General features: G+C 67.8%; 105 protein-coding genes (2 of these 105 only partly in view). 48 read left to right on the top strand and 57 right to left on the bottom strand.

What is annotated here, in order from left to right; translation table 11 throughout:
* From BBJ41_RS15300 to lnt, 6 genes are all read left to right on the top strand, one after another.
* Positions 1-762, top strand: the 3' portion of a protein-coding gene (locus BBJ41_RS15300; protein WP_069747096.1) for a PhoH family protein. It extends 282 nt beyond the left edge of the window; only the last 762 of its 1,044 coding nucleotides appear in the window; its start codon lies off the left edge, out of view; its stop codon occupies positions 760-762.
* A gap of 144 nt (positions 763-906) precedes the next feature.
* On the top strand, positions 907-1,683 hold the full coding sequence (gene ybeY / locus BBJ41_RS15295; RefSeq protein WP_069747095.1) for an rRNA maturation RNase YbeY: 777 nt from the start codon (positions 907-909) through the stop codon (positions 1,681-1,683).
* A gap of 12 nt (positions 1,684-1,695) precedes the next feature.
* A complete protein-coding gene (locus BBJ41_RS15290; protein ID WP_069747094.1) occupies positions 1,696-2,328 on the top strand; it encodes a gamma-glutamylcyclotransferase in 633 nt (210 codons plus the stop codon).
* Positions 2,329-2,398: 70 nt separating this feature from the next.
* Positions 2,399-2,548 carry a hypothetical protein gene (locus BBJ41_RS41170; protein ID WP_163012852.1) on the top strand — a complete coding sequence of 50 codons (150 nt, stop codon included), beginning with the start codon at positions 2,399-2,401 and terminating at the stop codon, positions 2,546-2,548.
* 318 nt (positions 2,549-2,866) lie between these two features.
* A complete protein-coding gene (locus tag BBJ41_RS15285) occupies positions 2,867-3,754 on the top strand; it encodes an HlyC/CorC family transporter (RefSeq protein ID WP_059504489.1) in 888 nt (295 codons plus the stop codon).
* A gap of 52 nt (positions 3,755-3,806) precedes the next feature.
* On the top strand, positions 3,807-5,498 hold the full coding sequence (gene lnt / locus BBJ41_RS15280) for an apolipoprotein N-acyltransferase (protein ID WP_069747093.1): 1,692 nt from the start codon (positions 3,807-3,809) through the stop codon (positions 5,496-5,498).
* A gap of 74 nt (positions 5,499-5,572) precedes the next feature.
* Here the strand turns inward: lnt and BBJ41_RS15275 are convergent, their stop codons facing one another.
* Positions 5,573-7,210: a tetratricopeptide repeat protein gene (locus BBJ41_RS15275; RefSeq protein ID WP_069747092.1), complete on the bottom strand. Its 1,638-nt coding sequence runs from the start codon at positions 7,208-7,210 to the stop codon at positions 5,573-5,575.
* Positions 7,211-7,529: 319 nt separating this feature from the next.
* Between BBJ41_RS15275 and glyQ the strand changes: the two genes are divergently transcribed.
* From glyQ to BBJ41_RS15250, 5 genes are read left to right on the top strand one after another with little or no spacing between them, the layout of a single operon-like run.
* Positions 7,530-8,534 (top strand): glycine--tRNA ligase subunit alpha, encoded by a 1,005-nt coding sequence (glyQ, locus tag BBJ41_RS15270; RefSeq protein WP_080294533.1) that lies wholly within the window; start codon positions 7,530-7,532, stop codon positions 8,532-8,534.
* A 22-nt stretch (positions 8,535-8,556) separates the two neighbouring features.
* Positions 8,557-10,656 (top strand): glycine--tRNA ligase subunit beta, encoded by a 2,100-nt coding sequence (gene glyS, locus BBJ41_RS15265; RefSeq protein WP_069747091.1) that lies wholly within the window; start codon positions 8,557-8,559, stop codon positions 10,654-10,656.
* Positions 10,657-10,666: 10 nt separating this feature from the next.
* On the top strand, positions 10,667-11,230 hold the full coding sequence (gene gmhB / locus BBJ41_RS15260; protein WP_069747090.1) for a D-glycero-beta-D-manno-heptose 1,7-bisphosphate 7-phosphatase: 564 nt from the start codon (positions 10,667-10,669) through the stop codon (positions 11,228-11,230).
* A gap of 43 nt (positions 11,231-11,273) precedes the next feature.
* A complete protein-coding gene (locus BBJ41_RS15255; RefSeq protein WP_069747089.1) occupies positions 11,274-12,038 on the top strand; it encodes a lysophospholipid acyltransferase family protein in 765 nt (254 codons plus the stop codon).
* A 45-nt stretch (positions 12,039-12,083) separates the two neighbouring features.
* Positions 12,084-12,971 (top strand): M48 family metallopeptidase, encoded by an 888-nt coding sequence (locus tag BBJ41_RS15250; protein WP_069747088.1) that lies wholly within the window; start codon positions 12,084-12,086, stop codon positions 12,969-12,971.
* A 110-nt stretch (positions 12,972-13,081) separates the two neighbouring features.
* On the opposite strand, the gene gloA is transcribed toward BBJ41_RS15250, so the two are convergent.
* On the bottom strand, positions 13,082-13,471 hold the full coding sequence (gloA, locus tag BBJ41_RS15245) for a lactoylglutathione lyase (protein ID WP_031401084.1): 390 nt from the start codon (positions 13,469-13,471) through the stop codon (positions 13,082-13,084).
* Between the two features lie 339 nt (positions 13,472-13,810).
* Here gloA and BBJ41_RS15240 point away from each other — a divergent pair, with 339 nt between their 5' ends.
* Positions 13,811-14,746 carry a DMT family transporter gene (locus BBJ41_RS15240; RefSeq protein WP_069747087.1) on the top strand — a complete coding sequence of 312 codons (936 nt, stop codon included), beginning with the start codon at positions 13,811-13,813 and terminating at the stop codon, positions 14,744-14,746.
* Between the two features lie 103 nt (positions 14,747-14,849).
* On the opposite strand, the gene rsmA is transcribed toward BBJ41_RS15240, so the two are convergent.
* From rsmA to BBJ41_RS15220, 4 genes are read right to left on the bottom strand one after another with little or no spacing between them, the layout of a single operon-like run.
* Positions 14,850-15,677, bottom strand: a complete 828-nt coding sequence (gene rsmA, locus BBJ41_RS15235; RefSeq protein WP_069747086.1) for a 16S rRNA (adenine(1518)-N(6)/adenine(1519)-N(6))-dimethyltransferase RsmA — start codon at positions 15,675-15,677, stop codon at positions 14,850-14,852.
* A gap of 49 nt (positions 15,678-15,726) precedes the next feature.
* Positions 15,727-16,716: a 4-hydroxythreonine-4-phosphate dehydrogenase PdxA gene (gene pdxA, locus BBJ41_RS15230; RefSeq protein WP_069747085.1), complete on the bottom strand. Its 990-nt coding sequence runs from the start codon at positions 16,714-16,716 to the stop codon at positions 15,727-15,729.
* A gap of 11 nt (positions 16,717-16,727) precedes the next feature.
* On the bottom strand, positions 16,728-18,086 hold the full coding sequence (locus BBJ41_RS15225; RefSeq protein ID WP_069747084.1) for a peptidylprolyl isomerase: 1,359 nt from the start codon (positions 18,084-18,086) through the stop codon (positions 16,728-16,730).
* 51 nt (positions 18,087-18,137) lie between these two features.
* Positions 18,138-20,498, bottom strand: coding sequence for an LPS-assembly protein LptD (locus BBJ41_RS15220; protein WP_069747083.1), 2,361 nt, complete (start codon positions 20,496-20,498; stop codon positions 18,138-18,140).
* Between the two features lie 223 nt (positions 20,499-20,721).
* Between BBJ41_RS15220 and BBJ41_RS15215 the strand changes: the two genes are divergently transcribed.
* Positions 20,722-21,771 (top strand): aminoglycoside phosphotransferase family protein, encoded by a 1,050-nt coding sequence (locus BBJ41_RS15215; protein WP_069747082.1) that lies wholly within the window; start codon positions 20,722-20,724, stop codon positions 21,769-21,771.
* Between the two features lie 22 nt (positions 21,772-21,793).
* Complete coding sequence (gene murU, locus BBJ41_RS15210; protein WP_069747081.1) at positions 21,794-22,513, top strand: N-acetylmuramate alpha-1-phosphate uridylyltransferase MurU; 720 nt, start codon at positions 21,794-21,796, stop codon at positions 22,511-22,513.
* A 113-nt stretch (positions 22,514-22,626) separates the two neighbouring features.
* Here the strand turns inward: murU and BBJ41_RS15205 are convergent, their stop codons facing one another.
* The gene (locus BBJ41_RS15205; protein WP_069747080.1) at positions 22,627-24,498 is read right to left on the bottom strand and encodes an ABCB family ABC transporter ATP-binding protein/permease; all 1,872 of its coding nucleotides are present in this window, start codon (positions 24,496-24,498) and stop codon (positions 22,627-22,629) included.
* Between the two features lie 175 nt (positions 24,499-24,673).
* Between BBJ41_RS15205 and BBJ41_RS15200 the strand changes: the two genes are divergently transcribed.
* Positions 24,674-25,069: an acyl-CoA thioesterase gene (locus BBJ41_RS15200; RefSeq protein ID WP_043190612.1), complete on the top strand. Its 396-nt coding sequence runs from the start codon at positions 24,674-24,676 to the stop codon at positions 25,067-25,069.
* 27 nt (positions 25,070-25,096) lie between these two features.
* On the opposite strand, the gene BBJ41_RS15195 is transcribed toward BBJ41_RS15200, so the two are convergent.
* On the bottom strand, positions 25,097-25,579 hold the full coding sequence (locus BBJ41_RS15195; protein ID WP_069747079.1) for a nitrate reductase associated protein: 483 nt from the start codon (positions 25,577-25,579) through the stop codon (positions 25,097-25,099).
* Positions 25,580-25,694: 115 nt separating this feature from the next.
* Here BBJ41_RS15195 and fdhD point away from each other — a divergent pair, with 115 nt between their 5' ends.
* Positions 25,695-26,537, top strand: coding sequence for a formate dehydrogenase accessory sulfurtransferase FdhD (gene fdhD / locus BBJ41_RS15190; RefSeq protein ID WP_408611195.1), 843 nt, complete (start codon positions 25,695-25,697; stop codon positions 26,535-26,537).
* A gap of 45 nt (positions 26,538-26,582) precedes the next feature.
* On the opposite strand, the gene BBJ41_RS15185 is transcribed toward fdhD, so the two are convergent.
* The 18 genes from BBJ41_RS15185 to BBJ41_RS15100 form a co-directional block, all read right to left on the bottom strand.
* Positions 26,583-27,350, bottom strand: coding sequence for an enoyl-CoA hydratase (locus BBJ41_RS15185; RefSeq protein ID WP_069747078.1), 768 nt, complete (start codon positions 27,348-27,350; stop codon positions 26,583-26,585).
* 92 nt (positions 27,351-27,442) lie between these two features.
* Positions 27,443-28,642, bottom strand: coding sequence for an acetyl-CoA C-acyltransferase (locus BBJ41_RS15180; protein WP_069747077.1), 1,200 nt, complete (start codon positions 28,640-28,642; stop codon positions 27,443-27,445).
* Positions 28,643-28,712: 70 nt separating this feature from the next.
* Positions 28,713-31,148: a 3-hydroxyacyl-CoA dehydrogenase/enoyl-CoA hydratase family protein gene (locus tag BBJ41_RS15175; protein ID WP_069747076.1), complete on the bottom strand. Its 2,436-nt coding sequence runs from the start codon at positions 31,146-31,148 to the stop codon at positions 28,713-28,715.
* 115 nt (positions 31,149-31,263) lie between these two features.
* Entirely contained in the window at positions 31,264-33,051 is a 1,788-nt protein-coding gene (locus BBJ41_RS15170) for an acyl-CoA dehydrogenase C-terminal domain-containing protein (protein ID WP_069747075.1), read from the bottom strand.
* 58 nt (positions 33,052-33,109) lie between these two features.
* Complete coding sequence (locus BBJ41_RS15165; RefSeq protein ID WP_006751498.1) at positions 33,110-33,709, bottom strand: TetR/AcrR family transcriptional regulator; 600 nt, start codon at positions 33,707-33,709, stop codon at positions 33,110-33,112.
* 200 nt (positions 33,710-33,909) lie between these two features.
* A complete protein-coding gene (gene clsB / locus BBJ41_RS15160) occupies positions 33,910-35,184 on the bottom strand; it encodes a cardiolipin synthase ClsB (RefSeq protein WP_069747074.1) in 1,275 nt (424 codons plus the stop codon).
* Positions 35,181-35,675, bottom strand: a complete 495-nt coding sequence (gene nudB / locus BBJ41_RS15155; protein WP_069747073.1) for a dihydroneopterin triphosphate diphosphatase — start codon at positions 35,673-35,675, stop codon at positions 35,181-35,183. Before nudB ends, clsB begins: the two co-directional genes overlap by 4 nt.
* Positions 35,676-35,833: 158 nt before the next feature.
* The gene (gene aspS / locus BBJ41_RS15150; protein WP_069747072.1) at positions 35,834-37,636 is read right to left on the bottom strand and encodes an aspartate--tRNA ligase; all 1,803 of its coding nucleotides are present in this window, start codon (positions 37,634-37,636) and stop codon (positions 35,834-35,836) included.
* 67 nt (positions 37,637-37,703) lie between these two features.
* Entirely contained in the window at positions 37,704-38,354 is a 651-nt protein-coding gene (locus BBJ41_RS15145; RefSeq protein ID WP_069747071.1) for a DUF502 domain-containing protein, read from the bottom strand.
* Between the two features lie 61 nt (positions 38,355-38,415).
* Positions 38,416-38,697, bottom strand: a complete 282-nt coding sequence (locus BBJ41_RS15140) for an FmdB family zinc ribbon protein (RefSeq protein ID WP_069747070.1) — start codon at positions 38,695-38,697, stop codon at positions 38,416-38,418.
* A 95-nt stretch (positions 38,698-38,792) separates the two neighbouring features.
* A complete protein-coding gene (locus tag BBJ41_RS15135; protein WP_069747726.1) occupies positions 38,793-39,419 on the bottom strand; it encodes a class I SAM-dependent methyltransferase in 627 nt (208 codons plus the stop codon).
* A gap of 17 nt (positions 39,420-39,436) precedes the next feature.
* Positions 39,437-41,014: a ubiquinone biosynthesis regulatory protein kinase UbiB gene (gene ubiB, locus BBJ41_RS15130; RefSeq protein WP_069747069.1), complete on the bottom strand. Its 1,578-nt coding sequence runs from the start codon at positions 41,012-41,014 to the stop codon at positions 39,437-39,439.
* A 12-nt stretch (positions 41,015-41,026) separates the two neighbouring features.
* Positions 41,027-41,653 (bottom strand): ubiquinone biosynthesis accessory factor UbiJ, encoded by a 627-nt coding sequence (locus BBJ41_RS15125; protein WP_069747068.1) that lies wholly within the window; start codon positions 41,651-41,653, stop codon positions 41,027-41,029.
* Positions 41,654-41,817: 164 nt separating this feature from the next.
* Entirely contained in the window at positions 41,818-42,849 is a 1,032-nt protein-coding gene (locus tag BBJ41_RS15120; RefSeq protein ID WP_069747067.1) for a Tim44 domain-containing protein, read from the bottom strand.
* Positions 42,850-42,891: 42 nt separating this feature from the next.
* Positions 42,892-43,623, bottom strand: a complete 732-nt coding sequence (gene ubiE / locus BBJ41_RS15115) for a bifunctional demethylmenaquinone methyltransferase/2-methoxy-6-polyprenyl-1,4-benzoquinol methylase UbiE (protein ID WP_069747066.1) — start codon at positions 43,621-43,623, stop codon at positions 42,892-42,894.
* Positions 43,624-43,675: 52 nt separating this feature from the next.
* Positions 43,676-44,089: a gamma-butyrobetaine hydroxylase family protein gene (locus BBJ41_RS15110; RefSeq protein ID WP_069747065.1), complete on the bottom strand. Its 414-nt coding sequence runs from the start codon at positions 44,087-44,089 to the stop codon at positions 43,676-43,678.
* A complete protein-coding gene (locus tag BBJ41_RS15105; protein WP_034208761.1) occupies positions 44,086-44,529 on the bottom strand; it encodes an HIT family protein in 444 nt (147 codons plus the stop codon). Before BBJ41_RS15105 ends, BBJ41_RS15110 begins: the two co-directional genes overlap by 4 nt.
* Before the next feature lie 85 nt (positions 44,530-44,614).
* A complete protein-coding gene (locus BBJ41_RS15100; protein ID WP_069747064.1) occupies positions 44,615-48,646 on the bottom strand; it encodes a DUF3683 domain-containing protein in 4,032 nt (1,343 codons plus the stop codon).
* A gap of 579 nt (positions 48,647-49,225) precedes the next feature.
* Between BBJ41_RS15100 and ilvA the strand changes: the two genes are divergently transcribed.
* A complete protein-coding gene (gene ilvA / locus BBJ41_RS15095) occupies positions 49,226-50,749 on the top strand; it encodes a threonine ammonia-lyase, biosynthetic (protein WP_069747063.1) in 1,524 nt (507 codons plus the stop codon).
* A gap of 12 nt (positions 50,750-50,761) precedes the next feature.
* Positions 50,762-51,586: an NADPH-dependent 7-cyano-7-deazaguanine reductase QueF gene (queF, locus tag BBJ41_RS15090; protein WP_069747062.1), complete on the top strand. Its 825-nt coding sequence runs from the start codon at positions 50,762-50,764 to the stop codon at positions 51,584-51,586.
* A gap of 126 nt (positions 51,587-51,712) precedes the next feature.
* Here queF and BBJ41_RS15085 read toward each other — a convergent pair whose 3' ends face one another.
* From BBJ41_RS15085 to BBJ41_RS15070, 4 genes are all read right to left on the bottom strand, one after another.
* Entirely contained in the window at positions 51,713-52,132 is a 420-nt protein-coding gene (locus tag BBJ41_RS15085) for a bleomycin resistance protein (protein WP_069747061.1), read from the bottom strand.
* 168 nt (positions 52,133-52,300) lie between these two features.
* Positions 52,301-52,687, bottom strand: coding sequence for a RidA family protein (locus BBJ41_RS15080; RefSeq protein ID WP_011353171.1), 387 nt, complete (start codon positions 52,685-52,687; stop codon positions 52,301-52,303).
* Positions 52,688-52,820: 133 nt separating this feature from the next.
* Positions 52,821-54,302 (bottom strand): N-acyl-D-amino-acid deacylase family protein, encoded by a 1,482-nt coding sequence (locus tag BBJ41_RS15075; RefSeq protein WP_069747060.1) that lies wholly within the window; start codon positions 54,300-54,302, stop codon positions 52,821-52,823.
* A 2-nt stretch (positions 54,303-54,304) separates the two neighbouring features.
* Positions 54,305-55,243, bottom strand: a complete 939-nt coding sequence (locus tag BBJ41_RS15070) for a MurR/RpiR family transcriptional regulator (RefSeq protein WP_069747059.1) — start codon at positions 55,241-55,243, stop codon at positions 54,305-54,307.
* 119 nt (positions 55,244-55,362) lie between these two features.
* Here BBJ41_RS15070 and BBJ41_RS15065 point away from each other — a divergent pair, with 119 nt between their 5' ends.
* Together BBJ41_RS15065 and BBJ41_RS15060 are read left to right on the top strand one after the other, a co-directional pair.
* The gene (locus BBJ41_RS15065; RefSeq protein ID WP_069747725.1) at positions 55,363-56,643 is read left to right on the top strand and encodes an amino acid deaminase; all 1,281 of its coding nucleotides are present in this window, start codon (positions 55,363-55,365) and stop codon (positions 56,641-56,643) included.
* A 157-nt stretch (positions 56,644-56,800) separates the two neighbouring features.
* Positions 56,801-57,382 carry a DJ-1/PfpI family protein gene (locus tag BBJ41_RS15060; protein WP_069747058.1) on the top strand — a complete coding sequence of 194 codons (582 nt, stop codon included), beginning with the start codon at positions 56,801-56,803 and terminating at the stop codon, positions 57,380-57,382.
* Positions 57,383-57,476: 94 nt separating this feature from the next.
* Here the strand turns inward: BBJ41_RS15060 and BBJ41_RS15055 are convergent, their stop codons facing one another.
* Together BBJ41_RS15055 and BBJ41_RS15050 are read right to left on the bottom strand one after the other, a co-directional pair.
* Positions 57,477-57,968 (bottom strand): MarR family winged helix-turn-helix transcriptional regulator, encoded by a 492-nt coding sequence (locus BBJ41_RS15055; protein WP_069747057.1) that lies wholly within the window; start codon positions 57,966-57,968, stop codon positions 57,477-57,479.
* Positions 57,969-57,995: 27 nt separating this feature from the next.
* Positions 57,996-59,591: an MDR family MFS transporter gene (locus BBJ41_RS15050; RefSeq protein WP_069747056.1), complete on the bottom strand. Its 1,596-nt coding sequence runs from the start codon at positions 59,589-59,591 to the stop codon at positions 57,996-57,998.
* A 107-nt stretch (positions 59,592-59,698) separates the two neighbouring features.
* Between BBJ41_RS15050 and BBJ41_RS15045 the strand changes: the two genes are divergently transcribed.
* Positions 59,699-60,541 carry an EcsC family protein gene (locus tag BBJ41_RS15045; RefSeq protein WP_069747055.1) on the top strand — a complete coding sequence of 281 codons (843 nt, stop codon included), beginning with the start codon at positions 59,699-59,701 and terminating at the stop codon, positions 60,539-60,541.
* On the opposite strand, the gene BBJ41_RS15040 is transcribed toward BBJ41_RS15045, so the two are convergent.
* From BBJ41_RS15040 to BBJ41_RS15020, 5 genes are all read right to left on the bottom strand, one after another.
* On the bottom strand, positions 60,511-61,473 hold the full coding sequence (locus BBJ41_RS15040; protein ID WP_069747054.1) for an alpha/beta hydrolase: 963 nt from the start codon (positions 61,471-61,473) through the stop codon (positions 60,511-60,513). The genes BBJ41_RS15045 and BBJ41_RS15040 overlap by 31 nt on opposite strands.
* Before the next feature lie 89 nt (positions 61,474-61,562).
* Positions 61,563-61,997 carry a CHRD domain-containing protein gene (locus BBJ41_RS15035; protein WP_069747053.1) on the bottom strand — a complete coding sequence of 145 codons (435 nt, stop codon included), beginning with the start codon at positions 61,995-61,997 and terminating at the stop codon, positions 61,563-61,565.
* 349 nt (positions 61,998-62,346) lie between these two features.
* Positions 62,347-63,120: a class II aldolase/adducin family protein gene (locus tag BBJ41_RS15030; RefSeq protein WP_069747724.1), complete on the bottom strand. Its 774-nt coding sequence runs from the start codon at positions 63,118-63,120 to the stop codon at positions 62,347-62,349.
* Positions 63,121-63,289: 169 nt separating this feature from the next.
* On the bottom strand, positions 63,290-64,915 hold the full coding sequence (locus tag BBJ41_RS15025) for a phospholipase D family protein (RefSeq protein WP_069747052.1): 1,626 nt from the start codon (positions 64,913-64,915) through the stop codon (positions 63,290-63,292).
* 244 nt (positions 64,916-65,159) lie between these two features.
* Positions 65,160-65,873 (bottom strand): FadR/GntR family transcriptional regulator, encoded by a 714-nt coding sequence (locus tag BBJ41_RS15020; protein WP_069747051.1) that lies wholly within the window; start codon positions 65,871-65,873, stop codon positions 65,160-65,162.
* Between the two features lie 133 nt (positions 65,874-66,006).
* Between BBJ41_RS15020 and BBJ41_RS15015 the strand changes: the two genes are divergently transcribed.
* The 4 genes from BBJ41_RS15015 to BBJ41_RS15000 are packed head-to-tail and all read left to right on the top strand — an operon-like array spanning position 66,007 to position 70,733.
* Complete coding sequence (locus tag BBJ41_RS15015) at positions 66,007-66,804, top strand: (Fe-S)-binding protein (RefSeq protein WP_069747050.1); 798 nt, start codon at positions 66,007-66,009, stop codon at positions 66,802-66,804.
* Positions 66,801-67,526, top strand: coding sequence for a LutC/YkgG family protein (locus tag BBJ41_RS15010; protein WP_069747049.1), 726 nt, complete (start codon positions 66,801-66,803; stop codon positions 67,524-67,526). Before BBJ41_RS15015 ends, BBJ41_RS15010 begins: the two co-directional genes overlap by 4 nt.
* A complete protein-coding gene (locus BBJ41_RS15005) occupies positions 67,523-68,968 on the top strand; it encodes a LutB/LldF family L-lactate oxidation iron-sulfur protein (RefSeq protein ID WP_069747048.1) in 1,446 nt (481 codons plus the stop codon). The genes BBJ41_RS15010 and BBJ41_RS15005 overlap by 4 nt, the downstream gene beginning before the upstream one ends.
* Before the next feature lie 58 nt (positions 68,969-69,026).
* Positions 69,027-70,733, top strand: coding sequence for a lactate permease LctP family transporter (locus BBJ41_RS15000; RefSeq protein WP_069747047.1), 1,707 nt, complete (start codon positions 69,027-69,029; stop codon positions 70,731-70,733).
* Positions 70,734-70,835: 102 nt separating this feature from the next.
* On the opposite strand, the gene loiP is transcribed toward BBJ41_RS15000, so the two are convergent.
* The 5 genes from loiP to BBJ41_RS14975 all read right to left on the bottom strand — a co-directional run bounded on the left by loiP (position 70,836) and on the right by BBJ41_RS14975 (position 75,146).
* Positions 70,836-71,597 carry a metalloprotease LoiP gene (gene loiP, locus BBJ41_RS14995; RefSeq protein ID WP_069747046.1) on the bottom strand — a complete coding sequence of 254 codons (762 nt, stop codon included), beginning with the start codon at positions 71,595-71,597 and terminating at the stop codon, positions 70,836-70,838.
* A 199-nt stretch (positions 71,598-71,796) separates the two neighbouring features.
* Complete coding sequence (locus BBJ41_RS14990; protein ID WP_069747045.1) at positions 71,797-72,582, bottom strand: glycosyltransferase family 2 protein; 786 nt, start codon at positions 72,580-72,582, stop codon at positions 71,797-71,799.
* A 125-nt stretch (positions 72,583-72,707) separates the two neighbouring features.
* Entirely contained in the window at positions 72,708-73,943 is a 1,236-nt protein-coding gene (locus BBJ41_RS14985) for a chorismate transformation FkbO/Hyg5 family protein (RefSeq protein ID WP_069747044.1), read from the bottom strand.
* Positions 73,944-74,029: 86 nt separating this feature from the next.
* Positions 74,030-74,746: a 3-oxoacyl-ACP reductase FabG gene (fabG, locus tag BBJ41_RS14980; protein WP_069747043.1), complete on the bottom strand. Its 717-nt coding sequence runs from the start codon at positions 74,744-74,746 to the stop codon at positions 74,030-74,032.
* A 115-nt stretch (positions 74,747-74,861) separates the two neighbouring features.
* A complete protein-coding gene (locus tag BBJ41_RS14975) occupies positions 74,862-75,146 on the bottom strand; it encodes a phosphopantetheine-binding protein (RefSeq protein WP_083281879.1) in 285 nt (94 codons plus the stop codon).
* 545 nt (positions 75,147-75,691) lie between these two features.
* Between BBJ41_RS14975 and BBJ41_RS14970 the strand changes: the two genes are divergently transcribed.
* The 10 genes from BBJ41_RS14970 to BBJ41_RS14925 all read left to right on the top strand — a co-directional run bounded on the left by BBJ41_RS14970 (position 75,692) and on the right by BBJ41_RS14925 (position 86,002).
* Positions 75,692-76,333 (top strand): COG4648 family protein, encoded by a 642-nt coding sequence (locus tag BBJ41_RS14970; protein ID WP_069747722.1) that lies wholly within the window; start codon positions 75,692-75,694, stop codon positions 76,331-76,333.
* A gap of 64 nt (positions 76,334-76,397) precedes the next feature.
* On the top strand, positions 76,398-78,128 hold the full coding sequence (locus BBJ41_RS14965; RefSeq protein WP_069747042.1) for an acyl-CoA synthetase family protein: 1,731 nt from the start codon (positions 76,398-76,400) through the stop codon (positions 78,126-78,128).
* On the top strand, positions 78,125-79,102 hold the full coding sequence (locus BBJ41_RS14960) for an LpxL/LpxP family acyltransferase (RefSeq protein ID WP_069747041.1): 978 nt from the start codon (positions 78,125-78,127) through the stop codon (positions 79,100-79,102). The genes BBJ41_RS14965 and BBJ41_RS14960 overlap by 4 nt, the downstream gene beginning before the upstream one ends.
* Positions 79,099-79,734: an outer membrane lipoprotein carrier protein LolA gene (locus BBJ41_RS14955; protein WP_069747040.1), complete on the top strand. Its 636-nt coding sequence runs from the start codon at positions 79,099-79,101 to the stop codon at positions 79,732-79,734. The genes BBJ41_RS14960 and BBJ41_RS14955 overlap by 4 nt, the downstream gene beginning before the upstream one ends.
* Entirely contained in the window at positions 79,734-82,196 is a 2,463-nt protein-coding gene (locus BBJ41_RS14950) for an MMPL family transporter (RefSeq protein WP_069747039.1), read from the top strand. The genes BBJ41_RS14955 and BBJ41_RS14950 overlap by 1 nt, the downstream gene beginning before the upstream one ends.
* Positions 82,193-83,083, top strand: a complete 891-nt coding sequence (locus BBJ41_RS14945) for a polysaccharide deacetylase family protein (protein WP_069747038.1) — start codon at positions 82,193-82,195, stop codon at positions 83,081-83,083. The genes BBJ41_RS14950 and BBJ41_RS14945 overlap by 4 nt, the downstream gene beginning before the upstream one ends.
* Positions 83,084-83,146: 63 nt before the next feature.
* Positions 83,147-84,358 (top strand): beta-ketoacyl-[acyl-carrier-protein] synthase family protein, encoded by a 1,212-nt coding sequence (locus BBJ41_RS14940; protein WP_069747037.1) that lies wholly within the window; start codon positions 83,147-83,149, stop codon positions 84,356-84,358.
* An 8-nt stretch (positions 84,359-84,366) separates the two neighbouring features.
* Complete coding sequence (locus BBJ41_RS14935; RefSeq protein ID WP_069747036.1) at positions 84,367-85,182, top strand: beta-ketoacyl synthase chain length factor; 816 nt, start codon at positions 84,367-84,369, stop codon at positions 85,180-85,182.
* Positions 85,182-85,679: a hotdog family protein gene (locus tag BBJ41_RS14930; protein WP_069747035.1), complete on the top strand. Its 498-nt coding sequence runs from the start codon at positions 85,182-85,184 to the stop codon at positions 85,677-85,679. Before BBJ41_RS14935 ends, BBJ41_RS14930 begins: the two co-directional genes overlap by 1 nt.
* Positions 85,680-85,702: 23 nt before the next feature.
* Positions 85,703-86,002: a hypothetical protein gene (locus tag BBJ41_RS14925; protein WP_069747034.1), complete on the top strand. Its 300-nt coding sequence runs from the start codon at positions 85,703-85,705 to the stop codon at positions 86,000-86,002.
* Positions 86,003-86,084: 82 nt separating this feature from the next.
* On the opposite strand, the gene BBJ41_RS14920 is transcribed toward BBJ41_RS14925, so the two are convergent.
* From BBJ41_RS14920 to BBJ41_RS14875, 9 genes are all read right to left on the bottom strand, one after another.
* On the bottom strand, positions 86,085-86,282 hold the full coding sequence (locus tag BBJ41_RS14920) for a hypothetical protein (protein WP_069747033.1): 198 nt from the start codon (positions 86,280-86,282) through the stop codon (positions 86,085-86,087).
* A gap of 107 nt (positions 86,283-86,389) precedes the next feature.
* A complete protein-coding gene (gene phbB / locus BBJ41_RS14915; RefSeq protein ID WP_069747032.1) occupies positions 86,390-87,133 on the bottom strand; it encodes an acetoacetyl-CoA reductase in 744 nt (247 codons plus the stop codon).
* A 216-nt stretch (positions 87,134-87,349) separates the two neighbouring features.
* Complete coding sequence (locus BBJ41_RS14910; protein WP_069747721.1) at positions 87,350-88,531, bottom strand: acetyl-CoA C-acetyltransferase; 1,182 nt, start codon at positions 88,529-88,531, stop codon at positions 87,350-87,352.
* 292 nt (positions 88,532-88,823) lie between these two features.
* The gene (gene phaP, locus BBJ41_RS14900; protein ID WP_069747030.1) at positions 88,824-89,405 is read right to left on the bottom strand and encodes a TIGR01841 family phasin; all 582 of its coding nucleotides are present in this window, start codon (positions 89,403-89,405) and stop codon (positions 88,824-88,826) included.
* Positions 89,406-89,885: 480 nt separating this feature from the next.
* Entirely contained in the window at positions 89,886-90,650 is a 765-nt protein-coding gene (locus BBJ41_RS14895) for a ParA family protein (protein WP_069747029.1), read from the bottom strand.
* A 102-nt stretch (positions 90,651-90,752) separates the two neighbouring features.
* A complete protein-coding gene (locus BBJ41_RS14890) occupies positions 90,753-91,376 on the bottom strand; it encodes a DNA-3-methyladenine glycosylase (RefSeq protein WP_069747028.1) in 624 nt (207 codons plus the stop codon).
* On the bottom strand, positions 91,363-91,914 hold the full coding sequence (mug, locus tag BBJ41_RS14885; protein ID WP_069747027.1) for a G/U mismatch-specific DNA glycosylase: 552 nt from the start codon (positions 91,912-91,914) through the stop codon (positions 91,363-91,365). Before mug ends, BBJ41_RS14890 begins: the two co-directional genes overlap by 14 nt.
* Positions 91,915-92,033: 119 nt before the next feature.
* Complete coding sequence (locus BBJ41_RS14880; protein WP_069747026.1) at positions 92,034-92,591, bottom strand: single-stranded DNA-binding protein; 558 nt, start codon at positions 92,589-92,591, stop codon at positions 92,034-92,036.
* Between the two features lie 99 nt (positions 92,592-92,690).
* Positions 92,691-93,878, bottom strand: a complete 1,188-nt coding sequence (locus BBJ41_RS14875) for an MFS transporter (RefSeq protein WP_069747025.1) — start codon at positions 93,876-93,878, stop codon at positions 92,691-92,693.
* Between the two features lie 264 nt (positions 93,879-94,142).
* Between BBJ41_RS14875 and uvrA the strand changes: the two genes are divergently transcribed.
* Both uvrA and BBJ41_RS14865 read left to right on the top strand, forming a co-directional pair.
* Positions 94,143-97,028, top strand: a complete 2,886-nt coding sequence (gene uvrA, locus BBJ41_RS14870) for an excinuclease ABC subunit UvrA (protein ID WP_069747024.1) — start codon at positions 94,143-94,145, stop codon at positions 97,026-97,028.
* 247 nt (positions 97,029-97,275) lie between these two features.
* Complete coding sequence (locus BBJ41_RS14865) at positions 97,276-98,361, top strand: AI-2E family transporter (protein ID WP_069747023.1); 1,086 nt, start codon at positions 97,276-97,278, stop codon at positions 98,359-98,361.
* Between the two features lie 81 nt (positions 98,362-98,442).
* Here BBJ41_RS14865 and purU read toward each other — a convergent pair whose 3' ends face one another.
* From purU to BBJ41_RS14840, 5 genes are all read right to left on the bottom strand, one after another.
* Positions 98,443-99,327 (bottom strand): formyltetrahydrofolate deformylase, encoded by an 885-nt coding sequence (purU, locus tag BBJ41_RS14860; protein WP_069747022.1) that lies wholly within the window; start codon positions 99,325-99,327, stop codon positions 98,443-98,445.
* Between the two features lie 82 nt (positions 99,328-99,409).
* Positions 99,410-100,276 (bottom strand): NUDIX hydrolase, encoded by an 867-nt coding sequence (locus BBJ41_RS14855; RefSeq protein WP_069747021.1) that lies wholly within the window; start codon positions 100,274-100,276, stop codon positions 99,410-99,412.
* 5 nt (positions 100,277-100,281) lie between these two features.
* The gene (locus BBJ41_RS14850) at positions 100,282-100,896 is read right to left on the bottom strand and encodes a LysE family translocator (RefSeq protein ID WP_069747020.1); all 615 of its coding nucleotides are present in this window, start codon (positions 100,894-100,896) and stop codon (positions 100,282-100,284) included.
* A gap of 53 nt (positions 100,897-100,949) precedes the next feature.
* Entirely contained in the window at positions 100,950-101,516 is a 567-nt protein-coding gene (locus BBJ41_RS14845; RefSeq protein ID WP_011353218.1) for an adenine phosphoribosyltransferase, read from the bottom strand.
* 77 nt (positions 101,517-101,593) lie between these two features.
* Entirely contained in the window at positions 101,594-103,600 is a 2,007-nt protein-coding gene (locus BBJ41_RS14840) for a monovalent cation:proton antiporter family protein (RefSeq protein WP_069747720.1), read from the bottom strand.
* A 126-nt stretch (positions 103,601-103,726) separates the two neighbouring features.
* On the opposite strand from BBJ41_RS14840, the gene kdsD reads away from it, so the two are divergent.
* The 11 genes from kdsD (at position 103,727) to BBJ41_RS14785 (ending at position 112,961) form a co-directional block, all read left to right on the top strand.
* Positions 103,727-104,710 (top strand): arabinose 5-phosphate isomerase KdsD, encoded by a 984-nt coding sequence (kdsD, locus tag BBJ41_RS14835; protein WP_069747019.1) that lies wholly within the window; start codon positions 103,727-103,729, stop codon positions 104,708-104,710.
* Positions 104,710-105,246, top strand: coding sequence for a KdsC family phosphatase (locus BBJ41_RS14830; RefSeq protein ID WP_069747018.1), 537 nt, complete (start codon positions 104,710-104,712; stop codon positions 105,244-105,246). The genes kdsD and BBJ41_RS14830 overlap by 1 nt, the downstream gene beginning before the upstream one ends.
* Before the next feature lie 3 nt (positions 105,247-105,249).
* Positions 105,250-105,864, top strand: a complete 615-nt coding sequence (gene lptC, locus BBJ41_RS14825; protein ID WP_069747017.1) for an LPS export ABC transporter periplasmic protein LptC — start codon at positions 105,250-105,252, stop codon at positions 105,862-105,864.
* A 20-nt stretch (positions 105,865-105,884) separates the two neighbouring features.
* Positions 105,885-106,550, top strand: coding sequence for a lipopolysaccharide transport periplasmic protein LptA (lptA, locus tag BBJ41_RS14820; protein WP_069747016.1), 666 nt, complete (start codon positions 105,885-105,887; stop codon positions 106,548-106,550).
* Positions 106,547-107,323, top strand: coding sequence for an LPS export ABC transporter ATP-binding protein (gene lptB, locus BBJ41_RS14815; protein WP_069747015.1), 777 nt, complete (start codon positions 106,547-106,549; stop codon positions 107,321-107,323). The genes lptA and lptB overlap by 4 nt, the downstream gene beginning before the upstream one ends.
* 160 nt (positions 107,324-107,483) lie before the next feature.
* The gene (locus tag BBJ41_RS14810) at positions 107,484-108,989 is read left to right on the top strand and encodes an RNA polymerase factor sigma-54 (protein ID WP_069747014.1); all 1,506 of its coding nucleotides are present in this window, start codon (positions 107,484-107,486) and stop codon (positions 108,987-108,989) included.
* Positions 108,990-109,147: 158 nt separating this feature from the next.
* The gene (hpf, locus tag BBJ41_RS14805) at positions 109,148-109,507 is read left to right on the top strand and encodes a ribosome hibernation-promoting factor, HPF/YfiA family (protein ID WP_006477786.1); all 360 of its coding nucleotides are present in this window, start codon (positions 109,148-109,150) and stop codon (positions 109,505-109,507) included.
* Positions 109,508-109,675: 168 nt separating this feature from the next.
* Entirely contained in the window at positions 109,676-110,215 is a 540-nt protein-coding gene (locus BBJ41_RS14800) for a PTS sugar transporter subunit IIA (RefSeq protein ID WP_069747013.1), read from the top strand.
* A gap of 129 nt (positions 110,216-110,344) precedes the next feature.
* The gene (gene hprK, locus BBJ41_RS14795; RefSeq protein ID WP_011353227.1) at positions 110,345-111,313 is read left to right on the top strand and encodes an HPr(Ser) kinase/phosphatase; all 969 of its coding nucleotides are present in this window, start codon (positions 110,345-110,347) and stop codon (positions 111,311-111,313) included.
* A gap of 75 nt (positions 111,314-111,388) precedes the next feature.
* Positions 111,389-112,297, top strand: coding sequence for an RNase adapter RapZ (gene rapZ / locus BBJ41_RS14790; RefSeq protein ID WP_069747012.1), 909 nt, complete (start codon positions 111,389-111,391; stop codon positions 112,295-112,297).
* 28 nt (positions 112,298-112,325) lie between these two features.
* Positions 112,326-112,961, top strand: a complete 636-nt coding sequence (locus BBJ41_RS14785) for an LON peptidase substrate-binding domain-containing protein (protein ID WP_069747011.1) — start codon at positions 112,326-112,328, stop codon at positions 112,959-112,961.
* Between the two features lie 112 nt (positions 112,962-113,073).
* Here the strand turns inward: BBJ41_RS14785 and mutY are convergent, their stop codons facing one another.
* Positions 113,074-113,753, bottom strand: partial view of an A/G-specific adenine glycosylase gene (gene mutY / locus BBJ41_RS14780; protein ID WP_069747010.1) — the 3' portion only. 427 nt of this gene lie beyond the right edge of the window; 680 of the gene's 1,107 nt are visible here — the last part of the coding sequence; its start codon lies off the right edge, out of view — the gene reads right to left on this strand; it ends in the stop codon at positions 113,074-113,076.

The following is a 113,753-nucleotide window of genomic DNA, read 5'->3' as shown; positions in this document are numbered from 1 at the left end:
AACACGCTCGACGTGCGATTCCGCGGCGACCCCGACCATCCGTTCGACGAGCCGGTCGTGCAGCTCGACGACGAGACGTCCGAAGAACAGGGGCCGAAGCTCTACACGCGCCGCGCCGACCTGCGCGGCCGCACGCCTGCGCAGCGCGAATACCTGAAGCAGATCCTGTCGCACGACGTCACGCTCGGTATCGGGCCGGCCGGCACCGGCAAGACCTACCTCGCGGTCGCGTGCGCGGTCGACGCGCTTGAGCGCGACCAGGTCAAGCGGATCGTGCTGACGCGCCCGGCCGTCGAGGCCGGCGAACGGCTCGGCTTCCTGCCGGGCGATCTCGCGCAGAAGGTCGACCCGTACCTGCGCCCGCTGTACGACGCGCTGTACGACCTGCTCGGCTTCGACAAGACGGCGAAGATGTTCGAGCGCCAGATGATCGAGATCGCACCGCTCGCGTACATGCGCGGCCGTACGCTGAACCACGCGTTCATCATCCTCGACGAGGCGCAGAACACGACGCCCGAGCAAATGAAGATGTTCCTCACGCGGATCGGCTTCGGCTCGAAGGCGGTCGTGACCGGCGACACGAGCCAGGTCGACCTGCCGCGCGGCCACAAGAGCGGCCTCGTCGAGGCGCAGCAGGTGCTCAGCGGCGTGCGCGGCATCGCGCTCACGCGCTTCACGAGCGCGGACGTCGTGCGCCATCCGCTCGTCGCGCGCATCGTCGAGGCCTACGACGAGTTCCACGCGCAGCACCAGGACGGCTGACCGGCCGCAGCGCCCGCGCGCTGCCCAAGCCCCGTGCCGGCCCGGCCCGCCAGACGGCGCGCCGGGCTTTTTTTCGCCCGCGCGAATTCGGGTGCGATCGGCCGTTTGGTGTATCCTCATCGCGTTCCAATCGCCGCACCCGTCATGAAATCCTCCCGTTCTCGCAAGTCCGGGCGCGCCCAGTCCGCCGCGCCCGAATCTCCCCGTCTTTCGCTGTTCGATGCGAAGGGCAAGGCCCGGACCGTCAACGCGCAGGGGCTCCGGATCGACTTCCCGGACGGCCGCAGCCTGATGTTCGACCTGTCGGGCAGCTCGGGCGACGCGGCCGTCGCGATCGTCGCGCAGCACAACGATCCGACGATGCGCGCGAAGCTCGCGCTGCAGCCCGAGCACTACGACAGCGTGACGCTGCACGTGGGCGCCGAGCTCGCGCCGCGCGAAGACGAAATCGACGACGAACTGCGCGAGCCGGAGCTCGACCTGTCCGTGCAGTACGGCGACGAGATCACGGGCGATGCGCGCAAGGCGTGCCCCAAGCGCAAGCTGATCGCCGAATGGATCGAGCCGGCGCTGTTCGCCAGCGCGCAGCTCACTGTGCGCTTCGTCGGCGAGGAGGAAGGCCGCACGCTGAACGCCGGCTACCGCCACAAGGACTACCCGACCAACGTGCTGACCTTCGCCTACGACGCGGCGCCCGACGGCACCGTGATCGGCGACCTCGTGCTGTGCTGCCCGGTCGTCGAGAAGGAAGCGCACGACCAGGGCAAGCCGCTCGCGGCCCATTACGCGCACCTGCTGGTGCACGGCGCGCTGCACGCGCAGGGCTACGACCACGAGACGAGCGACGAGGACGCGGCCGAAATGGAAGCGCTCGAAGTCGACATCCTCGCGAAACTGGGTTTCCCGAACCCGTACCAGTAAGCCGGCCGCACGATGCGCAACGCCGCGATGCTCCCGTCCGCCTACCCGCCGTCGATCGGCGAAGGGCGACTGCTGACGGAAGACGAACTCGCGGCATCGCTCGCGCACACGATGCGCGACTGGGACGGCCGGCAGGATCTCTGGCTGTTCGGTTATGGCTCGCTGATCTGGAACCCGGGGTTGCCGACCATCGCGGCCGTGCGCGGCAAGGTGCACGGCTACCATCGCGGGCTCTACCTGTGGTCGCGCGTGAACCGCGGCACGCCCGAACGCCCGGGCCTCGTGCTCGCGCTCGATCGCGGCGGCTCGTGCTCGGGCATCGCCTTCCGGCTCGCGGGCCCGACCGCGCAGCCGCACCTCGAGACGCTGTGGAAGCGCGAGATGCCGATGGGTTCGTACCGGCCCGCGTGGCTGCCGTGCTCGCTCGAGAACGGCGAGCGCGTGAACGCGCTCGCGTTCGTGATGCGCCGCGACGTGCCGACCTACACGGGCAAGCTGTCCGACCACGTCGTGAAGGAGGTGTTCGGCTGCGCGGCCGGCCGCTACGGCACGACGCTCGATTACGTGAGCCGCACGGTCGACGCGCTGCGCACGAGCGGCATTCCCGATCGCGCGCTGGAAGGGCTGCTCGCGCGATGCCGGTGAAGCTGCACGCCGCCCGGCTTGCCGCCGCGCGATACCGCGCCGCCCGCTCATTCCAACGAGGACCCTACCGATGAAACCGTCACCCTGGTCGCGCTGCAAGGTCGCCGCGCTGATCGTCGCCGCGAGCGTCGCGCTGTCCGGCTGCGGCATATTCGGTTGCGGCGGCGCCGCGACCAACGGCGCGGCAGCCGGCGGCTGCTCGACCGGCATGCGGTTCTGAACCACGCCCCGGCGGCGCGCGCGTGCGGCAGAATGCCGCCGTCGGCCGCCCCGGCCGGCCGCCTGCCCGCGTCGCGCTTCCCTCCGAGCTTCCCTGCCCTTTCCGCGCCCGTTTTTTGCCGTCGCTGCCCCGCCGCCCTTTTCTGAGATAGGATGGGGACGAGGACGACGTCGCGCCCGGCGCGCGCGTCCGCGAGCGAGGCCCGTGAAAACTGCCCACCCTGGCCGGGCGGCCGGTGTGACACGGTCGCGTCGCGCCCTTGGTGTATCCTTGCCTACTCCGTGACAGCGCGCCCCGGCATGACCCGGGCGCACCACCATGAACGATTCGTATCCCAGTCGTAAGCCAACCGACAAACCGCAAGAAAAGCGCTCGTTGCTCGAGCGCCTGACCGACTTCATCTCGCCCGAGCCCGAATCCCGCGGCGAGTTGCTGGAAATTCTCCAGGACGCCCACGAGCGCAACCTGATCGACGCCGATTCGCTGTCGATGATCGAAGGCGTGTTCCAGGTATCCGACCTGTGCGCCCGCGACATCATGGTGCCACGCGCACAGATGGACGCGATCAACATCGCCGACAAGCCCGAGGATTTCATTCCGTTCGTCCTCGAGAAGGCGCACTCGCGCTATCCGGTGTACGAGGAAAACCGCGACAACGTGATCGGCGTGCTGCTCGCGAAGGATCTGCTGCGCTTCTACGCCGAAGAAGAGTTCGACGTGCGCGGGATGCTCCGCCCGGCCGTGTTCATTCCCGAATCGAAGCGCCTGAACGTGCTGCTGCACGACTTCCGCGTGAACCGCAACCACCTCGCGATCGTCGTCGACGAATACGGCGGCGTCGCGGGCCTGATCACGATCGAGGACGTGCTCGAACAGATCGTCGGCGACATCGAGGACGAATACGACTTCGACGAGGAAGCCGGCAACATCATCTCGGGGCCGGACGGCCGCTATCGCGTGCGCGCGCTCACCGAGATCGAGCAGTTCAACGAGGTGTTCGGCACCGATTTCCCCGATGACGAAGTCGATACCATCGGCGGGCTGATCACCCATCATTTCGGACGCGTGCCGCACCGCGGCGAGAAGCTGCAGCTCGGCAACCTCGTGTTCGAGATCCAGCGCGGCGATGCGCGCCAGGTCCACGTGCTGCTCGTGCGCCGCAACCCGCTCGCGAGCCGTCGCGCCGAAACCTCGCACGAGGATTGACCGTCGCGCGCCAGCCGCGCCTTCTACAACCGCTCGCCCACTTCCGCTTCACATGGACGATCCGATCCTGTCCCGCCCGGCTGGCGGCCTTCTCGCGCCGACACCCGGCCGCGCGCTGCCGCGCTGGCACTACCCGGCCGCGCTGCTCGCCGGCGCGGCCAATACGCTCAGCTTCGCACCGACGCCGCACGGCGGCTGGCTGCAACTCGCCGTATTCGTCTGGTTTTTCGCGCAACTGACACGCACGTCGAGCTGGCGCGGCGCCGCGCTCACGGGCGGCGCGTTCGGCTTCGGCAACTTCATCAGCGGCATCTGGTGGCTCTACATCAGCATGCACGTGTACGGCGAGATGGCCGCGCCGCTCGCGGGCGGCGCGCTCGTGCTGTTCTCGCTGTACCTGTCGCTGTACCCGGCGTTCTCGGCCGGGCTGTGGTCGTTCTGCGCAGGCCATGCGTGGCACCGCCGCGCGCCCGACCCGCGGCCGTTCTCGCCGACCTGGCACGGCGCGTTCGCGTTCGCGAGCGCGTGGGCCCTCGGCGAATGGCTGCGCGGCACCGTGCTCACGGGTTTCCCGTGGCTCGCGAGCGGCTATCCGCAGGTCGACGGCCCGTTCGCGGGTTTCGCGCCGGTCGTCGGCGTGTACGGGATCGCATGGGTGCTCGCGCTGTTCGCCGCGCTCGTCGTGCAGGCGCTCGCCGCCGCGCGGTCGTCGCCCGCGCGTGAAGGCGGCACCGGCGGCAACGCGCGCGTGCGCATCGCCGCGCCGGCGGCCATCGCCGTCGCGCTGGTCGCGGCCGGCCTCGGGCTGTCGCAGGTCACGTGGACCGTGCCCGCCAATGCGCCGCTCACCGTGCGGCTGCTGCAGGGCAACGTGAAGCAGGACATCAAGTTCGAGCAGGAAGGCATCGACGCGGCGATCAAGATGTACCAGCAGATGATCCTCGAGAAGCCGGCCGACCTGATCGTCACGCCCGAAACCGCGATCGCGGTGATGATCCAGGAGCTGCCCGAGCCGTTCGCCGTCGCGATCCGCAAGTTCAGCGACACCACGGGCTCGGCCGTGCTGTTCGGCGCGGTCGGCGCGTCGGTGACCGAGGACGGCCGCTACGTCGACTACACGAACAGCCTGTACGGCGTGACGCCGAACTCGCGCGACATCTATCACTACGACAAGCATCACCTCGTGCCCTTCGGCGAATTCATTCCGTGGGGCTTCCGGTGGTTCGTCAACCTGATGAAGATGCCGCTCGGCGATTTCGCGCGCGGCGCGCCCGTGCAGAAGCCGTTCCTCGTGCACAACCAGCCCGTGATGGCCGACATCTGCTACGAGGATCTGTTCGGCGAGGAAATCGCTGCAACGATCCGCGACAATCCACAGCCGCCGGGCGTGCTCGTCAACGTGACGAATCTCGCGTGGTTCGGCGACACGATCGCGCTCGACCAGCACCTGCAGATCGCGCGAATGCGCTCGCTCGAAACGGGCCGGCCGATGCTGCGCTCGACCAACACGGGGATGACGGCCGCGATCGACGCGCACGGCCGCGTGCTCGGCCAGCTGAAGCCGTTCACGATCGGCTCGCTCGACGTGCGGATCGAAGGCACGAGCGGCTTCACGCCTTACGTGACGAGCGGCAACAACATCGTGCTCGCGGTGTCGTTCGTGCTGCTCGCGTTCGGCTTCACGTTCGGCCCCGGGCTGCGCCGGCGCAACGGCCGAAAGGGCGGCGACGACCAGCAGGCCTGACGCGGCAGGCGGCCCCGCTGCGTGCGGTGGCCCCTGACCGCGCACCGGTCGGCCGACCAGGCCGGCCGGGCCGACTACGCCGATTGCACCGATTGCGCAGCGAGGCTGCGCAGGTCGCGGCTCACGTTCTCCATCACCGGCCCCCACGCGCCGAAACCGGGCTGCCGGTACAGCGTCGCGGTCGGATACCACGGGCTGTCCGTGCGTTCGAGCAGCCACGGCCAGTGCGGATTCACGTCGAGCAACACCCATGTGCGCGCGCCGAGCGCGCCCGACAGATGCGCGACCGACGTGCACACGGTAATCACCAGATCCAGCGCGCCGATGAACGCGGCCGTATCGTCGAAACTCGCCAGCTCCGCCGTACAGTCCTCGACCGCAAAACCGGCCGCACGCGCCGCCGCGACATCCGCGTGTGCGCCCGGCTGCAGCGAATGAAACACGACGCCGTCGATCCCGCGGAACGCATCGGCATAGCGCTCGAGCCCGACGCGCCGGAACGGATTGCGCTGGTGGCCCGCGCTGCCCGTCCACACGAGCCCGACATTCAGCCGGCCGCCGCCCGCGAGCCGCGCACGCCACGCGTCGCGCGCGTGCGGATCGGCATGCAGGTAAGGCACCGACGAGCCGAGCGGGTCGTTCTCCATCCCGAGCATCAGCGGCAGGCCGATCAGCGGCACCTCGTAATCGAAGGCGGGCAGCGCGTCGACGCCGCCGCCCACGCTGAACGCGTCCGCATGCGCGCCGAGGCTGCGCTGCATCAGCGTGCCTACCTGCGGGAACGTATTCCACACGAGCCGGCCGCCTTCGCGATGCACGCGCGCGGCGAGCGGCGCGACGAAGCGGCAGAACTGCAGCACGTCGCCGAGGCCCTGCTCGCCCCACACGAGCAACGTCTTGCCCGCAAGCGGCTCGCCCTGCCAGCGCGGGCCCGGCAGCGCCGGCCGGCGGCCACGCAGCTCGCCCGCGCCGTCCCAGCGCGCCTCGTGGCCGTGCCAGCCGGCCGCGTAGTTGCCGCGCACGAGCTGGATGATCGCGAGGTTGAAGCGGAACGACGCATCGTCGGGCGCCAGCGCGCACGCACGCGCCGCGTACGCCTCGGCGTCGTCCCAGCGCTGCGCCTCCTTCATCGCCATCGCGACGTTGTTCATCGCGAGCGCGTTGTCGGGCGCGAGCGCGGCGAGCCGCGCGGCGCACGCGAGCGCGCCGTCCAGATCGTGCGTCGCAAGCCGCGCGACGACAAGGTTGATCCACGCCTGCGTGTCGTGCGGATCGGCATTCACGGCTGCGTCGAGCAGCGCGATCTCCTCGGCGCGATCGCCGCCCGACAGCCGCAGCGCGATCGCGAGGTTGTTGCGCAGCGACGGCCAGCCGGCGTCGATCGCGAGCGCCGCCCGGTACGGCACGACGGCGTCCGCGTGCCGGCCGGCCATCTGTAGCGCGTAGCCGTGATTGAAGTGGGCGGAGGCGCCCGGCCGCACGCGCACCGCGCATTCGGCGAGCGCGAGCGCATCGGCGGTGCGCTGCCGCGCGACGAGCGCCGTCGTGAGCTGCGCGAGCGCGTCGGCGTCGACCGCATGCAGATGGGCGGCAGCGGCGAGCCACAGATCGTGCGCGGCGCGCTCGCCGCGCACCTGCGCATCGGCGGCCTGCCCGAGCAGCGCGAGAAGCGGCGGAAGCAGTGGAATGAGGAAGTCGGTCGAGTCGTCCATGCAATCGGAGTCGGCAAGCGGTGGCGCGGCACGCGTCGCGCGCGCCGCAATACGCGCATCTTAACGCCCACGCGAAGCGGCGCGGCACGCGTCTCGACGTGCCGCGCACGGCCGCTTGGCGCACGCCGGCCACGCGTGCACACGGCGCCGGAACGGGCACGGCGGCGCAGTTGCCCGCGTTCCGGCCGCATCCGGTCGCCGATCCGGTAAAATTACGCGTTTCAGCACACTAACAAGCCGCGCCGCCGCGCGAGCCGACCCTCCGGGCCCCGCCCGGAGCGCCGCCCGCAACGGAGCGCCAGCGCCACGAAGGCTCTTCATGCTTACGTTTCAGCAAATCATCCTGACGCTGCAGTCCTACTGGGACAAGCAGGGTTGCGCTCTGCTCCAGCCCATCGACATGGAAGTCGGCGCGGGCACGTCGCACGTCCACACGTTCCTGCGCGCGGTCGGCCCCGAGCCGTGGCGCGCCGCATACGTGCAGCCGTCGCGCCGCCCGAAGGACGGCCGCTACGGCGAGAACCCGAACCGCCTGCAGCACTACTACCAGTACCAGGTCGTGCTCAAGCCGGCGCCGGAAAACATCCTCGATCTGTACCTCGGCTCGCTCGAAGCACTCGGCTTCGACCTGAAGCAGAACGACGTGCGCTTCGTCGAGGACGACTGGGAAAACCCGACGCTCGGCGCGTGGGGCCTCGGCTGGGAAGTGTGGCTGAACGGGATGGAAGTCACGCAGTTCACGTATTTCCAGCAGGTCGGCGGCCTCGACTGCAAGCCCGTGCTCGGCGAAATCACGTACGGCCTCGAACGCCTCGCGATGTACCTGCAGAAGGTCGAGAACGTGTACGACCTCGTGTGGACGGAGTGGGAAGAGCAAGGCCCGAACGGCCCCGAGCTGCGCCGCCTGTCGTATGGCGACGTCTACCACCAGAACGAGGTCGAGCAGTCGACCTACAACTTCGAGCACGCGAACGTCGACCTGCTGTTCACGTTCTTCAACAGCTACGAAGCGGAAGCGAAGAAGATGATCGACGCGCAGCTCGCGCTGCCCGCGTACGAACTCGTGCTGAAGGCCGGCCACACGTTCAACCTGCTCGATGCGCGCGGCGCGATCTCGGTGACCGAGCGCGCGGCGTACATCGGCCGCATCCGCGCGCTGTCGCGTCTCGTCGCGCAGGCCTACTACGACTCGCGCGAGAAGCTCGGCTTCCCGATGCTCGGCAACCCGCCGGGCGTGCCGGGCCTCACCACCGACGCCCAGGACGCCGCGCAACCGGCATGGGCGCCGCCGCTCAAGGTCGAACGCAAGATCGATCAGGACTGACGAGACGAGATTTATTCCAAACATGACGCACAATCATCCCGCCCCCCTGCTCGTCGAACTGCTGACCGAAGAGCTGCCGCCGAAGGCCCTCGCGCGCCTCGGCGACGCATTCGCCGAAGGTCTCGCGCAACGCCTCGCGGCGCGCGACCTCGTCGAAGGCGAACTCGTGTTCGAACGCTACGCCACGCCGCGCCGCCTCGCCGTCGTCGTGCAGAACGTGCGCGCCGTCGCGCCTGAAAAGCAGGTGCGCGAAAAAGTCCTGCCCGTATCGGTCGCGCTCGACGCCGAAGGCAAGCCGACGGCCCCGCTCGCGAAAAAGCTCGCGGCGCTCGGCCACCCGACCCTGTCGATCGCCGATCTCGAGCGCGCGCAGGACGGCAAGGCCGAAGCGTTCTTCATCAACTATTCGGCGGCCGGCGCGACGCTCGCCGACGGCCTGCAGGCCGCGCTCGACGAAACGCTCGAGAAGCTGCCGATCCCGAAGGTGATGACCTACCAGCGCCCGGACGGCTCCGACGTGAAGTTCGTGCGCCCCGTGCATCGCCTGACGGTGCTGCACGACGATCGCATCGTGCCCGTCACCGCATTCGGTGTCGATGCCGGCGACACCACGCTCGGCCACCGGTTCCTGTCCGACGGCCTCGTCGCGATCCAGCATGCGCGCGCCTACGCCGACACGCTGCGCGACAAGGGCCGCGTGATCGCGCACTACGCCGATCGCCGCGAAACGATCCGCACGCAACTGAACGAACACGCGAACGGCGATACCGTCGTGATGCCCGAATCGCTGCTCGACGAAGTGACGTCGCTGGTCGAATGGCCGGTCGTCTACCCGTGCCGCTTCGAGGACGAATTCCTGCAGGTTCCGCAGGAATGCCTGATCCTCACGATGCAGACGAACCAGAAGTATTTCGCGCTGACCGACGTCGCCGGCAAGCTGCGCTCGCGCTTCCTGATCGTGTCGAACATCGAGACGAAGACGCCGGACGAGATCGTCGAAGGCAACGAGCGCGTCGTGCGCCCGCGCCTCGCCGACGCGAAGTTCTTCTTCGAGCAGGACAAGAAGAAGCCGCTCGCCGACCGCGTGCCGCTGCTCGCGAACGTCGTGTATCACAACAAGCTCGGCTCGGCGCTGGCCCGCGTCGAACGCCTCGAGGCGCTGGCTGGCGAGATCGCGCCCGCGATCGGCGCCGACGCCGCGCACGCGAAGCGCGCCGCGCGCCTCGCGAAGGCCGACCTGCTGACCGACATGGTCGGCGAGTTCCCTGAACTGCAGGGCACGATGGGCACGTACTACGCACGCCACGACGGCGAAGCCGACGACGTCGCGCTCGCGTGCACCGAGCACTACCAGCCGCGCTTCTCCGGCGACACGCTGCCGACCACGCCCGTGTCGACCGCCGTCGCGCTCGCCGACAAGCTCGAGACGATCGTCGGCATCTGGGGCATCGGCCTCGCGCCGACCGGCGAGAAAGACCCGTTCGCGCTGCGCCGCCACGCGCTCGGCGTGCTGCGCGTGCTGCTCGAGAAGCAGTTGCCGCTCGATCTCGTGTCGCTGCTGCGCACGGCCCATGCGCGCTTCGAAGGCGTGCCGGGCGTGACCGAATCGACCGACGCGATCTTCGCGTTCTTCATGGATCGCCTGCGCGGCCTGCTGCGCGAGCGCGGCTATTCGGCCGGCGAAGTCGATGCGGTGCTGAGCCTGAACCCGACGCGCGTCGACGATCTCGTCGCGCGCCTCGACGCGGTGCGCGAATTCACGCGCCTCGCGGAAGCCGAAGCGCTCGCGGCCGCGAACAAGCGGATCTCGAACATCCTGAAGAAATCGGAAGGCGGTGCGAACGGCCCGGTGCAGCCGGCGCTGCTCGTCGAAGCCGCCGAGAAGGCGCTCCACGAACAGCTCGCGGCCGTGACGCCGCACGTGCAGTCGCAGCTCGAGGCGCGGGCTTACACGGGCGCGCTGTCGGCGCTCGCCGCGCTGCGCGCGCCGGTCGACACGTTCTTCAACGACGTGATGGTCAACGCGGAAGATCCGGCACTGCGAGCGAACCGTCTCGCGCTGTTGTCCGCGCTGCACCAGCAGATGAACTGCGTCGCCGACATCTCGAAGCTCGCCGCATAAGGGCCGCACGATGCCGACCAGCCCCAACCGAAAGCTCGTCGTCCTCGACCGGGACGGCGTGATCAACGTCGATTCGGATGCGTTCATCAAGACGCCCGACGAATGGATCGCGCTGCCCGGCAGCCTCGAGGCGATCGCCCGGCTCAACCACGCAGGCTATCGCGTGATCGTCGCGACCAACCAGTCCGGCATCGGTCGAGGGCTGTTCGACATGGCCGCGCTCAACGAGATGCACCTGAAGATGCATCGCGCGGCGGCCGCGGTCGGCGCGCGCATCGACGCGGTGTTCTTCTGCCCGCACACGGCCGAGGATCACTGCGACTGCCGCAAGCCGAAACCCGGCATGATGCAGATGATCACCGAGCGCTTCGAGATCGATCCCGGTCACACGCCGGTCGTCGGCGATTCGCTGCGCGACCTGCAGGCCGGCGTCGCGGTCGGCTTCCAGCCGCACCTCGTGCTGACCGGCAAGGGCAAGAAGACGCTCGCCGCGGGCAATCTGCCGCCCGGCACGAAGGTCCACGACGACCTGCGCGCATTCGCGCTCGATTTCCTTTCACACGAACACGAGTGATGCAGCCGCCGCGCGCATCCTCCCTAACGCCAGACCCACGCCGATGCGCTTCGTCCGCTCCCTGCTGCTGCTGATCTATTTCATCCTGTACACGGTGCCGTACGCCACCGCGTGCTTCATCGCGTTCCCGTTCATGCGCGCCGACGCGCGCTACTGGATGGCGGCCGGCTGGTGCAAGTCCACGCTGTGGGTCGTGCGCTGGCTGAACGGCATCCGCTACCGGATCGAAGGCTACGAGAACCTGCCCGACGGCCCCGCCGTGCTGCTGTCGAAGCACCAGTCCGCGTGGGAGACGCTCGCGTTTCCGGCGCTGATGCCGAAGCCGCTCTGCTATGTGTTCAAGCGCGAGCTGCTGTACGTGCCGTTCTTCGGCTGGGCGCTCGGCCTGCTGCACATGGTCAACATCAACCGCCGGGAAGGCAAGAATGCGTTCACCTCGGTGATCCGCCAGGGCAAGAAGCGCCTGTCGGAAGGCGCCTGGATGATCATGTTCCCCGAAGGCACGCGTACGCCGGTCGGCAAGCAGGGCAAGTACAAGACGGGCGGCGCGCGCTTCGCGATCGAAACCGGCACGCCCGTCGTGCCGATCGCGCACAATGCAGGTCGGGTGTGGCCGCGCAACTCGTTTACGAAATTCCCGGGCGTGGTGACGGTGTCGATCGGCAAGCCGATCGATTCGACCGGCCTTACGCCCGACGCATTGAACTCGCAGGTCGAGGCATGGATCGAAGCGGAAATGCGCCGTATCGATCCCGATGCGTATCGTCAGGCGGGCAATGCCGGCACGCGCGATGCCGCGCGCGTCTGAATCCCCGGGTTGCAGCCGTTGCGTACGACAAAAAGAAGCGAACTGATGAAACAGCGTCCGCGGCCACGGCCAGCCGTCGTGGCCCTCGATCATCGCCAGATGGATCTGCCGCTCTTCGACGGGCCGGCCGCCGCACCGTCGGCGCCTGCCACGCCGCCGGCGCCGCCCGAAGCGGCACCCGCCGCGCCGCTCGATCCGGGCCCGGCGCCCGATCGCTCGCGCGTACGCACGTTCGCGCTCGACAGCCGCGTGCTCGAATACCGCCTGAAGCGCTCGGCGCGCCGCACGATCGGCTTCACGATCGACGGCAGCGGGCTGTCGATCACCGCGCCGCGCTGGGTCACGCTCGCCGACATCGAAGCCGCGATCTCCGAGAAGCAACGCTGGATCTTCGCGAAGCTCGCGGAGTGGAAAACACGCACCGAACAGCGCGCGCTGCCGCAGATCGACTGGCGCGACGGCGCGCAGCTCCCGTATCTCGGCAAGACGGTGACGATCGCGCTCGGCGCGGGCGCCGTCGCGTTCGATGCCGATGCGCTGCGGCTGTCGCTGCCGCTGCCCGTGCAGGCCGACATGCAGCAGATCAAGGACCGCGTGCAGGGCTGGCTGCAGGGCGAAGCGAAGCGTATCTTCGGCGAACGCCTCGCGGTCTACGCGGAAAAGCTCGGCGTCACGTATTCGATGTATGCGCTGTCGTCGGCCGCGACGCGCTGGGGCAGCTGCTCGAGCGACGGCAAGATCCGCCTGAACTGGCGGCTCATCCATTTCCCGATGTCGATCGTCGACTACGTCGTCGCGCACGAACTGTCGCACCTGCGCGAGATGAACCACAGCCCCGCCTTCTGGCAAACCGTCGAATCGATCTTCCCCGAGTTCCGCGAAGCACGGCACACGCTCAAGCATCATCCGCCCGAGTTGCTGCCGTCGCTGTAACGCCCGCCATCGCCTTGCCGTAAACGCAAACGGGCGATGCGGGCTCCCCCGCACCGCCCGTTCGCGCCACCGCCGCGCGCCTTGCACGCCGCGGTTCGCTCATCCGGCGCTCAGTGCGCCTTCTTCTGGATGAACTCGATCTTGTAGCCGTCCGGATCCTCGACGAATGCGATCACGGTCGTGCCGTGCTTCATCGGGCCCGCTTCGCGCGTAACCTTGCCGCCTTGCGCCTTGATCTTCTCGCACGCAGCGTACGCATCTTCCACCGCCACCGCCAGGTGACCGAAACCATTGCCGAGATCGTAGGACGGCGTGTCCCAGTTGTGGGTCAGTTCGATCACGGTGCCCGTGCTTTCATCTTCGTAACCGACGAACGCGAGCGTGAACTTGCCTTCCGGATAATCCTCGCGACGCAGCAGCTTCATGCCGAGCAATTCGGTGTAGAACTTGATCGAGCGGTCGAGATCGCCGACTCGCAGCATCGTATGCAGCAAACGCATGTTGTGTACTCCTGTGGGGACTTTCCAGAACCGGAAACTGTACCAGAGTCGGCTGAAACTCGCCGGTGGCGCCCAGCCGGGGCCATCGCTACGAAGCATCGGTTCAACCGACGCGGGCACGGGTATGCCCTCGGGACCGAACGCGCCCGACGCACCCCCTTCGAGCGTGCCGATCGGGTAACATCCTTCCACCTCGCACCAAAAACGGGCATACGGCCCGCACGCGACCACCCTCTTCCGATTCAGCCACACTGCCGTGCGAAACCGCCGATTCGAGCGCGCCGGACGCGCCCTCTCCCTGACCTCGCCACCGCGGCACCGGACCGTCGAGGCCCATCGATGACCGCGCTCGCCGCCGCTCCCGTGCGCCGCGCGCTCGACCTGCGCGCCGTCGGCCTGATGCTGCTGCTGTGCGCAATCTGGGGCTTCCAGCAGGTCGCGATCAAGAGCACGAACGCCGCCATCGCGCCGATGTTCCAGGCCGGGCTGCGCTCGGTGATCGCGGCCGTGCTGCTGTGGGGCTGGGCCCGCTCGCGCGGCACGCCGCTGTTTCAGGCCGACGGCACGTTCGGCGCGGGCCTCGCGGCCGGTGCGCTGTTCGCCGGCGAATTCGTCTGCGTGTTCTTCGGGCTGACGCTGACGAGTGCGTCGCATATGGCGATCTTCCTGTACACGGCGCCGTGCTTCACCGCGCTCGGCCTGCACCTGTTCGCGCCGGGCGAACGGCTACAGCGCACGCAATGGGCCGGCGTCGGCCTCGCGTTCGCCGGCATCGCGCTCGCGTTCGCGGACGGCTTCCTGAAACCTCGCGCGCCCGGCGCGTCCGTGCTCGCGGGGCTGGCCGGCGACGCGCTCGGGATTCTCGGCGGCGCGATGTGGGCCGCGACGACGGTCGTCGTGCGTTCGACGGCGCTCGCGCGCGCCAGTGCAAGCAAGACACTGTTCTACCAGCTCGCGGTATCGGCGGTCGTACTGGTCGCGCTCGCGGCGCTGTTCGGCCAGGTGTCGTTCGCGCACGTCACGCCGGTCGCCGTGGCGAGCCTCGCGTACCAGTCGGTGATCGTCGCATTCGTCAGCTATTTGTCGTGGTTCTGGCTGCTGACGCGCTACAGCGCGTCGCGCCTGTCCGTCTTCACGTTCCTGTCACCGCTGTTCGGCGTCGCGTTCGGCGTGCTGCTGCTCGGCGAATCGGTCGGCTGGCGCTTCATGTCCGCCGCCGCGCTCGTACTGACCGGCATCGCGCTCGTCAACGCGCCGCCGCGCCGGCGGGTGTGACGGCGGCCGGCGACGCCGCCTGCGCAACGCGCTCGCGCAATAAAAAAGGCTGCCCCGCGGGGCAGCCTCGTCGAACCATCCGGTCCGGCTCGTGCCGCACACGTCACCCGGCCTTGCGCACCGCCGCAAGCGCCTGTGTGACGCCGACGTATTCGGCGACGCTCACATCCTCCGCACGGCGCGCGAGATCGAAGCCGAGCGCATCGAAATCGATCGTCTCGCGGTAGTCGCCGAGCGTGTTGCGCAGCATCTTGCGGCGCTGCGAGAACGCAGCGGTGACGATTTCGCCGAGCAGCACGGGATCGACCTCCGGCAATTCGTGCGGCTCGTACGGAATCATCCGCACGATCGCCGAATCGACCTTCGGCGGCGGCTGGAACGATTCCGGCGGCACGTCGAGCATCTTTTCCATCACGTAGCGGTACTGCAGCATCACCGACAGCCGCGAAAACGCCTTCGTGCCCGGCTCCGCGACCATCCGTTCGACGACCTCGTTCTGCAGCATGAAATGCTGGTCGATGACCGCATCCGCGAACGTCATCAGGTGAAACAGCAACGGGCTGGAAATGTTGTACGGCAGGTTGCCGACGATCCGCAGCGACGGCTTGTCGCCGGGCACCGCGAGCGAACGAAAGTCGAACGCGAGCGCGTCGCCCGCGTGCAGCTCGAGCAACGCGCCGAAGCGCTGCTGCAGGCGCCCGATCAGGTCGCGGTCGAGCTCGACCGCGTGCAGCGGCGACTCGGGCGTCGCGAGCCGCTCGATCAGCGGTCCGGTCAGCGCACCGAGCCCGGGGCCGATCTCGACCATGCGCTGGCCGCGCGCGGGGCCGATCGTCGACACGATCGAGTCGATCACACCGTGATCGACGAGGAAGTTCTGCCCGAAGCGCTTGCGCGCGAAGTGGCCTTGGTGCTGTCTGCTGTTCGACATCGACTCAGTAAAACGAAAAATACGACGAATGTGGTCAGGTCGGGCCGCGTCAGGCCGCGCGGCGATGGCGCGCCATCGTCACGGCGGTGTCGAGCGCGGCGACCATGCTGCCCGGATCCGCGCGGCCCGTGCCGGCCAGATCGAGCGCGGTGCCGTGATCGACCGACGTGCGGATGATCGGCAGCCCGAGCGTTACGTTGATGCCCTCGCCGAACGTCGCGTACTTCAGCACGGGCAGCCCCTGGTCGTGGAACATCGCGAGCACGCAATCGGCATCGGCCAGATGGCGCGGCTGAAACAGCGTGTCGGCCGGATACGGACCGCGCGCATCGATGCCCTGCGCGTTCGCGCGGGCCAGCGCCGGCGAGATCACGTCGATCTCCTCGCGGCCGAGATAACCGTTCTCGCCCGCGTGCGGATTGAGCCCCGTCACGAGGATGCGCGGCGCGGCGAGACCGAAATCGCGCCGCAAGTCGCGATCGATGATCGCGAGCGTCTCGACGAGCCCGTCGGTCGTCAGCGCGGCCGAGACGTCTTTCAGCGGCAGGTGGGTGGTCGCGAGCGCGACGCGCAGCGGCTTGTCGCCGGTGCCCGCCAGCATCATCACGACACGCGGCGTATGCGTGCGCTCCGCCAGGTATTCGGTATGGCCGGTGAACGGCACGCCCGCATCGTTGATCGTGCTCTTCTGCAGCGGTGCGGTCACGATCGCGTCGTACCGGCCGGCCAGCGCGCCGTCGATCGCCGCATCGAGCAGCCCGAGCACGTACCGGCCGTTCGCCGCGTCCAGCGTGCCCGCCAGCGCGGGAACGGCGAGCGCGTGATGCGCGACCGACACCTGCCCGCTGCCGGACAAGGTTGCCCGATCAGCGCCGACGGCCGCCGCGCGCGCATCGAGCAGCGCCGCATCGCCCAGCACGGTGAAGTGCGCGTCGGGCCAGCGCTGCGCGGCATCACGCAGCGCCTGCACGGTCAGCTCCGGGCCGACCCCCGCGGGTTCGCCAGTCGTGATCGCGATCTGCAGCGCGGGCGTCGTCACCTGAAGCTCGCTCAATTCGCCGGGCCGAGGCCGCCGATCTTGTACTGCACGTACGACGAATCGCGCAGCTCGCGCAGCCAGTCGGCATACGCCTGCTCGGCCTTGCGCTGGCCAATCGCCTGACGCGCGATGTCCATCTGCTGCTGCACCGAGCCTTCGGCCTCGCGGCGGCTCAGCACCTGGATCAGGTGGTAGCCGTACTCGGTACGAATCGGCTGGCTGATCTGGCCGTCCTGCAGGTTGTTCATCGCGCGCTCGAATTCCGGCACGGTCTCGCCCGGGCTGATCCAGCCGAGATCGCCGCCCTGCGACGCCGAACCGTCCTGCGAGTAGGTGCGCGCGAACTTCGCGAAATCGCCGCCGGCCTCGACCTGGTTGCGGATGTCGGCCAGTTGCTGGCGCGCCTGCCCTTCCGACTTGCCCTCACCCACGCGCAGCAGGATGTGGCGCACGTGCGTCTGGACGATCTTCGGCGCCGCGGCGCTGGCGCCCTGGCTCTGGCGGCGGTCGACGAGACGCACGATCTCGAAGCCGTCCGGCACGCGGATCAGCGTCGGGTTGACCTGGCCCGGGCGCAGCTTCGACGCGGCGTCGACCACGTCGGCCGGCAGCGCGCTCGGCGCCTTGAAGCCGAGATCGCCGCCCTTCTTCGCGTCGTTCGCTTCCGAATTGTTCTTCGCGAGCCGCTCGAAATCGGCGCCCGACTTCGCCTGCTGCAGCAGCGCTTCAGCCTTCTTCTGTGCGACGTCGATGTCGGCCTGCGGCGCGTTGGTCGGCGCCTTGATGAAGATGTGCTGGAAGCGCAGGTCCTGCTGCTGCGACGCGTTCGGCCCGCGCTGGCTCGCGATGTAGTTCGCGACTTCGGCGTCCGACACGGTGATCTTGCCGTCGACCTCGCGTTCGCGCAGCTTCGACAGCATCAGTTCGGTACGCGCGTCGCTCGTGAAGATGCTCCAGGGCACACCTTGCGCCTCGAGACGCGAGCGGTACTGCTCGAGCGTCATCCCGTTGGCTTGCGCGAGACGCTGCAGCGTGGCCTGCACGGTCGCGTCGTCGATGCGGATGCCGTCGTCCTTGGCTTTCTGCACCTGGATACGTTCGAGCACCATCTGGTTCAGCACCTGCGCGCGCAACTGGTCGGTCGGCGGCACGGGCGCGTTCTGCTGCTGCAGCCGGCGCGCGATCAGGCCAGCGCGCTGGTCGAGTTCGCGGCCCGTGATCACGTCGTTGTTGACGACCGCGACGACTTCGTCGGCAAGCTGCGCGCCTTTCGAACCAAGCGCCTGCGCCGCGGCCGGCGCAGCGGCGAGCAGCGCGGCGGACGCGGCGAGGCTGGACACGACTGCCGCGAAACGAAGGGTTTTCTTCATTGCCACTGAAACTCCATTGAAATCGTGCTGACCGGTGCAAACACGCCGGCGTTACTCGTAGTTGCTGAAGCGGGACATCGGCGGCGGCGGCGGCGGCAGCGGCGTATAGCCCGGCACCCCGGCGCGGAACGCGGACACGAGGCCGTTGTCGACGGTCGACAACCCCTTGAGCGTCAGCTGCATCATGAATCGCGTCGACGAGTTCTGCTGTCCCGACGAATTCACGCCGTTCGCGGCCCGCTGCACGCCGACCCCGAGCGCCCAGCAATCCGCGTCGTATTGTAAGCCGAGCAGACCGTCGACCACGCGATCGCCGGCCAGATCGTAGTTGAAACGGCCGATCGCATACAGGCGGCGCGTGAGCGGCCACTGCGCGGATATCAGGAACTGGTTGATCGGCTGGTTGTCGAGCGTGGTGTTCGATCGCGTGTAGCGGTAGCCGACGTTGATCACGCGGCGCTCGCCCGGGCTGTAACCGAATCCGACGCTCGACTTCACGAGCTGGTTGTTGTTCTGGTTGTACTGGAACGCCGTCTCCGACATGAAACCCGAACCGAGCTTCAGCGCGGCGCCGACGATCAGGTCCGAATGGCGCGCCAGCACGGCGCTCTGTCCGGAATTCAGCGTGACGCGCTGATCGGCGAAGTAGTACTGCTGCGCGATCACGAAGCGCGCGCGCTCGTCGCCGGTGCGCGGATCGATGAAGCGCGACGTGAGACCGGCCGTGATCCGGTTCGCATCGGCGATCCGGTCGTTGCCGACGAACGTGTTCGGCTGGTAGATCTCCGCGAGGCCGAAGTCCGATTCCGCGGTGTCGAACAGCGGCGCGTTCGACTGGTCGCGATACGGCGTGTACACGTAGTACAGGCGCGGCTCGAGGGTCTGGATGAAGTCCTGGCCGAACAGGCGCACCGAGCGGTCGAAGATCAGGCCCGTATCGAAGCTCACGGTCGGGATCGACTCGGTGAAGCGCTTCGGGCTGTTCGGCGTGGTCGACGACAGGTAGTTCAGGTCGTACGACGCGAAGTGATACTGGACCTTCGGCACGACGAAGTAGCCGGGGCCGTACACGCCGTACGCGATGTACGGGTTGAAGACGACCCGGTCGCCTTCGGTCGCATCGGCCGTCGTGATGCGGAACCGCGAATAGTCGGCTTCCGCGCCGAAGTCGAAGCCGCCGACGTTGTACTTCGTGTACTTCACGTTCAACTGCGGCTCGCGGCTGTACGGCGCGATCGACGGCGGCAGCGTCTGCCAGTGCTGGTAGCGCGCGAGCACCGACCACGGGCCGTTGTTGTACGTGACGCCCGCTTCCTGCTGGTACAGCGTCTGCGTCCCGTTGATGAACTGGTTCGTCGAGCCCAGATCTTCGGGATAGGTGTTGTCCGAGACCTTGTTGTAGTAGACGTAGCCGCCGAAGCCGCCGCCGAAGTTCTGCTGGTGCTGCCAGTAGATCGCGTAGCGGTTGCGGTGCGCGAGCCGGTCATCCGGCAGGTAATTGGCCGTAAACGTGCCCGAATACGACGGCGACAGGTAGCGGAACGTCGCCTCGGTCATCACGCCGCGCCGCGAGATGATGCGCGGCGTCAGCGTCAGGTCGCGGTTCGGCGCGATATTGAAGTAGTACGGCAGCGACAGCTCGAACCCGTTGCTCGAGTTCACCGAGAACGTCGGCGGCAGCAGGCCGCTGCGACGCTCGCCCGACAGCGGGAACGTCATCCACGGGCTCGCGAAGATCGGCACGCCCTGGAAGAACAGCACGCCGTTGCGCGCGGTGCCTTCATCGGCGCCCGTATCGAAGTCGAAGCGGCTGCCCTTGATGTACCACGCGGGATTCGTCGAGCACTGGCACGCCGTGTAGGTGCCGTTGACGAACACCGAGCGCTCGTTGTCGAGCATGTCGACGCGCTCCGCGCTGCCCGACCCGCCCGTCATGTTGAAGTGATACTTCGGCGCCGTCATGAAGCCCTGGTTCGCCTCGATCTTCAGGTGCGCCTCGGGGCCGACGAACGACGTGCCGCCATTGAACACCCTGACCCGGCCGTACGCATCGGCCATGTCGGTATCCTGATCGTAGTGGATCGCGTCGGCCTTCACGATGGCGTCGCCGCGGCGCAGCTCGGCCGAGCCCTTTGCGGCCAGGTCCTGCTCGGCCGTGCCGCTCGTGTGGTCGGCAATCACGAAGGCGGCCGGCTTCGCGCCGTCCTTCAGCGGATGATCCTCGAGCTGGGGCGCGAGACGCAGATCCCACGGCGAGTCGAGCGGCTGCGGCTGCGCAGCCGCGCCCGACAGCTGCGCGTACGACACGGCCGGCACGAGGCCGGGCACGGCCAGGAGCGCGAGCGCGAGCCGCCGTTTGCGCGGCACCCCGTCACCGGGGAAAACATTCGGGAATAGCGGTTTGGGCGGCATCTATCGTTTGGCGAATCGCCCCTTGTCAACCGCGCCTTCACGGCACACTCGCGCACGGCGGGCCGCGCCGTCGAACCGCGACTGCGGCTGAGCGCAAACCGGGGAGGCGATCGGGCGGACGGCGCGACCGGCGGCGGGCCTGCACGGCGGAAGCTGACGCGGGGCGCGTCAAAAAAGTCGTGGGGTATTATATGGCAAGACGTTCCCCCCTCCTCCGAGTTTCATGACGCCCCCATCCGCCGCATCCCAGCCCGACGCCCGCCTCGAAGCGCTCACCGCGTGGCTGCGCCCGCTCGCCGAGCGCTACGCCCTCGACCTGTCGACCCTCGCGCCCGCATCGTCTGACGCCAGTTTCCGTCGCTATTTCCGTGTTGCGTCGGCCACACGCCCCGGCGGCTCGCTGATCGCCGTCGACGCGCCGCCGCCCGAGAAGTGCCGCGAATTCGTCCAGGTCGCTCAGTTGCTCGCCGCAGCCGGCGACCATGTGCCGGACATACTGGCCCACGATTTCGACGCAGGTTTCATGCTCGTGACCGATCTGGGCCGCACGTCGTACATCTCGGTGCTCGATCCGGCCGACCCGGCCGCCGCGAAACCGCTGATGCGCGACGCGCTCGACGCGCTGATCCGCTTCCAGCTCACGTCGAAGCCCGACGTGCTGCCGCCGTTCGACGAGGCGTTCCTGCGCCGCGAGATGGAGCTGCTGCCCGAATGGTACGTCGGCCGCCACCTCGGCAAGCCCGTCACCGACGCGATGCGCGGCACGCTCGACCGCACCTTCGCGCTGCTGGTCGCGAGCGCGCACGCGCAGCCGCAAGGCTTCATGCTGCGCGACTTCATGCCGCGCAACCTGATGGTCTGCGAGCCGAATCCGGGCGTGCTCGACTTCCAGGACGCCGTCTACGGGCCGCTGACGTACGACGTCGTGTCGCTGCTGCGCGACGCATTCATCAGCTGGGACGAGGAGTTCGAGCTCGACTGCTTCGCGTACTACTGGGAAAAGGCGAAAAAGGCCGGCCTGCCGGTCGACCCCGATTTCGGCGAGTTCTACCGCCAACTCGAATGGATGGGGCTGCAGCGCCACATCAAGATCCTCGGCCTGTTCGCGCGCATCAATTACCGCGACGGCAAGCCGCACTACCTGAACGACCTGCCGCGTTTCATCGCGTATGCACGCAAGGTCGCGCTGCGCTACCGCCCGCTCGTGCCGTTCGCGAAGCTGCTCGACGAGCTCGAGGGCAACGCGGCGGCCGACGTGGGCTATACGTTCTGACCGTTCCGACACCCAGCCGAACATGAGCAACACTCTGACCACGGCGATGATCTTCGCCGCCGGGCGCGGCGAACGGATGCGCCCGCTGACCGACACCTGCCCGAAGCCGCTGCTCGAAGCGGGCGGCAAGCCGCTGATCGTCTGGCAAATCGAAGCGCTCGCGCGCGCGGGCATCGAGACGATCGTGATCAACCATGCGTGGCTCGGCGCGCAGCTCGAGGCCGCGCTCGGCGACGGTTCGCGCTGGGGCGTGCGGATCGCGTATTCGGCCGAAGGCGACGCGCTGGAGACCGCCGGCGGCATCGCGCAGGCGCTGCCGCTGCTGGAGCGCGGAGGCCGGCCGACGGTGTTCGCGGCCGTCAGCGGCGACGTGTTCTGCGCGTTCGACTACCGGACGCTCGACGCGCACGCCGCCCGCATGGCGACGCTGGACGCGCCGGCGATGCACCTCGTGATGGTGCCGAACCCGCCGTTCCACCCGGCCGGCGACTTCGCGCTCGGCGACGACGGCTGCCTGGCGCTCGACGGCGCCGCGCGCTTCACGTTCGGCAACATCGGCCTGTACGACACGCGGATGTTCCGCGATCTCGCGCCCGGCACCCGGCGCGCGCTGACGCCGTACTATCGCGCGACGATCGAAGCCGGCCGCGCGAGCGGTGAACTGTACGAAGGCATCTGGGAGAACGTCGGCACGCCCGCGCAGCTCGGCGAGCTCGACGCGCGGCTGCGCGCCGCGGGCTGACCTGGCGACGGACGGTCTGGCACGGTGTCGTGCGTTGCACCGCCCGCGCACGCCCTTCCGGCAGACCACCGCTACCGCCCCCGCTGCGCGCATGACGCGCGCAGCCCCGCCGCTCACGCGGCTTCGGCCTCTTCGCCGCCCGCCGCCGCGCGCTGCTGCTGCAGCGCCCACATCTGCGCATACAACCCGTCGGCGCGCACGAGTTCGTCGTGCGAGCCGCGCTCGACGATCCGCCCGTGATCCATCACGAGGATCTGCTGCGCGTGCACGACCGTCGACAGCCGGTGCGCGATCACGAGCGTCGTACGATGCCGCGCGATCTGGTCGAGTTCGTGCTGGATCGCGCGCTCCGAGCGCGAATCGAGCGCCGACGTCGCTTCGTCGAACAGCAGCACCGGCGGGTCCTTCAGCAGCGTGCGCGCAATCGCGACACGCTGCTTCTCGCCGCCCGACAGCTTCAGCCCGCGCTCGCCGACCGGCGTGTCATAGCCCTTCGGCAAACTTTCGATGAAATCGTGGATGTGCGCGGCGCGCGCGGCCGCGATCACCTCGTCGCGGGTCGCGGCCGGCCGGCCGTACGCGATGTTGTAGTAGATCGAGTCGTTGAACAGCACGGTATCCTGCGGCACGATCCCGATCGACGCGCGCAGCGAGTCCTGCGTGACGTCCCGGATATCCTGCCCGTCGATCCGGATCGCGCCGCCCGCCTGCCGGTCGAGATCGTAGAAACGGAACAGCAGCCGCGACAGCGTCGACTTCCCGGAACCGCTGTGGCCGACCACCGCGGTCGTCGTGCCCGCGTCGATCGTAAACGTCACGTCGTGCAGGATCGGCCGCTCCGGCTCGTACGCGAAGTTCACGTGCTCGAAACGCACCTGCGCGCCGGCCACCGCGAGCGGCTGCGCGTCGGGCCGATCGGCGACTTCCTTCGCCGCCGACAGCAGCCCGAACATCCGGTCCATGTCGGTGAGGCTCTGCTTCAGCTCGCGATAGACGACGCCGAGAAAATTCAGCGGAATGTAGAGCTGCAGCATGAACGTGTTGATCAGCACGAGATCGCCGAGCGTCAGCTTGCCCGCGAGCACGCCCTGCGTCGCGCGCCACAGGATGAACACGAGCCCGGTGCCGATGATCGCCTGCTGCCCGAAGTTCAGCACCGACAGCGAATTCTGCGAGCGGATCGCCGCCTTGCGGTAGCGCTTCAGGTTCTCGTCGTAACGCTGCGCTTCCCACTCCTCGTTGCCGAAGTACTTCACCGTCTCGTAGTTGATCAGCGAATCGATCGCCCGCGAGTTCGCGCGCGAATCGAGCTCGTTCATCGTGCGGCGGAAATGCGTGCGCCAGTTGGTCACCTTCACGGTGAACACGATGTACGTGACCAGCGCCGCGAACGTCACGTACGCGTAATAGGCCTCGTACTTGACCACAAAGAAGCCGAGCACGAGCCCGACCTCGACGAGCGTCGGCAGGATGCTGTACAGCGAATACGAAATCAGTTGCTGGATGCCGCGCGTGCCGCGCTCGATGTCGCGCGACATGCCGCCCGTCTGGCGTTCGAGATGGAACCGCAGCGACAACCCGTGCAGATGCCGGAACACCTGCAGCGCGAGCTGGCGCACCGCGCTCTCGGTGACCTTCGAGAACAGGATCTCGCGCAGCTCGGTAAACAGCGATGTCGACAGCCGCACGAACGCATACGCGACGACCAGCAGCCCCACGCCGCCCGCGAGCACGATGCCGGCCGACTGCTCGGCGCGACCGATCGCGGTGATCTGCTGCACGTAGGACAGGTGGTCGACGATGCGCTTCATCACGACCGGCACGCCGAGGTTCGCGACCTTCGCGCCGATCAGGCAGGCGAGGGCGAGCGCGACGCGCCATTTGTAGGTGGTCAGGTACGGCAGCAACGACCGGATGGTCTGCCAGTCGTTGCGGGACCCGGTCGGAGCCGGCGCAGGCTCGCCGGAAGCAGGAAATCGGCGCATGGGGAAGGATCTGTAGTGTGGTGCCGGGCGCATGCATCGGCGGCCGGCTCGCCCGCTTTCTCGTACAATTTGCGGACGTTGTATTGTCGCAGAAGCCGCTTCGCGCCGCTGCCGGCGGCCTCGCCGGCCTGCCTGCGCGCGGCGGTCTATTTATTACAGGATGAAAGCCCCCGCCATGACCGATTCGACCCTCGACCTCCCGCAAAAACAGCCCGCGCTGCGCGTCGTCCCGCAACCGCACGACGCGAACGTCCATGGCGACGTGTTCGGCGGCTGGATCATGTCGCAGGTCGACATCGCCGGCTCGATCCCCGCGAGCCAGCGCGCGAACGGCCGCGTCGCGACGGTCGCGGTCAACTCGTTCGTGTTCAAGCAGCCGGTGTTCGTCGGCGATCTGCTGAGCTTCTACGCAACCATCACGCGCACCGGCAACACGTCGATCACGGTCGACGTCGAGGTCTATGCGCAACGCATGCGCCTGATGGGCGAAGTCGTGAAGGTCACGGAAGCGACGCTCACGTACGTCGCGACCGGCCCGGACCGCAAGCCGCGGCAACTGCCGCCGCTCTGACGGGCGAGCGCCCGGCACCCGGCCGCGTCAGTGCGTGGCCGTCAGCCCGAACTCCCGCATCGCCGGCAGGAAATCGTGATTGAGCTTCGGCTTGCGCGACAGCTTCACCAGCACGTAGCGCTGGAACGGCGCGAGCCGCTGCCACTGCGCGAGCGCGGGGGCCGACAGCCCGGCCAGCGCGCTCTGCTGCACGAGCGACTCCGGCACCGTGTCGGTCGCGCGCCAGGTCGGCCGCTCGTCCGGCTGGAACCATGACGGTTCCAGATCGGCGTGCGTGCGCAGCATTTCGAACAGCGCGTGATCGAAATTGGGCTCGATCGCAGTGTCGTCGTCGGCCGGAAAGCGCGCGAGCAGCTTGCGGTCCTCGAGCGGCAGCAGCTGCCACTGCTCGAGCGAAATCCGCAGACCGAAGCGGTCGAGATTGAAACGCACGATCATCGGGATATACGTGAAGTTTTCCGACGAATCGTGTTCGAAATTGAATAGCAGCGGAGCGTCGCTGAGTCCCATGGTCGTTACCTGACGTGGCGGATGCCGGCGCGGCCGGCTTGCCTGAGGTATTTTAGAACCTCTGCGCGCGGGCGGCGGACACGATTGTCGCCGGCCGTGCTTCGAATCAACGGGAGTGCTCGTGAATCCGACCGAATCCGGCGAACTGCGCGACGAACCGCGCGGCGCGATCGAACTGTCCGTGCGCCGCACGCGCGGCGGCGCCGTCGAAACCGCGCACGACTACGTCGGCCAGGAATGGCCCGTCGCACTCGTCTTCAACGGCATCTCGCACGCGGTGATGATGTGCACGCCGTGCGACCTCGAAGCGTTCGCGGTCGGCTTCGCGATCTCGGAAGGGATCGTCGCGCGCGGCAGCGACATCAAGGACATCGAGGTGATCCTGCATGCCGACGCGCCGCTGCCGCACGCGGAAGTGCACCTGGAAGTCGTCCAGCAGGCGTTCGCCGCGCTGAAGGACCGGCGCCGCGCGCTCGCGGGGCGCACGGGCTGCGGCGTGTGCGGGATCGAAAGCATCGACCTGCTCGACCTCGCGCCCGAACGCGTGCCCGATACCGGCTTTCTCGCGCGCCTCGCGCCCGACGCGCTGGCGCGCGCGGCGCATGCGCTGCCGGCCCACCAGGCGCTCACGCGGCTCACCGGCGGCCTGCATGCTGCCGCGTGGTGCGACGCAACAGGCGCGATCCGGATGGCGTTCGAGGATGTCGGCCGCCACAACGCACTGGACAAGCTGATCGGCTCGCTCGTGCTGTCGCGCGCCGACACGACCGACGGCTTCGTGTTCCTGTCGAGCCGCGCGAGCTACGAGCTCGTGCGCAAGGCAGCGCGGGTCGGCATCCCGATGGTTGCGACCATCTCCGCGCCATCTTCGCTCGCGATCGGCATCGCGAAGGCGGCCGGCTTGCGGCTCGTCAGCTTCTGCCGCGAAACCGGCTACGTCGATTACGAAACGGCCTGAGCGGCCGCCTGCGCCGGCGGCGAGCCGCCGGCACCTTCGCGTCCGTCAGTCGAACTGACGGAAATCCGGCTTGCGCTTCTCGAAGAACGCCGTCATCGCCTCGCGCGCTTCCGGCGCACGCAGCATCGCGGAGAAGTGACGCGCCTCCTCGGCCATCCGGGCCGACGTGGCCACGCCGCCCGTATCCTTCAGCAGCGCCTTCGTCACGCGCAGCGACGACGCCGGCAGCGCCGCGAGCTTCGCCGCCTGCTTCGCCGCGAACGCGTCGAGCTCGGCAGCCGGCAGCACGCGGTTGACGATACCGATCCGGTGCGCTTCCAGCGCGTCGAACGCCTCGCCGAGCAACAGCTTCTCGGCTGCGACCTGATGGCCGGCCAGACGCGGCAGCAGCACGCTCGACGCGGCTTCCGGGCACAGCCCGAGCTGCGCGAACGGCAGCGAGAACGTCGCGGTGTCGGCCGCGTAGACCAGATCGCAATGCAGCAGCATCGTCACGCCGACACCGATCGCCAGGCCCGGCACCGCGACCACGATCGGCTTGCTCGCACTGCTGATCCGCGCGAGAAACTGGAACACCGGCGCGGTATCGTCCTTCGGCGGCGACTTCAGGAAATCCTCGAGATCGTTCCCCGCAGTGAAATTGCCGTCGCCTCCGCGCAGCAAAATCACGCGAACCGCGTTGTCTTCCTCGGCCTCGGCGAGCGCATCGGCCATCGTCTGGTACATCGCCGCCGTCAGCGCATTCTTCTTCGCCGGGCGCGCGATCGTGATCGTCAGCACGCCGTCGGCGCGTTCCACTTGAATTTCGGCCACAACCGTCTCCTTTGACTTTCCTCTATCGGAATGAAAAAACGGTGCGCGAGCTCGTGGCCCGCGCACCGTCGTCGCTTTTCGTCGCGTCCCGCTTACAGGCGTTCGATGATGCCCGCGGCACCCATGCCGGTGCCGACGCACATCGTGACCATCCCGTACTTCAGGTTGCGGCGGCGCAGGCCGTGCACGACGGTCGCCGCGCGGATCGCGCCGGTCGCGCCGAGCGGGTGACCAAGCGCGATCGCGCCGCCCAGCGGGTTGACCTTCGACGGATCGAGGCCGAGATCGCGGATCACCGCCAGCGATTGCGCGGCAAACGCTTCGTTCAGCTCGATCCAGTCGAGATCGTCCTGCTTCAGGCCCGCGGCCTTCAGCGCGGCCGGAATCGCTTCCTTCGGACCGATGCCCATGATTTCCGGCGGCACGCCGCGCACGGCGAAGCTCACGAAACGCGCGAGCGGCGTCAGGTTGAACTCCTTGAGCACCTTCTCCGATACGACGAGCAGCGCACCCGCGCCGTCCGACGTCTGCGAGCTGTTGCCGGCCGTGACCGAGCCCTTGTTCGCGAACACCGTGCGCAGCTTCGCGAGGCCTTCGATCGACGTATCGGCACGCGGGCCTTCGTCGAGCTTGATCTCGCGCGTCTTGACGTCGACTTCACCCGTCGCCAGGTTCGGGAAACGCTCGGTGATCGTATATGCGGCGATCTCGTCGTTGAACTCGCCGGCCTGCTGCGCGGCGAGCGCCTTGCGGTGCGACTCGACCGAGAACGCGTCCTGGTCTTCGCGGCTCACCTTCCATTGTTCGGCGACGCGCTCGGCCGTCAGGCCCATCCCGTAAGCAATGCCGAAGTCTTCGTTGCGATCGAAGATATGCGGCGACATCGACGGCTTGTTGCCCATCATCGGCACCATGCTCATCGATTCGCAGCCGCCTGCGAACAGCGCGTCCGATTCACCGACGCGAATGCGGTCGGCCGCCATCGCGAGCGCCGTGATGCCCGATGCGCAGAAGCGGTTGACCGTCACGCCGCCGACCGTCTGCGGCAGGCCCGCGAGCAGCGCGCCCATGCGCGCGACGTTCAGGCCCTGCTCGGCTTCCGGAATCGCACAGCCGATGATCGCGTCTTCGATCAGCTTCGTGTCGAAGCCGGGCACCTGTGCGACCGCCGACTTGATCGCGTGCACCAGCAGCTCGTCCGGGCGCGTGTTCTTGAACACACCGCGCGGAGCCTTGCCGATCGGGGTGCGGCTGGCGGCGACGATGTATGCGTCCTGCAATTGTTTGCTCATTTCAAACTCCTGTTGGACGGAGCGAGGGCTTCGGCACCCGCTCCGGTCCCATGCAAAGTTGTCCGCTCGCTCAGTTACGCACCGGCTTGCCGGTCTGCAACATGCCCATGATCCGTTCCTGCGTCTTCTGCGTGCCGAGCAGCTCGACGAACGCGCGGCGCTCGAGCGCGAGCAGCCATTGCTCGTCGACGAGGCTGCCGGCTTCGACGTCGCCGCCGCACACGGCTTCGGCGATGCGGCTCGCGATCAGGTAATCGTGGTCGCTGATGAAACGGCCGTCACGCATGTTGACGAGCGATGCCTTGATCGTCGCGATCGCCGAGCGACCCGCGACCGGCACGTCCTTCGCCCGCAGCGGTGCGCGATAGCCGGTTGCGGCCAGCGCGCGCGCTTCCTTCTTCGCCGTGTCGAGCAACTCGAACACGTTGAAGATGATCGTGTCGGACGGCTTCACGTAACCCATCGCACGCGCATCGTGCGCGGATGCCGACACCTTCGCCATCGCCGCGTTCTCGAACGACTTCGTGACGAACTTCAGGATGTCGGTGGTCGCGTTCGCTGCCGTTGCGGCTTCCGCCGCGCGCAGCGCCGCTTCCTTCAGGCCGCCGCCCGCCGGCACGAGGCCGACGCCCACTTCGACGAGGCCGATGTAGCTCTCGACGTGCACGACGCGCTTCGCGCTGTGCAGCATCAGCTCGCACCCGCCACCGAGCGCGATGCCCGACACGGCCGCGACGACCGGCACGTTCGCGTACTTCACGCGCAGCATGCCTTCCTGGAACTTCTTCACGAACGGCTCGATACCCTTCGCGCCGCCCATCATGAACGCGGGCATCGCCTCTTCGAGGTTCGCGCCGGCCGAGAACGGGCCGCCCGGCGTGCCGAGCTTCAGCGACGTCGGCTGCCAGATCACCACGCCCTTGTAGTCCTTCTCCGCGAGCTCGATCGCCTGCACGAGGCCGTCGATCACGCTCGGCCCGATCGTGTTCATCTTCGACTTGAACGACACGATCACGACGTCGTCCTCGCCCGCACGATCATCGACCCATGCGCGCACCGCGTCGGTTTCGAACAGCGTCTTGCCGTAGGTCTTCGGATCGGCGCCCGTTTCGCCGAGCAACGGCGCGCGGAACACCTGCTTGCCGTAGACGGCGAGATCCGAACGCGGCACGAAGCGCTTCGACGCCGGCGCCCACGAGCCTTCGGCCGTGTGCACGCCGCCCTTCTCGGCAACCTCGCCTTCGAGCACCCACGACGGCAGCGGCACGTTCGCGAGCACCTTGCCGGCCGCGATGTCTTCCTGCACCCACTCGGCGACCTGCTTCCAGCCGGCAGCCTGCCAGCCTTCGAACGGGCCTTCGTTCCAGCCGAAGCCCCAACGGATCGCGAGGTCGACGTCGCGCGCGTTGTCGGCGATCGATTCGAGATGCACGCCGATGTAATGGAACACGTCGCGGAAGATCGACCACAGGAACTGCGCGTGCGGATGGTCCGTCTCGCGCAGCAGCTTCAGGCGCTCGGCCGGCGGACGCTTCAGGATGCGGGCGACGGTCTCGTCAGCCTTCGCGCCCGAATCGACGTAGGTGCCCGTCTTCGCGTCGAGCACCTTGATCGCCTTGCCTTCCTTCTTGTAGAAACCGCCGCCCGTCTTCTGGCCGAGCGCGCCCTGCTTCACCAGTTCGGCGAGCACGGCAGGCGTCTGGTAGACCGGGAAGAACGGATCGTCGGCGAGGTTGTCCTGCATCGTCTTGATCACGTGCGCCATCGTGTCGAGGCCGACCACGTCCGCGGTGCGGAACGTCGCCGACTTCGCGCGGCCGAGGCGGCTGCCCGTCAGGTCGTCGACTTCGTCGAAGCGCAGGCCGAACTTCGCGGCCTCGGTGATCACCGCGAGGATCGAGAAGATCCCGACGCGGTTCGCGATGAAGTTCGGCGTGTCCTTCGCGCGCACGACGCCCTTGCCGACGATGCTCGTCAGGAACGTCTCGAGCTGGTCGAGAATCTCCGGGCGCGTATGCGCGGTCGGAATCAGCTCGACGAGGTGCATGTAGCGCGGCGGGTTGAAGAAGTGCACGCCGCAGAAGCGCGACTTCAGCTCGTCCGAGAAACCTTCGGACAGCTTCGTGATCGACAGGCCCGACGTGTTGGTCGCGAAGATCGCGTTCGGCGCGATGTGCGGCGCGACCTTCTTGTACAGGTCGTGCTTCCAGTCCATCCGCTCGGCGATCGCTTCGATCACGACGTCGCACTCGGCGAGCTTCGCGATGTCGTCTTCGTAGTTCGCGGCTTCGAGGTATTTCGCGTCGTCCTTCACGCCGAACGGCGCGGGCGACAGCTTCTTCAGGTTCTCGATCGCCTTCAGCGCGATCGCGTTTTTCGGGCCTTCCTTGGCCGGCAGGTCGAACAGCAGCACCGGCACGCGCGCGTTGATGAGGTGCGCGGCGATTTGCGCGCCCATCACGCCGGCGCCCAGCACGGCGACCTTGCGAATCAGGAAATTGCTCACGGGATGTCTCCGGAGATAGTGTCGTGCAGCGCGGAATGTGAGGGCTGCACGGCGAAGTGAGTACCAGGAACCGTTGCGTTCGGGCGGCGCGCATCGCGCACCGCCCGGACTCGCGTCAGAACAGCGATTCGTCGACTTCCATCATCGTCTTCGAACCGGCGCGCGCGGCGCGGATCGTCGACGCCGTCTCGGGCAGCAGGCGCGCGAAGTAGAAGCGGGCCGTCGCGAGCTTCGACTTGTAGAACGGATCGCCCGACGCTTCGTTGTCGAGTGCAAGGCGCGCCATCCGCGCCCAGAAGTACGAGAACACCAGGTGGCCGACGGTACGCAGGTACGGCACGGCGGCAGCGCCGACTTCGTCGGGGTTCTGCATCGCCTTCATGCCGATTTCCATCGTCAGCTTCTGCACCTTGTCGCCGATGTCGGCGAGCGGGTTGATGAACTCGGCCATCTCCGGCTTCACGCCTTCGGCTTCCGCGAATTCCGTGACGAGCTTGCCGAACTTCTTCAGCTTCGCGCCCATGTCGCCGAGCACCTTGCGGCCCAGCAGGTCGAGCGACTGGATCGAGTTCGTGCCTTCGTAGATCATGTTGATCCGCGCGTCGCGCACGTACTGCTCCATGCCCCACTCGGAGATGAAGCCGTGGCCGCCGTAGATCTGCATCGCGTGGTTGGTCGACTCGAACGCGTTGTCGGTCAGGAACGCCTTGATGATCGGCGTGAGCAGCGCGACGAGATCGGCCGCTTCCTTGCGCACCGCTTCGTCACCGTGCGACAGCTCCTTGTCGATCTGCAGCGCGGACCAGTACGTGAACGCACGCGCGCCTTCCGCGTACGCCTTCTGCGTGAGCAGCATGCGGCGCACGTCCGGGTGCACGATGATCGGGTCGGCCGGTTTGTCCGGTGCCTTCGGGCCCGTCAGCGAGCGCATCTGCAGGCGCTCCTTCGCATACGTGAGCGAGTTCTGGTACGCGACTTCCGTGAGGCCGAGGCCCTGCATGCCGACGCCGAGGCGCGCGGCATTCATCATCACGAACATCGCGTTCAAGCCCTTGTTCGGCTCGCCGACCAGCCAGCCCTTCGCGCCGTCGAGGTTCATCACGCACGTCGAGTTGCCGTGGATGCCCATCTTGTGCTCGATCGAGCCGCACTTGATGCCGTTGCGCTCGCCCGGCTCGCCCGCTGCGTCGGGGATGAACTTCGGCACGATGAACAGCGAGATCCCCTTCGTGCCCTGCGGCGCTTCAGGCAAGCGCGCGAGCACGAGGTGGACGATGTTCTTCGACATGTCGTGCTCGCCGCTCGAGATGAAGATCTTCGTGCCGCTGATCGAGTACGAGCCGTCGCCGTTCGGTTCGGCCTTGGTGCGCAGGATGCCGAGGTCGGTGCCGCAGTGCGGCTCGGTCAGACACATCGTGCCCGTCCATTCGCCCGACACGAGCTTCGGCAGATATTGCTTCTGGAGTTCCGGCGCGCCGTGCGCGTGCAGGCATTCGTACGCGCCGTGCGACAGGCCCGGATACATCGTCCATGCCTGGTTCGCCGAGTTCAGCATTTCGTAGAGCGCGTTGTTCACGAACGCGGGCAGGCCCTGGCCGCCATAGTCCGGATCGCAGCCGAGCGCCGGCCAGCCGGCCTCGACGTATTGCTGGTAGGCCTCCTTGAAGCCGGTCGGGGTCTTCACGACGCCGTCGCCTTCATACGTGCAGCCTTCGCGATCGCCGACCTGGTTCAGCGGGAACAGCACCTCGGAGCAGAACTTGCCCGCTTCTTCGAGGACCTGGTTGATCGTGTCGGCGTCGAGGTCCGCATGCTTGGGCATTTGCTTGACTTCGGCTTCGACGTTCAGAAGCTCGTGCAACACGAATTGCATGTCGCGCAGCGGCGCGGCGTACTGTCCCATGACTCTCTCCAAAGGTGGGCAAAACGGCTCGAGCTCCTGGCGGGCGGGTCACGCGCCGCTAACGGCTCTCGCTCTGATACGAAACAATCGTCTTTTCCAGCGCGGCCCACGTGAGGCGCACGGCATCCGGCGAATGCAGGAAACGTGCGTCGTGATGCAGGCCGAGCGTGAAGCTGTACAACTCGAAGAGCATCAGGTCCGGATCGGTATCCGCACGCAGATGGCCTTCTTCCTTCGCCTGCGAAATGGCACGCAGCATCGCGGCACGCCAGGCCGTCACGCTCGCGATCAACTGCTCGCGCACGGGGCTGTCAGGCCGGTCGTCGTACTCGACGGCACCGCTGATGTAGATGCATCCCGTCGTCACCTCCTGGATGCGCTTCTCCGTCCAGCGGGCCAGCATCGCCCGAAGGCGCGGCAAGCCGCGCGGTTCGCGCAGGCTCGGAAAGAACACCTCGTTTTCGAAACGATGGTGATACTCGCGGACGACCTCCACCTGCAGGTCCTCACGCGATCCGAAGTGCGCGAACACACCGCTCTTGCTCATCTGCATGCGCTCGGCCAGCAGGCCGATCGTCAGCCCCTCCAGCCCGTCACGGCTGGCGAGGTCCAAAGCAGCTTCAAGTATCGCGGCACGCGTCTGTTCGCCTTTTCGCATAGCTATTTCTGTAACCGTTCGGGGGTTCGAATAAAATCGAACGGCCGTACTATTATTGAGTGCGGCCGCTCGCGAAACAAGGAAATTATTAGAAACCGGTGTCTAACCGAGCCGCTATTTTGCGCGATTCCGGCGAGGCCGGAGCGGCTTTTCCGCACGAACGTGCGGACAGATTTTTTGAAGCGAACGTTTAGTTCGTCTCAGTCGTAGCTGCCGACCGTCAGCGCCTTCATCACGAGGCGATACGCCGTGTAGGCGAGCCAGTTCAGCATACGCTCGATGCGCGGGCGCGCGGCGAACCGCGCGGGGTCGATCTCCCGGCCGTCGGCGAACGCGGCCGCGATCGCGTCGCGCAGTTCGTTCGTGACCGCGTCGTAGCGCACGAGCACGACATTGGCCTCATTGTTCAACATCAGGCTCAGCGCGTCCAGATTCGACGAGCCGACCGTCGCCCAGTTGTCGTCGATCACGGCTACCTTGCCGTGCAGCATCGTCTTGTCGTATTCGGCCACGCGCACGCCCGCGCGCAACAGCGTGTGATAGAGGAACGGCACGGCCGTATCGAGCGCCGCGAACTCCTTGCGCCCGATCAGGATACGCACGTCGACGCCGCGTCGCGCGGCGCCCGTCAGCGCGCGGCGCAGCTTGCGGCCCGGCATGAAGTACGGATTCGCGAGCAGGATCTGCTGGCGCGCCTGGCCGATCGCCGCGAGATAGGCCTTCTCGATCGCGCGGCGGTTCACGACGTTGTCGCGCGCGACGAAAGCGACGCTCGGCTCCGTCACGACCCGCAGCGCACCGGCCTTGATCCACCGGTGGCTGCGCATCCAGCGCCGGAACATGTCCGGGAACGCTTCGCCGCCGTGCAGCCCGGCCGCGTACTGCGCATACGGCTTGTGGCCGAACTGGATCCGGTGCCATTGCAGCTCGAACGCGGCTCGCACGTCGGACACCGCGGGCCCCGCCATCTCGACCGCGAAATCCCAGCGCGGAAACGGCAGCGTCGCGCCGCCCTGCGCATAGTCGTCGATGATGTTGATGCCGCCGCAGAACGCAGCGGCGTGATCGATCACCGCGAGCTTGCGGTGCGTGCGCGAAAAGCCGAAGCGGCCGAACAGGAAGCGGTTGTAGATGCAGTGCTCGACGCCGGATTGCGCCCACGTGTCGAACAGCGGCAGGCGCGCGGTGCCGATGCCGTCGGTGATCACGCGCACGCGCACGCCGCGCTGCGCAGCACGGATCAGCGCATCCGACACCGGGCGGCCGGCCGCGTCGTCGCAGAAGATGTAGGTTTCGAGCATCACCTGCTCGCGCGCGGCGTCGATCCGCTCGATCAACGCGCGGAAGAATTCACCGCCGCCTTCGCACAGCCGCACCGTGTTGCCCGACGTGAATGCGAGTCGCGACGCCGAGCCGCGTTCCTGCAGGAACATCTGCCGCAATTGCGCGAAGCGCTTGCGGGTCTCCGCATTCATGCGGACGAGCCGTGCGGCGCGCGCGAGAGCACCATGCGCGCGGGCAATTGCAGGATCGCCTCGGCGTTCGACGGCGAAAAGCAGCGCGCGGCAGCCTCGCGGAACGGCAGCCAGGCGTGATCGACATGCTCGCGCGGCGACAGTGTCACGTCGACGCGATGCGGCACGCACAGGCCGAACCAGTGTTCGGTATTGCGCGTGACGCCCGGTGCATAGCGGTGCAGGTATTGCGGATAGATGCCGTATTCGATCCGGTGGCGCCAGTCGACGAGCGCGCTGGCGGGCACGTCGGGCGTGCCGACCGAGATGCCGGTTTCCTCGGCCACTTCGCGCGCGGCAGTGACCGCGAGCGGCTCGTCGAGCGCGTCCTTCGATCCGGTCACCGATTGCCAGAAATCGGGCTGGTCGGCACGTTTGATCACCAGCACATCGAGGTCGGGCGTGTAGATCACGACGAGAACGGATTCGGGGATTTTCGGCGGCTTCGTCATCTTTGTTTCATGCGGCACGGGGCCGCGCGCCGGGCATGTGCTCCGAACGTGCGGCAAGTGCTGCGACTGTACCGCAAAAAACGAAAAAGGCGCATCGCAGCGCCTTTTTCGTTTGCTTCGTGTGCGCGTCGCCGCGCACACGCCCTGCCGGAAGCGCGTTACGCCTTCGGCTGCTCCGGCTGACGCAGACGGATGTGCAGTTCGCGCAGTTGACGCTCGTCGACCGGGCTCGGCGCTTGCGTGAGCAGATCCTGCGCACGCTGCGTCTTCGGGAACGCGATCACGTCGCGGATCGAATCGGCGCCGGCCATCATCGTGACGATGCGGTCGAGACCGAATGCGATACCGCCGTGCGGCGGCGCGCCGTACTGCAGCGCGTCCAGCAGGAAGCCGAATTTCAGCTGGGCTTCTTCCGCGCCGATCTTCAGCGCGCGGAACACCTTGCTCTGCACTTCCTCGCGGTGGATACGCACCGAGCCGCCGCCGATTTCCCAGCCGTTCAGCACCATGTCGTATGCCTTCGCGAGGCAGCGGCCCGGATCGGTCTCGAGGTACTCGAGGTGCTCGTCCTTCGGGCTCGTGAACGGGTGGTGGGCAGCGACGTAGCGCGCATCTTCGTCGTCGTATTCGAACATCGGGAAGTCGACGACCCACAGCGGCTTCCAGCCGGCCTGGACGAGGCCGTTGGCCTTGCCGAATTCCGAATGGCCGATCTTCAGGCGCAGCGCGCCGAGGCTGTCGTTGACCACCTTCGCGCGGTCGGCCGCGAAGAAGATGATGTCGCCGTCTTCAGCGCCGGTGCGCTCGAGGATCGCCGCGATCGATGCGTCGTGCAGGTTCTTGACGATCGGGCTCTGCAGGCCGTCGCGGCCCTTCGCCTTCTCGTTGACCTTGATCCATGCGAGGCCCTTCGCGCCGTAGATGCGCACGAATTCCGTGTAACCGTCGATGTCGCCGCGCGACAGCTCGCTGCCCTTCGGCACGCGCAGCGCCGCGACACGGCCGTCCTTCGCGTTGGCCGGCGTGCTGAACACCTTGAAATCGACGTCCTTCATCGCGTCGGTCAGCTCGGTGAATTCGAGCTGCACGCGCAGGTCCGGCTTGTCCGAGCCGAAACGCGCCATCGCTTCCGAGTACGGCATCACCGGGAATTTCGCGTCGAGCTCGACGTCGATCGTCGTCTTGAAGATGTGACGGATCATGTCTTCGAACAGGTCACGAATTTCCTGCTCGCCGAGGAACGACGTCTCGCAGTCGATCTGCGTGAATTCCGGCTGCCGATCGGCGCGAAGGTCTTCGTCGCGGAAGCACTTGGTGATCTGGTAGTAGCGGTCGAAGTTCGCGACCATCAGCAGCTGCTTGAACAGCTGCGGCGACTGCGGCAGCGCGAAGAACTGACCTGCGTTCACGCGCGACGGCACGAGGTAGTCGCGCGCGCCTTCCGGCGTGCTCTTCGTGAGCATCGGCGTTTCGATGTCGATGAAGCCCTGCTCGTCGAGGTACTTGCGCGCCTCGATCGCGACGCGGTAGCGCAGGCGCAGGTTGTGCTGCATCTGCGGACGGCGCAGGTCGAGCACGCGGTGCGTGAGGCGCGTCGTTTCCGACAGGTTGTCGTCGTCGAGCTGGAACGGCGGCGTGACCGATGCGTTCAGCACGTTCAATTCGTGGCACAGCACTTCGATCTTGCCGCTCTTCAGGCCGGCGTTGACCGTGCCGTCCGGACGGTTGCGCACGAGGCCCTTGATCTGCACGCAGAACTCGTTGCGCACGCCTTCGGCGGTCGCGAACATCTCCGCGCGATCCGGGTCGCACACCACCTGCACGAGGCCTTCACGATCGCGCAGGTCGATGAAGATCACACCGCCGTGATCGCGGCGGCGCTGCACCCAGCCGCACAGCGACACGGTTTGGCCCAGCAGGTGTTCGGTCACGAGACCGCAGTATTCAGTACGCATCGACATGATGTTTGCTTTCGTTCGGTTTGATCAACGGGCGCCGCAACGCGCGGCCCGGGCGATGATTCTTTACTTACAGCGGCGGCTCGACGGGGCGGCGGGCGGGCGCCGGAACCGGCGCCGGGGGCGCCACGACGCCCATCGAGACGATGTACTTGAGCGCGGCATCGACCGACATGTCGAGTTCGATGACTTCACTCTTCGGCAGCATCAGGAAGAAGCCGGACGTCGGGTTCGGCGTCGTGGGCACGTACACGCTCACGTACTCTTCCGTCAGATGGTTGACCACGTCGCCGCCGGGCGCGCCGGTCAGAAACGCGATCGTATACGAGCCGCGGCGCGGGTATTCGATCAGTAGCGCCTTGCGGAACGCGTTGCCGCTGCTCGACAGCAGCGTGTCCGACACCTGCTTGACGCTCGTGTAGATCGGCCCGACGACCGGGATGTGACGCACGACCGCGTTCCACCACGTGACGAGCTTCTGGCCGATGAAGTTCCGCGTGGCCAGCCCGACGACAAAGATGAACGCGAGCGTCAGCACCGCGCCGATTCCCGGCAGGTGGAAGCCGAGCATCCGCTCGGGCTGCCACGATTCGGGCAGCAGGAGCAGCGTCTGGTCCATCGTGCCGATGATGAGGCCGAGCACCCACAGCGTGATCGCGAGCGGGACGAGAACCAGCAGGCCGGTCAGAAACACCGATTTCAGGGTCGTCTTTTTCATCATCTGCCGTCAATGAACCGCGCCGATGGCGCGGTGTGGTCGCGGCCCGGTCGAGCCGCGACGGTCAACTACTGGCGGCGGGCGCTGCAGCCGGAACTGGCGCGGCGCTCGTCGTCGTCGTGCTTTCGGTACTCGCCGCAGCCGGCGCGCTGGCGCCGCCAGAACCGCCACGGAAATCGGTGACATACCAACCCGAACCCTTCAGCTGAAAGCCCGCAGCAGTGACCTGCTTGCGAAACGCATCCTTCCCGCATTCCGGGCACTGCGACAGCGGCGCGTCGCTCATCTTCTGGAGCACGTCCTTCGCGAAACCACACGCTTCGCATCGATAGGCGTAGATCGGCATGATATTTTTCCCGCGGAAACTGGAAACGGCTTGCAAAACCTTGAATTATAGCCGAAACCTTCGCGCGTTCCGGTAACGGCCGCTGCGCCCGCGCGTCAGCGGCGGCGCCACGTGAGCCAGCGCTCGTGCCCTTCGAATACGGGCAGCGAATCCGTCACGGGCAAATCCTCGATCAGTTCGAAGTATGGCGTGAGCAGTGCGTCGAGTTCGGCGCGCTCGATTCCGAACGGCGGCCCCTTCGGTTTCGCCATCAGGAAGAAATAGCCGGCCAGCAATGCGTCCGCGGGCAGCAACTCGGCCATCCGCGCCGCGTAGCCGGCGCGCAGGCTCGGCGGCAGCGCGCACAGGAACGCGCGCTCGTACACCCACTGCACGTCGAACGGCGGCTGGTAAGCGAAGAAGTCGGCCTGCTCGACGACGTCCGCATGCGCGCCGAGCTGCGCCTTCGCGGCCGCCACTGCCTGCGCGGCGAAATCGATCGCACGCACGGGCCAGCCGGCTTGCGCGAGCCACCCGGCCTCCTGTGCACTGCCGCAGCCGGGAATCAGCACCGCGCACGGCTCGAGCCGGTGCGCAAATACGCGAAAGCCGTCGGGCACGCCGCCGAACTCCCACGGCGTCACTCCGCGCTCGAAACGTTCGTCCCAGAACGACGCGTTGCCGGGGTCGCGCGTCGCGAAATCGGCGGCCGACGGTGCGGCCGGTTGCTTCGAATCAGGCATCGCGCGACTCCTTTCGGTCATGCGCCGTACGCGAGCGCGAGCAACACGCGCGCGACGAGCGCCCCGACGCCGACGGCAAGGCCGAAGATCAGCAGCGCCTGCAGCAGCCGGTTCGTACGTTTCTGCTCGATGAGGATCTGGCGCATCAGGTCCTCGCTCGCGGCGCGCGGCGCGTCATGGCGCGCCGCCATCGCATGGTGGATCAGGCGCGGCAGCTGCGGCAGCGTCTTGCTCCACTGCGGCGCCTCGACCTTGAAGCGCTCGTACCAGCCGCGCAAGCCGATCTGCTCGGTCATCCAGCGCTCGAGGTACGGCTTCGCGGTCTTCCACAGGTCGAGTTCGGGATCGAGCGAACGGCCAAGCCCTTCGACGTTCAGCATCGTCTTCTGCAGCAGCACGAGTTGCGGCTGGATCTCGACGTTGAAGCGGCGCGACGTCGAGAACAGGCGCATCAGCACCTGGCCGAGCGAGATGTCCTTCAGCGCGCGGTCGAAATACGGCTCGCACACCGCGCGGATCGCGCTTTCGAGTTCCTCGACGCGCGTCTCGGGCGGCACCCAGCCCGATTCGAGGTGCAGCGTCGCGACACGGTGGTAGTCGCGCTTGAAGAACGCGAGGAAGTTCTGCGCGAGGTAGTTCTTGTCGAAATCGGACAGCGCGCCGACGATCCCGAAATCGAGCGCGATGTAGCGGCCGAACGTGTTCGGATCGAGGCTCACCTGGATGTTGCCGGGGTGCATGTCCGCATGGAAGAAGCCGTCGCGGAACACCTGCGTGAAGAAGATCTCGACGCCCTCGCGCGCCAGCTTCTTGATGTCGACGCCAGCCGAGCGCAGCGTCTCGACCTGGCTGATCGGCACGCCGGTCATGCGCTCCATCACGAGCACCTGCGACGTCGAGAAATCCCAGAACATCTCGGGCACGAGCAGCAGGTCGAGGCCCGCGAAGTTGCGGCGCAACTGGCTGCCGTTCGCGGCCTCGCGCATCAAGTCGAGCTCGTCGTGCAGGTACTTGTCGAATTCGGCGACGACCTCGCGCGGTTTCAGGCGCCGGCCGTCGGCCCACATGCGCTCGGTCCAGATCGCGATGTCACGCATCAGCGCGAGATCCGAATCGATCACCGACAGCATGTTCGGACGCAGCACCTTGACTGCGACGGCCTTGCCTGCGTGCACGCCCTGCTTGAGCTTCGCGAAATGCACCTGCGCGATCGACGCGCTCGCGATCGGCTCGCGCTCGAATTCGTCGAACAGCTCGTCGACGGGCGCACCGAGCGACTTCTCGATGATCGCGATCGCGACCGCCGAATCGAACGGGGGCACCTGGTCCTGCAGCTTCGCGAGTTCGTTCGCGAAATCGACGGACAGCAGGTCGCGGCGCGTCGACAGCACCTGGCCGAACTTCACGAAGATCGGGCCGAGGCTTTCGAGCGCGTGACGCAGCCGCACGGCGGGCGGATCGGAATAGCGGCGGCCGATCGTCGTGATCCGCAACAGCAGCTTCACGCGCCGGTCGTCGATCCGGGACAGCATCACTTCGTCGAGACCAAAGCGGATGACGGTGTAGACAATCTTGATGAAACGGAAAATGCGCATGCCCTGCGGCCCTCAGTGCGCGCCGCGCGGGCCTGAACCCGCGCTCGCGCCGATTTTTTGTTCGAGTCGCTCGACCCGCTTTTCGACCCGCGCGAGCGCATCGCGCGCGCGCGCCAGTTCGGCATCGAAGCCGCCGAGCGCCGTGCGCCGGACGACTTGCGGATTCTCGTCGAGCCAGTACTCGGCGACGGAATCGAGCACATTGCGGCCGGTACGTCGCGCGCGCGCGCCGGCGTCGCGCACGACCGTCGCGATCCGGTGCGCCGCCGCGTCACCGACCAGCTTCGCGAGATCTTCTTCCGGTTCCCAGCGCAGGTGCTCGGCCAGCTTCGCGATCTGCGTCGCGAACTCGGCATCGCCCTCGATCTTCACGTGCTTCATCACGGCCGCCTGGCCGCCCTGCAGGAAAGCGGCGACGGTGTCGCCCGCGAGTGCGATCGACACGTCGACCTGCTGCGCATCGTGCGCGTCGACAGCCGACAGATAGCCGTCGGGCTGCACCAGCAGCGTGAGCGTGACGGGCGGCACGTCGATCCGGGCAGTCTTGCCCGCATAGGGAATCAGGCGGTCGCGCGCCCACGATTCGCGCGCGAGCAGGTGATTGACAGCAGCAGCAAAAGGCTTGGCGGCAAAGGTCATCGGGCTGGGAAAGAAAAAACCCGCGCAGGCCGGGCGCCCACGCGGGTTTCTATTGTAACGTCGGATCGTCGGCAGACCGTGCCCGACCGTACACCCCGGTGGCAAGCGGTCGCAGTGCGGCGGCCGTCGCCCGGGTGTCCGGCGGCACCGGCCGCCGGTCACGCTCAGTGCGTGTTGATCTGCTGGATGCCCGCGAGCAGCCAGCCCTGACTGCCCGACTTCGACAGGTTCCACACTTCGTCGAACGGCGCGGCCGACGCATTCGCCGATTCGCGGATCAGGCCATGGAAGCGCACGCTCGCCGACTGCTCGATGCCGCGATCCTCGATTGCGACCAGTTCTCCGTCGAGCTGCACGACGTCGGTCTGATTCGACTCGTTGCCGCGCGAATCGAGGTCGATCTTGATCTCGGCGAACATTTCAGGCGTCGTGAACTCGCGGATGTCGGCCAGGTTGCCCTGGTCCCACGCGGCCTGCAGGCGCACGAAATAGACCTTCGCGCTGCGCAGGAACGCTTCGGTGTCGAAGCCGGCCGGCACCTGGAGCGGCGCGGCCGCAGCCGCTGCCGCGCCGGCAGCCGCGGCACCGCCGCCGAACACGCCTTGCGCTTCGCTCGCGTAGCTGCTGCCGCTGCCCGCATAGTTGCTGCCGGTGTTGGCCTGCTGGAACGACGGGCTTTGCGAATAGCCGCCCGACGACGACGCCGAGCCGCCGACCGAGTACGCCGGCTCCTGCGTGCGACGACGGTTCATGAACTTGCGGATCAGCCAGATGCCGACGAACGCGAGCAGCGCGATCACGATGATGTTCGACATCATGCCGGCGAACGCCTCGCCGAGGCCAAAGTGCGACAGCAGCGCCGCGATGCCGAGACCGGCCGCGAGGCCGGCGATCGGCCCGAGCCAGCGCGAGCGGTTGGGCTGCGCGGCCGGCGTGGGTGCGGCCGGGTTCGCACGCTGCGCCTGCGACGGCGCGGCCTGCTGCATCGGCTGCTGCGCGGGCGGCGTGGCCTGGCGCTGCGTGACGGTGGAGTTCTGGCGGCCGATGCTGCGCCCGCCGCCCATGCGCTTGGCTTCGGCGTCGAGCGATGCGAACGTGCCGGCCGTGAGCAGGCCGACCATCAGCAGCGTGCCGACCCGTCGAGCCCACGGCTTCGACGGCTTGCTACGGTTGAACAACGAACGCGATTCGGACATCACTTTCTCCAAATTGTAAGGCGAATGTATGGAAAGAACCCCTTAGTACTTGGTTCCCATGTGTAAAGCTACCACGCCACCTGACAAATTGTAATATTTGACGGCATCGAGGCCCGCTTGTTCCATCATCGTCTTCAGCGTGTCCTGATCCGGATGCATCCGGATAGATTCGGCAAGATACCGGTAACTTTCAGCATCTTTCGCGAACTTGTCGCCAAGCCACGGTAATACTTTGAAAGAATACAGATCGTACGCTTTTTTCAGCGGATCCCAGACTTTCGAGAATTCCAGCACCATCACGCGGCCGCCGGGCTTCGTCACGCGGCGCATTTCAGCCAGCGCGGCGTCCTTGTGCGTCATGTTGCGCAGCCCGAACGCGACCGTGACGACATCGAAGTAGTTGTCCGGAAAGGGTGTTTTCTCCGCGTCGCACAGCAGCGACGGCGTCACGATGCCCTTGTCGAGCAGCCGGTCGCGGCCGACGCGCAGCATCGATTCGTTGATGTCCGTGTGCCAGACCTCACCGGTCGGGCCGGCCGCCTTCGCGAACGACTTGGTCAGGTCGCCGGTACCGGCCGCGATATCGAGCACCTTGAAGCCGGGCCGCACGTTTGCCTGCGCGATCGTGAACGCCTTCCACGCGCGGTGCATGCCGGCCGACATCAGGTCGTTCATCAGATCGTAGTTGCTCGCGACCGAATGGAACACGCCCGCCACTTTCTTCGCTTTTTCGGTTTCCTCGACGCTTTCGAAGCCGAAGTGGGTTTTGCTCATCGCGTTGATCCTCAGTAAATGGCAAGACGGCGCCGAGCGGGCGCCGTCGATTTCAGTGGCAGTGGCCGTGCGGCGCGGAGGCCGCCTGCATCGGGGCGTCTCGTTCGACGCCCGCCGCCTTCAGTTTGTCGAAATAGTCGCGCCACAGCGCGTCCTGCTGCGTCGCCAGTTCGTACAGCAGATCCCACGAGTAGATGCCGGTCGAATGGCCGTCGGAGAACGTCGGCTGCAGCGCATAGTTGCCGACGCCCTCGAGCGCGGTGATCGTCACTTCGCGCTTGCCCGTCTGCAGCGTCTCCTGGCCGGGCCCGTGGCCGCGCACCTCGGCCGACGGCGAATAGACGCGCATCAGCTCGAACGGAATCCGGTAGCTGTCGCCGTTCGGGTACTGCAATTCGAGCACGCGCGACACCGCGTGCACGACGACGCCGGACGGAATCGGCGTCGTGGAAGTCAAACCGCTCATGGCTGCCTCGAATCTGTCATGCGTTGAATTTCCTCGCGCACCGCATTGTGCAGCAGCGAGGCCTGCGCGGCGCGCGAGCGCAGCAGCGCCTCGGACACGCTGCGCTGGCGCGGTGCCCACACGGGTTGCGGGAAATGGGCGTCGTTCGAGAAGCGCGGGATCACGTGCCAGTGCACGTGCGGCACCATGTTGCCGAGGCTCGCGAGATTCACCTTGTTCGGCTGCATCACGCGACGCACCGCCCGCTCGACCGCGTAGACCACGCGCATCAGATGGGCCCGCTCGGGCTCGCCGAGATCGGAGAATTCGGCTACGTGCGCGCCCCAGATCACCCGGCAGAAGCCCGGGTAGTCGTGCTCGCCCGTCGCGAGGACGACGCGCAGCGCCTCGTCCTGCCAGAGCACCTCGCCGCCGTCTTCACGGCAAAACACGCATTCCATCGTCGCTCCCATGTGGACGGGCGCCGGCGCTGCTGCGCCGGCGCCCGCTCATCCCAAGCCCGGTCGGGCGGTCGTCATGCCCGCATTAGACCAGCACGCGCTCGATCCCGCCATGGTTCGCACGTGCGACATAATCGGCCATCCAGTTCTCGCCGAGCACCTGGCGCGCGATCTCGACCACGATGTAGTCGGCCTCGATGTTCGCATCCTCGTTGTAGCGCGACAGGCCCTGCAGGCACGACGGACAGCTCGTCAGGATCTTCACGTCCGGGCCGTTCGCAGCCGCTGCGGCCGGCGCCGGCGTGCTCGCGCCGCCAGCCACGACCGGGATGCTGCGCAGCTTCGCGGCACCCTTGCGGATCTCCTCTTCCTTGCGGAAGCGGACCTGCGTCGACACGTCCGGGCGCGTGACCGCGAGCGTGCCCGATTCGCCGCAGCAACGATCGTTCTTCTCGATCTTGTAGCCGTCCTTCTCCGTGCCCATCAGCTCGTTGACGAGCTTCACCGGGTCCATCGTCTTGATCGGTGTGTGGCACGGGTCGTGGTACATGTAGCGCGTACCCGTCACGCCGTCGAGCTTCATCCCCTTCTCGAGCAGGAACTCGTGGATGTCGATGATCCGGCAGCCCGGGAAGATCTTGTCGAATTCATACCCGGCAAGCTGGTCGTAGCAGGTACCGCACGACACGACGACCGTCTTGATGTCGAGGTAGTTCAGCGTGTTCGCGACGCGGTGGAACAGCACGCGGTTGTCCGTGACGATCTTCTCGGCCTTGTCGTACTGGCCCGAGCCGCGCTGCGGATAACCGCAGCACAGGTAGCCCGGCGGCAGCACCGTCTGCACGCCGGCTTCCCACAGCATCGCCTGCGTCGCGAGCCCGACCTGCGAGAACAGGCGCTCGGAGCCGCAGCCCGGGAAATAGAACACCGCTTCCGAATCGACGGTCGTCGACTTCGGGTTGCGGATGATCGGCACGATCTTGTTGTCCTCGATGTCGAGCAGCGCGCGCGCCGTCTTCTTCGGGAGGTTGCCCGGCATCTTCTTGTTGACGAAGTGGATCACCTGCTCGACGACGGGCGGCTTGCCGGTCGTCGCGGGCGGGTGCTGCGTCTGCTTCGTCACGACCTTCTTCAGCATGTCGTTCGCGAAACGCTGCACCTTGTAGCCGACGCCCATCATCATGCCGCGCGCGAGGTTGATCGTCTGCGGATTCGTCGCGTTCAGGAAGAACATGCCCGCCGCGTTGCCGGCATTGAACTTCTTCTTGCCCATCTTGCGCAGCAGGTTGCGCATGTTCATCGTGACGTCGCCGAAGTCGATCTTCACCGGGCACGGCGTCGCGCACTTGTGGCACACCGTGCAGTGGTCGGCCACGTCGTTGAACTCGTCCCAGTGCTTGATCGACACGCCGCGGCGCGTCTGTTCCTCGTACAGGAACGCCTCGACCAGCAGCGAAGTCGCGAGGATCTTGTTGCGCGGGCTGTACAGCAGGTTCGCGCGCGGCACGTGCGTTGCGCACACCGGCTTGCACTTGCCGCAGCGCAGGCAGTCCTTCACCGAATCAGCGATCGCGCCGATGTCGGACTGCTTCATGATCAGCGACTCGTAGCCCATCAGCCCGAAGCTCGGCGTATACGCGTTGCGAAGATCGGCGCCGTCGAGCAGCTTGCCCTTGTTGAAGCGGCCGTTCGGGTCGACGCGCTGCTTGTATGCGCGGAATTCGGCGATCTCGTCGTCGGTCAGGAACTCGAGCTTCGTGATGCCGATCCCGTGCTCGCCGGAGATCACGCCGTCGAGCGAGCGCGCGAGCTTCATGATGCGCGCCACCGCCGCGTGCGCGTCCTGCAGCATCTCGTAGTTGTCGGAGTTGACCGGCAGGTTCGTGTGGACGTTGCCGTCACCCGCGTGCATGTGCAGCGCGACGAACACGCGGCCGCGCAGCACCTGCTTGTGGATCGCCTGCGCTTCGTCGAGGATCTGCTTGAACGCGCCGCCGTTGAAGATCGCGCGCAACTCCGCGCGGATCTCCTGCTTCCACGAGATGCGGACCGTGCGGTCCTGCGTGATGTGGAACACGGTGGCGCCCGGTTGTTCGTCCGCCCGATCCGCGAACTTCTCGGCGAGCGCCTCGTAGCCGAGCTGCACGAGGTAGTGCTGCGCCTCGCGCAGCGGCTGGTCGAGCCGGTCGCGCACGAATTCCCAGCGCGCGCGCACGCGCTTGAGCAGCTCCAGCGCCTGCTGGACACGGTCTTCGAGCAGTTCCGCGCTCGGGATCTCGTTCGCGTCGTCGGTCTTGCCGAGCGGCAGGTTGCCGGCGCGGAAGAATGCTTCGAGCGCGTCGACGAGCTGCAGCTTGTTCTTCAGCGACAGCTCGATGTTGATCCGCTCGATGCCGTCGGTGTACTCGCCCATCCGGTTCAGCGGGATGACGACGTCTTCGTTGATCTTGAACGCGTTCGTGTGCTTCGCGATCGCGGCCGTGCGGCTGCGGTCGAGCCAGAAGCGCTTGCGCGCCTCCGCGCTGACCGCGACGAAACCTTCGCCGCTCTTGCCGTTGGCCATCCGGATCACTTCGGACGTCGCTTGCGCGACCGCGTCGGCGTCATCGCCGACGATGTCGCCGATCAGCACCATCTTCGGGAATGAATTGCGCTTGCTCTTGGTCGCGTAGCCGACCGCGCGCAGGTAGCGCTCGTCGAGGTGCTCGAGGCCCGCGAGGATCGCACCGCCCTGCTTCGACGTCTCGAACAGGTAGTCCTTGATTTCGACGATGCTCGGGATCGCCTCGCGCGCCTGGCCGAAGAATTCGAGGCAGACGGTGCGCGTGTGCGCGGGCATCTTGTGCAGCACCCAGCGTGCGGACGTGATGAGCCCGTCGCAGCCTTCCTTCTGCACGCCCGGCAGGCCGGCGAGGAACTTGTCGGTCACGTCCTTGCCGAGCCCTTCCTTGCGGAACCGGCGGCCTTCGATCTCGAGCATCTCACTCTTCAGCAGCTTCTCGCCCGGCGCATACGCGCCGTCGAACCACTTCAGCTCGAAACGCGCGACCGGGATGTCGTGGATCTTGCCCTGGTTGTGCTCGTGGCGCGTGACTTCCAGCCAGTTGCCGTCCGGGTCGACCATCCGCCACCAGGCCAGGTTATCGAGCGCGGTGCCCCACAGCACGGCCTTCTTGCCACCCGCGTTCATCGCGACGTTGCCGCCGATGCACGATGCGTCGAGCGACGTCGGATCGACCGCGAACACGTAGCCGGCCGCTTCCGCCGCCTCGGTCACGCGGCGCGTGACGACGCCCGCGCCGGAGAAGATCGTCGGCACCTTGTGCGCGACGCCCGGCAGTTCGGTCAGCTCGACCGCGCCGAGCTGTTCGAGCTTTTCGGTGTTGATGACGGCCGAGAACGGCGTGAGCGGCACCGCGCCGCCCGTGTAGCCGGTGCCGCCGCCGCGCGGGATCACCGTCAGGCCGAGCTCGAAGCACGCCTTGATCAGCGCGGCGATCTCGGCCTCGGTATCCGGCGTCAGCACGACGAACGGGTATTCGACGCGCCAGTCGGTCGCGTCGGTCACGTGCGACACGCGCGACAGCCCGTCGAAGCGGATGTTGTCCTTCTGCGTGCAGCGGCCGAGCGCCTTGGTCGCGCGGCGGCGCAGGTCGGCCATCTTCTCGAATTCGTCGGCGAACTCGTTGACCGCGCGCTGCGCGGCGGCCTCGAGCATCTCGACGCGCACCGCGCGCTCGCGGCCGGCATCGTCGCGATGCGCGGTGAGATCCGCGCTGCGGCGCTTGCCGATCTCGGTCAGCCGGTGGTTCAGCGCCTCGATCAAGAGCGCGCGGCGCTTCGGGTTGTCGAGCAGGTCGTCCTGCAGGTATGGATTGCGGCGCACGACCCAGATGTCGCCGAGCACCTCATACAGCATCCGTGCCGAGCGGCCCGTCCGGCGCTCGGCGCGCAGTTCGTCGAGCACCGACCACGCTTCCTCGCCGAGCAGGCGGATCACGATCTCGCGATCCGAGAAGGACGTGTAGTTGTAGGGAATCTCGCGCAACCGGGGCGCGGGGTCGGCGGCGACGGCGGCGGCCGCGCCATTCGGATCGAAAACTTGTGGTGCGTTCATGTTCGGACGACTCGGAGGGCCGATACACCGTGCACGGGCGTCGGCAAGCGCGTGGGCGCAATCTTGGGGAAATCTGTTCTGTTACCAGGCGCTCGACTGTCCTTCATGGGGCCGGAGCGGGCGTTCATTCGCCCCTCCTGACCGGCGACAGGGCCTGGCGGCACTCGGAGCCATCAGCACGATCGCGCGCGGCGCGCATGCCGTTCCGCCGCGGGACTGGCTGCGCGCGGCGTCGGCTTTAACGGGGCGATCCGAGGGTGCCTTTGCATCTTCCGATCCTTGATTCAAAACGGAATTCTAACCCATGATCGGGCCATGCGTGGCACGCCGGACAGGTCGTGGGGCTATCGCCGCGAGCCGCGCCTGGCCTGGTTCGGCGCGGTTTCGCGGGATCATTCGCCGCCCGTCCGGTCGGTAACCGAGCAGTTAAACCGGTAAAAAAGGGCCGCTCCGCACCGCGAACGCACTTCCCGCACGGCGCCACGACCGCGCGCTCGGCATGCCGCTTGCATACGGGCGGACCCTTGGCGCTATCATTGATCTTTTACCGTCTGCTTTCCGCACTGCCCGCGAGCGCCCATGGCATCCCACGATTACCTGAAAAAAATCCTCACCGCGCGCGTCTACGACGTCGCGATCGAGACGGAACTCGAACCCGCCCGCAACCTGTCGGCCCGGCTGCGCAATGCCGTGTACCTGAAGCGCGAGGACAACCAGCCAGTGTTCTCGTTCAAGCTGCGCGGCGCGTACAACAAGATGGCGCACATTCCGGCCGACGCGCTCGCGCGCGGCGTGATTACGGCGTCGGCCGGCAACCACGCGCAGGGCGTCGCGTTCTCGGCAGCCCGGATGGGCATCAAGGCCGTGATCGTCGTGCCGGTCACGACGCCGCAGGTGAAGGTCGATGCGGTGCGCGCGCACGGCGGCCCGAGCGTCGAGGTGATCCAGGTCGGCGAGTCGTATAGCGACGCATACGCACACGCGGTCAAGGTGCAGCAGGAGCGCGACCTCACGTTCGTCCACCCGTTCGACGATCCGTACGTGATCGCCGGCCAAGGCACCGTCGCGATGGAAATCCTGCGCCAGCACCAGGGCCCGATCCACGCGATCTTCGTGCCGATCGGCGGCGGCGGGCTCGCCGCCGGCATCGTCGCGTACGTCAAGGCCGTGCGCCCGGAGATCAAGGTGTTCGGCGTACAGACCGAGGACTCGTGCGCGATGGCGCAGTCGATCGAAGCCGGCAAGCGCATCGAGCTGACCGAGGTCGGCCTGTTCGCGGACGGCACCGCGGTGAAGCTCGTCGGCGAGGAAACCTTCCGCCTGTGCAGCGAACACCTCGATGGCGTCCTGACGGTCAACACCGATGCGCTGTGCGCGGCGATCAAGGACGTGTTCCAGGACACGCGCAGCGTGCTCGAACCGTCCGGCGCGCTCGCCGTCGCGGGCGCGAAGCTGTACGCGGAACGCGAAGGGATCGAGAACCAGACGCTCGTCGCGATCACGTCCGGCGCGAACATGAACTTCGACCGGATGCGCTTCGTCGCGGAGCGTGCGGAAGTCGGCGAGGCGCGCGAAGCCGTGTTCGCGGTCACGATCCCCGAGGAGCGCGGCAGCTTCAAGCGCTTCTGCTCGCTCGTCGGCGATCGCAACGTCACCGAGTTCAATTACCGGATCGCCGATGCGCAGTCCGCGCACATCTTCGTCGGCGTGCAGATCCGCCGCCGCGGCGAATCCGCGGAGATCGCCGCGAACTTCGAGTCGCACGGCTTCAAGTCCGTCGACCTGACGCACGACGAGCTGTCGAAGGAACATATCCGCTACATGGTGGGCGGCCGTTCGCCGCTCGCGCTCGACGAGCGCCTGTTCCGCTTCGAATTCCCGGAACGCCCGGGCGCGCTGATGAAATTCCTGTCGTCGATGGCGCCGGACTGGAACATCAGCCTGTTCCACTACCGCAACCAGGGTGCGGACTACAGCTCGATCCTCGTCGGGCTGCAGGTGCCGCAGGCCGATCGCGCCGAATTCGAACGCTTCCTCGCGGCACTCGGCTATCCGTATGTCGAGGAAAGCGCCAACCCGGCTTACCGCCTCTTTCTGTCGTAAAGGCGTCACGCAATGAATCCCGAACATTCCCCGCTCGGCAAGGCCACCGTCTACGCCGCCCAGTACGACGCGTCGCTGCTGTTCCCGATCCCGCGTGCAGGCGCGCGCGAGCAGCTCGGCATCACGGCGGCGCTGCCGTTCTTCGGCACCGACATCTGGAACGCGTACGAGCTGTCGTGGCTCAACGCGCGCGGCAAGCCGCAGGTCGCGGTCGCGACGTTCTACGTGCCGGCCGAATCGCCGAACATCGTCGAATCGAAGTCGTTCAAGCTGTATCTCGGCTCGTTCGCGCAATCGAAGTTCGACTCGATCGACGCGGTGCGCGATACGCTCAAGCGCGACGTATCGTCCGCATGCGGCGCGAGCGTCGCCGTGCAGCTCGTGTCGGCGCACGATTTCGGCAAGCTCGAGATGGAAGAGCTCGACGGGCTGTCGCTCGACCGGCTCGACCTCGACACCGACGTGTACGAACCCGATCCGTCGCTGCTGTCTGCCGCCGCGGACGAAGCGCCGGTCGAGGAGACACTCGTGTCCGACCTGCTGCGCTCGAACTGCCCGGTCACCGGCCAGCCCGACTGGGGCAGCGTGCAGGTCCACTACGTCGGGCCGCAGATCGATCACGCGGGCCTGCTGCGCTACATCATCTCGTTTCGCAATCACACGGGCTTTCACGAGCAGTGCGTCGAGCGCATCTTCCTCGACATCCTGCACGCGTGCAAACCGGTGAAGCTCGCGGTGTATGCGCGTTACACGCGCCGCGGCGGGCTCGACATCAACCCGTTCCGCACCAACTACAACCAGCCGATGCCGGACAACGCGCGCACCGCGCGGCAGTGACGGCGGCGGTGGCCGCCGCAATTCGCGGTTGGCGACGCGCGGCCGCCACGCCAGACAAAACGGCCCAACCGGATTCGACCGGCCGGGCCGTTTTTCATGGCGCGGCGGCGTGCAGACGGCGCGCGATCACCCGCTCACCGGCCGATCCGGCAGGATCTCCACCAGGCGCAACAGGTAACCGTCGGGATCCTGCACCAGCATCTCGATCTGGCCATGCTCGATCTCATCCTGCCGATACCAGGACGTGCGCGGCTCGACGAACAGCGTCAAGCCCGCGGCACGGATCCTGTCGAGAATGGGGGCGAGCGCATCGACCTCGATCTGGAGATTGATCCCGCGCCCGAACGGCGGCTCCAGCGGGCCGGTCAGCCAGCCCTCCGGGCTGTACTGCTCGAGCATCAACTGAGCCCGCCCGATTTCAAGATAGGCGAACCCGTCCTCCGGACGTTCGAAGCGAATCCGGAAGCCCAGCACATCACGATAGAAGCGAACGCTTCGGGCAAGGTCCGAGCAGATCAACTCCGGCACCAGCGCAGCCCATTCCATGCATTTCCCCTCGGTACGATCATGCGGCACATTACATGAACGGGCGGGCGGCGTTGCGGCGGTTGCCGCCACGGAGGCGCCGGGCACCCGTCGACCGGCACATGACAAAACGGGTCCGGCGCACGTGAATGCGCCGGACCCGTTGCGTAGCGGCTCGCCGTTGCGGCGTTACTTCGCCGGCGCCTTGTACGCGATGCAGTCGACCTCGACCTTGCAGTCGATGACCATGCTCGACTGCACGCACGCGCGTGCCGGCGGATGCTCGCCGAAGTACGAAATGAACACCTTGTTGAACGACGCGAAATCGCGCGCGTCGTCGAGCCACACGCCGCAGCGCACGACGTGCTCGAGGCCGTAGCCGGCTTCCTTCAGGATCGCGATCACGTTCTCGATCGTCTGCTTCGACTGCGTGACGATCCCGCCTTCGACGACCTCGCCGTTCACCATCGGCGTCTGGCCCGACACGTACAGCCAGCCGTCGGCCTCGACCGCACGTGCAAACGGCATCACCTGACCGCCCGTCCCCTTCGCTTCGCCTACGCCATATCGCTTCATCGTTTCACTCCTGTCTGTGTCGACCCGCGCGGGCGCCTCTGCGCCTGCGCGGGTCCCATGCAACGCTCGGTTGCGGATGCGCGCGCCGACAGCGGCGCGCGCGGGAAGATCGGAACAACAGCCGCGCCCGGGCTCAGAACGCGGCGTCGGCGCTCGCCGGCACGCGCTCGCCGCGCGCGACGAAACCACCGGCGCGCTCGCCGGTCGGCTGGCCGTTTTCGTAGGTCAGCACGCCGTTCACCCACACGGCGTCGATCCCGTGCGCGGGCTGCTGCGGCTTCTCGAACGTCGCGGCGTCGATCACGCGCGCCGGATCGAACAGCACGAGATCCGCGTGAAAACCGACGTGCACTTCGCCGCGCCGCGCGATCCCGTAGCGGCGCGCGGACAGCGACGTCATCTTGCGGATCGCCTCCTCGAGCGGCAGCAGGTTCGTGTCGCGCACGTAGTGGCCGAGCACGCGCGGGAACGCGCCCCACAGCCGCGGGTGCGGCAGCGGATCGTTCGGCAGGCCGTCCGAGCCGACCATCGTCGCGGGGTGCGACAGGATCCGGCGCACGTCGTCCTCGGACATGTTGTGGTACACCGCGCCCGCCGGGCGGATGCGCTGCGCGGCTTCCTGCTCGGTCACGCCCCAGTCGGCCGCGATCGCCTTCAGCAGCTTGCCCGCGACTTCCGGATGCGGCTCCGACCACGTGATCGTGATGTCGATGTCGCCCGTCACCTGCTTCAGGTCGAGCGTCGACGAGCTGCGGCTGTACGGATAGCAGTCGCAGCCGACCGGCTGGTAGCGGCGCGCGCCTTCGAGCGACGCGAGCACCTCGGTGCTGCGCCCCCAGTTCGACGGACCCGCGCACTTCAGGTGCGAGATCACGACCGGCACTCGCGCATGGCGGCCGACCCGGTACGCTTCGTCCATCGCATCGAGGATCGCGTCGAACTCGGTGCGCATGTGCGTCGTGTACAGCGCGCCCGCGTTCGCGAGCGGCTCGGCGAGCGCCATCACTTCCTCGGCCGGCGCCGCGAACGCGGAGCCGTAGGCGAGGCCCGACGACAAGCCGAGCGCGCCATTCGCGAGCGCTTCTTCGAGCTGCGCGCGCATCCCGGCGATTTCGCCGTCGGTCGCCGCGCGGTCGAGGCGGTCCATCTGGTTGTTGCGCAGCGCCGTGTGGCCGACGAGCGCCGCGACGTTCACGGCCGGGTGCGCGTCGTTCACGGCCGCGACGTAGTCGGCGAAGGTCGGATACTGGAACGCGCCGCGCTCGCCGAGCAGGTTCATCGGATCGGGCGGATCGCCCGCGAGCGTCACCGGCGACGCGCTGATCCCGCAGTTGCCGACGATCACCGTCGTCACGCCTTGCGAAATCTTCGGCAGCATCTCCGGCGCGCGGATCACGTGCGTGTCGTCGTGCGTGTGCACGTCGACGAAGCCCGGCGCGAGCGCGCGGCCGTTCGCATCGACGACGGTTTCGGCGAGCCAGTTCGACAGGTTGCCGATCGCCGCGATCACGCCGTTGCGGATCGCGACGTCGCGCGTGACGGGCGGCGCGCCGGTGCCGTCGTACAGCTGCGCGCCGACGATCAGCGTATCGGCGGCTTCGGGATGCGAATGCATGGTCAGTCTCCTACCGGTTGACGGTCTCCGCCGCCGCGATGCGCATCGAGCGCATGCTTGATGCGGCGCAGCGATTCTCGGCCCGCATCGCCGAGCCGCAGCGCGACTCCGGTGACGAGCACGTCGATCGCCATCATCATCGCGTAGCGCGATGTCGACGGCTTGTAAATGAAATCGGTTTCGAACGCGACGACCGGGATCAGGTGGTCGGCGAGCTTCGCGAGCGGCGAAGCCGGCGCCGTGATCGCGATCAGCTTCGCGCCGTAGCGCTTCGCGAGGCGGCAGCTTTCGAGCAGCTCGGGCACGCGCCCGCTCACCGACAGCGCGACGACGACGGCGTCGCGCGACAGCGTCGCCGACACCATCCGCTGCAGCAGGCTGTCCTGGTAGCTCGCGACCGGCCGGCCGAAGCGCACGAGCCGGAAGCGCAGCTCGTCGGCGAGCGCGGTCGAGCCGCCGCCCTGCCCGTACACGTAGATCATCTTCGCGCCGGCCAACAAGTCGGCCGCAGCATCGAACGATGTGTTGCGCAGCAACTGGTGGTTGTGCGCGAGCGCCAGGCGGATCTCGTCGTAGACGACCGACGCGGGGCTCGCGTCGTCGGCCGGCGCATCGTCGGACGGCACGAGAAAACGCTGGCCGACGGCCGCCGCCTGCGCGACGAGCACCTTCAGCTCGCGCACGTCGCGGCAGCCGACGGCCTTCGCGAAGCGCGTGACGGTCGCCACGCTGACTTCCGCGTCGCGCGCGAGCGCGCCGATGCTCGCATGCGCGGCGCGGGCCAGATCGGCGAGGATGAACGCGGCGACCTTGCGCTCGGCTTCGCGCAACTCGGGCGCGCATTCGGCGATCCGCGCGACGATGTCGAGGACCGGCGGGGCGGCCTGAGCCGGATGAGGCTCGGCCGCGAGCGGAGCGGACGGGGTGGCGTGCGTATTCATCAGCGGAAAGGGTTGTGAAGCTTGATGTTACTAAATAACATCACCGCGCCGATGCTACTTTCTGTACCATCGGCATGTCAACTTCAGTGCAATGCATAGTGATGATGGAGCGGGATGACATGAAAGTTACAAACTATCAGGAAGCGACGATCGATCCTTTTGGCAAGGGCCTCGGCAACCTGCCGAGCGCCAGCGTACCGCTCGGCGACGCGGGCCGCCTCGAGTGGAACCTGCTCGCGGAAGACGTCAGCCTGCCGGCCGCCGTGCTTTACGAGGACCGTATCGAACACAACCTGAACTGGATGCAGGCTTTCGTTCAGAAGTACGGCGTCAAGTTCGCGCCGCACGGCAAGACGACGATGGCGCCGCAGCTGTTCCGCCGCCAGCTCGACGCGGGCGCGTGGGGCATCACGCTCGCGACCGCGCACCAGACGCAGGCCGCGTATCACGGCGGCGTGCGGCGCGTGCTGCTCGCGAACCAGCTCGTCGGCCGTCAGAACATGACGATCATCGCCGGGCTGCTGTCCGATCCCGATTTCGAATTCTTCTGTCTCGTCGATTCCGCCGAGAGCGTCGACCAGCTCGGCCGCTTCTTCGGCAACCTGAAGAAGCCGCTGAATGTGCTGCTCGAACTCGGCGTGCCGGGCGGCCGCGCAGGTGTGCGCGACGCCGCGCAGCGCGAAGCCGTGCTCGCCGCGATCGCACGTTATCCGGACACGCTGAAGCTGGCCGGCATCGAACTCTACGAAGGCGTGCTGAAGGAGGAAGGCGAGATCCGCACGTTCCTGCAGGACGCAGTCGCGCTCACGCGCGAGCTGGCCGAAGCAGGCCGCTTCGCGCGCACGCCGGCGATCCTGTCCGGCGCCGGTTCGGCGTGGTACGACGTGGTCGCGGAAGAGTTCGCGAAGGCGTCCGACGCGGGTTTCGCGGAGGTCGTGCTGCGTCCGGGCTGCTACCTGACGCACGACGTCGGCGTCTACAAGAAGGCGCAGACCGACGTGTTCGCACGCAACCCGATCGCGCGCACGATGGGCGAAGGGCTGCTGCCCGCGCTGCAGCTGTGGGCGTACGTGCAGTCGGTGCCGGAGCAGAATCGCGCGATCATCGCGCTCGGCAAGCGCGACGCGGCGTTCGACGCGGGCCTGCCCGAACCGGCGCGCCACTTCCGCCCGGGCCGCGACACCGCGCCGCGCGACGTCGCCGCCACCGAAGGCTGGGCCGTCACCGGGATGATGGACCAGCACGCGTACCTGCAGATCCCGCCGGGCGCGGACGTGAAAGTCGGCGACATGGTCGCGTTCGACATCTCGCACCCGTGCCTGACGTTCGACAAGTGGCGCCAGTTGCTCGTGCTCGACCCGCAGTTCAGCGTGACGGAAGTGGTCGAAACCTTCTTCTGACGCACGCCGCGCGACCCGCCCCGCCGCTCGCGCGGGGCGGCCGTCACGCGCGCTTCAATCTGCCGGAGTACACTGCGCTTTCGTCCTCGGGGCCGTTGCGCCCGCCTGCCGCACACGGCGCAAACGGGCCCTCAACCCCGCCTCCACGGAGAAAGCCATGGCCGCGAAAAAGATCCTGTTCCTGACCGGCGATTTCGCCGAAGACTACGAAACGATGGTGCCGTTCCAGGCGCTGCAGGCCGTCGGCCACCACGTCGACGCAGTCTGCCCGGGCAAGCGCGCGGGCGACAAGATCAAGACCGCGATCCATGATTTCGAGGGCGACCAGACCTACACCGAGAAGCCCGGCCACCAGTTCACGCTGAATGCGGCGTTCGAAGACGTCGATGCGTCGCGCTACGACGCGCTCGCGATCGCGGGCGGCCGTGCGCCCGAATATCTGCGACTCGATCCGAAGGTGATCGCGCTCGTGCGCGCATTCGCCGAAGCCGGCAAACCGATCGCGGCGATCTGCCACGCGGCGCAACTGCTCGCGGCCGCCGACGTGATCCGCGGCAAGCGCATCTCGGCCTATCCGGCCTGCGCGCCCGAGGTGAAGCTCGCGGGCGGCGAATACGCGGACATCCCGGTCGACGCGGCCGTGACCGACGCGCCGTTCGTCACCGCGCCCGCGTGGCCCGCGCATCCGGCATGGCTCGCGCAGTTCCTCGTGCTGCTCGGCACGCGCATCGAGCTGTGAACCTGAAGTGAATTGAGATGAGATGAAACGCCGGCCGGAAACGGCCGGCGGCAGTCGCTCGAACCCGCTTGCCGAGCTCGCCTGCCGGTCGCGATCAGTCTGCGGCGCGCACGCCTCGCGCGTGTTTTCGCGCAGTGCTTTCGCTCGCTACCGGCGCCACCCCGACGTCCGCGATCCGCGATTCCAGCATCGACAGCGCACCCGACAGCGCGTTCAGCACGTCGTCGGGCAACTGCGCCATCGTCCGCTCGAGAAACGCCTTGCGGCGCGGCAGGCACGCATCGAACGCTGCGCGGCCTTCGTCGGTGAGCGTCACGTTGGTCACGCGGTTGTCGCGCGCGTCGGATTCGCGCTCGATCCAGCCGAGCGCATCGAGCGATTTCAACTGGCGTGTCAATGCGCCCGGATCGATGCGCAGCACCTCGACGAGCCGCTTCTGCGACGAATGCCCATCCATCGCGTGCAGCGCGATCATGATGCGCCAGCGCGGCATCGGTTGCCCGACGTGCGCTTCGAACGCGCTCATGAACGCGCGATACGTGCGTCCGAATTGCTGCAAGATCGCGACGCGGTCCTGTTCTTCCATGCGCTGAATTCGTTTCCGTTCAATCGTTCAATCGGCCGCGACGTGCGGCTCGATCTTGTGCCGCAACGCGATCGGCGGCACGCGGCGGCACTGCCACACCGACACCACGGCGATGACGGCCGCCATCGCGACACCCAGGTGAATCGCGCTGACGAGCGATTCGCGGGCCGCTTCCAGCAGCAGCGCGCCATTATGCCCGGCACGCGTCAGTTCCGCGACGAGACCGCCCTGCGCCGCGCGATCGATCAGGATCTGCGGATCGGCGAGCCGCGCATGCCACTGCATCGCGTGATCGGCCGTGAGCGCATTGCGCACGCCGCTCGAATACATCTGGTTGACGAGCGTGCCCGTCAGCGCGGTGCCGACCATCCCGCCGACCATCCGCAGCGACTGCAACAGCGCCGTCGCGATGCCGAGATGCTCACGGCCGGCCGTTTGCTGCGCGAACACGGTGAGGTTCGGCAGCACGAAACCGAGCCCGATGCCGCCCGCGACCATCAGCGCCATCAGCATCCAGGTCGGTGTCGTGTGCGTCGACACGACGACGCCCGCGCACGTGATCGCGAACAGCACGAAGCCGACGTGCAGCATCGCATTCGGATTGCGGATGCGCGTGATCACGCGGCCGTTCATGATGCTGCCGATCGTGATGAACACGACGAGCGGCGTAATCACGAGCCCCGCCTCCTTCGGCGACATCCCGAAACCGCCCTGGAACAGCAGCGGCGCGTAGAACAGCAGCGAGAACATCGAGAAGCCGGCGAGGATCGCGAGCACGAACAGCGCCGACAGCGCACGGTTGCCGAACATGTCGAACGGCAGAATCGGTTGCGCGCAGCGCTTCTCCCAGCGCCACAGGCCGATGCCGGCCGCAACGGCGACGACGAGCAGCAGCGACGCCCAGCTCGCGACGCCGTACTTCGGCAGCCATTCGACGAACAGCTGCAGCGCGCCGAGCGACAGCGCGATCAGCAGCGCGCCCGGCCAGTCGAGCCGCATCTTGCGATCGTGCTCGACGTGGCGCAGGTGCGGCAGGTAGCGCCACACGAACAGCAGCGACAGCAGGCCGACCGGCAGATTCACGTAGAACACCGAGCGCCAGCCGAACGACTGGGTCAGCACGCCGCCGAGCGACGGGCCGACCGCGTTCGCGATGCCGAACGCGGAACTCATCAGCACCTGCCAGCGCAGCCGCACGACGGAATCGGGGAACAGGTCGGGAATGCACGCGAACGCGGTGCCGACCAGCATCCCGCCGCCGATCCCCTGCAGCCCGCGTGCGAGCACCAGATACAGCATGTCGTTCGCCATCCCGCACAGCACGGATGCGCCGGTGAACACGACGATCGACGCGATCACGAACGGCTTGCGGCCGTAATAGTCGCCGAGCCGGCCGAAGATCGGCACCGTAATCACGGAACTGAGCAGGTACGAGGTCGCGACCCACGCGTACAGGTCGAAGCCCCTGAGCTCGGCGACGATGGTCGGCAGCGCGGTGCCGACGACGGTCTGGTCGAGCGCGACGAGCATCGTGACGAACGAAATCCCGATCATCGCCAGCAGCGATTCGCGGAACGGCAGAACTTGCCCGCTCGAATGGTGGGCGGCAGTATGGACGGCCATTTTTTTGTTGATGCAACTTTTGACGAGTCAAACAATCTCAAAATTCTAGCATGCCGGAGTAATCTAGGCTGGCGATGGTCGGACCACCCCGGCCGCCAAGGAGAAAGATGGAACCGATTTCAATCACCCCCGCGACGACGCTGTCACCCGAGGATCGGGACGCGCTGCGGCGCGCGAAGCAGGTGCTGGAAAGCCCGTCGCTGACGATGAAGCTGACGGGCGTGCTCGGCGCGCCGGTCGAGAAGATGATCGCGCGGCTGCCGGATTTCGCGACCGGCAAGATCAACGACGCGACGCAGCTCGCGCTGCGCAAGTGCCTGAACATCGCGCTGCGCACGCTCGGCAAGCCGCAGTCGCCGGACGCCGAGCCCGAGAAACCCAGCAACCTGCTGCACAAGCTCGCGGTCGCGACCACCGGTGCGGCGGGCGGCGCGTTCGGCTTTCTCGCGCTGCCGGTCGAGCTGCCGGTGACGACCACGCTGATCTTCCGCTCGGTATGCGACATCGCGCGCAGCGAGGGCGAGAACCTGACGTCGGTGGATACGCAGTTGCAATGCCTGGCCGTGCTCGGCATGGGCGGCAACCCGGACAAGCAGGAAGAGGACGCCGATCTCGGCTATTTCGTGCTGCGCGGCGCGCTTGCGCAGGCGATCTCGAAGGCGTCGTCCGACATCACGACGAAGGGCATCGCCGCGCACAGCTCGGCGGCCGTGTTCAAGCTCGTGCAGACGGTGGCATCACGCTTCTCGGTGCAGGTGACCGAGCAGATGGCCGCGAAGTCGATTCCGGCGATCGGCGCGGTGCTGGGCGCGACCGTCAACACGCTGTTCATCGACCACTTCCAGCAGATGGCGCACGGCCACTTCACCGTGCGCCGGCTCGAGCGCAAGTACGGCTCGGCGGCCGTGAAAGCCGCCTATCAGGCGATCGACGCCTCGCCCACGCGCTGAACCGCCCGCTCGACCGCGACGCGGCGCAGGAACGCGGCCGCACGGTCGAGCGCGTCGCGCGCTTCCGGCACCATCGGCGCGTACAGTTGCCACACGTGCGGCATGTCCGGCCACACCTCGATCTCCACCGCCACGCCGACCGCCTTCGCCTTCTCCGCCACGCGGCGCGAATCGTCGAGCAGCACCTCGGTGCTGCCGACCTGGATATACAACGGCGGCAGCCCCGCGAAATCCGCATAGAGCGGCGATGCGTACGGGTTCGTCGCCGGCTCGTCGCCGAGATACAGCTTCGCGGCCTTCGGCAGCGCCGCGCCGGCGAACATCGGATCGGGGCCGTCGTTCGTGCGCAGCGTCGCGCCGGTGGCGGCCAGATCGGTCCACGGCGAGAACAGGATCGCGCCGGCCGGCAACGGCTCACCGCGATCGCGCAGCGCAACGAGCGTCGCCAGCGCAAGGCCGCCGCCCGCCGAATCGCCGCCGAGCACGATCGACTCGGGCGGCGTGCCGAGCGCCAGCAATTGCCGGTACGCGGCCAGCGCGTCGTCCAGCGCGGCCGGGAAGCGGTTTTCCGGCGCAAGCCGGTAGTCGAGCGAGAACGAACGCACGCCCGCGCGCTTCGTCAGCCCGAACACGAGCGGCCGATGCGTCTTCGTCGAACAGAAGTAATAGCCGCCGCCGTGGAAGTACAGCAGCGTACGGCCCGGCCCGCGACCGGCGCCGGCATCGGTGCGTCCGAGCCATTCGCCGCGCAGCGGCGCGTCGCCGCTGCCGTAGCATTCGCGCAGCCGGTAGCCCGACGGCGCGCGGCGCGGCACGAACATCCGCAGGTCGGTGAAGCGCCGCGCGCGGGCGGGATCGAGCACCTCGCGCGTGGTCTCGGGACGGAACTGCCAGCGCAGCAGCCAGCAGGCGAACTTGCTTTGCCAACTCATCGGACGCACTCCGTGATCGTAGTGTGACGATGGTACGTGCGATCGTTCCCGCGACGCTCGAAAGGTGCCTCTATATCAAACGCCGGCGGTCAGTTCGCCGGCATCAGCTGGCCGCGGATCTCGCCCGACGGGTGCTCCTTCGTATGCACGTTGAAGTACCACTTGCCGCCCATCAGGTCGGTGACCTGCGCGTCGGTGAGCTCCTTCGAGCCCTTGATCGGGCTTGCCAGCTCGTCCTTCGGAATCGGCACCTGCACGCCCGCGTTCTGGCCGACCGGCGCGGGCCCGTGGAAATGCGCGGCGGTGGCCGGCCCGGTGAGGTGTTCGTAAGTCGCCGTCCACTGCAGCGTGTGCGTGGCCGTGTCGTAGGTCGCGTCGACGGCGCCCGAACCCTTGGTCGCCGTCGGCGGCACTTCGCTCGACGGCTGCAGACTGGCGGACAGGCGCACGGTTTCGGCCGCGGCGCTGCCGGCGGCCAGCACCCCCGCGAGTAACGCGACCTGGAGCAAACGCAGCTTAAGCATGAACTCTCCTTGCACGACGTGGTACGCCGCCCGGACGGGGACGCTACACGTGATGGTAGTCGATCGCCACCGATCCGGGAGTCCGTCGAACGGCCATGCAACGAATCGCCGCACCGCCCGTTCGACCGGCATGCCAGTCTGCTTCAACCTGGAACGGACCTTTGCAGCCTGACGCCTGAATCCACACGCGGCCTTTCGCTACACTTCGTCTCACAGTTGCTTGTTTCCTTCGTCCGAAGGAGTCTGCGAGTATTCACGCGGCCACCCGGCCGCGTTTTTTTTGCACGCCGACGAAACCGGTTCACGCCGTATCAAGCATGCCGAAGCGACCGCACGGCCGGCGCTCGCGTCACGCGCGATAACCGGGATCGATGCGATCGACGATGCGCTGCAGCGCATCGAACGCGTCCTGCCCCGCACCATGCTTCGGATCGAAATTCAGCGAATCGCGCACGCACGCCTCGAGCACGGGCGGCGCGATCGGCAACGCATCGCCGATCGCATGCGTCGCGATCTGCACCTCGCACGCGCGATTGAGCAGCCACATCAGCGAGAAGGTCTGCGCGAGCGTCGCGCCGATCGTCACGGGCCCGTGGTTGCGCAGCAGCAGCACGGGCGCCCCGCCCGCGCTCTCGACGATGCGCCGCCCCTCTTCGAGATGCACGGTGATGCCCTCGAAATCGTGATACGCGATCTTTCCGTACAACTGCGCCGAATAGAAATTCGAGAACGACAGCCCGTCGCGCGAGCAGCACACGGCCATCGTGGGTGTCGTGTGCACGTGCATCACGCAGTGCGCATCGGGCAGCGCCGCATGGATCGCACTGTGGAACGTGAAGCCGGCCGGATTGATCGGCCAGTCGGAATGACCGATCACGTTGCCGTCGATGTCGATCTTCACGAGGTTCGACGCGCACACTTCCCGGTAATGGAGCCCGAACGGGTTGATCAGGAAATGCCCGTCCTCGCCCGGCACGCGCAGCGAGATATGGTTGTAGATCAGCTCGGTCCAGCCGAGATGATCGAAGATGCGATAGGCCGCCGCGAGCTGCACGCGCGCCTGCCATTCGGCTTCGGAGAAACGGGCGGGACGCGTGAACGGCTGGTTCGGTACACGTTGCATGGGGAACTCCGGTTGCGGGTATGCGCGCGGCGCGCCGTCCGGCGGCATCGCCACGCTGCCACGATGGTTGCGCGCACAACCATATCACCTTTCCCCGCGCACCGGTAACGCGGGTTTAGCCGGAGCGTTGTCCACTTCCCGGGGCTCGTTCCCCAATAGCGGGCCGGCCCTACAGCTGATCGTCCACCGGCAGCAGCATGAAGATCCCGGTCATCAGGTTGCGCAGCAGCCCCGCATGCGGATCGACGTGATAGGTAGCCGGCTTGCCGTTGTCCGTGCCCGTCCACTCGAGTTCGGGCGCGCCGCCGCCCGCCGGCGTCGCGAGGCTCACGCGATAGCTTTCGTCCGGCTGCGTCACGCGCGCGAAGATCGTCGCGACCTGCTGCGCGAGCACCGGGCTGTGGATCACGAGCGCCAGTTCGGTGTTCAGGTGCGCGGAACGCGGATCGAGGTTCATCGAGCCGATCACCAGGATCCTCCGGTCGATCACGTACGCCTTCGCGTGCAGGCTCGCCCGCGAGCGCGAGCCGAACAGGCGCGCCCGCTGCCGGCCCGGCTGCGCCTTGAACTCGTACAGCTCGACGCCGTGCTGCAGCAGCGGCACGCGGTACGGCCCGTAGCCGGCCTGCACGGCGACCGCGTCGGTCGCGGCCAGCGAATTGGTCAGGATCGCGACACGCACGCCGCGCGCGGTCGTATCGCCGAGAATCTTCACGCCCGCGTCGTGCGGCACGAAATACGGCGAGAACGCGAGGAATTCCTGGTGCGCGCCGAGCGTCAGCTCGACGAGGCGCTGCATCGGCGGGCTCACGTACGCGTCGGTGCGCTGCGCGACCTTGTCCGGCGCATCGACCTTGAACTCGGCCGGCGCCCACACGAGCGCGAGTTCGTCGCGCGCGATCTGCTGCGCGAGCGGCGTCGCGTTCAGCGGCTTCGCGTTGTACGGTTCGGCGTTCTTGCGCCAGTGGTCGCGCAACTCGTCGCGCATCGCGTCGAGATCCTTCGGATCGAACGACTGGTGATTCAGCACGCGCAGCGGGTAGCTGCTCGCACTCGACCAATAGGCGTCGAAGCTTGCCGAGACGTCGTTCGTCACGGGCCCCGCGGCGAGCACGTCGAGATCGCGGAACTGCAGCGTCGGGCTCGCGCTGAAGTATTCGTCGCCGAGATTGCGGCCGCCGACGATCGCGATCTGGTTGTCCGCGATCATCGCCTTGTTGTGCATCCGGCGCGTGAAGCTGTCGATGCGCGTGAAGAAGTTGGCCGTGCGCTCGACCATGCGCTGCTGCGACGCGCCGAACGGGTTGAACACGCGGATCTCGATGTTCGGGTGCGTGTTCAGCGCAGCCATGATGCGGTCGATGTCGCGGAAGTTCAGGTCGTCGACCAGCATCCGCACGCGCACGCCGCGATCGGCCGCGTAGAGCGCCGCGGCAAGCAGCAGCTTGCCGGTCGTGTCCTCGGTCGCGATGTAGTACTGCATGTCGAGCGTCTTCGTCGCCGCGCGCGCGAGCGCGATGCGCATCTGCAGCGCCTCGGTGCCGTTGGTCAACAGCCGGAAGCCCGACTGGCCCGGATGCGCGGCCTCGGGCGCGGCCAGCGCGTCGCGCAGCGGCGTCGCGGTATCGGGCGGCAACGCATGGGAAACCGGGCGATCGAGCGTGGTGGCGGGCGGATGCGTCGCGCACGCGGCGACGAGCGACAGCAGCGCGCAGACGGCCAGCGCACGGGCCGGGCGGCATGCGGCGCGCCACGACAGCGCGACCGGCGCGCGCCGGATGAAAGACGTGAGCACGGAAACTTCCTCGACTGGCGGAACACCGGTCCGCATTCGCCGCGGCGCGCGGCTGGCGCGCGGTTCCGGCCGATTCTAGTGGCCGCCCGATGAACCGGTCAATCGCGCGACAAGCGCGGGCCGCGCACGATGGCGGCAGCGGGCCGCACGCGCGGCCGGCGAATGGCCGCCGCGCGGACACCGGTAACTCATCGCGCGCCCCTGCCCGCCGCACCGGCCGCGCGCCGAAATGGTCCAACCAATCTCACCGCGCATCGTCGTTGCGCTCGAAATGGCTGCGCACGTAGTCGATATGCGTCTGCATCGCGGTACGCGCCTCCTCGGGCCGGTGCGCGCAGATCGCATCGCACACCGCGCGGTGCTGCAGCAGCAACTGGTCCGCCGGCTCGTCCTGCGCGCTCATGCCGACCACGTTGATCGAGATGTGCTCGCGCAGCATCCCGATCACGCTCGTATGCAGGTGCAGGAACATCGTGTTGCGCGACGCGAGCGCGATTGCCTCGTGCAGCTTCGCGTCGGTCGCGGCTTCGACGGCCCGGTCGTCGTTCGCGTGCGCGGTCTCGAGTTCGCGCAGCAGCGCGCGAATCCGGCGCCGGTCGTTCGCATCGGCCCGCAGTGCGGCGAAATACGCGGTCGCGCCTTCCAGCACGCGGCGGAATTCGAGGATGTCGTCGCGCAGCGCCGGATGATCGGCCACCAGCTGGCCCCACGGCGACGCGATGCCCGCCCGCAACTGGTCCGTCACGTACACGCCCGCGCCGCGCCGGCTCTGCAGCAACCCGCGCGCGACGAGCCGCTGCGTCGCCTCGCGCACCGTATTGCGCGCGACGCCGTACTGCTGCGCGAGCACGCGCTCGGCCGGCAGGCGCGCACCGGCCGGCCAGGTGCCGTCGAGCAGCGCCGTCTCGATCTTGCGCATCACCACCTCGGTCCGGCCCCGTGCCGTCATCGCTGCCATCGTCGCGTCTCCTCCGGAATGCCCGTCGCGCCGATTGGCCCAACCAATTTGAGCTGCGACGCCGTCGCGGGAATTATGCAGCGAAATCGTCGTCCCGCATCCGCATGCCGGGCCGGCGCCTCTGGAGCGAGACATGAACGAAAGGCAGTACCCCGCCACCCCCGCGCACGCCTACCTGTTCGCGACCTGCCTGGTCGACCTGTTCGTCCCCGAAGCGGGGCTCGACGCGGTCCGCCTGCTGGAGCGCGAAGGGCTGACCGTCCACTATCCGCGCGGCCAGAGCTGCTGCGGGCAGCCGGCCTACAGCAGCGGCAATCCCGACGAAGCGCGCCGCGTCGCGGCCGCGCAGCTCGACCTGTTCGCCGAACCGTGGCCGGTGATCGTGCCGTCCGGCTCGTGCTCGGGCATGATCCGGCACCATTGGCCGGCGCTGTTCGCCGACGATCCGCTCCATGGCCCGAAGGCCCGCGCGATCGCGGAACGCACCTACGAACTCGCCGAATTCCTCGTCCACGTGCTCGACGTGCGGCTCGACACGGCCGTGGCGAGCGCCGGGCACGACGAGCGCGTCGTGCTGCACACGTCGTGCGCGGCGCGTCGCGAGATGGGCACGCACGTGCATGGCGTCGCGCTCGTCGACGCGCTGCCGGGCGTGACGCGCATCGAACACGAACGCGAATCCGAATGCTGCGGCTTCGGCGGCACGTTCTCGCTGAAGCATCCCGACATCTCCGGTGCGATGGTGCGCGACAAGGTCGCGTCGGCCTGCGCGACGGGCTGCGACCGGCTCGTATCCGCCGACTGCGGCTGCCTGCTGAACATCGGCCACGCGGCGGCCAAGGCCGGCGCGCCGCTGCCGGTCGAACATCTCGCGAGCTTCCTGTGGCGACGCACGGCCGGCGCCGCATCGCTGCGCGGAGACGAGCGATGAGCGCGCGCGCCGCGATTCTCGCGCGCCTGCGCGGCGCAGCACCGGGCGTCGCCGCAACGGCCGCACCCGCGCTCGACGCACGCATCGACACGCATTACGACACGCGCCGCGCGTCGGCCGCGCACGATCCGCACACGCTCGCTCAGGCGATGCAGGCCGCGCTCACCGCATCGCACGCGGAGGTCTGGTGCGCGACCGGTGACGCATGGCCCGCACAGCTCGCCGCGCGTCTCGCCGAAGCCGGCGTGCGCCGCCTGCTGCTCGACCCGGCCCGCGCCGAATCCGCCGCGCTCGCCCGCGCGTTGCCCGACGCGATCGCGCCCGTACCGTTCGACCGGCCGATCGACGCGTGGAAGAACGAGCTGTTCGACACGATCGACGCGGGCTTCACCGTCGCGCGCTCGGGCATCGCCGCCACCGGCACCGTCGTGCTCGCGCCCGATCCCGGCACGCCGCGCACCGTGTCGCTGGTGCCGCCGCTGCATGTCGCGCTGGTCCACGCGCACACGCTGCATGCGGACCTGCACGCGGCCGCGCGCGCGGAGCGCTGGCACGCGGGCATGCCGACCAACCTCGTGTTGGTGTCGGGGCCGTCGAAAACGTCCGACATCCAGCAGACGCTCGCCTACGGCGCGCACGGCCCGCGCCGCCTGTGGGTCGTGATCGTCACCGATTCGTCGGCCGATCCGGCCGACACCGCTTGCGAGGATCAGCCGCGATGAGCGATCACACGCTGCAATTCGTCGCCCCCGGCGACTTCAAGACCCGCGCGCGCGCCGCGCTCGACGATCCCGCCCTGCGCAAGAGCTTTCGCGGCGCGATGGACTTCCTGCAAGGCAAGCGCGCGACCCAGTTTCCCGACGATGCCGAACTGCAACAACTGCGCGATCTCGGCGAAGCCGTGCGGCAGCACGCGCTCGCGCAACTGCCCGCGCTGCTCGAACGGCTGGAGGCGAAGCTCGTGGAAGCCGGCGTGCACGTCCACTGGGCCGAAACGGCAGCCGACGCGAACGCGATCGTGCTCGGCATCGCGCAGGCGAAGAAGGCGCGCCGCGTGATCAAGGGCAAGTCGATGGCGAGCGAGGAAATCGAGCTGAACCATTACCTCGCGGATCACGGCGTCGACTGCATCGAGTCCGACATGGGCGAATTCATCGTGCAGCTCGCGGGCGAGAAGCCGTCGCATATCGTGATGCCGGCGATCCACAAGACGCGCGGCGACATCGCCGAACTGTTCGAGGAACACATCCCCGGCACGCGTTATACGGAGGACGTCGACGAGCTGATCCAGACCGGCCGGCGCGCGCTGCGCCGCGCGTTCGTCGAGGCGGACATCGGCCTGTCCGGCGTGAACTTCGCGGCGGCCGACACGGGCACGCTGTGGCTCGTCGAGAACGAAGGTAACGGCCGCCTGTCGACGACGGTGCCCGACACGCACATCGCGATCATGGGGATCGAGAAGGTCGTCGAGAAGCTCGAGCACATCGTGCCGCTGTCGAGCCTGCTCACGCGCTCGGCCACCGGCCAGGCGATCACGACCTACTTCAACCTGATCTCGGGCCCGCGCCGCGACGGCGAGCGCGACGGCCCGCGCGAGTTGCATCTCGTGCTGCTCGACAACGGCCGCACGCAGGCCTACGCGGACGAACAGCTGCGCGCGACGCTGCAATGCATCCGCTGCGGCGCGTGCATGAACCACTGCCCCGTCTACACGCGCATCGGCGGGCACGCGTACGGCACGACCTACCCGGGCCCGATCGGCAAGATCATCTCGCCGCACCTGCTCGGCCTCGACGCGACGGCCGACCTGCCGACCGCGTCGACGCTGTGCGGCGCATGCGGCGAGGTGTGCCCGGTCCGGATTCCGATCCCGCAACTGCTCGTACGCCTGCGCACCGAGGCGAACCGCAAGCCCGACGAGCCCGTCGCGCATCCGCTGCGCGGCCAGGGCGCGAACTACAACCGCGCGGAAGACCTCGTGTGGCGTTTCTGGTCGGGCGCGTTCGCGCATCCGCGCGCGTACCGCGCGTTCCGCTGGACCGCGACACGCCTGCGCGCGCTGACGCCCGCGAAGCAGATGGGCTGGACGCAGCACCGCACGCCGCTCGAACCGGCGCCGCGCAGCCTGTCCGACCTGCTGCGCGCACGCGGCCAGCCCGAATAGCCGCACCGCTTTCCCGCCAGTACCCATAGAGATACAGACACAGATGGAGGAGACACCCATGCAGGTTTGGCATCAGATCTACACGCCGCTCGGCAGCCTCGGGCTATCGGCGCTCGTCGCCGCGATCCCGATCATCTTCTTTTTCGTTGCGCTGGCCGCGCTGCGGATGAAAGGCCACGTCGCCGCCGCGATCACGCTGCTGCTGTCGCTCGGCGTCGCGATCCTCGCATACGGCATGCCCGTGCCGCAGGCGCTCGCGGCGGCCGGCTTCGGCTTCGCGTACGGCATCTGGCCGATCGCGTGGATCATCGTCGCGGCGGTGTTCCTGTACAAGATCGTCGTGAAGACCGGCCAGTTCGACGTCATCCGTGCGTCGGTGCTGTCGATCACCGACGACCAGCGCCTGCAGATGCTGCTGATCGGTTTCTCGTTCGGCGCGTTCCTCGAAGGCGCGGCCGGCTTCGGTGCGCCCGTCGCGATCACGGCCGCGCTGCTCGTCGGCCTTGGCTTTCGCCCGCTGCACGCGGCCGGGCTGTGCCTGATCGCGAACACCGCGCCGGTCGCGTTCGGTGCGATGGGCATCCCGATCATCGTCGCCGGGCAGGTGACGGGCATCGACCCGTTCCACATCGGCGCGATGGCCGGCCGGCAGTTGCCGCTGCTGTCGCTCGCGGTGCCGTTCTGGCTGGTGTTCATGATGGACGGGCTGCGCGGCGTGCGGCAGACCTGGCCGGCCGCGCTCGTCGCGGGCGGCAGCTTCGCGGTCACTCAATACTTCACGTCGAACCACATCGGGCCCGAGCTGCCGGACATCACGTCGTCGCTCGTCAGCCTCGTCGCGCTCGCGGCGTTCCTGAAGGTCTGGCAGCCGCGCACCGCGAAGCAGCCGGCCGGCGGCATCGTCGCATCGGGCGGCGGCGCGGCGCTGGCCGGGTTCGGCGCGGGTGGCAACGGCTTCGGCGCAGGCCCGAGCCGGCAGGCGTCGCCGTACACGCTCGTGCAGACCGTGCGCGCGTGGTCGCCGTTCCTGATCCTGACGGCCGTCGTCACCGTGTGGAGCATCGCGCCGTTCAAGGCGCTGTTCGCCGCGCACGGCGCGCTTGCGTCGACCGTGCTGAAGTTCCACGTGGCCGGGCTCGACCAGCTCGTCGTGAAGACCGCGCCGATCGCCGCGACACCGAAAGCGCTCGAAGCGGTGCTGAAGATCGATCTCGTGTCGGCGGTCGGCAGCGCGATCCTCGTGACCGCGCTGATCTCGATGGCGCTGCTGCGGATGAAGCCGCGCGACGCGCTCGTCACGTTCGGCGAAACGCTGAAGGAGCTCACGCGCCCGATCCTGTCGATCGGCCTCGTGCTCGCGTTCGCATTCGTCGCGAACTACTCGGGGATGTCGTCCACACTGGCGCTGATGCTGGCCGCGACCGGCGCCGCGTTCCCGTTCTTCTCGCCGTTCCTCGGCTGGCTCGGCGTGTTCCTGACCGGCTCCGACACGTCGTCGAACGCCCTCTTCTGCTCGCTGCAGCAGGCCACGGCCCATCAGCTCGGCGTGCCCGAAACGCTCGCGGTCGCCGCGAACACGACGGGCGGCGTAACCGCGAAGATGATCTCGCCGCAGTCGATCGCAGTCGCGTGCGCGGCGACGGGCCTCGTCGGCAAGGAGTCGGAGTTGTTCCGCTTCACGGTCCGGCACAGCCTGCTGTTCGCGGTGATCGTCGGGTTGATCACGCTCGCGCAGGCGTACGTGCTGCCGGGGATGGTGCCGTAAGCGCGCGGCGCGCCCCCAAAAACAAAAACCCCACGCCCGGAAGAGCGTGGGGTTTTCTTTTCGTCTCGCGCGCGCCGGCCGGGCCGGCGCCGTGCGCGAAGATCAGCTGCCCTTCGCGATGCGATCCTCGATGTGCTGCGCACGGCTCGTCGACGACGGGTGCGAGCTCATCATCGAGCTTTGGCCGCCATCGAGCTTCGCGAGCTTCTGGAACGCGGTGACGAGGCCCTTCTGCTGCATGCCCTTCTGCTTCATCAGGTCGAACGAGTAGTCGTCCGCGGCGCTTTCCTGCGTCTGCGAGAACTGCGCGTTGATGAACTTCTCGGTGATGTCGCCGAGCTGCGAGCTCGACAGCGCCGCCACGCCCGGCGACGCCGCGCCGGCCGCGGTGCGCGCCGCGCTCACGGCGTACGCCGTCTGCATCGCCTTCTTCGAGTGACCCAGTGCAACGTGGCCCATTTCATGGCCGATCACGCCGCGCAACTCGTCGTCGTTCATCATGTCCATCAGGCCGCTGTACACGCGCACGCAGCCGTTGCCCATCGCCCACGCGTTGACGTCCTTGGTCATGTAGACCTTGTAGTTGATTTTCTGGCCGTTCAGCGTCATGTCGCCGAAGCCCTTCATCACCTTCGTCAGACGCTTCGAGTACGCGCTGTTCGCCGGCGCGATCTTCGATTCGGCGTCGCTGGACTTGCACGAGTCGTTCGACAGTGCGGCGATATCCGCATCCGACAGCGTCGCTGCCTTGAACAGGTTGGTCCCCGCCGACGTCAGGCTGTTCGCGTCGATGCTCTGTACCCCGCCGCATGCGCTCAACAGGAACGCCACGCCACACGCTGCCACCGCTTTCTTGAGTTGCATCCCGGAATCCCTCGATAGTTGTATTTGGGAGCGGCGATTTTGCATAATCCGGCAGAAAATTACCAGATGTTTACATCCGATGACACGTTCATTACTCAGCGGATTGAAATGAAGCGGCGACCCGGAACGGAATTGACGACCAAAATCGGTGCAATCGCCGTGATCGGGTGATGGCAGGGAGGAAAAACGGGCAGGTTGCTCAGGCCGCCTGGCCACGGCGGCGTCGCGTCAGCCGACGCGCGACCAGCATCGGCAGCCGCACCGCGAAACCGGTGAAGAGCCGCAGGTGCATCCACGCGAGCAGCGCGTTGTCGCGGCCGTAATGGAAATGCGACACGCCGCCCTCGTGCCGGCCGAAGTAACGCACCGGTGCGTCGATGCGGATCGGGCGCACGCCGGCCCAGCACAGCCGCACGGCCGCCTCGGGATCGAAGTCGAAGCCGCGCATCCACGGTTGGCGGCGCATGATCGCGGCGAGCGGCGCGACCGGATACACGCGAAAGCCGTACAGCGAATCGCCGATGCCGGCCCACAGCGTCTCGAGGTCGGCCCATGCGTTCGACAGCCGGCGCCCCTGCACGCGCAACTGCGGCGCGCTCGCGTCGAACTTCGGCACGCCCAGCACCATCGCGTCGGGCTCGGCCTGCGATGCGGCCATGAAGGCCGGAATCAGGTCGGCCGGATGCTGGCCGTCGGAATCCATCGTCAGCACGTGCGTGAAGCCGCTCGCGGCCGCCGCGTCGAGCCCCGCGAGCACCGCGGCGCCCTTGCCGCGATTCTCCGGCAGCACGATCACGCGCAACCCCGGGTCGCGTTCGGCCATCGCCTGCAGCCGTTCGGCGCTGCCGTCGGTGCTGCCGTCGACGACGACCCACACCGGATTCCACTGCGCGCGGGCATTGCGCACGGTCGTGTCGACCTTGGCGCCCGGGTTGTAGCTCGGAATCAGCACGAGATGGGTGGACGAGGCGTGCAGCTTGGACATGGGAACGGCCGATTGCGAAGACAGGGATCCTGACAAAAGTTTATGACTTGCCAGCGAATGGCGGCAGGCTTCGTCGACACCGCCCGCGTGCGGCGACGGTTGCCGGATCGTGAGGTTCTCCCGCTTCATGACAGCCGCTCCACTGCGTGCCCCGCGCTGGCTTCGATCTCGACCAGCAGGTCGTCGCGGCACACGTCCGCATGGACGAACAGCGGCCGCACGCCGGGGCCGGCCGCATCGCGCAGCACGCGTTCGATCGCGGCGAGCGCCGCACCATCCTCGGCGTCGCGCACGTAGACGCGATAGCTCAGGTCGGCGAGCGAGTACGGGCCATGCCCCTGCCGCGCGGCCTGCTCGAGCACGGCCGCGAGGTTCGCGACCGTCTCGCGCGTTTGCGCGACGACGTCGCCGGGATGCACGGTGCGGTGCCCGACGATGCTCGCGGTGCCCGATACGAACAGCACCGGCTCGGCTTCGCCATCCGTCCACGCGGCTGCGCGCGCGAACGTCGGCGCACGCGGGCCGTACTGCGCCGGATAGTGATACGCGCTGACCTGACGCGGGTTCTCGACCGGATCGGCCGGCGTGCGGCTCGCGAGGAAATGGATCGCGAGCGGTGCGGCCGGCGGCGCATCGCCCGCGACCGGCACGACCGAGCCCAGCGCGCAGGCGGCCGGCACGCCGCCCGTCAGCGCGCGGCGGCACGCGTCGAACGCGTGCTGGCGGCCGATATTGAACTGACGATAGCGTTCGATCCCGAACTGCGCGGCGTTGATCGCCGGCACGGTATTCCAGATGCGCAGCGGATGCGGCATGCCGAGCGTATCGAGCACGTCGAACAGCGCGCGGTACGCATCGTGCGTCGCGCGTTCGAGCGGCGTGCCGCCGTCGCGAGGGGCGCCGGACGTTTCGTGCTCGTGCAGGACGATGCTGCCGAACACGAGGCCCGCCGTGTCACTGTAGCGATAGTGCAGCGCGCCGCGCCGTTCGCTGCGCAGGTCGCGCGCATTGCATTGCCAGATTTCGTACACCGCATCGGCCGGCGCGGTATCCGCGCCGAGCAACGCCATCTGCACCGGTGCGACCGGCAGATCGGGAGCGGTATCGGCCAGCATCCGTGCGGCCGAGTCAGCTTGCGACGCGTCCTGCAACCCGCCCGCACCGATGCACACCACGCCCAACGCACCCGGCAACGCGCGCTCGAATCCATCGGCACGCATGCGTGCATCGTCCAGCAACGCGACGAGCCGTGCATGACTCATCTGGACGAGCCGCAGCGCGCGGCCGCCGTTCGCGAGCGGCGCGGCGGCGGACGACAGGGAACAGGGGCGCCGTTCGGCGTCGACTGGATGCACGGACACTTCGATTTCCTCACTATGCGGCGCAGGCCACGCGACCTCGCGGCGATGCGCCGCGTTGCGTTACGTCGGGCCGGCGCCGCGCTGCGTCATGCGAGCCCGCCGTTGACGGACAACACCTGCCCCGTCACGTAGGCCGCGGCGTCGGACACCAGATACGCGACCATCGCCGCGACTTCGTCGGGCCGGCCCGCGCGCTGCGCGGGCACGAGCTGCTTGATGCGTTCGGCGGGAAACGCCCGTTCGGCCATCGGCGATTCGATGATGCCGGGCGCGACCGCGTTCACGGTGATGCCGCGCGACGCGAGCTCCAGCGACAGCGACTTCGTCGCGCCGATCAGCCCCGCCTTCGCGGCCGCGTAATTGACCTGCCCGCGATTGCCGGTCACGCCGGCCACCGATGCGATGTTGACGATGCGCCCGCGCCGCGTGCGGATCATCGGCAGCAGCAGCGGCTGCGTGACGTTGAAAAAACCGTTGAGCGTCACGTCGATCACGCTGTGCCATTGCCCGCGCGACATGCCGGCCATCGGCGCATCGTCGTGAATGCCCGCGTTGTTGACGAGGATCTGCACCGGCGCATCGTCGAGGAACGGCGCCAGCGCGGCGAGCGTCGCGTCGGCGTCGGTCACGTCGAACGCGATCGCGTGCGCGCTGCCGCCGGCCGCGACGATCTGCTGCGCGACCGCCTCCGCCTGCGCAAGATGGCGGTTCGCGTGCACCCACACTTCATGGCCGGCCTGCGCGAGCGCCGCGCAGATCGCCTGCCCGAGTGCGCCGCTGCCGCCCGTCACGAGCGCCCGCATCGAATTGCTCCGTTCATCGCGTTTCCCCTCGATCGACGCGGCGGCGAATCGTCTCATGATCGCCGCCGCATGCCGTCATCACCTGCGCGCCGCGCCCGGGCGCGACGCCGTCGCGTCACTTCGTGCGATGCGCGGCGACGTAGGCGGCCAGCGCGCCGAGCGTCGCAAAGATCGTCTGGTTGTCCGGATTGTCCGAGCGCAGTTCGAAGCCGTATTTCTTCGAGATCAGCAGCGCGATTTCCAGGATGTCGATGGAGTCGAGCCCGAAACCCTCGCCATACAGCGGGGTCCCGGCCGTCACTGTTTCGAGCGGGACGTCTTCGAGATTCAGTTCGCCGATGATCAGCGTGGCGAGCTCTTGTTCCAGTGCGTTCATCATGCGTGCGAGCAGGCGGCCCATGGCAGCGGAAGGCGCCCGGAAACGACGACCGTCGTGCACGCCCGGCGCGTGCGAATCTCCGTCCCTCCGGCGTCTGCCGGCTTCCCCGCCTGCGTTATTTGGGGATCGTTTGTAAAAGTTACGCGGATTCTAGACGAAGGGGTATCGGGCCGTATACCGCCAATGGTTACAGACTGGCGGGCCGGCGCAGCGGCCCGTTTCAGGACCCGAATGCACGAGACGCTTGAGCCGCTTCGGATGGAAATGGACCGACCCCGCGAAACGCGTCGTCCGGCGCCATACAATCGGTTACAAAAGCCGTTCGCGCCCGCCCCGAACACGCGGTGCGGCGGCCCTAAAATGGGCGTGCTCCACAACCGGCCCGGACCCGCGTCCCGGCCGCCATTCATATGATGTTTGACGGCCCGACCACCGCGTCCGGCCACGATCCGCCCGATGTCGCCAGTCATGCCGCGCCCGTCCTTCCGCTCCGTTCCGGTTTGCCCGCCTGCCCGCCGCCGCCCGGCCGCCGGCGGCGCGTGCCCGCGCCCGCGCGGAGGCCGCCGATGAGCAGGCTGCAGTCCATCGCGCGCGGCGTCGCCGCGGTCGGCGCCGTGGCCGCCTACCAGGCCGGCGCGCACTACGCGGCGGCGACGCCCGGCGCGCACGGCTTCGGCCTCGCGATGGCGCTCGTGCCGCCGCTGCTGCTCGCGCTCGGCGCGGCGCTGCGCTCGCCGAGGCGCGCCTGGCTCGTACCGGCGTGGCTGCTGGCGGCCGCCGCGCTGTGGGCCGCGCGTGCGCCGCTCGCGCGGCATTTCGAATGGGGTCTGTATCTGGAACACGCGAGCTTCAACGTCGCGATGGCGCTGCTGTTCGGCCGCACGCTCGCGGCAGGCCAGGTGCCGCTGTGCACGCGCTTCGCGACGATGATCCACGGCGCGGTCACGCCGGCCGTCGCGCGCTATACGCGGCAGATCACGCTCGCGTGGACGCTGTTCTTCGTCGCGATCGCCGCCGTGTCGACGCTGCTGTTCGCGATCGCGCCGATCGTCACGTGGTCGACGTTCGCGAACTACCTGTCGCTGCCGCTCGTCGTCGTGATGTTCGCCGCCGAGCATGCGTGCCGGCGCTTCGCGCTGCCGCACGAGCCGCGGCCGCGGATGGTCGACGCGGTGCGCGCGTATCGCGCATCGTCGGCCTCACGATGAATTCACGGCCGGCGCGGCGCCGCAACGCGGCCGCGCCGGCCTTCGCTCCCGTTTTTACCGATTTATGCCGACTCACCCGCTGGTATTCCATTCCTCGCCGGACCAGACGATCGCCTGGCGCGACAGCACGCCCGTTTCCGTGCGCGCGTTCGTCGCCGACGTCGCGCGCGTGGCCGCCGCGCTGCCCGCCGGTGCACACGTGTTCAACGTGTGCCGCGACCGCTACCGCTTCGCGGTCAGCCTGTGCGCGGCGCTCGTCGCCGGCAAGGTCAGCCTGCTGCCGTCGACGCACACGCCGGAAATGGTCCGCCAGCTCGCGTCGTTCGCGCCCGATGCGTTCTGCCTGCACGACACACCCGACTGCGCGATCGACCTGCCGCGCTTCGCGTATCCCGACGCCGCACCGGGCGACCTCGCGAGCGATGCGCCGTTCGCCGTGCCGCACATCGATGCCGCGCGAATCATGGCCTACGTGTTCACGTCCGGCTCGACCGGCGCGCCGGTGCCGCACCGCAAGACCTGGGGCTTCCTCGTCGGCTGCGTGCGCGCCGCAGCCGACCGCCTCGGGCTGCTCGACGGCCGCGCGGCCACACTGATCGGCACGGTGCCCGCGCAGCACATGTACGGCTTCGAATCGACGGTACTGCTCGCGCTGATCGGCGGCCTCGCGTTCAGCAACCGCCAGCCGTTCTACCCGGTCGACATCCGCGACGAGCTCGACACGATCCCGCAGCCGCGCGTGCTCGTCACGTCGCCGATCCACCTGCGCGCGCTGCTGTCGGCAGGCCAGACGCTGCCGCGCGCGGCGCTCGTGCTGTCGGCCACCGCGCCGCTGTCGGAAAAGCTCGCGTGCGAAGCCGAGGCCGCGCTCGACGCGCCGCTCGTCGAGATCTACGGCAGCACCGAAACCGGCCAGATCGCGACGCGTCGCACGTCGCAGGGCGCCGCGTGGCAGTTGTTCCCCGGCATCAGGCTCGACGCGCGCGACGAGCCGGCAGACGACGGCAGCGGCCCGACCGTCTGGGTATCGGGCGGGCACGTCGAGGCGCCGGTGCCGATGGGCGATGCGCTCGAACTGCTCGGCGACGGCCGGTTCCTGCTGCACGGCCGCAAAGCGGATCTCGTCAACATCGCCGGCAAGCGCACGTCGCTCGCGTACCTGAACCATCAGCTCAATGCGATTTCCGAGGTCGTCGACGGCGTGTTCTTCATGCCCGACGAAACCACGCCCGCAGACGTCGAACCGGTCACGCGCCTCGTCGCGCTCGTCGTCGCGCCGACGCTCACGGCCGCCGACCTGCAGCGCGCGCTGCGCGAGCGGATCGATCCGGCGTTCATGCCGCGTCCGCTCGTGTTCGTCGACGCACTGCCGCGCAACGAAACGGGCAAGCTGCCGCGCGACGTGCTCGCCGCGCTCGTTGCGCGACATGCACGCACGGCAGCCGCGCCGACGCCTGCGCGCAATGCCGCCGACACGCCCGCGCCCGGATTCACGATTTCGGCCGATCACCCGGCGCTGCCCGGCCACTTCCCCGGTCATCCTGTCGTGCCGGGCGTCGTGCTGCTCGATCACGCGATCCACGCGATCGGCGCGGCGCTGAATCGCCCGTTGCACACGTGGCGGCTCGGCTCCGCGAAATTCCTGAGCCCGGTCGCGCCCGGCGAACCGCTCGACCTCGCGTTCGACACCGCAGCCAGCGGCGCGATCCGCTTCACGCTGCGCGCCGGGGCGCGCGACGTCGCGAGCGGCGTGCTGTCCGCGCCGCCGGCCGCACAGGATGGCGCGCAGCCATGAAGCGCACCGCGTGGGCCGAACGCCAGGAGCGCAGCAACGCAGGATTGCTGCGCGCGATGACGTGGATCTCGCTGCGCTTCGGCCGGCAGCGCGCACGCATCGTGCTGCATCTGATCGCGACGTATTTCGTGCTGTTCTCGCCGGTCGCGTGCGCCGCGTCGCGCGACTACCTGCGGCGTGTGCTCGGCCGGCCCGCGCGCTGGCGCGACGTGTATCGGCACGTATTCACGTTCGCGGCGACGATCCACGACCGCGTCTACCTGATGAACGAACGCTTCGACCTGTTCGACATTCGTCTGCATGGCGAAACGCTCGTCGACGATGCGCTCGCAGCCGGGCGCGGCGCATTCCTGATGGGCGCGCACCTCGGCAGCTTCGAGGTCGTGCGCGCGATCGGCCGCACGCACCCCGATCTGCGCGTGGTCGTCACGATGTACGAGAAGAACGCGCGCAAGATCAACGCGACGCTCGCCGCGGTGAATCCCGCGGCGCAGCCGGAAGTGATCGCGCTCGGGCAGGTCGACTCGATGCTGAAGGTGCGCGAGCGCCTCGACGCGAACTGCATGATCGGCATGCTCGCCGACCGCACGCTGCTCGACGACGCCGCCGCGTCGCTGCGGCGGCTGCCGCTGCTCGGCGCGCCGGCCGCGTTCCCGCTCGGGCCGCTTTACATGGCGGCGATGCTGCGGCGTCCGGTGATCTTCATGACGGGCCTCTATCGCGACGGCAACCGCTACGATGTGCACTTCGAGACGCTCGCCGATTTCTCCGACGTGCGGCGCGATGCGCGCGCGGCGGCCGTCGACGCGGCGCTCGCGCGCTACGTCGCGCTGCTCGACAAGTACTGCCGCGCCGCACCGTACAACTGGTTCAACTATTTCGATTTCTGGCAAGGCGGCGATACCGCGGCCACGCGCCGCGACGATGCGCGCGCCGGCGCCGGCCTGCCCGCTACGAAGGATTCCGACGCATGACCGCCGCTCGCCGCTTCCTGCCATCGCTCGCGCCCGCATTGCGGCGCGCCGCCGTGATGCTCACCGCTGCCGCGCTCGCACTGGCCGCGCCCGCGCAGGCAGCCGATACCGGTTCGGGCTGGAACCTCGACCGGCTGATGTCGACGCTCGCGCAGCACAAATCGGGGCGCGCGACGTTCACCGAAACGAAGTACCTGTCGATCGCCACGCAGCCGGTCGAGTCGTCCGGCGAGCTCGTGTTCGTCGCGCCCGATCACCTCGAGAAGCACACGCTGAGCCCGAAGCCCGAACACCTCGTCGTCGACAGCGACATGCTCACCGTCGAGCGCAACAACCGCAAGTACACGCTCGCGCTCGCGCGCTATCCGGAACTCGGCGCGTTCATCGACAGCATCCGCGCGACGCTGTCCGGCAACCGCTTCGCGCTCGAACAGGTCTACAAGGTCGCACTCGCCGGGCGCGGCGACGACTGGACGCTGACGCTCACGCCGCTCGACGCGCGGATGCTGAAGGTCGTCAGCACGATCACGCTCGACGGCACGCGCGACGTATTGCGCAGCGTCACGATCCGGCAGGCCGACGGCGATCATTCGGTGATGCGCCTGCAACCCGTTCCGGCGAACCCGAACTGATGGACGAACGCACCCAGCCTTCGCCCCCGCCCGTCGCGCGCGCGCTGCACGCGCTGCGGCAGCGCGCGGTGCTCGTGTGGCTGCTCGCGCTCGTCGCGTGCGGCGTCGCGATCGGCCGCGCGCACTTCACGGCCGACCTGTCCGCGTTCCTGCCGCGCTCGCCGAGCGCCGGGCAGCGCGTGCTCGTCGACCAGTTGCGCGACGGCATCGTGTCGCGGCTGATCCTCGTCGCGATCGACGGCGGCGATGCCACGACGCGCGCGGCGCTGTCGAAGCGCGTCGCCGGCGCGCTGCGCGCCGATCCGCAGTTCGCGGCCATTCACAACGGCGAAGCCGCGAACGATGCGCGCGACCGGCAGTTCGCCTTCGATCACCGTTACCTGCTGAGCCCGGCCGTCACGCCGCAACGCTTCAGCGCCGCCGGTCTGCACCAGGCGCTCGGCGACAGCCTCGACCTGCTGAGTTCGTCGGCCGGGCTCGTGGCCAAAGCGATGCTGCCGCGCGATCCGACCGGCGAAATCGGCGTGCTCGTCGACCAGTTCGACAGCGCGGCGCAACCGGCTAGCCGCGACGGCGTGTGGGCGTCGCGCGACGGCACGCGCGCGGTGCTCGTCGCGCAGACGGCCGCCGCCGGCTCCGATACCGATGCGCAGGCACGCGCGATCGACACGGTGCGCCGCGCGTTTACCGCCGCGCAGCAAACCGTGCCGAACGCGGCCGCGACCACGCTCGCGATGACGGGCCCCGGCGTGTTCTCGGTCGACATGCGCGACACGATCCGGCACGACGTCGAACGGCTGTCGACGGCGAGCGTCGTGCTGATCGTCGCGCTGCTGCTGACGCTATACCGCTCGCCGCGCACGCTCGCGCTCGGATTGCTGCCGGTGCTGACGGGTGTCGCGGCCGGGATCGCGGCGGTCAGCGCCGCGTTCGGCACGGTGCACGGGCTGACACTCGGCTTCGGCACGACGCTGATCGGCGAGGCCGTCGATTACTCGATCTACCTGTTCGTGCAATCGGCGCAGGCCGGCACGCGCGGCGGCGCGCGCCCCGCCGACGCGACACGCGCATGGCTCGCCGCGTACTGGCCGACGATCCGGCTCGGCGTGCTGACGTCCGTGTGCGGATTCGCGTCGATGCTGTTCTCCGGATTCCCGGGCCTCGTACAGCTCGGGCTGTATTCGATCGTCGGGCTGACGGCCGCCGCGCTCGTCACACGCTTCGTGCTGCCGCACCTGCGCGGCGAGCATGTCGCGATCCGCGACGTGTCGCGCGTCGGCGCCGTGCTCGCGCGCGCGGCCGACGCCGCGCCGCGGCTGCGCTGGCCGCTCGCCGTGCTCGTCGCCGCCGCATGCACGACGCTCGTGTTGCATCGCGACGATTTGTGGAGCCGCGAGCTCGCCGCGCTGAGCCCCGTACCGGCGCACGCGCAAGCGCTCGACGCGCGGCTGCGCGCCGATGTCGGCGCGCCCGACGTGCGCTACCTCGTCGTGATATCCGCACCGACCGAGCAGGCCGCGCTCGAAGGCGCCGAGAAGGTCGCCGCGCAGTTGCAGCCGCTCGTCGAGCGCGGCGCGCTCGCGGGCTTCGAAAGCCCTGCGCGTTATCTGCCGAGCGACGCCGCGCAGCGCGCGCGCCAGGCGAGCCTGCCCGATGCGGACGTGCTCGCCGCGCGGATGCGCGACGCCGTCGCGAACCAGCCGATCGCGGTGAAACCCGAGCTGTTCGCGCCGTTCATCGCCGACGTCGAAGCCGCACGCCATGCACCGCTGTTGACGCGCGCGGACATGCGCGGCACGTCGATGGCGCTGGCCGTCGATGCACTGCTGACCGAACGCGCGGGCCGCTGGAGCGCGATGCTGCCGCTGCGCGCGCCGGACGCCGCACGCACCGCGCAGCCTGCGCTCGACGCAACGCCGATACGCGCGGCCGTCGCGCGCGCCGGCGTGCCCGATGCGCTGTTCGTCGACATGAAGGCCGAAGCCGACCGCCTGTACGTGAGCTACGTGCACGAGGACATCCGGCTGTCGCTGGCAGGGTTCGCGGCGATCGCCGTGCTGCTGCTGATCGCGCTGCGTTCGCCGCGCCGCGTGGTGCGCGCGCTCGCGCCGCTCGTCGCGGCCGTGCTGGTCGTGACGGCCGGCTTCGCGCTCGCCGGCGTGCAACTGACGATCCTGCACCTCGTCGGGATGCTGCTGATCGTCGCGGTCGGCTCGAACTACGCGCTGTTCTTCTGCAAGCGCGACGACGCACAACCGGTCACGCCGTACACGCTCGTGTCGCTGCTGATCGCGAACCTCGCGACGGTCGCCGGCTTCGGGCTGCTCGCGCTGTCGCGCGTGCCGCTGCTCGAAACCTTCGGGCTGACCGTCGGCCCCGGCGCGATGCTCGCGCTCGCCTTCGCCGCGATTCTCGCGCCGCGCGCCGCAGCGGCGGATCGCTTCCAGGGAGACCGCGCATGAACGCACCGCAGTCCGTTCCGCCGCGCCAGGCCGGGCAATCCGGCGTGCGCCGCTGGAAACCGACGCCGCTGATCGCGGGCACGGCCGCGCTGCATGCAGGCGCCGCCGCCGCGGTCGTCGCGCAGCCGGCCGCGTGGCCGTGGGCCGTCGGCAGCGTGGTCGCCTCGCATCTCGCGCTGACCGCCGCCGGCCTGTGGCCGCGCAGCACGCTGCTCGGCCCGAACTGGACGCGCCTGCCGGCCGGCGCCGGCCGCCGGATCGCGCTGACGATCGACGACGGCCCCGACCCGGACGTCACGCCGCGCGTGCTCGACCTGCTCGAGCGCTACGACGCGCGCGCGACGTTCTTCTGCATCGGCGATCTCGCGCGCCGTCATCCGCGGTGGATCGAAGCGATCGTCGCGCGCGGGCATGCAATCGAGAACCATAGCCAGCGGCACCGGCACACGTTCTCGCTGTCGGGGCCGGCCGCGCTGCGACGCGAGATCGCGGCCGCACAACAGACGCTGACCGACATCGCCGGCACGCGCCCGCTGTTCTTCCGCGCGCCGGCCGGCCTGCGCAATCCGTTTCTCGAACCGGTGCTGTGCGAGCTCGGCCTGCAACTGGCGAGCTGGACGCGGCGCGGCTTCGACACGCGCGCGCGCGATGCCGCGACCGTCACGCGCCGCCTGCTGCACGGCCTCGAACCGCGCGACATCCTGCTCGTGCACGACGGCCATGCGGCGCGCGACGCGCGCGGCGAACCGGTCGTGCTCGACGTGTTGCAGGCCGTGCTGCGCGCGGCCGCCGATGCGCAGCTGCACTGGACCACGTTGCGCGCGGCGCTCGCGCCCGAACCGCCCGGCCAGCCGGGCGTTGCGACACCCCCGTTTGATAAAATCTGACCGCGAACGGCGCGCCTGCCAGCCCTGCTGCGGCGCCCGTTCCGGCCACCGGATGCGACCCTCGTGAAACCTCTCCTGCTCTCGCACTTCACCGCCACCAGCTGCATCGGCCGCGGCCTCGACGCGACCCTCGACGCACTGCGCCACGCACGCGGCGGGCTCGCACCGTGCGACTTCGAGCGCGCGGCTCTCGACACGTGGATCGGTGCGGTGGACGGTGTCGATGCGCAGCCCGTGCGCGCGGATCTCGCCGACTTCGAATGCCGCAACAACCGCCTCGCGCAGCTCGGCCTCGTGCAGGACGGCTTCGACGCGCGCGTCGCGGCGGCCGTCGCGCGCTACGGCGCGGCGCGCGTCGGCGTGTTCGTCGGCACGAGCACGGCCGGCATCCTCGAAACCGAACACGCGTACCGGCATCGCGATCCGGCAAGCGGCGCGCTGCCCACCGGCTTCCGCTATGCGCACACCCACAACCCGTATTCGCCGGCCGCGTTCGTGCGCGCGTATTTCGCGCTGCGCGGGCCGGCGATGGCGATCTCGTCCGCGTGCTCGTCCGGCGCAAAGGTGTTCGGCTCCGCGCGCCGGATGATCGAGGCCGGGCTGATCGACGCGGCCGTCGTCGGCGGCGTCGATTCGCTGTGCCTGACGACGCTGTACGGCTTCAATTCGCTCGAACTGCTGTCGCGCCTGCCCTGCCGGCCGTTCGACGTCGTGCGCGACGGCATCTCGATCGGCGAGGCCGCCGCGTTCGCGCTCGTCGAACGCGCGCCCGAACCACCCGCCGCGCTCGACGCCGACGCGATCCTGCTGCTCGGCATCGGCGAATCGAGCGACGCGCATCACATGTCGTCGCCGCATCCGGAAGGACTCGGCGCACGCGTTGCGATCGAGCAGGCGCTCGCGTCCGCCGGCCTCGGCGCGAACGACATCGACTACGTGAACCTGCACGGCACCGCGACGCCGAGCAACGATGCAGCCGAAAGCCGCGCGGTCGGCGCGCTGTTCGCCAGCACGCCGTGCAGCTCGACGAAAGGCGCGACCGGCCACACGCTCGGCGCGGCCGGGGCGCTCGAAGCGGTCGTCGCCGCGCTCGCGCTGCGCGAACAGTTCGTGCCGGCCGGCGTCAACACGACGCAACCGGACCCGGCGCTCGCCGCCGACTACGTGCTCGCGAGCCGCGATACGCGCGTACGCGCCGTCCTCTCCAATTCGTTCGGCTTCGGCGGCACGAATTGCAGCCTGATCCTCGGCCGCGCCGGCCACGCACGCCGTTGAGGCCCGACATGACGCTCACCGCCTTCATCGAAAGCATCGGCCTCGTCGGGCCGGGATTGAACGACTGGCCGCACGCGGCCGACGCGCTTTCGGGCCGCACACCCTATGTACCCGCGCGCACCGCGCTGCCGCCGCCGGCCGGCCTGCCGTCGGCCGAACGGCGCCGCACGGGCCCCGTCGTGCGCGTCGCGCTCGCGGTCGGCCACGAAGCGGCAACCGCGAGCGGACGCGATGCGGCCACGCTCGCGACCGTGTTCAGCGCATCCGGCGGCGACGGCCAGAACTGCCACGCGATCTGCGAAACCCTCGCCGGCGACGATCGGCAGCTGTCGCCGACACGTTTCCACAACTCCGTGCACAACGCACCGGCCGGCTACTGGAGCATCGCGACCCGCGCGATGGCGACGTCGAACGTGCTGTGCGCGCACGACGGCAGCTTCGCCGCGGGCCTGCTCGAAAGCCTGTGCCAGGTCGCGGTCGATCGCGTGCCGAGCCTGCTGATCGCGTACGACACCGACTACCCGGAACCGCTGCACGCGGTGCGGCCGATCGCCGACGCATTCGGCGTCGCGCTCGTGTTCGCGCCCGACGCAAGCGAGCGCGCCCTCGCCCGCATCGACGTGCAGCTCACGGACGCGCCGGCCACGACGCTCGCGCACGCCGGTTTCGAAACGCTGCGCACCGGCAACCCGGCCGCGCGCGTGCTGCCGCTGCTCGACGCGCTCGCCGCGCAGCGTTCGACGCGCGTCGTGCTCGACTACCTGGAAGATACGCGCGTGCAGATCGACGTCGCGATGCCCGATACCTTCGTGGAGCGCGCGTGATGGCCGCAACGTTGATGCCTCCGCTCGACCACACATGGATCGCCGCGCACATTCCTCACGGCGGCGCGATGTGCGTGCTCGATACGGTCGATGCGTGGGACGCCGAACGCATCCGCTGCACCGCGACGAGCCACCGCGATCCGCACAACCCGCTGCGCTCGCACGGCCGGCTCGCATCGGTCTGCGGCATCGAATATGCGGCGCAGGCGATGGCCGTGCACGGCGCGCTGCTCGGTGCGCCGGAAGCGCGCCCGCGCGCCGGCTATCTCGCGAGCGTGCGCAACGTCGACGCGTTCGTCGACCGGCTCGACACGTTCGACCTGCCGCTCACCATCGACGCAGAACGCGTCAGCGGCGACGGCCGTTCGGTGCTGTACGGCTTCGCGCTGCGCTGCAGCGATCGCGTGCTGCTCTCGGGCCGCGCCGCCGTGATGCTCGACGCATCGGCGGCCGGCACGTTGGCCCCGTCGCCTGCCGGCGGGACGAATCCTCGATGAAGATTGCTTAAGGAAACCAGGTCGTGAAAGTTCGTCAGATCATCGGCGCCGCACTCATTCTTGCGCTGATCAGCCCGATCGCGCACGCGGACATGTCGGAAGTGAAGCAGGACATCAAGCGCGATTCGAAGGAAGCCGCACACAAGACCGGCGAGGCGGCACGCAGCTTCGGCCATGCAACCGCGAGCGCCGCGAAGGCAGTCGGGCATGGGGTCGCGCACGCGTCGCGCGAAGGCTGGGACGCCACCAAGCGCACGACGAAACGGATCTTCCACAAGAACGGTTCGGCCGAGTCGGGTGCAAAGAGCGAAAAGAACGATTGACCACGCGCATCGCGCGCATCCCAGGCTGCATGCGCGCGATGCGCGACCGCTCGTCAGTCGCGATGCCGCGACGTCGCCCCCGTCAACGCGCGCCGCGCATGCGGCGTGCCGGCCTGCGCGCGAAGCACTTGCCGTACGCGACGAACCAGCAATCGCGATGATCGAAGTTCCGCAGCAGTCGCGCACGGCGCCGCTCGAGCCAGTGGAGCGCGATCGCCATCGTCAGCGCAACGGCCAGTGCCGAACCGCCGATCACGAGTCCCATCCAGGTTTCACCCATGCCATCTCCGGAATGCGAGGCCACAGCGGCGCCTGCCGCCGCCGCGGCACTGGATACAGCGGAACACGGCCCGGACGGCGTGCGAACGCAGCCCGGGCCGCCACGCGTCAGTGCATGTGCTGACCGCCGTTGATCGCGATGTTGGAGCCCGTCACGAAACCGGCCTCCTCCGAGCACAGGTACGCGACGAGCGCCGCGACTTCCTCGGGTTTGCCGAGCCGGCCCGCCGGAATCTGCGGGAGGATCTTCGTGTCGAGGATGTCCTGCGGGATCGCCGTCACCATCTTCGTCGCGAGGTAACCCGGCGACACCGTGTTCACCGTCACGCCCTTGCGCGCGATCTCGAGCGCGAGCGATTTCGTGAAGCCGTGCATGCCCGCCTTCGCGGCCGCGTAGTTGGTCTGGCCGACCGAGCCTTTCGACCCGTTCACCGACGAGATGTTGACGATGCGACCCCAACCGCGCTCGACCATGCTTTCGCAGACAGGCTTCGTCATGTTGAACACGGAATCGAGGTTCGTGCGGATCACCGCATCCCAGTTGACCTTGTCGAGCTTGCGCAGCGTCATGTCGCGCGTGATGCCCGCGTTGTTCACGAGAATGTCGACCGGGCCGACGTCCCGCACGATCTTCTCGATGCATTGCTGGCACGAATCGTGATCGGCCACGTCCACCGGATACGCATGGAACTCACGGCCGGCCGCATGCATCTCGGTCAGCCAGCGGTCAGCGCCGGCGTTGTTCGGCGAATACGTGACGACTACCCGGTGGCCCGCGTCGTTCAACCTGATGCTGACTGCTTCGCCGAGGCCGCCCATTCCACCAGTCACAACTGCAATTCGCTTAGTCATCCTATAAATTACCGACAAAAAAGTAAACGATGATGCGGGGCGGCGACATGGCACATGCTGCCGCCCCACCGCTTCGATGCGCAGCCGCCCGCGTCGCGGGCACGGCACGCACCGGAACATCGCGCTTGTTGTTGGCTGCTTGTCGTGCGCGAAAACCGTGTCGCACGGATGCTGCGCTGGCCGGCGCCGCGTCCGTGCGATGTCATCAGACCCTGCTCAGACGCGCTCGACCGCGAGCGCGACACCCATCCCGCCGCCGATGCACAGCGACGCCAGCCCGCGCTTCGCATCGCGCTTGGCCATCTCGTGCAGCAGCGTCACCAGGATCCGGCAGCCCGACGCGCCGATCGGGTGACCGATCGCGATCGCCCCGCCGTTCACGTTCACCTTCGACGTGTCCCAGCCCATCTGCTTGTGCACCGCCAGCGCCTGCGCCGCGAACGCCTCGTTGATCTCCATCAGGTCCAGGTCGCCCGGCGTCCAGCCCGCGCGCTCCAGGCACCGGCGCGAGGCCGGCACCGGGCCCATCCCCATCACGCTCGGATCCACGCCCGCATTCGCATACGCCTTGATCTTCGCGAGCGGCGTCAGGCCCAGCGCCGCCGCCTTCTGCGCCGACATCACCAGCACCGCCGCCGCACCGTCGTTCAGCCCCGACGCGTTCGCCGCCGTCACCGAGCCGTCCTTCGAGAATGCCGGCTTCAGCCCCGCCAGCGATTCCGCCGTCACGCCGTGACGCACGAACTCGTCGGTCGCGAACTGCAGCGGCTCGCCCTTGCGTTGCGGAATCGACACCGGCACGATCTCGTCGTCAAAGCGCCCGGCTTTCTGTGCGGCTTCCGCCTTGTTCTGCGACAGCGCCGCGAATGCGTCCTGCTCTTCGCGCGTGATGCCGTATTCCTTCGCAACGTTCTCCGCCGTGATGCCCATGTGGTACTGGTTGTACACGTCCCACAGGCCGTCGACGATCATCGTGTCGACCAGCTTCGCATCGCCCATCCGGAACCCGTCGCGCGAGCCCGGCAGCACGTGCGGCGATGCGCTCATGTTCTCCTGACCGCCCGCGATCACGATCTCCGCGTCACCCGCCACGATCGCGTTCGCCGCCAGCATCACGGCCTTCAGGCCCGAGCCGCACACCTTGTTGATCGTCATCCCCGGCACTGCCGTCGGCAGCCCGGCCTTGATCAGCGACTGCCGCGCCGGGTTCTGCCCCGAACCGGCCGTCAGCACCTGCCCCATGATCACTTCGCTGACCTGCTCGGGCTTCACGCCCGCACGCTCCAGCACCGCGCGGATCACCGTCGCGCCCAGCTCCGGCGCCGCAATCTTCGCAAGCGAGCCGCCGAATTTGCCGACCGCGGTCCTCGCGGCCGATACGATCACTACGTCCGTCATGTTCAATTCCTGCATCGAAATCAGTATCAGTTCGTCGTTCTGACGCCGGTGCGAGCCGGCTGCAAGTGGCGAAGACGCACCTCGCGCCAGCCGGCACGATAGCGGTCGCACGCCGCCGCGTCTTGTGCGCGCGGCCGCACCGACAATACGCCGGCGTGGCGCGTCGGTGCACCGCGCGCCTTGCGGCAAACCGGACGATCCCCGAACACCGCGTGGCACACGCGGCGTCCGGCGTCATCCGGTGCCGATCAATCGTGCCGCGCCTGCGCGCGACACGTGGTCACGTCCGCAGTTACGCGGCCGATTCGCGCGTCGCTGCGTCCTTGCGCGCGGCGGCAGCCGTCTGCTTGGCGCCGCGCGTTGCCGTTTCGCTGACCGCATCGAAGCCGCTCTGTGCGGCTTCGATTGCCTGCCCCGTCGCTGTGCGCACGGAGTCGGCCGCGGCGGTCGCCGCGGACAACGCCGAATTCAGCGCGGCCACCACCGGCGCCGAGCCGGCCGGCGCATGCTTCGACAATTCGCCGAGCACGTCCTTCAGGCGCTTGTCGTTCTGTTCGTATTGCGCCTGCGCGACCTTCGCCCATTCGGATTGCGTCGACACCGCGATGTCGAACAGGTGGCGACCGTACGACACGACCTTGCCGGCCGCTTCCTGCGGCGCGGCCACTTGCTGCGCGAAGCCTGCGGCCGGATTGCTGCTGTTGAACGCATTCTTCAGCTTGTCCTCGTATTCTTCGAGCGCCGTCCGGGCCGCTTGCAGGTTGAGTTCGACGACAGCCTCGAAACCTTGGATCGCCGGACGGGCAATCGCAAACCACGCGGCGATACCGGATTGATAATCGGCGCTGAGTTTTTCGGGGGCAAATACGGACATCGGGCACGCTCCTGTTAGCAATGCGAGAGACGACGTAAAGAAAAATGGAAGCCAGATGAACAGCCCGCTTCCTTATTGACAACCCGCCACTCCACTTGGATGCGGGAAGGTGAAGGAGGCCATTCTAGATCGATTAATTGTCAATTAAATGGCATTAATGATAGGTGTAAACCCTTATTCGCGTCCCAGGCTGCCGCTGAAGCCCCCTGCATGCCGGCATTGCGGAGGAAATACCCAGGCATCCCGCCCCGAAAGGGCTTTTTCTTTTTTACAGCATACCGCGCCGTGACTTTTCGCAACATTTACCAGTTCATTATTCCGGTTATTAGAAAACAGGAACGCATTGGAAATGAAGCGGTCACTTATGTAATCGTTTTTCCAGATTTACTCTGAAATCGTTTCCGGGATTATTAATGACGGAATCAATGATCGGATGAATTGCGGGTCGTAATGAAAAAAACGACGCCGGTATGCGCGAGATCAGCCGGCCAGTTCGCGATGCAGCGCGCGGAATTCCTGCGCGAGCTTGTGCCCCGGCTCGAGGTGGATGACGGGCGTGGATTGCTGATGCGACTCGCGGATCTTCACCGACGCCGACAGCCTCGACGCCAGCACCGGCAACCCTTCGTCGACGAGCTCGTCGACCAGCCGTTGCGGCAGGCTCGCGCGCGGCTGGAACTGGTTGATGACGATCCCCTCCACCTCCAGCGCCGCGTTGTGGTCCTGCTGGATTTCCTTCACGTTCTCGAGCAGCGTGTACAGCGCGCGGCGCGAGAAATCGTCGCAGTCGAACGGGATCAGGCAGCGCTCGACCGCGATCAGCGCCGAGCGCGTATAGAAATTCAGCGCGGGCGGCGTGTCGATGTACACGGCGTCATAGGTGTCGAGCTCGTTCAGCGCGTCGCGCAGCTTGTAGATCTTGTAGCGCGATTCGAGCTTGCCGTGCAGCGTGTCGAGATCCGGATGCGCGGGCATCACGTCGAGCCCTTCGAACGGGGTCGGATGGATGAACGATGCAACCTCGACCGGACGGAAATTGAAGGTCAGCGCGGTCTCGAAGAAACCGGCGACGCCCGGTTGCGCATCGGACGCGGCGTCGCCGAGCAGGTAGCGCGTGGAGTTCGCCTGCGCGTCGAGGTCGATGACGAGCGTGCGCAACCCTTCGCTCGCGCTGATCGCCGCCAGGTTGCAGACGATCGTCGATTTGCCCACGCCGCCCTTCTGGTTGAATACGACCCGCCGCATGGTGTCCCCTCGATCGAAACGTCGAAAGGACCAGCTTAGCCGGTCAATAATGGCGGCCGCGTGACGCAGATCGAATTGTGCGCAGACTGTGCACGGCACGCATCAGTTGCGCGACAGCACGCCCGATACATACCGGTTGCCGGGCACGCTCCACCGCCACGGGAGATCCGTGCCGACGCGGATGCCGATGCGCGGCCCGCCCGCCAGATCCATCGGCGGCGCGACGCCGTCGTCCACGATCGCGAACCCTTCACGGGCCCCCACGAGATCGATGCCGTCCCGGGTTCCATCGATCCCCATCGCCTGGGTCAGCCTGGCCGGGCCGCGGCACAGGTCGCGATCACGCGTCAGCGGCGGCCGCGCCGCACGCATGCGTTCGAGCCCGTGCAGCGGTTCGAGCGCGCGGATCAGCACGCCCGTTCCCGTGCCGTCCGGGCCGCACACGCAGTTGCAGCACCAGTGCATGCCGTACGTGAAATAGACGTAAAGATGCCCCGGCGGCCCGAACATCGTCGCGTTGCGCGGCGTCTTGCCGCGGTAGGTATGCGCGGCCGGGTCGATCGCACCGGCATAGGCCTCGACTTCGACGATGCGGCCGGCCCGGCCATCCGCTGCAGCGAGGATCTTGTTGAGCAGTTGCGGCGCCACGTCGGTGGCTGTCCGGTCGAAGAAGGCGCGCGGCAACACGGTGCCCGGCCATGGGGATGCCGGCTTACCGCGTCGCATCCGGCTGCTCCTGCGGTTGACGACCGGAAAGGGTCTTTGCCTGCAGATAAAGCTGGCGGTATGCATCGACTAGATCGTCGAGCCCGAACGCGAGATTTCTTCCGCTGGGGTTCGGCAGCACCCAGACGCTGGCGCGCTGCATGCGTGCCGGCTGCAATCCCCACGCGACTTCGCGCTGCCCCGACAGCGCCGAGTACGCCGCCTTGCCGAGAAAGGCGACGAAGCGCGGCCCATAACGCGCTACCTTCTGCTCGAACTCCGTCGCCGCGGCGACGAATTCCGCGCGCGAAAGCTGATCGGCGCTTGCCGTCGGCCGCTTCACCACCGCCGTCACGCCGCAGCCGTACCGCAGGATTGCGCGATCGTCCTGCGGCGCGATTTCCGCCGGCGTGAAACCCGCGAGATGGATCACGCGCCAGAAGCGGTTGCTTCTCCCGGCGAAGTGATGCCCGGTCGCGGCGGCGGTCATGCCGGGATTGATCCCGCAGAACAGCACGTCGAGACGAGGGGCGATGAGGTCGGGGAGTTCGTCAGCCACGTTTCGCCTGGCGCGCTAGGAACATCGACGTAAACGAAAGAAGGCCCGAAGACCCGGCCAAGCGACTGGCTTGACTCGGATATTCGGGCCCATCGTGATGCAGGGTGCCGGCTTGCCGATCAGAACGGGATATCGTCGTCCATCTCGTCGAAGCCGCCGCCGGCCGGTGCGCTCGGACGGCTCTGCGCGCCGCCGCCAGCGCCGCCGCGCGCCGCGCCGCTCGCGCGACCACCGCCGCCACCGCCGCGCTCCATCTGCTCGCCACGGCCACCGCCACCGCCACCGCCGTAGCCGCCGCCGTAACCGCCTTCGTCACCGCCGCCACCGCCGCCGCCCGCACCGCCGCGGCCGCCGAGCATCTGCATCTGGTCGGCGACGATTTCGGTCGAGTAGCGATCCTGGCCGTCCTGGCCTTGCCACTTGCGCGTGCGGATGCGGCCTTCGATATAGACCGACGAACCCTTCTTCAGGTATTCGCTGACGATTTCCGCGAGACGACCGAAGAACGCGACGCGATGCCACTCGGTCATTTCCTTGAAATCGCCGCTTGCCTTGTCCTTGTAGCGGTCGGTCGTCGCAAGACGGATGTTCGCAACCGCGTCGCCGCTCGGCAGGTAACGGACTTCAGGATCGGCGCCGAGATTGCCGACGAGGATGACCTTGTTGACGGATGCCATGTGTTTCTCCAGTAAATTCGATGCCGGGCCGCCCGCGCGTGTGGTCGGAGCGGCCCGCCGGGCAAGCCGGCGAACGCCGCCGGTGCCTGGGAAATAAGTTCAGGCCTTGCGCAGCGGCGCTTTCATGCTGGCCGCGATTATAAGCCACGCGGCAACGAGCCCCGAGCATGCGTAGAACACGGTGTTCGCCCCGCCGTGCTTCAGCAGCCAGCCGCCCGCGATGCCGCCGAGCGCAAGCCCGATCGACTGCGTGGTGTTGTAGACGCCCGTGGCCGCGCCCTTGCGCGAACCCGGCGCGAGCTTCGATACGAGCGACGGCTGCGACGCTTCCAGGATGTTGAAACCGAGGAAGTACACGAACAGGATCGCCGCCACAATCAGGATGGTATGCGGCGCGCTGCCCAACAACAATTGGCCGATCAGGATAGCCAGAATGCCGCCGAGCAGCACCGGCTTCATCTTGCCCCGTTTTTCCGCGACGATGATCGCCGGGACCATCATCACGAACGCGAGCCCCATCACCGGCAGGTAGACCTTCCAGTGCGCGGCGACCGGCAGCCCGCCGTCGACGAGCAGGCGCGGCACGACGAGGAACAGCGCCGTCTGCGTCGCATGCAGCACCAGCACGCCGAAATTCAGGCGCAGCAGTTCGACGTTGTGCAGCACCTCGGCGAACGGCGCGGGCACGTGCACGGGCTTCGCCGCGTCGGGCACGATCCACACCACGACGCCGATCGCGAGAATCGACAGCACGCCGACGATCGCGAACAACCCGCTCATCCCGACCCAGTGGAACACGATCGGCGCGCCGACGATCGCGACCGCGAACGACACGCCGATCGAGCCGCCGACCATCGCCATCGCCTTGGTGCGGTTCTGCTCGGAGGTCAGGTCGGCGATGAACGCGAGCACCGCGGACGACACCGCGCCCATCCCCTGGATCACGCGACCGACGATGATCCACGTGATGTCGTGCGCGAACGCGGCGACGAAGCTGCCGATCGCAAAGATCACGAGGCCCGTGGCGATCACCGGCTTGCGGCCGAACTTGTCGGACGCCCAGCCGTAGAAAATGTAGAACAGCGACTGCGTGACGCCGTAGGCCCCGAGCGCGAGACCGACGAGCAGCACGTTGTCGCCGCCCGGGATGGTTTTCGCGTAGACCGAGAACACCGGCATGATCATGAACAGGCCGAGCATGCGCAACGCGAAAATCGCCGCGAGCGACGTGGTCGCGCGCAGTTCGGGCGCACTCATGCGGGAAGACGTGGCAGACGGATTGGACATCGGGAATGAATTTCGAATGATCGGAATGTCCGCCCGGCACCGGGCGGCGGAAGATCAGGACCGGCGGCCCGGGAGGCCCGGCGGGCGACGCGTCGGGGCAGGATGCAGGCAGCCTGCAGGCCGCCCGGAACCGCGCGGCGCGACGCTTTCCCCGGCGCAGGCGCCGCCTTGCTGCCACCTGCTGTAAAGGCTGGGGGCCCCAAACGACGGCCTCGAAAAGCCGTTATAGTAGCAGGTTTGGTTCCCTCCATTTTCGCCAGGTTCATGGAACAGATCCGTATACGTGGGGCACGCACCCACAACCTGAAAAACGTCAATCTCGATCTGCCGCGCCACAAGCTGATCGTGATTACCGGGTTGTCCGGGTCGGGCAAGTCGTCGCTCGCGTTCGATACCCTTTATGCCGAGGGTCAGCGCCGCTACGTCGAAAGCCTGTCCGCGTATGCCCGCCAGTTCCTGCAGTTGATGGAGAAACCCGACGTCGACCTGATCGAGGGTCTGTCGCCCGCGATCTCGATCGAGCAGAAGGCGACGTCCCACAACCCGCGTTCGACCGTCGGCACGGTCACCGAAATCCACGACTACCTGCGACTTTTGTACGCACGTGTCGGCACGCCGTACTGCCCCGACCACGACATCCCGCTCGAGGCGCAAAGCGTGTCGCAGATGGTCGATGCCGCGCTCGCGCTGCCCGAGGAAACCAAGCTGATGATCCTCGCGCCCGTCATCGCGAACCGCAAGGGCGAGCACGCCGAGCTGTTCGAGGACATGCAGGCGCAGGGTTTCGTGCGTTTTCGCGTGCGTTCGGGCGGCGGCGCCGCGAACGAAGGCGTCGCGAAGATCTACGAGGTCGAGTCGCTGCCGAAGCTCAAGAAGAACGACAAGCACACGATCGACGTCGTCGTCGATCGCCTGAAGGTGCGCCCGGACATGAAGCAGCGCCTCGCCGAATCGTTCGAGACGGCGCTGCGCCTCGCCGACGGCCGTGCGATCGCGCTCGAGATGGATACCGACCACGAGCACCTGTTCAGCTCGAAGTTCGCGTGCCCGATCTGCTCGTACTCGCTGCAGGAGCTCGAGCCGCGCCTGTTCTCGTTCAACAACCCGATGGGCGCGTGCCCGGAATGCGACGGCCTCGGCCAGATCACGTTCTTCGACCCGAAGCGGGTCGTCGCGCATCCGTCGCTGTCGCTCGCCGCGGGCGCCGTGAAGGGCTGGGACCGCCGCAACCAGTTCTACTTCCAGATGCTGCAGAGCCTCGCGGCGTTCTACGATTTCGACATCGACGCCGCCTTCGAGGATCTGCCGGAAAAGATCCGCAAGGTGCTGCTGTTCGGTTCGGGCAAGCAGACGATCCCGTTCTCGTACATCAACGAGCGCGGCCGCACGACGATCCGCGAGCACGTGTTCGAAGGGATCATTCCGAACCTCGAACGCCGCTACCGCGAGACCGATTCGGTCGCGGTGCGCGAAGAGCTGTCGAAGTACCAGAACAACCAGCCGTGCCCGTCCTGCGAAGGCACGCGCCTGCGCCGCGAGGCGCGCCACGTGCGGATCGGCACGGGCGACTACGCGCGCGGCATCTATGAAATCAGCGGCTGGCCGCTGCGCGACGCGCTCGGTTATTTCGACGGGCTGACGCTCGAAGGCGCGAAGCGCGAGATCGCCGACAAGGTGATCAAGGAAATCGTCGCGCGCCTGACCTTCCTGAACAACGTCGGCCTCGACTACCTGTCGCTCGAGCGCAGCGCCGAAACGCTGTCGGGCGGCGAGGCGCAGCGCATCCGGCTCGCGTCGCAGATCGGCTCGGGCCTCACGGGCGTGATGTACGTGCTCGACGAGCCGTCGATCGGCCTGCACCAGCGCGACAACGACCGCCTGATCGGGACGCTCAAGCACCTGCGCGACCTCGGCAACTCGGTGATCGTCGTCGAGCACGACGAGGACATGATCCGCACGGCCGACTACGTCGTCGACATGGGCCCCGGCGCGGGCGAGCACGGCGGCGTGGTGGTGGCCGAAGACACGCCGAAGCAGGTGCAGTCGAACCCACAGTCGCTGACGGGCCAGTACCTGGTCGGCAAGCGCACGATCGAGTATCCGGACGAGCGGCTCGCGCCCGATCCCGAGCGGATGCTGCGCATCGTCGACGCGTACGGCAACAACCTGAAGCACGTCGATCTCGAGCTGCCGGTCGGCCTGCTGACCTGCATCACCGGCGTCTCGGGCTCCGGCAAGTCGACGCTGATCAACGACACGCTGTATCACGCGGTCGCGCGGCACCTGTACGGCTCGTCGGCGGAACCGGCGCCGCACGAGGCGATCGAGGGTCTCGAGCACTTCGACAAGGTCATCAACGTCGATCAATCGCCGATCGGCCGCACGCCGCGCTCGAACCCGGCCACGTATACGGGCCTGTTCACGCCGATCCGCGAGCTGTTCTCGGGCGTGCCGACCTCGAAGGAGCGCGGCTACGATCCGGGCCGCTTCTCGTTCAACGTGAAGGGCGGCCGCTGCGAATCGTGCCAGGGCGACGGCGTGCTGAAGGTCGAGATGCACTTCCTGCCGGACGTCTACGTGCCGTGCGACGTGTGCCACGGCAAGCGCTACAACCGCGAAACGCTCGAAGTGCAGTACAAGGGCAAGAACATCAGCGAAGTGCTCGACATGACGGTCGAGCATGCGTACGAGTTCTTCAGCGCGGTGCCGGTCATCGCCCGCAAGCTGAAGACGCTGCTCGACGTCGGCCTCGGCTACATCCGCCTCGGCCAGTCGGCCACGACGCTGTCGGGCGGCGAGGCGCAGCGCGTGAAGCTGTCGCTGGAGCTGTCGAAGCGCGACACGGGCCGCACGCTGTACATCCTCGACGAGCCGACCACCGGCCTGCACTTCCACGACATCGCGCTGCTGCTCGAGGTGATCCACCGGCTGCGCGACCAGGGCAACACGGTCGTGATCATCGAGCACAACCTCGACGTGATCAAGACGGCCGACTGGGTGATCGACCTCGGCCCCGAGGGCGGCGCCGGCGGCGGCCAGATCATCGCGCAGGGCACGCCCGAGCAGGTCGCGAAGACGAAGGCGAGCTTCACCGGCAAGTACCTCGCGCCGCTGCTCAAGCGCACGGCCCGCAAAGTCGCGGCCGGCTGACGCGCTTCCCGCCCTCTCCGCGCGCGGCCGCCCGGCCGCGCGCGTCCTTGCGGGGCGCCCGGCCCGCCTCCCCTCGTTTTCCCTTCTGCGTTTACACCATGCGCCAAACGGCCCCGTTGCGGACCATAATGGCAGCTATACTTTACGGTCGTAAGGTTCGCCGCACGCACCAATCCGGTGCGGCTCCGGGCGAGCACCGCTCTGCCGCGCATTACGCGGCATGACACACGAACGACAGGAATCCACGATGGAGAAGCAACAAGACTCGTCGCGCGATGCGCAGAACCGCGAGCCGCACCTGCGCAGCGTGCGGCTGACGAGTGACTTCAGCCTGCCGAATCTGTCGGCACTCGAAATCGGCAGCTATCTCTTCACGATCCTTGCAATGTGGCTCGTGATCGAGCTCAAGCTGCTCGGCGGGCTGCTGGCCGGCCTGCTCGTCTACCAGCTCATCCACACGATCGCGCCCGTGATCGAACGCCACACCACCAGCATGCGCGCGCGCTGGGTCGCCGTCGTGCTGCTGTCGATCGCGATCGTCGGCGGGCTCACGGGCCTGACGATCGGCATCATCGAGCATTTCGAGCGAACGGTACCGAACCTGCAGAGCCTGCTCGACCAGCTGATGCAGATCGTCGAGCAAACCCGCGCACGCACGCCGGCCTGGATCGCGAACCTGCTGCCCGTCGACGTCGAGCAGATGAAGACGAAGGCGGCCGTGCTGATGCACTCGCACATGGACCAGCTCCAGCAAAGCGGCAAGAGCGTCGCACGCGGCTTCGGCCACGTGCTGTTCGGGATGATCATCGGCGCGATGATCGCGATCGGCGTCGAGCACGGCAAGGTGCGCCGGCCGCTGTCCACCGCGCTCGTCACGCGCGTGTCGCGCTTCTCCGACGCGTTCCGCCGGATCGTGTTCGCGCAGATCAAGATCTCGGCGATCAACGCGGTGTTCACGGGCATCTACCTGCTCGTCGCGCTGCCGCTCTTCCACGAACGCCTGCCGCTGTCGAAAACGCTCGTGCTCGTCACGTTCATCGTCGGCCTGCTGCCCGTGATCGGCAACCTGATCTCGAACACGCTGATCGTCGCCGTGTCGCTGTCGGTCAGCATGGGCACCGCGATCGCGTCGCTCGCGTTCCTCGTGATCATCCACAAGCTCGAATACTTCCTGAACGCGAAGATCATCGGCGGGCAGATCGAGTCGCGCGCGTGGGAGCTGCTGCTCGCGATGCTGATCATGGAAGCCGCGTTCGGGCTGCCGGGCGTGATCGCCGCGCCGATCTTCTACGCGTACCTGAAGCGCGAGCTGTACCTGCTGCGGCTGATCTGAACCGCACGCACCACGCGTAAAAAAACGCCGCGACCCGTAAAGGGCGCGGCGTTTTCATTTGTCGCGGATGCGAGTCGCGAATCAGCGGAACACGACCGTCTTCGTCCCGTTCAGCACGACCCGGTGCTCGACGTGCCACTTCACCGCGCGCGCGAGCGTCACGCACTCGACGTCGCGGCCGATCGCGGTCAGTTGATCCGGCGTCATGCTGTGGTCGACGCGCTCGACTTCCTGCTCGATGATCGGACCTTCGTCGAGATCGGTCGTCACGTAGTGCGCGGTCGCGCCGATCAGCTTCACGCCGCGGTCGAACGCCTGGTAGTACGGCTTCGCACCCTTGAAGCTCGGCAGGAACGAGTGGTGGATGTTGATCGCGCGCCCGGCGAGCTGCTGGCACATGTTCGGCGACAGGATCTGCATGTAGCGCGCGAGCACCACGAGATCGGCCTGGTGCTCGTCGATCACTTCCAGCACGCGCGCTTCCTGCGCGGCCTTCGCGGCGTCGGACGAACCGCCGATCAGCGGGAAGTGATGGAACGGGATGTTGTAGCTCGCGGCGAGCTGGTAGAACTCCTTGTGGTTCGACACGATCGCCGGAATCTCGATCGGCAGCTGGCCGGTGCGATAGCGGAACAGCAGGTCGTTCAGGCAGTGACCGATCTTCGACACCATGATCACGACGCGCGGCTTCACGGCCGCGTCGTGCAGCTCCCAGCGCATCGAGAACTGCTCGGCGAGCGGCGCGAATTCCTTGCGCAACGTGTCGAGCGCCGACGTGGCATCCGCGCCGCCGCCGTCCTGCTCGAAATGCACGCGCATGAAGAACTCGTTGGTGCGGCTGTCGCCGAACTGCGCCGAATCGAGGATGTTGTTGCTGCGCTCGAACAGAAAGCCCGAGACTGCGTGGACGATGCCGTGCCGGTCGGGGCACGACAGTTTCAAGATAAAGCTGTGATCGGTCGACATGACCGCTACTCCCTTCGTTTCCGTATTCGTCAAATTGCCTGATCGCGCCGCCGGCCTGCCGGACCGCCAGTCGCGGCGCGCGTCATGCGGCCGGCGCGAACAGCGCGTCGATGCCCGCCGCCTCGTCGGCCTTCAGCCAGCGGTGGCGCAGCAGCGTGTCGAGCATCGCGAGGCTCGCATCCGTCGTCGCGCGGCCTTCGCGCAGCCAGCCGATCACTTCAGGCACGCCGGCCAGCAGGTGCTCGGCCACTTCGCCGTCCTGGTTGCGCGGCGCGAAGTCGTGCGGCAGCGGCAGGTCGTACACGAAGATCAGTTCGGACTGCGTGCCCTCCGGCAACGAGCACAACACCTGCACCGCCCGGCCCGCGATCGCGCGTGCCGCCAGTTCGGCCGGAATGCCGGCTTCTTCCCAGCATTCCTTCGCGAGCGTCTCGTGAACGCCCAGGCCCCAGCCGATGCCACCCGCGACGACGTTGTCGAGCATGCCGGGATCGGTTGCCTTGGTCGCGCTGCGGCGGCCGAGCCACATCTGCGGCACGCCCGCGGCGCGCGGCTCGCCCGGCGTAACCGCATATTCTACGATGCCGTTCAGATGCACCGCGTAAGTCTGCGTGCCGAAGAAGCGCGACGCGGCGCGCTCGATGTACGCGAGCGGCGGATCGTCGAAGCGGTTGCGGATCGCGTAGATCTCGTCGCGCCAGCCGGGGATCGCGCCTTCGGCCGCGAGCGCGCCGATCGCGCTCGCCAGCGCCATGCTGCGCGCGTCGACCGAGTCGTAGCGCGCCGACAGCACGACGCGCTCGCCGGTCAGCTCGAACACGTCGGGCCAGCGCGCGAGCTTCGCGACGTCCTGGCGGCGCACCCAGCCGACCTGCCGGCCGGCGATCTCGAAACGCAGGTGCGCAGCCGGATCGAAGCGGCGCGCGGCCGCGAGGCACGGAAACGTCATCGCCGTCAGTCCTTCAGTGCAACCCGGATGCCGATTGCGATGAAGGTCGCGCCGGCAATCCGGTCGAGCCACACGCCGACCTTCGGGCGGCGCTTCAGCCACGTGCCGATCGCGCCGGCGCCGACGCCGAACAGCGAGAACACGACAGCCGTCTGCAGCATGAACAGCGCGCCGAGCTCGAACATCTGCAGCGTCACGCCCTGCGCGCCGTGCGGCTCGACGAACTGCGGCAGGAACACGACGAAGAACAGCGTGACCTTCGGGTTCATCAGGTTGCCGATCACGCTCTGCCGGAAGATCGCGCCGAGCGGCTGCGGCGGGCGCGCGTGCGCATTCGCGAGCCCCTGGCTGCGCAGCGCCTTGATGCCGATCCACACGAGGTACGCAGCGCCCGCGAGCTTCAGGATCTGGAACGCGACCGGCGACGAACGCAGCACGGCCGCGACGCCGAGCGCCGCGAGCGTCGTATGGAACAGGATCCCGGCCGTGAAGCCGAGCGCGGCGACGAAACCGGCCGCGCGGCCTTGCGAGATGCCGCGCGCGAGCACCTGCAGGTTGTCGGGACCCGGCGCGAACGTGATCGCGATCGACGTGGCGAGAAACAGCATGAAGTTGGGCATCGTGACCTCGCTGCGTAACGTGGGTAAGGCTGGTAGGTAATGCTGGCCGGCGTTCAGTGGCCGGCGAATTCGGTAACCGTATAGACGGGCAGCCCTGCATTACGCAGCAGCGCCGAGCCGCCGAGATCGGGCAGGTCGATGATCGCCGCGCCTTCGACCACCTCCGCGCCGAGCCGCTGCAGCAGGTTGCGCCCCGCCATCATCGTGCCGCCGGTCGCGATCAGGTCGTCCATGATGATCACGCGATCGCCGGGACGGCACGCGTCCTCGTGAATCTCGACCGTCGCGCTGCCGTATTCGAGGTCGTACGATTCCGAGCGCGTCTTGTACGGCAGCTTGCCGACCTTGCGGATCGGCACGAAGCCGACGCTCAGTTCATACGCGACGATCGGCGCGATGATGAAGCCGCGCGCGTCGAGGCCCGCGACGTAGTCGAGCTTCGCGTCGACATAGCGTTCGACGAACAGGTCGACGAGGATGCGCAGCGCCTTCGGGCTCTGCAGCAGCGTCGTGATGTCGCGAAACATCACGCCCGGTTGCGGCCAGTCGGGCACCGTGCGGATCTGGCTGTGGATGAAGGCGACCGGATCGAGCGGTGCGCCCGACGACGAATGCGGCATGAAACTCTCCGAAAAAAACGGTGCGCGAAGATCGGGCACCGTTTCGAATAAATACGGGTCAGGTTATGAATCGCGACTCAGGCGGCCGCGGCCGGCGGATCGCGCCGATGGCGCGACAGCCGCTCCTCCGCGAGCGCGAGCGCCTCGGGCAGCCCGCGCAGCACGACGATGTCGCTCGCGCGCAGCTTGGTCTGCGGATCGGGTTCGACGCCGCGGATGCCGTGCCGGCGAATCGCCGTGACCTCCAGCCCGAGCGCATACAGCCCGAGCTCCTCCAGCGAGCGCCCGACCGCGTCCGCACGCGCATCGACCGGCACCGATTGTAGCCGCACCTGCTCGTGGTCGTCGTCGTCCGCGTCGTCCGCGCCGCGGAAATAGCCGCGCAGCAGGCTGTAGCGCTCGTCGCGCATTTCCTCGACGCGCCGCACGACCTTGCGCATCGGCACGCCGACCAGCACCAGCGTATGCGACGCGAGCATCAGGCTGCCCTCGACGATTTCCGGAATCACCTCGGTCGCGCCGGCTGCAAGCAACTTCTCGAGATCGGCATCGTCGACGGTACGCACGATCGCCGGCAGCGTCGGCTCGAGCTCGTGCACATGGTGCAGCACACGCAGCGCGGACGGCGTATTCGCATAGGTGATCGCCACCGCCGCCGCGCGGTGGATACCGGCCGCGAGCAGCGACTCGCGGCGCGCCGCATCGCCGAACACGACCGATTCGCCGGCCGCCGCCGCGGCGCTCACGCGATCGGGGTCGAGGTCGAGCGCGACATAAGAAATGCCTTCCTGTTCGAGCATCCGCGCCAGGTTCTGGCCCGCGCGACCGTAGCCGCAAATGATCACGTGGCCGCGCTGCTTGAGGCTTTGCGTCGCGATCCGCGTCATCTGCAGCGACTGCTGCATCCATTCCGTCGACGACAGGCGCATCACGATCCGGTCGGCGTTCTGGATCAGGAATGGCGCGGCGAGCATCGACAGCAGCATCGACGCGAGAATCGCCTGCAGCAGCGTCGAATCGACGAGATGCCGGTCGAGGATCAGGTTCAGCAGCACGAAGCCGAATTCGCCGGCCTGCGCGAGGCCGATGCCGGTGCGCATCGCGACGCCCGGTGTCGCGCCGAACAGCCGCGCGAGCCCCGTGATCATCGTGGCCTTGAACAGCACCTGCCCGACGAAGAAGCCGAGCACGAGCAGCGGATGCTCCCAGATCACGCGCGGGTCGAGCAGCATCCCCGTCGTCACGAAGAACAGGCCGAGCAGCACGTCGCGGAACGGCTTGATGTCTTCTTCCACCTGATGGCGGAACGGCGTCTCGGAAATCAGCATCCCGGCGATGAACGCGCCGAGCGCGAGCGACAGGCCGAAGCGGTCGGTGATGAACGCGGCGCCGAGCGTGACGAGCAGCAGGTTCAGCACGAACAGCTCCTGCGAGCGGCGCCGTGCGACGACGTTCAGCCAGCGCGTCATGAAGCGCTGGCCGATGACCAGCAGCAGCGTGAGCGCGATCACGATCTTGACCGCCGCGAATCCGAGCGTGAGCGCGAGATCCTTCGACGATTCGGCGCCGAATGCGGCGATCACGATCAGCAGCGGCACGACCGCGAGATCCTGGAACAGCAGCACGCCGAAGATGTTGCGGCCGTGCTCGGTCTCGATCTCGAGCCGCTCGGCGAGCATCTTCGACACGATCGCCGTCGACGACATCGCGAGCGCGCCGCCCAGCGCGATGCTGCCCTGCCACGTGATGTGCACCCAGTGCTCGAACAGCGCGCCGAGCGCGAGCGCGAGCACGAGGGTGGCCACGACCTGCAGTAACCCTAGCCCGAACACGAGCCGCTGCATCGCCCTGAGCTTCGCCAGCGAGAATTCGAGGCCGATCGAAAACATCAGGAACACCACGCCGAATTCCGCGAGATGCTCCGCGCGCTCGAGGTCCGCCGCGATGCCGAACGCGTGCGGACCGACCAGGATACCGACGGTCAGGTAGCCGAGCATCGGCGGAAGATTCAGCGAACGGAATACGACGACGCCCACCACCGAGGCCAGCAGCAGCAGCAGGGTCATTTCGAGCGGGGAAATCACGGGCAAAGCGTCCTCGTTCGTCGGGGCCACCGCAAAGCAGGCACGGTGGCGTAGCGTGGGATAGGCGACATCGGACGAGTCCGAAGGGCCGGCGCGGCGAACAAACGCCTTTGCTATACTCCGCGCATGATAGCGAAAATCAATGATGACCGGGCGCTCGCGCTCGCCCGCGACGTGCTCGACATCGAGGCGGACGCCGTGCGCGCGCTGCGCGACCAGCTCGACGGCGACTTCGTCCAGGCCGTCGCGCTGCTGCTCGACTGCCGCGGCCGCGTGGTGGTGTCCGGTATCGGCAAATCGGGGCATATCGCCCGCAAGATCGCGGCAACGCTCGCCAGCACCGGTACGCCGGCCTTCTTCGTCCACCCTGCCGAGGCCAGCCACGGCGACCTCGGGATGGTCACCTCCGACGATGTCTTCATCGGCATCTCCTATTCCGGCGAATCGGAAGAACTCGTCGCGATCCTGCCGCTCGTCAAGCGGATCGGCGCGAAGCTGATCGCGATCACGGGCCGCGCGGAATCGAGCCTCGGCACGCTCGCCGACGTGAACCTGAACGCCGCGGTCTCGAAGGAAGCGTGCCCGCTGAACCTCGCGCCTACCGCGAGCACGACCGCCGCGCTCGCGCTCGGCGACGCGCTCGCCGTCGCGGTGCTCGATGCGCGCGGCTTCGGCTCGGAAGATTTTGCGCGCTCGCACCCGGGCGGCGCGCTCGGCCGGCGCCTGCTCACCTACGTGCGCGACGTGATGCGCTCGGGCGACGACGTCCCGTCCGTCGGGCTCGACGCGACGCTGTCGGACGCGCTGTTCCAGATCACCGCGAAGCGTCTGGGCATGACAGCCGTGGTCGACGCCGCCGGCAAGGTCGTCGGCATCTTCACGGACGGCGACCTGCGCCGCGTGCTCGCGCGCGACGGCGACTTCCGCACGCTGGCGATCACCGACGTGATGACGCGCGACCCGCGCACGATCGCGCCGGATCATCTGGCGGTCGAGGCCGTGGAACTGATGGAGCGCCACCGGATCAACCAGATGCTGGTGGTCGATGCCGACGGCGCGCTGATCGGCGCGCTGAACATGCACGACCTGTTTTCGAAGAAGGTGATCTGATGAGCGCAGCGCTGACTGCGGCCGAACGCGCAAGCCGCGTGAAGCTGATGATTTTCGACGTCGACGGTGTGCTGACCGACGGCGGCCTGCTGTTTACCGCGGCCGGCGACGCGATGAAGTCGTTCAATTCGCTCGACGGCCACGGCGTGAAGCTGCTCGGCGAAGCCGGCATCGCAACCGCGATCATCACGGGCCGCCGCTCGGACATCGTCGCGGCGCGCGCGAAGGAAATGAAGATCGCGCACCTGTTCCAGGGCGTCGAGAACAAGCTCACCGTGTTCGCCGACCTGATCGCGTCGCTCGGCATCACCGCCGATGCGTGCGGTTACATGGGCGACGACTGGCCCGACCTGCCCGTGATGCTGCGCTGCGGTTTCGCGACCGCGCCCGCGAATGCGCACCCCGAGGTGATCGCCCGCGCGCACTGGGTGGCCGAGGCCCGCGGCGGCCACGGCGCCGTGCGCGAAGTCTGTGACGCGATCCTGCGCGCGCAGCGCCGTTACGATGCGCTGCTCGCAGCCGCCTGCGGAGCCTGACGGATGAACACCCATTTCCGCTGGACCCAGTTGCTGCCGCTCGCCGCGGTCGCCGCGCTCGCGGGCATCACCTGGTGGCTGCTGCAGGCGACGCTGCCGCCGCCCGGCGAAGGCGTCGCGCAGCCGAAGCGCCATACGCCCGACTATTTCGCGGACAACTTCTCGGTCACCGAGCTCGACCAGTCCGGCACGACCCAGTACCGGCTGACGGCCGCGAATCTGATCCATTACGAAGACACCGAAAACAGCGACCTGACCGATCCGGCCATGCGCGCATTCCAGCCCGGCAAGCCGGTCGTGACGACCACCGCGAAGCGCGGCACCGTCAACGGTGACGTGTCGATCGTCGATTTGTATGACGACGCGCGCATCCTGCGCGCGGCCGGCGGTGGCGATCCGCAGATGCAGGCCGATTCCCAGCATTTCCGGATCTTCGTCAATGACGATGTGATCCAGACCGAAAAGCCGGTTAAACTTCAGCGCGGCCTGTCGCTCGTCAACGCGACCGACGGCATGAAGTACAACAACGTCACCCGGGTCATCGAGCTTTACGGCAACGTGCGCGGCACGATCGCCGCGTCGGACACGTCCGGCGGCTCGAAAGGTCAACCCAAGTGATGCTTCCCTCACGTGACTGCATGAACGAACCGTTCCCTCGACAGAATTCCGGCGGCGCTGCGCGCGCCGTCCGCGCCGCGCTTGCCGCGACGCTCGTGGCGCTCCCGCTGATCGGGCTGGCGCCGCTCGCCCATGCCGAGAAGGCCGACCAGAACAAGCCGATCAACGTCGAGGCCGACAACCTGACCTATGACGATCTGAAGCAGGTCACGGTCGCGACCGGCAACGTCGTGATCACGAAGGGCACGATCATCATCAAGGGCGATCGCGTCGAAGTGCGCCAGGATCCGGAAGGCTATCAGTACGCCACGTCCTTCGGCAGCGGCAAGAAGCACGCGACGTTCCGCCAGAAGCGCGAAGGCCTCGACGAATACATCGACGGCGACGCCGAGCGCATCGACTACGACGGCAAGCAGGACCTGACCACGCTGACGACCGCCGCAACCGTGCGCCGCCTGCAGGGCACGTCGACGATCGCCGACACCGTGCACGGCAGCGTGATCACGTACGACGGCCAGCGCGACTTCTACACCGCGAAGGGCGGCAAGGACGTCGCGGCGCCGGGCAACCCGAACGGCCGCGTGCGCGCGATGCTGTCGCCGAAGAACGGCGGCCCCGCGCCGCTGAACGGCGCGCCGGCGAAGCTGTCGCCGTCGACCACGATCCAGGGAGCGCCGGGCCAATGAACGCGCTACCCAACCGCCAGCCGGCTGGCGCCACGAACTCGCTCGTCGTCCGCAACCTGAAGAAGCGCTACGGCTCGCGCACGGTCGTCAAGGACGTGTCGCTCGACGTGAAGAGCGGCGAAGTCGTCGGCCTGCTCGGCCCGAACGGCGCCGGCAAGACGACGTCCTTCTACATGATCGTCGGCCTCGTGCCGCTCGACGCGGGCGAGATCTCGCTGAACGGCAGCTCGATCAGCCTGCTGCCGATCCACAAGCGCGCATCGCTCGGCCTGTCGTACCTGCCGCAGGAAGCGTCCGTGTTCCGCAAGCTGACCGTCGAGGAAAACATCCGCGCGGTGCTCGAGCTGCAGCACGGCGAAGACGGCAAGCGGCTGTCGAAGGACGCGATCGCGTCGCGCACCGAAGCGCTGCTCGATGAGCTGCAGATCGGCCACCTGCGCGAGAACCCCGCGCTGTCGCTGTCGGGCGGCGAACGGCGCCGCGTCGAAATCGCACGCGCGCTCGCGACCAACCCGAACTTCATCCTGCTCGACGAACCGTTCGCCGGCGTCGACCCGATCGCGGTGCTCGAGATCCAGAAGATCGTCAAGTTCCTGAAGCAGCGCAACATCGGCGTGCTGATTACCGATCACAACGTCCGCGAAACGCTCGGCATCTGCGACCACGCCTACATCATCAGCGACGGCTCGGTGCTCGCCGCCGGCGCGCCGAGCGAAATCATCGAAAACGAAAGCGTGCGCCGCGTGTACCTCGGCGAACACTTCCGCATGTAACTTCCTCCTCGTGGCTGGCTGCACCCCGCCCGGCATCGCCGCGCGGGGCCGCGCCCTGCTTCGCGGTCATGCCCGCGGCCGGGCGGCGCGCCGCGCGTAATCGCGGATGGCTCAACGCGCCTGGGTCGTGGCACACTGCCGGTATGACTCCCTCCTCGCCATGAAAGCCAGCCTTCAACTCCGCCTGTCGCAACACCTGGCGCTGACGCCCCAGCTACAGCAGTCGATCCGGCTCCTGCAGTTGTCGACGCTCGAATTGCAGCAGGAAGTCGCGATGGCCGTCGCGCAGAACCCGCTGCTCGAGAACGACGACGAATGGATCGCGAGCCCGCTGCGCGTCGCGTCGGACGGATCGCTGATCGCGCAGACGCCTCCGGCACAGAACACCGAACCGTCCGCGGCAAACGGCAGCAGCTCGTCGGGCGATCGCGCGGAGCGCGACGAGCCGGCCGGCGCGGACGAATACGACGGTTACTCGTCCAACGACGGCAACGACGGCCCGCAATGGAATCTCGACGAATTCGGCCGCTCGAGCGGCGCGTCCGACGACGACGACCTCCCGCCGCTGCAGGTGCAGGAAGCCGCAACGTCGCTGCGCGACCACCTGTCCGCGCAGTTGCGCGTCACGCAGGCCAGCCCGCGCGACCGCGCGCTCGTGATGTTCCTGATCGAATCGCTCGACGACGACGGCTACCTGACCGCCACGCTCGACGAGGTGCTCGCCGACCTGCCGCCCGAGCTGGAGATCGACTGCGATGAACTGAACGCGGCGCTCGCGCTGCTGCACAGCTTCGATCCTGCCGGGGTCGGCGCCCGCTCGGCATCCGAATGCCTGAAGCTGCAGTTGCTGCGCCTCGATCCGTCCCCGACCCGCACGCTCGCGCTCGAGATCGTGTCGCAGCATCTGGAACTGCTCGCCGCACGCGATTTCACGCGGCTGCGCAAGCACCTGAAGGCGAGCGACGACGCGCTGCGCGACGCGCATGCGCTGATCCGCTCGCTGGAGCCGTTCCCCGGCGCCGCATACGGCAAGGCCGAAGCCGACTACGTCGTGCCCGACATCATCGTGAAGAAGGCCGGCCAGGGATGGCTCGCGGAGCTCAATCCGGAGGTCGTGCCGCGCCTGCGGATCAACAACCTCTACGCGAACATCCTGCGCAACAGCCGCGGCGATCCGTCCGCCGGTTCGCTGAAGCAGCAGCTCCAGGAAGCGCGCTGGCTGATCAAAAACATCCAGCAGCGTTTCGACACGATCCTGCGTGTCGCGCAGGCGATTGTCGAGCGTCAGAAGAACTTCTTTGCGCACGGTGAAATTGCCATGCGCCCCTTGGTTTTGCGGGAAATAGCTGATACGCTGGGCCTACACGAGTCGACTGTCAGCCGTGTGACAACCGGGAAGTACATGCTGACCCCGTTCGGGACGCTTGAATTTAAGTACTTCTTCGGATCTCACGTCTCGACCGACACCGGTGGCGCCGCTTCGTCGACCGCCATCCGAGCCCTGATCAAGCAACTGATAGGAGCTGAAGACCCAAAATCGCCACTTTCGGATAGCCGCATTGCCGAGCTGCTGGCAGAACAGGGGTTCGTGGTCGCGCGCCGCACGGTTGCGAAATATCGCGAAGCCCTCAAGATCCCGGCCGTCAATCTGCGAAAGTCTCTTTAGGCCTGCTGCCTGCCCGGCGGCAGGCGTGTTCCGGCCACCGCGCACACGGGGAACAGGCCGGGCGACCTGTCCGCGATACGCCGCCTCGCGCGGCACGGGCAAGTCGACCGGAGCGCCGCCTCGATGCGGCCGGGTGGTCACTCGCTTGGAGAAGCACTATGAACCTGAAGATCAGTGGACATCATCTCGAAGTCACGCCTGCAATTCGCGAATACGTGATCACCAAGCTGGACAGGGTGCTACGGCATAGCGATCAGGTGATCGATGGCACTGTGATCCTCTCGGTCGACAATCACAAGGAAAAGGACAAGCAGCAGCGCGCGGAAATCAACCTGCACCTGAAGGGCAAGGACATCTTCGTCGAAAGCGCAAACGGCAATCTGTACGCAGCGATCGATCTGCTGATCGACAAGCTGGATCGCCAGGTCGTCAAGCACATGGAGCGCCTGCAAACGCACGCGCACGACCCGATCAAGCTTCAACCGTCGATCGACCAGATCGAACTGCCGCCGCAATAACCGTCACCGCAACACGCACGCCGCCCGGTTCGCCGGGCGTTTTTTTTGCGACTCCGCGCAGTGGTGCGACCGGTCCGTCCGTGCTGCGCCATGCACGCGGCTGTGCTCTATAATGTTCCGGTTATCGCCGGGGGGCGTTGGGTGCGGTAGCTGCATTGCAGGTTGCCGATGCCGAACGCCTTGATATCGCCGAACATGGAAAATCAGTCTGCCGCCGCAAGGAGACCCCAGGCCGCCCAATCGCCTGCCAACATGAATCGCCTAGCCAAAATCCTGCCCATAGAGAACGTCGTCATCGACCTCTCAGTCACCAGCAAGAAACGCGTCTTCGAACAAGCCGGGCTGATGTTCGAGAATCAGAACGGCATCGCCCGCAGCACCGTCACGGACAACCTGTTCGCGCGCGAGCGCCTCGGCTCGACCGGGCTCGGCGAAGGCGTCGCGATTCCGCACGGGCGCATCAAGGGTCTCAAGCACCCGCTCGCCGCGTTCGTCCGGCTCGCCGATGCCATCCCGTTCGAAGCGCCCGACGGCCAGCCGGTTGGCCTCCTGATTTTCCTGCTCGTCCCCGAGCAAGCCACCCAGCAACACCTCGAGATCCTGTCGGAAATCGCGCAACTGCTGTCCGATCGCGACGCGCGCGAGCGTCTGCACAATGAAACGGATGTCGCGGAGTTGCATCGTCTGCTCACTCAGTGGCAACCTTGAGTTGATCCGGGCGGAATATTTCCCCGTACGAGGCGGCACGCGCCGCCGTCCAGGGCCGCCCGGCGCCGGCCCGGCATGGCGACGTCCGTCGCCGCGCGCATGCACCGGCCCATTGGAGTGACGAAAGTCATGGATACGTCCAGCATCAACGCCCAGAGCATCTTCGACGACAACGCGGCCACGCTGAAGCTGAGCTGGCTGACGGGGCATGAAGGCTGGGAGCGCGGCTTTTCGGCCGACACGGTCGGCAACGCGACGTCCAGCGCCGACCTCGTCGGCCACCTGAACCTGATCCACCCGAACCGGATCCAGGTGCTGGGCGAAGCCGAAATCGACTATTACCAGCGGCAGACCGACGAAGACCGCTCGCGCCACATGGCCGAGCTGATCGCGCTCGAACCGCCGTTCCTCGTCGTCGCCGGCGGTGCCGCGGCGCCGCCCGAACTCGTGCTGCGCTGCACGCGCTCGTCGACCCCGCTGTTCACGACGCCGATGTCGGCCGCCGCGGTGATCGACAGCCTGCGGCTCTACATGTCGCGCATCCTCGCGCCGCGCGCGACGCTGCACGGCGTGTTCATCGACATCCTCGGGATGGGCGTGCTGCTGACCGGCGATTCGGGCCTCGGCAAGAGCGAGCTCGGCCTCGAGCTGATCAGCCGCGGCCACGGCCTCGTCGCCGACGACGCGGTCGATTTCGTCCGTCTTGGCCCCGATTTCGTCGAAGGGCGCTGCCCGCCGCTGCTGCAGAACCTGCTCGAAGTGCGCGGCCTCGGCCTGCTCGACATCAAGACGATCTTCGGCGAGACCGCCGTGCGGCGGAAAATGAAGCTGAAGCTGATCGTCCAGCTCGTACGGCGCCCCGACGGCGAATTCCAGCGCCTGCCGCTCGAAAGCCAGACCGTCGACGTGCTCGGTTTGCCGATCAGCAAGGTCACGATCCAGGTCGCGGCCGGCCGCAACCTCGCGGTGCTCGTCGAGGCGGCCGTCCGGAACACGATCCTGCAGTTGCGCGGAATCGACACGTTGCGCGATTTCATGGATCGGCAACGACTCGCGATGCAAGATCCCGACAGTCAGTTCCCCGGCAAATTGGTGTAACCCGCACGCGCCGGCCGCGCAACGCCGACGCGTCGAGCCGGTGCTATGATGAAACGTCAGGATTCACTGCTTCCCATGCGCATCGTCCTTATCACCGGCATCTCCGGCTCAGGCAAGTCCGTCGCGCTGAACGCGCTCGAAGACGCAGGCTATTACTGCGTCGACAACTTGCCGCCGCACGTGCTCCCCGAACTCGCCCGCTACCTCGCCGGGGCCGGCCAGCACCGGCTCGCGGTCGCGATCGACGCGCGCTCGAGCGCCTCGCTCGACGAAATGCCCGGCCTGATCCGCGATCTGTCGCGCCAGAACGACGTGCGCGTGCTGTTCCTCAACGCGAGCACCCAGGCGCTGATCCAGCGCTTCTCCGAAACGCGCCGCCGCCATCCGCTGTCCGGCTCGCTGTCGCACGACGCGAACGTCGGCCTGCTGTCGTCGCTCGAGGAAGCCATCGAGCGCGAACGCGACCTCGTCGCGCCGCTCGCCGAATTCGGCCACCAGATCGATACGAGCACGCTGCGCGCGAACGTGCTGCGCACGTGGGTCAAGCGCTTCATCGAGCAGAAGGACAACGACCTGATGCTGATGTTCGAGTCGTTCGGCTTCAAGCGCGGCGTGCCGCTCGACGCCGACCTGATGTTCGACGTGCGCGCGCTGCCGAACCCGTACTACGACCACGAGTTGCGCCCGCTCACCGGGCTCGACCAGCCGGTCATCGCCTTTCTCGACGCACTGCCGATCGTCCATCAGATGATCGACGACATCCATGCGTTCCTGATGAAATGGCTGCCGCACTTCCGCGAAGACAACCGCAGCTACCTGACCGTCGCCATCGGCTGTACGGGCGGCCAGCATCGCTCGGTGTTCATCGCGGAAACGCTCGCCGCGCGCCTCGCGCACGAGGCGAACGTGATCGTGCGGCATCGTGACGCGCCAGTGGATGTCGACGCGTCGTCGCGGCTCGTCTCCGAGGTCGACCGACCCTAGCGACGCCCCGCCCCAACGCCCGCGCGCCATGTCCTCCCTATCGACCAGCCTGATCGACCTGCCGCTGTTTCCGCTGCACACGGTGCTGTTTCCGGGGGGCCTGCTCCCGCTCAAGGTGTTCGAGGCGCGCTATCTCGACATGGCTCGCGCGTGCCTGCGCGACGATGCGCCGTTCGGCGTGTGCCTGCTGAAGAGCGGGCCCGAAGTCGCGCAGGACGGCGCCGTGTCCGTGCCCGAAACCATCGGCTGCATGGCACGCATCACCGAGTGCGACACCGGCGAATTCGGGATGCTGTACCTGCAGGCGATCGGCACGCAACGCTTCGAGCTGCTGTCGTATCGCGTCGAAGGCAACGGGCTGCTGGTCGGCATCGCGGAGCCGCTGCCCGACGACATCCCGCTCGAAGGCGAGCAGACGCTCGCGCAGTTCGGTTCATGCGCCGAGGTGCTCGAGCGCATCATCGCCGCGCTGAAGAAATCGGAACCGGGCAAGTTGCCATTCTGCGAACCGTTCCGCCTCGACGATCCGAGCTGGGTGTCGAACCGCCTGGCCGAGTTGTTGCCGCTCGACCTGCGCGCGCGGCAAAAGCTGATGGAGTTTCCGGACGTCGGCGCGCGCATCGACGCCGTGCACCACGTGCTCGACCGGCACGGCTGGTTGTAGGCGCCCACCGGCCTGTCGGCCGAACGCCAGGCCATCCGGAAAGCTTCCCTCGACGCGGCAAACCCGGCACCCGGCGTTTCCCCGGACGCCCGCGCCGCGCCCTTCCCCTTCGTTACAGCAGCGGCCCGCTCAGCGCATCGAGCAGCTTGCGCACGGGTGCCGGCACGCCATACGCATCGAGCCGGCTCAGCGGCACCCATGCCGTGTCCGCATCCTGCGCAGCCGAAGGCTGGCCGCTGCCGTCCGCCATGTCGCTCAGCCGCGGCTCGATCTCGAGCCGGAAGTGCGTGAATGTGTGCGTGAGCGGCGCGAGCGGCACCGGGCCGCCGCCGCCGAAGCCGCGCGCGAGTTCCGCGAGCGCGGCGTCGCCGTCGGCTTGCGGCAGGCTCCACAGGCCGCCCCAGATACCGGCCGGCGGCCGGCGCTCGAGCAGCACGGCGTCGCCGTCACGCAGCACGAGCATCCAGGTCTTGCGCGTCGGCACGGCCTTCTTCGGCCGCGCGGCCGGCAGTTCGCGCTGACGGCCCGTCGATTGCGCAACGCAATCGCCCGCGAACGGGCAGCGCGCGCAATCGGGCTTGCCGCGCACGCACAGCGTCGCGCCGAGATCCATCAGGCCCTGCGTATAAGCGCTCACATCGGCCGCGTTCGCGGCATCGGGCAACAGCGATTCGGCAAGCGCCCACATGTCGTTCTCGACGCGCTTCTCGCCCGGAAAACCTTCGACGCCGAACACCCGTGCGAGCACGCGCTTCACGTTGCCGTCGAGGATCGTCGCGCGCGCACCGTACG

Source organism: Burkholderia stabilis (assembly GCF_001742165.1).
Taxonomy (GTDB): Bacteria; Pseudomonadota; Gammaproteobacteria; order Burkholderiales; family Burkholderiaceae; genus Burkholderia; species Burkholderia stabilis.
The sequence above is the reverse complement of the archived record's forward strand: the minus strand, read 5'-3'. Positions and strand labels throughout refer to the sequence as shown.

Excerpts from the sequence above, each read along its gene's own strand:
- ubiB (WP_069747069.1), bottom strand. The coding sequence starts at position 41,014 with ATGCGCATTTTCCGTTTCATCAAGATTGTCTACACCGTCATCCGCTTT.
- purU (WP_069747022.1), bottom strand. The coding sequence starts at position 99,327 with ATGTCGACCGATCACAGCTTTATCTTGAAACTGTCGTGCCCCGACCGG.
- lptA (WP_069747016.1), top strand. The coding sequence starts at position 105,885 with ATGAACGAACCGTTCCCTCGACAGAATTCCGGCGGCGCTGCGCGCGCC.
- ybeY (WP_069747095.1), top strand. The coding sequence starts at position 907 with ATGAAATCCTCCCGTTCTCGCAAGTCCGGGCGCGCCCAGTCCGCCGCG.
- rapZ (WP_069747012.1), top strand. The coding sequence starts at position 111,389 with ATGCGCATCGTCCTTATCACCGGCATCTCCGGCTCAGGCAAGTCCGTC.
- gloA (WP_031401084.1), bottom strand. The coding sequence starts at position 13,471 with ATGCGTTTGCTGCATACGATGCTGCGAGTCGGCGATCTCGACCGCTCG.
- BBJ41_RS14895 (WP_069747029.1), bottom strand. The coding sequence starts at position 90,650 with ATGCGGCGGGTCGTATTCAACCAGAAGGGCGGCGTGGGCAAATCGACG.
- BBJ41_RS15285 (WP_059504489.1), top strand. The coding sequence starts at position 2,867 with ATGAACGATTCGTATCCCAGTCGTAAGCCAACCGACAAACCGCAAGAA.
- BBJ41_RS15120 (WP_069747067.1), bottom strand. The coding sequence starts at position 42,849 with ATGTCCGAATCGCGTTCGTTGTTCAACCGTAGCAAGCCGTCGAAGCCG.
- BBJ41_RS15205 (WP_069747080.1), bottom strand. The coding sequence starts at position 24,498 with ATGCGCCGATTTCCTGCTTCCGGCGAGCCTGCGCCGGCTCCGACCGGG.
- hprK (WP_011353227.1), top strand. The coding sequence starts at position 110,345 with ATGGATACGTCCAGCATCAACGCCCAGAGCATCTTCGACGACAACGCG.
- BBJ41_RS15045 (WP_069747055.1), top strand. The coding sequence starts at position 59,699 with ATGGAACCGATTTCAATCACCCCCGCGACGACGCTGTCACCCGAGGAT.
- BBJ41_RS14890 (WP_069747028.1), bottom strand. The coding sequence starts at position 91,376 with ATGCGACGCGGTAAGCCGGCATCCCCATGGCCGGGCACCGTGTTGCCG.
- BBJ41_RS15140 (WP_069747070.1), bottom strand. The coding sequence starts at position 38,697 with ATGCCGATCTACGCCTATCGATGCGAAGCGTGTGGTTTCGCGAAGGAC.
- BBJ41_RS15000 (WP_069747047.1), top strand. The coding sequence starts at position 69,027 with ATGCAGGTTTGGCATCAGATCTACACGCCGCTCGGCAGCCTCGGGCTA.
- BBJ41_RS15075 (WP_069747060.1), bottom strand. The coding sequence starts at position 54,302 with ATGCATTCGCATCCCGAAGCCGCCGATACGCTGATCGTCGGCGCGCAG.
- queF (WP_069747062.1), top strand. The coding sequence starts at position 50,762 with ATGAATCCCGAACATTCCCCGCTCGGCAAGGCCACCGTCTACGCCGCC.
- BBJ41_RS15100 (WP_069747064.1), bottom strand. The coding sequence starts at position 48,646 with ATGAACGCACCACAAGTTTTCGATCCGAATGGCGCGGCCGCCGCCGTC.
- glyS (WP_069747091.1), top strand. The coding sequence starts at position 8,557 with ATGACGCACAATCATCCCGCCCCCCTGCTCGTCGAACTGCTGACCGAA.
- BBJ41_RS15225 (WP_069747084.1), bottom strand. The coding sequence starts at position 18,086 with ATGAAGAAAACCCTTCGTTTCGCGGCAGTCGTGTCCAGCCTCGCCGCG.
- BBJ41_RS14785 (WP_069747011.1), top strand. The coding sequence starts at position 112,326 with ATGTCCTCCCTATCGACCAGCCTGATCGACCTGCCGCTGTTTCCGCTG.
- BBJ41_RS14875 (WP_069747025.1), bottom strand. The coding sequence starts at position 93,878 with ATGTCCAATCCGTCTGCCACGTCTTCCCGCATGAGTGCGCCCGAACTG.
- BBJ41_RS15060 (WP_069747058.1), top strand. The coding sequence starts at position 56,801 with ATGGCCGCGAAAAAGATCCTGTTCCTGACCGGCGATTTCGCCGAAGAC.
- fabG (WP_069747043.1), bottom strand. The coding sequence starts at position 74,746 with ATGCGGGCGCTCGTGACGGGCGGCAGCGGCGCACTCGGGCAGGCGATC.
- BBJ41_RS14880 (WP_069747026.1), bottom strand. The coding sequence starts at position 92,591 with ATGGCATCCGTCAACAAGGTCATCCTCGTCGGCAATCTCGGCGCCGAT.
- BBJ41_RS14955 (WP_069747040.1), top strand. The coding sequence starts at position 79,099 with ATGACCGCCGCTCGCCGCTTCCTGCCATCGCTCGCGCCCGCATTGCGG.
- BBJ41_RS15275 (WP_069747092.1), bottom strand. The coding sequence starts at position 7,210 with ATGGACGACTCGACCGACTTCCTCATTCCACTGCTTCCGCCGCTTCTC.
- loiP (WP_069747046.1), bottom strand. The coding sequence starts at position 71,597 with ATGCAACTCAAGAAAGCGGTGGCAGCGTGTGGCGTGGCGTTCCTGTTG.
- BBJ41_RS15290 (WP_069747094.1), top strand. The coding sequence starts at position 1,696 with ATGCGCAACGCCGCGATGCTCCCGTCCGCCTACCCGCCGTCGATCGGC.
- BBJ41_RS15055 (WP_069747057.1), bottom strand. The coding sequence starts at position 57,968 with ATGGAAGAACAGGACCGCGTCGCGATCTTGCAGCAATTCGGACGCACG.
- BBJ41_RS14990 (WP_069747045.1), bottom strand. The coding sequence starts at position 72,582 with ATGTCCAAGCTGCACGCCTCGTCCACCCATCTCGTGCTGATTCCGAGC.
- BBJ41_RS14800 (WP_069747013.1), top strand. The coding sequence starts at position 109,676 with ATGCCGAACGCCTTGATATCGCCGAACATGGAAAATCAGTCTGCCGCC.
- clsB (WP_069747074.1), bottom strand. The coding sequence starts at position 35,184 with ATGAATGCGGAGACCCGCAAGCGCTTCGCGCAATTGCGGCAGATGTTC.
- BBJ41_RS15010 (WP_069747049.1), top strand. The coding sequence starts at position 66,801 with ATGAGCGCGCGCGCCGCGATTCTCGCGCGCCTGCGCGGCGCAGCACCG.
- BBJ41_RS15145 (WP_069747071.1), bottom strand. The coding sequence starts at position 38,354 with ATGATGAAAAAGACGACCCTGAAATCGGTGTTTCTGACCGGCCTGCTG.
- lnt (WP_069747093.1), top strand. The coding sequence starts at position 3,807 with ATGGACGATCCGATCCTGTCCCGCCCGGCTGGCGGCCTTCTCGCGCCG.
- BBJ41_RS15180 (WP_069747077.1), bottom strand. The coding sequence starts at position 28,642 with ATGAGCAAACAATTGCAGGACGCATACATCGTCGCCGCCAGCCGCACC.
- BBJ41_RS14855 (WP_069747021.1), bottom strand. The coding sequence starts at position 100,276 with ATGACGTTTCCGTGCCTCGCGGCCGCGCGCCGCTTCGATCCGGCTGCG.
- BBJ41_RS15195 (WP_069747079.1), bottom strand. The coding sequence starts at position 25,579 with ATGGGACTCAGCGACGCTCCGCTGCTATTCAATTTCGAACACGATTCG.
- BBJ41_RS15085 (WP_069747061.1), bottom strand. The coding sequence starts at position 52,132 with ATGGAATGGGCTGCGCTGGTGCCGGAGTTGATCTGCTCGGACCTTGCC.
- BBJ41_RS15030 (WP_069747724.1), bottom strand. The coding sequence starts at position 63,120 with ATGCAACGTGTACCGAACCAGCCGTTCACGCGTCCCGCCCGTTTCTCC.
- BBJ41_RS14910 (WP_069747721.1), bottom strand. The coding sequence starts at position 88,531 with ATGACGGACGTAGTGATCGTATCGGCCGCGAGGACCGCGGTCGGCAAA.
- hpf (WP_006477786.1), top strand. The coding sequence starts at position 109,148 with ATGAACCTGAAGATCAGTGGACATCATCTCGAAGTCACGCCTGCAATT.
- BBJ41_RS14960 (WP_069747041.1), top strand. The coding sequence starts at position 78,125 with ATGAAGCGCACCGCGTGGGCCGAACGCCAGGAGCGCAGCAACGCAGGA.
- BBJ41_RS15200 (WP_043190612.1), top strand. The coding sequence starts at position 24,674 with ATGACCGATTCGACCCTCGACCTCCCGCAAAAACAGCCCGCGCTGCGC.
- uvrA (WP_069747024.1), top strand. The coding sequence starts at position 94,143 with ATGGAACAGATCCGTATACGTGGGGCACGCACCCACAACCTGAAAAAC.
- BBJ41_RS14945 (WP_069747038.1), top strand. The coding sequence starts at position 82,193 with ATGAACGCACCGCAGTCCGTTCCGCCGCGCCAGGCCGGGCAATCCGGC.
- BBJ41_RS14920 (WP_069747033.1), bottom strand. The coding sequence starts at position 86,282 with ATGGGTGAAACCTGGATGGGACTCGTGATCGGCGGTTCGGCACTGGCC.
- BBJ41_RS15005 (WP_069747048.1), top strand. The coding sequence starts at position 67,523 with ATGAGCGATCACACGCTGCAATTCGTCGCCCCCGGCGACTTCAAGACC.
- lptC (WP_069747017.1), top strand. The coding sequence starts at position 105,250 with ATGAACACCCATTTCCGCTGGACCCAGTTGCTGCCGCTCGCCGCGGTC.
- BBJ41_RS41170 (WP_163012852.1), top strand. The coding sequence starts at position 2,399 with ATGAAACCGTCACCCTGGTCGCGCTGCAAGGTCGCCGCGCTGATCGTC.
- BBJ41_RS15250 (WP_069747088.1), top strand. The coding sequence starts at position 12,084 with ATGAAACAGCGTCCGCGGCCACGGCCAGCCGTCGTGGCCCTCGATCAT.
- ilvA (WP_069747063.1), top strand. The coding sequence starts at position 49,226 with ATGGCATCCCACGATTACCTGAAAAAAATCCTCACCGCGCGCGTCTAC.
- BBJ41_RS14930 (WP_069747035.1), top strand. The coding sequence starts at position 85,182 with ATGGCCGCAACGTTGATGCCTCCGCTCGACCACACATGGATCGCCGCG.
- BBJ41_RS15240 (WP_069747087.1), top strand. The coding sequence starts at position 13,811 with ATGACCGCGCTCGCCGCCGCTCCCGTGCGCCGCGCGCTCGACCTGCGC.
- BBJ41_RS15105 (WP_034208761.1), bottom strand. The coding sequence starts at position 44,529 with ATGGAATGCGTGTTTTGCCGTGAAGACGGCGGCGAGGTGCTCTGGCAG.
- lptB (WP_069747015.1), top strand. The coding sequence starts at position 106,547 with ATGAACGCGCTACCCAACCGCCAGCCGGCTGGCGCCACGAACTCGCTC.
- murU (WP_069747081.1), top strand. The coding sequence starts at position 21,794 with ATGAGCAACACTCTGACCACGGCGATGATCTTCGCCGCCGGGCGCGGC.
- phbB (WP_069747032.1), bottom strand. The coding sequence starts at position 87,133 with ATGACTAAGCGAATTGCAGTTGTGACTGGTGGAATGGGCGGCCTCGGC.
- BBJ41_RS14865 (WP_069747023.1), top strand. The coding sequence starts at position 97,276 with ATGGAGAAGCAACAAGACTCGTCGCGCGATGCGCAGAACCGCGAGCCG.
- BBJ41_RS15080 (WP_011353171.1), bottom strand. The coding sequence starts at position 52,687 with ATGAAGCGATATGGCGTAGGCGAAGCGAAGGGGACGGGCGGTCAGGTG.
- BBJ41_RS14810 (WP_069747014.1), top strand. The coding sequence starts at position 107,484 with ATGAAAGCCAGCCTTCAACTCCGCCTGTCGCAACACCTGGCGCTGACG.
- glyQ (WP_080294533.1), top strand. The coding sequence starts at position 7,530 with ATGCTTACGTTTCAGCAAATCATCCTGACGCTGCAGTCCTACTGGGAC.
- BBJ41_RS15040 (WP_069747054.1), bottom strand. The coding sequence starts at position 61,473 with ATGAGTTGGCAAAGCAAGTTCGCCTGCTGGCTGCTGCGCTGGCAGTTC.
- BBJ41_RS15220 (WP_069747083.1), bottom strand. The coding sequence starts at position 20,498 with ATGCCGCCCAAACCGCTATTCCCGAATGTTTTCCCCGGTGACGGGGTG.
- BBJ41_RS15170 (WP_069747075.1), bottom strand. The coding sequence starts at position 33,051 with ATGGGACAGTACGCCGCGCCGCTGCGCGACATGCAATTCGTGTTGCAC.
- phaP (WP_069747030.1), bottom strand. The coding sequence starts at position 89,405 with ATGTCCGTATTTGCCCCCGAAAAACTCAGCGCCGATTATCAATCCGGT.
- aspS (WP_069747072.1), bottom strand. The coding sequence starts at position 37,636 with ATGTCGATGCGTACTGAATACTGCGGTCTCGTGACCGAACACCTGCTG.
- BBJ41_RS15070 (WP_069747059.1), bottom strand. The coding sequence starts at position 55,243 with ATGAATACGCACGCCACCCCGTCCGCTCCGCTCGCGGCCGAGCCTCAT.
- BBJ41_RS15110 (WP_069747065.1), bottom strand. The coding sequence starts at position 44,089 with ATGAGCGGTTTGACTTCCACGACGCCGATTCCGTCCGGCGTCGTCGTG.
- BBJ41_RS14845 (WP_011353218.1), bottom strand. The coding sequence starts at position 101,516 with ATGCCGCATTCGTCGTCGGGCGCACCGCTCGATCCGGTCGCCTTCATC.
- BBJ41_RS15135 (WP_069747726.1), bottom strand. The coding sequence starts at position 39,419 with ATGCCTGATTCGAAGCAACCGGCCGCACCGTCGGCCGCCGATTTCGCG.
- BBJ41_RS14950 (WP_069747039.1), top strand. The coding sequence starts at position 79,734 with ATGGACGAACGCACCCAGCCTTCGCCCCCGCCCGTCGCGCGCGCGCTG.
- gmhB (WP_069747090.1), top strand. The coding sequence starts at position 10,667 with ATGCCGACCAGCCCCAACCGAAAGCTCGTCGTCCTCGACCGGGACGGC.
- BBJ41_RS15165 (WP_006751498.1), bottom strand. The coding sequence starts at position 33,709 with ATGCGAAAAGGCGAACAGACGCGTGCCGCGATACTTGAAGCTGCTTTG.
- BBJ41_RS14935 (WP_069747036.1), top strand. The coding sequence starts at position 84,367 with ATGACGCTCACCGCCTTCATCGAAAGCATCGGCCTCGTCGGGCCGGGA.
- ubiE (WP_069747066.1), bottom strand. The coding sequence starts at position 43,623 with ATGAGCAAAACCCACTTCGGCTTCGAAAGCGTCGAGGAAACCGAAAAA.
- rsmA (WP_069747086.1), bottom strand. The coding sequence starts at position 15,677 with ATGTCGAACAGCAGACAGCACCAAGGCCACTTCGCGCGCAAGCGCTTC.
- BBJ41_RS15015 (WP_069747050.1), top strand. The coding sequence starts at position 66,007 with ATGAACGAAAGGCAGTACCCCGCCACCCCCGCGCACGCCTACCTGTTC.
- BBJ41_RS15035 (WP_069747053.1), bottom strand. The coding sequence starts at position 61,997 with ATGCTTAAGCTGCGTTTGCTCCAGGTCGCGTTACTCGCGGGGGTGCTG.
- BBJ41_RS15125 (WP_069747068.1), bottom strand. The coding sequence starts at position 41,653 with ATGACCTTTGCCGCCAAGCCTTTTGCTGCTGCTGTCAATCACCTGCTC.
- kdsD (WP_069747019.1), top strand. The coding sequence starts at position 103,727 with ATGATAGCGAAAATCAATGATGACCGGGCGCTCGCGCTCGCCCGCGAC.
- BBJ41_RS14830 (WP_069747018.1), top strand. The coding sequence starts at position 104,710 with ATGAGCGCAGCGCTGACTGCGGCCGAACGCGCAAGCCGCGTGAAGCTG.
- nudB (WP_069747073.1), bottom strand. The coding sequence starts at position 35,675 with ATGACGAAGCCGCCGAAAATCCCCGAATCCGTTCTCGTCGTGATCTAC.
- BBJ41_RS14970 (WP_069747722.1), top strand. The coding sequence starts at position 75,692 with ATGAGCAGGCTGCAGTCCATCGCGCGCGGCGTCGCCGCGGTCGGCGCC.
- BBJ41_RS14965 (WP_069747042.1), top strand. The coding sequence starts at position 76,398 with ATGCCGACTCACCCGCTGGTATTCCATTCCTCGCCGGACCAGACGATC.
- BBJ41_RS14975 (WP_083281879.1), bottom strand. The coding sequence starts at position 75,146 with ATGGGCCGCCTGCTCGCACGCATGATGAACGCACTGGAACAAGAGCTC.
- BBJ41_RS15255 (WP_069747089.1), top strand. The coding sequence starts at position 11,274 with ATGCGCTTCGTCCGCTCCCTGCTGCTGCTGATCTATTTCATCCTGTAC.
- BBJ41_RS14850 (WP_069747020.1), bottom strand. The coding sequence starts at position 100,896 with ATGCCCAACTTCATGCTGTTTCTCGCCACGTCGATCGCGATCACGTTC.
- BBJ41_RS15050 (WP_069747056.1), bottom strand. The coding sequence starts at position 59,591 with ATGGCCGTCCATACTGCCGCCCACCATTCGAGCGGGCAAGTTCTGCCG.
- BBJ41_RS15215 (WP_069747082.1), top strand. The coding sequence starts at position 20,722 with ATGACGCCCCCATCCGCCGCATCCCAGCCCGACGCCCGCCTCGAAGCG.
- BBJ41_RS15020 (WP_069747051.1), bottom strand. The coding sequence starts at position 65,873 with ATGGCAGCGATGACGGCACGGGGCCGGACCGAGGTGGTGATGCGCAAG.
- BBJ41_RS15065 (WP_069747725.1), top strand. The coding sequence starts at position 55,363 with ATGAAAGTTACAAACTATCAGGAAGCGACGATCGATCCTTTTGGCAAG.